The 109,506-nt window shown below is 62.8% G+C and carries 126 protein-coding genes and 1 pseudogene (1 of these 127 only partly in view); 57 read left to right on the forward strand and 70 right to left on the reverse strand.

Annotated features, from left to right (window positions below; translation table 11 throughout):
- A pseudogene (locus OQZ28_RS10690) lies at nt 1-295 on the forward strand (hypothetical protein); the annotation flags it as partial.
- 45 nt (nt 296-340) lie between these two features.
- Here the strand turns inward: OQZ28_RS10690 and OQZ28_RS10695 are convergent.
- The 3 genes from OQZ28_RS10695 to OQZ28_RS10705 form a co-directional block, all read right to left on the reverse strand.
- Nucleotides 341-928, reverse strand: coding sequence for a TetR/AcrR family transcriptional regulator (locus OQZ28_RS10695; RefSeq protein ID WP_458136083.1), 588 nt, complete (start codon nt 926-928; stop codon nt 341-343).
- A gap of 323 nt (nt 929-1,251) precedes the next feature.
- The gene (locus OQZ28_RS10700) at nt 1,252-2,196 is read right to left on the reverse strand and encodes a PDR/VanB family oxidoreductase (RefSeq protein ID WP_458136084.1); all 945 of its coding nucleotides are present in this window, start codon (nt 2,194-2,196) and stop codon (nt 1,252-1,254) included.
- A 4-nt stretch (nt 2,197-2,200) separates the two neighbouring features.
- Nucleotides 2,201-3,241, reverse strand: a complete 1,041-nt coding sequence (locus OQZ28_RS10705) for an aromatic ring-hydroxylating dioxygenase subunit alpha (RefSeq protein WP_458136085.1) — start codon at nt 3,239-3,241, stop codon at nt 2,201-2,203.
- 121 nt (nt 3,242-3,362) lie between these two features.
- On the opposite strand from OQZ28_RS10705, the gene OQZ28_RS10710 reads away from it, so the two are divergent.
- Entirely contained in the window at nt 3,363-4,292 is a 930-nt protein-coding gene (locus OQZ28_RS10710) for a LysR family transcriptional regulator (protein WP_458136086.1), read from the forward strand.
- 64 nt (nt 4,293-4,356) lie between these two features.
- On the opposite strand, the gene OQZ28_RS10715 is transcribed toward OQZ28_RS10710, so the two are convergent.
- Nucleotides 4,357-5,226: a sulfurtransferase gene (locus tag OQZ28_RS10715; protein ID WP_458136087.1), complete on the reverse strand. Its 870-nt coding sequence runs from the start codon at nt 5,224-5,226 to the stop codon at nt 4,357-4,359.
- A 128-nt stretch (nt 5,227-5,354) separates the two neighbouring features.
- On the reverse strand, nt 5,355-6,143 hold the full coding sequence (locus OQZ28_RS10720; protein WP_458136088.1) for an SDR family NAD(P)-dependent oxidoreductase: 789 nt from the start codon (nt 6,141-6,143) through the stop codon (nt 5,355-5,357).
- Between the two features lie 383 nt (nt 6,144-6,526).
- Between OQZ28_RS10720 and OQZ28_RS10725 the strand changes: the two genes are divergently transcribed.
- Nucleotides 6,527-6,688 (forward strand): hypothetical protein, encoded by a 162-nt coding sequence (locus OQZ28_RS10725; protein WP_165399182.1) that lies wholly within the window; start codon nt 6,527-6,529, stop codon nt 6,686-6,688.
- A gap of 139 nt (nt 6,689-6,827) precedes the next feature.
- Here OQZ28_RS10725 and OQZ28_RS10730 read toward each other — a convergent pair whose 3' ends face one another.
- Nucleotides 6,828-7,103, reverse strand: coding sequence for a hypothetical protein (locus OQZ28_RS10730; protein ID WP_458136089.1), 276 nt, complete (start codon nt 7,101-7,103; stop codon nt 6,828-6,830).
- A 128-nt stretch (nt 7,104-7,231) separates the two neighbouring features.
- Entirely contained in the window at nt 7,232-7,639 is a 408-nt protein-coding gene (locus OQZ28_RS10735; RefSeq protein WP_242621872.1) for a hypothetical protein, read from the reverse strand.
- Nucleotides 7,640-7,840: 201 nt separating this feature from the next.
- On the opposite strand from OQZ28_RS10735, the gene OQZ28_RS10740 reads away from it, so the two are divergent.
- Both OQZ28_RS10740 and OQZ28_RS10745 read left to right on the forward strand, forming a co-directional pair.
- Nucleotides 7,841-9,028 carry an MFS transporter gene (locus OQZ28_RS10740; RefSeq protein WP_458136090.1) on the forward strand — a complete coding sequence of 396 codons (1,188 nt, stop codon included), beginning with the start codon at nt 7,841-7,843 and terminating at the stop codon, nt 9,026-9,028.
- Nucleotides 9,028-9,372: a DUF952 domain-containing protein gene (locus OQZ28_RS10745; protein ID WP_458136091.1), complete on the forward strand. Its 345-nt coding sequence runs from the start codon at nt 9,028-9,030 to the stop codon at nt 9,370-9,372. The genes OQZ28_RS10740 and OQZ28_RS10745 overlap by 1 nt, the downstream gene beginning before the upstream one ends.
- Nucleotides 9,373-9,390: 18 nt before the next feature.
- Here OQZ28_RS10745 and OQZ28_RS10750 read toward each other — a convergent pair whose 3' ends face one another.
- A complete protein-coding gene (locus OQZ28_RS10750; protein WP_458136213.1) occupies nt 9,391-10,173 on the reverse strand; it encodes an MgtC/SapB family protein in 783 nt (260 codons plus the stop codon).
- A gap of 172 nt (nt 10,174-10,345) precedes the next feature.
- Here OQZ28_RS10750 and OQZ28_RS10755 point away from each other — a divergent pair, with 172 nt between their 5' ends.
- Nucleotides 10,346-11,227 carry a DMT family transporter gene (locus OQZ28_RS10755; protein WP_458136092.1) on the forward strand — a complete coding sequence of 294 codons (882 nt, stop codon included), beginning with the start codon at nt 10,346-10,348 and terminating at the stop codon, nt 11,225-11,227.
- Here OQZ28_RS10755 and OQZ28_RS10760 read toward each other — a convergent pair whose 3' ends face one another.
- The 32 genes from OQZ28_RS10760 to OQZ28_RS10915 all read right to left on the reverse strand — a co-directional run bounded on the left by OQZ28_RS10760 (nt 11,228) and on the right by OQZ28_RS10915 (nt 35,662).
- Nucleotides 11,228-11,476: a hypothetical protein gene (locus tag OQZ28_RS10760; RefSeq protein WP_458136093.1), complete on the reverse strand. Its 249-nt coding sequence runs from the start codon at nt 11,474-11,476 to the stop codon at nt 11,228-11,230. It lies immediately after the preceding gene.
- Complete coding sequence (locus OQZ28_RS10765; RefSeq protein WP_458136094.1) at nt 11,473-12,054, reverse strand: hypothetical protein; 582 nt, start codon at nt 12,052-12,054, stop codon at nt 11,473-11,475. The genes OQZ28_RS10760 and OQZ28_RS10765 overlap by 4 nt, the downstream gene beginning before the upstream one ends.
- A gap of 111 nt (nt 12,055-12,165) precedes the next feature.
- Entirely contained in the window at nt 12,166-12,528 is a 363-nt protein-coding gene (locus OQZ28_RS10770; RefSeq protein WP_458136095.1) for a hypothetical protein, read from the reverse strand.
- A gap of 1 nt (nt 12,529) precedes the next feature.
- A complete protein-coding gene (locus OQZ28_RS10775; RefSeq protein WP_458136214.1) occupies nt 12,530-13,027 on the reverse strand; it encodes a hypothetical protein in 498 nt (165 codons plus the stop codon).
- On the reverse strand, nt 13,027-13,455 hold the full coding sequence (locus tag OQZ28_RS10780) for a hypothetical protein (protein WP_458136096.1): 429 nt from the start codon (nt 13,453-13,455) through the stop codon (nt 13,027-13,029). The genes OQZ28_RS10775 and OQZ28_RS10780 overlap by 1 nt, the downstream gene beginning before the upstream one ends.
- Before the next feature lie 63 nt (nt 13,456-13,518).
- Complete coding sequence (locus OQZ28_RS10785) at nt 13,519-13,662, reverse strand: hypothetical protein (RefSeq protein WP_458136097.1); 144 nt, start codon at nt 13,660-13,662, stop codon at nt 13,519-13,521.
- A complete protein-coding gene (locus tag OQZ28_RS10790; protein ID WP_458136098.1) occupies nt 13,655-13,945 on the reverse strand; it encodes a hypothetical protein in 291 nt (96 codons plus the stop codon). Before OQZ28_RS10790 ends, OQZ28_RS10785 begins: the two co-directional genes overlap by 8 nt.
- Complete coding sequence (locus OQZ28_RS10795; RefSeq protein WP_458136099.1) at nt 13,942-15,339, reverse strand: glycine-rich domain-containing protein; 1,398 nt, start codon at nt 15,337-15,339, stop codon at nt 13,942-13,944. The genes OQZ28_RS10790 and OQZ28_RS10795 overlap by 4 nt, the downstream gene beginning before the upstream one ends.
- Nucleotides 15,339-15,956, reverse strand: coding sequence for a hypothetical protein (locus OQZ28_RS10800; RefSeq protein WP_458136215.1), 618 nt, complete (start codon nt 15,954-15,956; stop codon nt 15,339-15,341). Before OQZ28_RS10800 ends, OQZ28_RS10795 begins: the two co-directional genes overlap by 1 nt.
- 1 nt (nt 15,957) lies before the next feature.
- Complete coding sequence (locus OQZ28_RS10805) at nt 15,958-17,082, reverse strand: baseplate J/gp47 family protein (protein WP_458136100.1); 1,125 nt, start codon at nt 17,080-17,082, stop codon at nt 15,958-15,960.
- Between the two features lie 40 nt (nt 17,083-17,122).
- The gene (locus tag OQZ28_RS10810) at nt 17,123-17,485 is read right to left on the reverse strand and encodes a phage tail protein (RefSeq protein WP_458136101.1); all 363 of its coding nucleotides are present in this window, start codon (nt 17,483-17,485) and stop codon (nt 17,123-17,125) included.
- Complete coding sequence (locus tag OQZ28_RS10815; protein ID WP_458136102.1) at nt 17,482-18,162, reverse strand: phage baseplate assembly protein V; 681 nt, start codon at nt 18,160-18,162, stop codon at nt 17,482-17,484. The genes OQZ28_RS10810 and OQZ28_RS10815 overlap by 4 nt, the downstream gene beginning before the upstream one ends.
- On the reverse strand, nt 18,155-19,312 hold the full coding sequence (locus tag OQZ28_RS10820) for a hypothetical protein (RefSeq protein ID WP_458136103.1): 1,158 nt from the start codon (nt 19,310-19,312) through the stop codon (nt 18,155-18,157). The genes OQZ28_RS10815 and OQZ28_RS10820 overlap by 8 nt, the downstream gene beginning before the upstream one ends.
- Nucleotides 19,309-19,518: a hypothetical protein gene (locus OQZ28_RS10825; protein WP_458136104.1), complete on the reverse strand. Its 210-nt coding sequence runs from the start codon at nt 19,516-19,518 to the stop codon at nt 19,309-19,311. Before OQZ28_RS10825 ends, OQZ28_RS10820 begins: the two co-directional genes overlap by 4 nt.
- An 18-nt stretch (nt 19,519-19,536) precedes the next feature.
- Entirely contained in the window at nt 19,537-20,454 is a 918-nt protein-coding gene (locus OQZ28_RS10830; RefSeq protein ID WP_458136105.1) for a hypothetical protein, read from the reverse strand.
- Nucleotides 20,455-20,525: 71 nt separating this feature from the next.
- Entirely contained in the window at nt 20,526-20,702 is a 177-nt protein-coding gene (locus OQZ28_RS10835; RefSeq protein WP_458136106.1) for a hypothetical protein, read from the reverse strand.
- 677 nt (nt 20,703-21,379) lie between these two features.
- Nucleotides 21,380-21,550, reverse strand: coding sequence for a hypothetical protein (locus tag OQZ28_RS10840; protein ID WP_458136107.1), 171 nt, complete (start codon nt 21,548-21,550; stop codon nt 21,380-21,382).
- Nucleotides 21,543-21,704: a hypothetical protein gene (locus OQZ28_RS10845; RefSeq protein ID WP_165399179.1), complete on the reverse strand. Its 162-nt coding sequence runs from the start codon at nt 21,702-21,704 to the stop codon at nt 21,543-21,545. The genes OQZ28_RS10840 and OQZ28_RS10845 overlap by 8 nt, the downstream gene beginning before the upstream one ends.
- Before the next feature lie 11 nt (nt 21,705-21,715).
- Nucleotides 21,716-22,027 (reverse strand): hypothetical protein, encoded by a 312-nt coding sequence (locus OQZ28_RS10850; RefSeq protein ID WP_458136108.1) that lies wholly within the window; start codon nt 22,025-22,027, stop codon nt 21,716-21,718.
- A 22-nt stretch (nt 22,028-22,049) separates the two neighbouring features.
- Complete coding sequence (locus tag OQZ28_RS10855; RefSeq protein WP_130731976.1) at nt 22,050-22,481, reverse strand: hypothetical protein; 432 nt, start codon at nt 22,479-22,481, stop codon at nt 22,050-22,052.
- Nucleotides 22,482-22,572: 91 nt separating this feature from the next.
- Complete coding sequence (locus OQZ28_RS10860) at nt 22,573-24,060, reverse strand: phage tail protein (RefSeq protein ID WP_458136109.1); 1,488 nt, start codon at nt 24,058-24,060, stop codon at nt 22,573-22,575.
- 99 nt (nt 24,061-24,159) lie between these two features.
- Nucleotides 24,160-25,032: a hypothetical protein gene (locus OQZ28_RS10865; RefSeq protein ID WP_458136110.1), complete on the reverse strand. Its 873-nt coding sequence runs from the start codon at nt 25,030-25,032 to the stop codon at nt 24,160-24,162.
- A 38-nt stretch (nt 25,033-25,070) separates the two neighbouring features.
- Nucleotides 25,071-25,721 carry a hypothetical protein gene (locus OQZ28_RS10870; protein ID WP_458136111.1) on the reverse strand — a complete coding sequence of 217 codons (651 nt, stop codon included), beginning with the start codon at nt 25,719-25,721 and terminating at the stop codon, nt 25,071-25,073.
- Nucleotides 25,721-26,260: a hypothetical protein gene (locus tag OQZ28_RS10875; protein WP_458136112.1), complete on the reverse strand. Its 540-nt coding sequence runs from the start codon at nt 26,258-26,260 to the stop codon at nt 25,721-25,723. The genes OQZ28_RS10870 and OQZ28_RS10875 overlap by 1 nt, the downstream gene beginning before the upstream one ends.
- 88 nt (nt 26,261-26,348) lie before the next feature.
- Nucleotides 26,349-27,701 carry a DUF4043 domain-containing protein gene (locus OQZ28_RS10880; protein WP_130731966.1) on the reverse strand — a complete coding sequence of 451 codons (1,353 nt, stop codon included), beginning with the start codon at nt 27,699-27,701 and terminating at the stop codon, nt 26,349-26,351.
- Nucleotides 27,702-28,057: 356 nt separating this feature from the next.
- Nucleotides 28,058-28,753 (reverse strand): cupin domain-containing protein, encoded by a 696-nt coding sequence (locus OQZ28_RS10885; protein ID WP_458136113.1) that lies wholly within the window; start codon nt 28,751-28,753, stop codon nt 28,058-28,060.
- Nucleotides 28,754-29,214: 461 nt separating this feature from the next.
- On the reverse strand, nt 29,215-29,718 hold the full coding sequence (locus tag OQZ28_RS10890; RefSeq protein ID WP_458136114.1) for a phage scaffolding protein: 504 nt from the start codon (nt 29,716-29,718) through the stop codon (nt 29,215-29,217).
- A 190-nt stretch (nt 29,719-29,908) separates the two neighbouring features.
- Nucleotides 29,909-31,153 (reverse strand): portal protein, encoded by a 1,245-nt coding sequence (locus OQZ28_RS10895; protein WP_458136115.1) that lies wholly within the window; start codon nt 31,151-31,153, stop codon nt 29,909-29,911.
- A 145-nt stretch (nt 31,154-31,298) separates the two neighbouring features.
- On the reverse strand, nt 31,299-32,615 hold the full coding sequence (locus tag OQZ28_RS10900; protein WP_458136116.1) for a phage terminase large subunit: 1,317 nt from the start codon (nt 32,613-32,615) through the stop codon (nt 31,299-31,301).
- Nucleotides 32,599-32,994 (reverse strand): terminase small subunit-like protein, encoded by a 396-nt coding sequence (locus OQZ28_RS10905; RefSeq protein WP_458136117.1) that lies wholly within the window; start codon nt 32,992-32,994, stop codon nt 32,599-32,601. The genes OQZ28_RS10900 and OQZ28_RS10905 overlap by 17 nt, the downstream gene beginning before the upstream one ends.
- A gap of 390 nt (nt 32,995-33,384) precedes the next feature.
- Nucleotides 33,385-34,476 (reverse strand): hypothetical protein, encoded by a 1,092-nt coding sequence (locus tag OQZ28_RS10910; RefSeq protein ID WP_458136118.1) that lies wholly within the window; start codon nt 34,474-34,476, stop codon nt 33,385-33,387.
- 106 nt (nt 34,477-34,582) lie between these two features.
- Nucleotides 34,583-35,662: an EamA family transporter gene (locus tag OQZ28_RS10915; RefSeq protein ID WP_458136119.1), complete on the reverse strand. Its 1,080-nt coding sequence runs from the start codon at nt 35,660-35,662 to the stop codon at nt 34,583-34,585.
- A gap of 260 nt (nt 35,663-35,922) precedes the next feature.
- Here OQZ28_RS10915 and OQZ28_RS10920 point away from each other — a divergent pair, with 260 nt between their 5' ends.
- Entirely contained in the window at nt 35,923-36,492 is a 570-nt protein-coding gene (locus tag OQZ28_RS10920; protein ID WP_458136120.1) for a suppressor of fused domain protein, read from the forward strand.
- Nucleotides 36,493-36,550: 58 nt separating this feature from the next.
- On the opposite strand, the gene OQZ28_RS10925 is transcribed toward OQZ28_RS10920, so the two are convergent.
- Together OQZ28_RS10925 and OQZ28_RS10930 are read right to left on the reverse strand one after the other, a co-directional pair.
- Complete coding sequence (locus OQZ28_RS10925) at nt 36,551-37,105, reverse strand: hypothetical protein (RefSeq protein WP_458136121.1); 555 nt, start codon at nt 37,103-37,105, stop codon at nt 36,551-36,553.
- 106 nt (nt 37,106-37,211) lie between these two features.
- On the reverse strand, nt 37,212-37,577 hold the full coding sequence (locus OQZ28_RS10930) for a hypothetical protein (RefSeq protein ID WP_458136122.1): 366 nt from the start codon (nt 37,575-37,577) through the stop codon (nt 37,212-37,214).
- A 273-nt stretch (nt 37,578-37,850) separates the two neighbouring features.
- Between OQZ28_RS10930 and OQZ28_RS10935 the strand changes: the two genes are divergently transcribed.
- From OQZ28_RS10935 to OQZ28_RS10965, 7 genes are all read left to right on the forward strand, one after another.
- The gene (locus OQZ28_RS10935) at nt 37,851-38,822 is read left to right on the forward strand and encodes a helix-turn-helix domain-containing protein (RefSeq protein ID WP_130731946.1); all 972 of its coding nucleotides are present in this window, start codon (nt 37,851-37,853) and stop codon (nt 38,820-38,822) included.
- A 155-nt stretch (nt 38,823-38,977) separates the two neighbouring features.
- Nucleotides 38,978-39,586, forward strand: a complete 609-nt coding sequence (locus OQZ28_RS10940) for a YceI family protein (RefSeq protein WP_458136123.1) — start codon at nt 38,978-38,980, stop codon at nt 39,584-39,586.
- Between the two features lie 26 nt (nt 39,587-39,612).
- Complete coding sequence (locus tag OQZ28_RS10945; protein ID WP_458136124.1) at nt 39,613-40,041, forward strand: DOPA 4,5-dioxygenase family protein; 429 nt, start codon at nt 39,613-39,615, stop codon at nt 40,039-40,041.
- 39 nt (nt 40,042-40,080) lie between these two features.
- Nucleotides 40,081-40,278, forward strand: coding sequence for a hypothetical protein (locus tag OQZ28_RS10950; RefSeq protein WP_458136125.1), 198 nt, complete (start codon nt 40,081-40,083; stop codon nt 40,276-40,278).
- A gap of 66 nt (nt 40,279-40,344) precedes the next feature.
- Nucleotides 40,345-40,716, forward strand: a complete 372-nt coding sequence (locus OQZ28_RS10955) for a sulfotransferase family 2 domain-containing protein (protein WP_458136126.1) — start codon at nt 40,345-40,347, stop codon at nt 40,714-40,716.
- A gap of 75 nt (nt 40,717-40,791) precedes the next feature.
- Nucleotides 40,792-41,622 carry an IS5-like element IS1032 family transposase gene (locus OQZ28_RS10960; protein WP_035366909.1) on the forward strand — a complete coding sequence of 277 codons (831 nt, stop codon included), beginning with the start codon at nt 40,792-40,794 and terminating at the stop codon, nt 41,620-41,622.
- 13 nt (nt 41,623-41,635) lie between these two features.
- Complete coding sequence (locus OQZ28_RS10965) at nt 41,636-41,959, forward strand: hypothetical protein (protein ID WP_458136127.1); 324 nt, start codon at nt 41,636-41,638, stop codon at nt 41,957-41,959.
- Between the two features lie 91 nt (nt 41,960-42,050).
- Here the strand turns inward: OQZ28_RS10965 and OQZ28_RS10970 are convergent, their stop codons facing one another.
- The 6 genes from OQZ28_RS10970 to OQZ28_RS10995 all read right to left on the reverse strand — a co-directional run bounded on the left by OQZ28_RS10970 (nt 42,051) and on the right by OQZ28_RS10995 (nt 48,958).
- Complete coding sequence (locus OQZ28_RS10970) at nt 42,051-43,115, reverse strand: alkene reductase (protein WP_458136128.1); 1,065 nt, start codon at nt 43,113-43,115, stop codon at nt 42,051-42,053.
- Between the two features lie 228 nt (nt 43,116-43,343).
- Nucleotides 43,344-43,724 (reverse strand): hypothetical protein, encoded by a 381-nt coding sequence (locus OQZ28_RS10975; protein WP_130731938.1) that lies wholly within the window; start codon nt 43,722-43,724, stop codon nt 43,344-43,346.
- 291 nt (nt 43,725-44,015) lie between these two features.
- Nucleotides 44,016-44,996: an Lnb N-terminal periplasmic domain-containing protein gene (locus tag OQZ28_RS10980; protein ID WP_458136216.1), complete on the reverse strand. Its 981-nt coding sequence runs from the start codon at nt 44,994-44,996 to the stop codon at nt 44,016-44,018.
- Nucleotides 44,997-45,022: 26 nt separating this feature from the next.
- On the reverse strand, nt 45,023-47,077 hold the full coding sequence (locus OQZ28_RS10985) for an esterase/lipase family protein (protein ID WP_458136129.1): 2,055 nt from the start codon (nt 47,075-47,077) through the stop codon (nt 45,023-45,025).
- Nucleotides 47,078-47,257: 180 nt separating this feature from the next.
- Nucleotides 47,258-47,635, reverse strand: coding sequence for a hypothetical protein (locus OQZ28_RS10990; protein WP_458136130.1), 378 nt, complete (start codon nt 47,633-47,635; stop codon nt 47,258-47,260).
- Nucleotides 47,636-47,671: 36 nt separating this feature from the next.
- Complete coding sequence (locus tag OQZ28_RS10995; protein ID WP_458136131.1) at nt 47,672-48,958, reverse strand: Hsp70 family protein; 1,287 nt, start codon at nt 48,956-48,958, stop codon at nt 47,672-47,674.
- 82 nt (nt 48,959-49,040) lie between these two features.
- Between OQZ28_RS10995 and OQZ28_RS11000 the strand changes: the two genes are divergently transcribed.
- The 6 genes from OQZ28_RS11000 (at nt 49,041) to OQZ28_RS11025 (ending at nt 51,239) form a co-directional block, all read left to right on the forward strand.
- Complete coding sequence (locus tag OQZ28_RS11000) at nt 49,041-49,373, forward strand: hypothetical protein (protein ID WP_458136132.1); 333 nt, start codon at nt 49,041-49,043, stop codon at nt 49,371-49,373.
- Between the two features lie 84 nt (nt 49,374-49,457).
- Nucleotides 49,458-49,739 carry a putative hemolysin gene (locus tag OQZ28_RS11005; protein WP_242621864.1) on the forward strand — a complete coding sequence of 94 codons (282 nt, stop codon included), beginning with the start codon at nt 49,458-49,460 and terminating at the stop codon, nt 49,737-49,739.
- Nucleotides 49,736-49,960, forward strand: coding sequence for a hypothetical protein (locus OQZ28_RS11010; protein WP_458136133.1), 225 nt, complete (start codon nt 49,736-49,738; stop codon nt 49,958-49,960). Before OQZ28_RS11005 ends, OQZ28_RS11010 begins: the two co-directional genes overlap by 4 nt.
- Before the next feature lie 171 nt (nt 49,961-50,131).
- Nucleotides 50,132-50,431: a hypothetical protein gene (locus tag OQZ28_RS11015; protein ID WP_458136134.1), complete on the forward strand. Its 300-nt coding sequence runs from the start codon at nt 50,132-50,134 to the stop codon at nt 50,429-50,431.
- Nucleotides 50,432-50,558: 127 nt separating this feature from the next.
- A complete protein-coding gene (locus tag OQZ28_RS11020; RefSeq protein ID WP_242621863.1) occupies nt 50,559-50,792 on the forward strand; it encodes a hypothetical protein in 234 nt (77 codons plus the stop codon).
- 72 nt (nt 50,793-50,864) lie between these two features.
- A complete protein-coding gene (locus tag OQZ28_RS11025; protein ID WP_458136135.1) occupies nt 50,865-51,239 on the forward strand; it encodes a hypothetical protein in 375 nt (124 codons plus the stop codon).
- A gap of 196 nt (nt 51,240-51,435) precedes the next feature.
- Here the strand turns inward: OQZ28_RS11025 and OQZ28_RS11030 are convergent, their stop codons facing one another.
- Entirely contained in the window at nt 51,436-52,863 is a 1,428-nt protein-coding gene (locus tag OQZ28_RS11030) for a sugar porter family MFS transporter (RefSeq protein ID WP_458136136.1), read from the reverse strand.
- A gap of 471 nt (nt 52,864-53,334) precedes the next feature.
- On the opposite strand from OQZ28_RS11030, the gene OQZ28_RS11035 reads away from it, so the two are divergent.
- A complete protein-coding gene (locus tag OQZ28_RS11035) occupies nt 53,335-54,441 on the forward strand; it encodes a glycosyltransferase (RefSeq protein WP_458136137.1) in 1,107 nt (368 codons plus the stop codon).
- A 43-nt stretch (nt 54,442-54,484) separates the two neighbouring features.
- Here OQZ28_RS11035 and OQZ28_RS11040 read toward each other — a convergent pair whose 3' ends face one another.
- The 5 genes from OQZ28_RS11040 to OQZ28_RS11060 form a co-directional block, all read right to left on the reverse strand.
- A complete protein-coding gene (locus OQZ28_RS11040; protein ID WP_458136138.1) occupies nt 54,485-55,087 on the reverse strand; it encodes a class I SAM-dependent DNA methyltransferase in 603 nt (200 codons plus the stop codon).
- The gene (locus tag OQZ28_RS11045; protein WP_458136139.1) at nt 55,084-55,812 is read right to left on the reverse strand and encodes a PIG-L deacetylase family protein; all 729 of its coding nucleotides are present in this window, start codon (nt 55,810-55,812) and stop codon (nt 55,084-55,086) included. Before OQZ28_RS11045 ends, OQZ28_RS11040 begins: the two co-directional genes overlap by 4 nt.
- Nucleotides 55,809-56,921 (reverse strand): acyl-CoA dehydrogenase, encoded by a 1,113-nt coding sequence (locus OQZ28_RS11050; RefSeq protein WP_458136140.1) that lies wholly within the window; start codon nt 56,919-56,921, stop codon nt 55,809-55,811. Before OQZ28_RS11050 ends, OQZ28_RS11045 begins: the two co-directional genes overlap by 4 nt.
- A 144-nt stretch (nt 56,922-57,065) precedes the next feature.
- A complete protein-coding gene (gene dgt / locus OQZ28_RS11055) occupies nt 57,066-58,439 on the reverse strand; it encodes a dGTP triphosphohydrolase (protein WP_458136141.1) in 1,374 nt (457 codons plus the stop codon).
- A 79-nt stretch (nt 58,440-58,518) separates the two neighbouring features.
- The gene (locus OQZ28_RS11060; protein ID WP_165399178.1) at nt 58,519-58,656 is read right to left on the reverse strand and encodes a hypothetical protein; all 138 of its coding nucleotides are present in this window, start codon (nt 58,654-58,656) and stop codon (nt 58,519-58,521) included.
- Between the two features lie 542 nt (nt 58,657-59,198).
- Here OQZ28_RS11060 and OQZ28_RS11065 point away from each other — a divergent pair.
- From OQZ28_RS11065 to tmpT, 4 genes are all read left to right on the forward strand, one after another.
- Entirely contained in the window at nt 59,199-59,684 is a 486-nt protein-coding gene (locus OQZ28_RS11065) for a DUF523 domain-containing protein (RefSeq protein ID WP_458136142.1), read from the forward strand.
- Between the two features lie 166 nt (nt 59,685-59,850).
- Nucleotides 59,851-60,177, forward strand: a complete 327-nt coding sequence (locus OQZ28_RS11070; protein ID WP_458136143.1) for a hypothetical protein — start codon at nt 59,851-59,853, stop codon at nt 60,175-60,177.
- 126 nt (nt 60,178-60,303) lie between these two features.
- The gene (locus OQZ28_RS11075) at nt 60,304-60,621 is read left to right on the forward strand and encodes a hypothetical protein (protein WP_130731910.1); all 318 of its coding nucleotides are present in this window, start codon (nt 60,304-60,306) and stop codon (nt 60,619-60,621) included.
- A 90-nt stretch (nt 60,622-60,711) separates the two neighbouring features.
- Nucleotides 60,712-61,365 carry a thiopurine S-methyltransferase gene (gene tmpT, locus OQZ28_RS11080; RefSeq protein WP_458136144.1) on the forward strand — a complete coding sequence of 218 codons (654 nt, stop codon included), beginning with the start codon at nt 60,712-60,714 and terminating at the stop codon, nt 61,363-61,365.
- A gap of 15 nt (nt 61,366-61,380) precedes the next feature.
- On the opposite strand, the gene OQZ28_RS11085 is transcribed toward tmpT, so the two are convergent.
- Nucleotides 61,381-61,617 carry a hypothetical protein gene (locus OQZ28_RS11085; protein ID WP_130731908.1) on the reverse strand — a complete coding sequence of 79 codons (237 nt, stop codon included), beginning with the start codon at nt 61,615-61,617 and terminating at the stop codon, nt 61,381-61,383.
- Nucleotides 61,618-61,836: 219 nt separating this feature from the next.
- Between OQZ28_RS11085 and OQZ28_RS11090 the strand changes: the two genes are divergently transcribed.
- Both OQZ28_RS11090 and wrbA read left to right on the forward strand, forming a co-directional pair.
- Nucleotides 61,837-62,799 carry a sensor histidine kinase gene (locus tag OQZ28_RS11090; protein WP_458136145.1) on the forward strand — a complete coding sequence of 321 codons (963 nt, stop codon included), beginning with the start codon at nt 61,837-61,839 and terminating at the stop codon, nt 62,797-62,799.
- A gap of 183 nt (nt 62,800-62,982) precedes the next feature.
- Nucleotides 62,983-63,582, forward strand: a complete 600-nt coding sequence (wrbA, locus tag OQZ28_RS11095; protein ID WP_458136217.1) for an NAD(P)H:quinone oxidoreductase — start codon at nt 62,983-62,985, stop codon at nt 63,580-63,582.
- A gap of 42 nt (nt 63,583-63,624) precedes the next feature.
- On the opposite strand, the gene OQZ28_RS11100 is transcribed toward wrbA, so the two are convergent.
- Nucleotides 63,625-64,551, reverse strand: a complete 927-nt coding sequence (locus tag OQZ28_RS11100) for a LysR family transcriptional regulator (RefSeq protein ID WP_130731598.1) — start codon at nt 64,549-64,551, stop codon at nt 63,625-63,627.
- A 180-nt stretch (nt 64,552-64,731) separates the two neighbouring features.
- On the opposite strand from OQZ28_RS11100, the gene OQZ28_RS11105 reads away from it, so the two are divergent.
- From OQZ28_RS11105 to OQZ28_RS11140, 8 genes are all read left to right on the forward strand, one after another.
- Nucleotides 64,732-65,433, forward strand: coding sequence for a pirin family protein (locus OQZ28_RS11105; protein WP_458136146.1), 702 nt, complete (start codon nt 64,732-64,734; stop codon nt 65,431-65,433).
- Nucleotides 65,434-65,516: 83 nt separating this feature from the next.
- Entirely contained in the window at nt 65,517-66,203 is a 687-nt protein-coding gene (locus tag OQZ28_RS11110; RefSeq protein WP_458136147.1) for a phosphoribosyltransferase, read from the forward strand.
- A 78-nt stretch (nt 66,204-66,281) separates the two neighbouring features.
- Nucleotides 66,282-67,304 (forward strand): MYG1 family protein, encoded by a 1,023-nt coding sequence (locus tag OQZ28_RS11115; protein WP_458136148.1) that lies wholly within the window; start codon nt 66,282-66,284, stop codon nt 67,302-67,304.
- A 411-nt stretch (nt 67,305-67,715) separates the two neighbouring features.
- The gene (locus tag OQZ28_RS11120) at nt 67,716-67,850 is read left to right on the forward strand and encodes a hypothetical protein (RefSeq protein ID WP_458136149.1); all 135 of its coding nucleotides are present in this window, start codon (nt 67,716-67,718) and stop codon (nt 67,848-67,850) included.
- Between the two features lie 165 nt (nt 67,851-68,015).
- Nucleotides 68,016-68,186 (forward strand): hypothetical protein, encoded by a 171-nt coding sequence (locus OQZ28_RS11125; RefSeq protein WP_165399159.1) that lies wholly within the window; start codon nt 68,016-68,018, stop codon nt 68,184-68,186.
- A 167-nt stretch (nt 68,187-68,353) separates the two neighbouring features.
- Nucleotides 68,354-69,157, forward strand: a complete 804-nt coding sequence (locus tag OQZ28_RS11130) for an SDR family oxidoreductase (RefSeq protein ID WP_458136218.1) — start codon at nt 68,354-68,356, stop codon at nt 69,155-69,157.
- Entirely contained in the window at nt 69,150-70,418 is a 1,269-nt protein-coding gene (locus tag OQZ28_RS11135) for a D-mannose isomerase (protein WP_458136150.1), read from the forward strand. The genes OQZ28_RS11130 and OQZ28_RS11135 overlap by 8 nt, the downstream gene beginning before the upstream one ends.
- Nucleotides 70,419-70,498: 80 nt before the next feature.
- Entirely contained in the window at nt 70,499-70,849 is a 351-nt protein-coding gene (locus OQZ28_RS11140; RefSeq protein ID WP_458136151.1) for an Imm30 family immunity protein, read from the forward strand.
- On the opposite strand, the gene OQZ28_RS11145 is transcribed toward OQZ28_RS11140, so the two are convergent.
- Both OQZ28_RS11145 and OQZ28_RS11150 read right to left on the reverse strand, forming a co-directional pair.
- Nucleotides 70,834-71,664 carry an IS5 family transposase gene (locus OQZ28_RS11145; protein ID WP_034927665.1) on the reverse strand — a complete coding sequence of 277 codons (831 nt, stop codon included), beginning with the start codon at nt 71,662-71,664 and terminating at the stop codon, nt 70,834-70,836. The genes OQZ28_RS11140 and OQZ28_RS11145 overlap by 16 nt on opposite strands.
- A 228-nt stretch (nt 71,665-71,892) precedes the next feature.
- Complete coding sequence (locus OQZ28_RS11150) at nt 71,893-72,078, reverse strand: CPCC family cysteine-rich protein (protein WP_458136152.1); 186 nt, start codon at nt 72,076-72,078, stop codon at nt 71,893-71,895.
- On the opposite strand from OQZ28_RS11150, the gene OQZ28_RS11155 reads away from it, so the two are divergent.
- The 5 genes from OQZ28_RS11155 to OQZ28_RS11175 all read left to right on the forward strand — a co-directional run bounded on the left by OQZ28_RS11155 (nt 72,077) and on the right by OQZ28_RS11175 (nt 76,649).
- Nucleotides 72,077-72,520, forward strand: coding sequence for a hypothetical protein (locus OQZ28_RS11155; RefSeq protein WP_458136153.1), 444 nt, complete (start codon nt 72,077-72,079; stop codon nt 72,518-72,520). The two genes, OQZ28_RS11150 and OQZ28_RS11155, sit on opposite strands and share 2 nt — an antisense overlap.
- 179 nt (nt 72,521-72,699) lie before the next feature.
- Nucleotides 72,700-73,695, forward strand: a complete 996-nt coding sequence (locus OQZ28_RS11160) for an ABC transporter permease (RefSeq protein WP_458136154.1) — start codon at nt 72,700-72,702, stop codon at nt 73,693-73,695.
- Nucleotides 73,692-74,666 carry an ABC transporter permease gene (locus tag OQZ28_RS11165; protein WP_458136155.1) on the forward strand — a complete coding sequence of 325 codons (975 nt, stop codon included), beginning with the start codon at nt 73,692-73,694 and terminating at the stop codon, nt 74,664-74,666. The genes OQZ28_RS11160 and OQZ28_RS11165 overlap by 4 nt, the downstream gene beginning before the upstream one ends.
- Nucleotides 74,656-75,681 carry an ABC transporter ATP-binding protein gene (locus OQZ28_RS11170; protein WP_458136156.1) on the forward strand — a complete coding sequence of 342 codons (1,026 nt, stop codon included), beginning with the start codon at nt 74,656-74,658 and terminating at the stop codon, nt 75,679-75,681. Before OQZ28_RS11165 ends, OQZ28_RS11170 begins: the two co-directional genes overlap by 11 nt.
- Nucleotides 75,678-76,649, forward strand: a complete 972-nt coding sequence (locus OQZ28_RS11175; RefSeq protein ID WP_458136157.1) for an ABC transporter ATP-binding protein — start codon at nt 75,678-75,680, stop codon at nt 76,647-76,649. Before OQZ28_RS11170 ends, OQZ28_RS11175 begins: the two co-directional genes overlap by 4 nt.
- A 100-nt stretch (nt 76,650-76,749) precedes the next feature.
- Here the strand turns inward: OQZ28_RS11175 and OQZ28_RS11180 are convergent, their stop codons facing one another.
- Together OQZ28_RS11180 and OQZ28_RS11185 are read right to left on the reverse strand one after the other, a co-directional pair.
- The gene (locus tag OQZ28_RS11180; protein ID WP_458136158.1) at nt 76,750-77,331 is read right to left on the reverse strand and encodes a peroxidase-related enzyme; all 582 of its coding nucleotides are present in this window, start codon (nt 77,329-77,331) and stop codon (nt 76,750-76,752) included.
- Nucleotides 77,328-77,825: a hypothetical protein gene (locus tag OQZ28_RS11185; RefSeq protein WP_130731611.1), complete on the reverse strand. Its 498-nt coding sequence runs from the start codon at nt 77,823-77,825 to the stop codon at nt 77,328-77,330. The genes OQZ28_RS11180 and OQZ28_RS11185 overlap by 4 nt, the downstream gene beginning before the upstream one ends.
- Before the next feature lie 328 nt (nt 77,826-78,153).
- Here OQZ28_RS11185 and OQZ28_RS11190 point away from each other — a divergent pair, with 328 nt between their 5' ends.
- From OQZ28_RS11190 to OQZ28_RS11200, 3 genes are all read left to right on the forward strand, one after another.
- Nucleotides 78,154-78,915 (forward strand): 2-keto-4-pentenoate hydratase, encoded by a 762-nt coding sequence (locus OQZ28_RS11190; RefSeq protein WP_458136159.1) that lies wholly within the window; start codon nt 78,154-78,156, stop codon nt 78,913-78,915.
- Between the two features lie 19 nt (nt 78,916-78,934).
- Nucleotides 78,935-79,864, forward strand: a complete 930-nt coding sequence (locus tag OQZ28_RS11195; protein ID WP_130731613.1) for a 2-hydroxyacid dehydrogenase — start codon at nt 78,935-78,937, stop codon at nt 79,862-79,864.
- 125 nt (nt 79,865-79,989) lie between these two features.
- On the forward strand, nt 79,990-80,178 hold the full coding sequence (locus tag OQZ28_RS11200) for a hypothetical protein (RefSeq protein WP_130731614.1): 189 nt from the start codon (nt 79,990-79,992) through the stop codon (nt 80,176-80,178).
- A gap of 66 nt (nt 80,179-80,244) precedes the next feature.
- On the opposite strand, the gene panS is transcribed toward OQZ28_RS11200, so the two are convergent.
- On the reverse strand, nt 80,245-81,165 hold the full coding sequence (gene panS / locus OQZ28_RS11205) for a ketopantoate/pantoate/pantothenate transporter PanS (RefSeq protein ID WP_458136160.1): 921 nt from the start codon (nt 81,163-81,165) through the stop codon (nt 80,245-80,247).
- Nucleotides 81,166-81,459: 294 nt separating this feature from the next.
- On the opposite strand from panS, the gene OQZ28_RS11210 reads away from it, so the two are divergent.
- The 4 genes from OQZ28_RS11210 (at nt 81,460) to OQZ28_RS11225 (ending at nt 86,097) form a co-directional block, all read left to right on the forward strand.
- A complete protein-coding gene (locus OQZ28_RS11210) occupies nt 81,460-83,394 on the forward strand; it encodes an N-acyl-D-amino-acid deacylase family protein (protein WP_458136161.1) in 1,935 nt (644 codons plus the stop codon).
- A gap of 156 nt (nt 83,395-83,550) precedes the next feature.
- On the forward strand, nt 83,551-84,720 hold the full coding sequence (locus OQZ28_RS11215) for an OprO/OprP family phosphate-selective porin (RefSeq protein ID WP_458136219.1): 1,170 nt from the start codon (nt 83,551-83,553) through the stop codon (nt 84,718-84,720).
- Nucleotides 84,721-84,857: 137 nt separating this feature from the next.
- Nucleotides 84,858-85,115 (forward strand): hypothetical protein, encoded by a 258-nt coding sequence (locus tag OQZ28_RS11220; protein ID WP_458136162.1) that lies wholly within the window; start codon nt 84,858-84,860, stop codon nt 85,113-85,115.
- Between the two features lie 175 nt (nt 85,116-85,290).
- Nucleotides 85,291-86,097, forward strand: coding sequence for a DODA-type extradiol aromatic ring-opening family dioxygenase (locus tag OQZ28_RS11225; RefSeq protein ID WP_458136163.1), 807 nt, complete (start codon nt 85,291-85,293; stop codon nt 86,095-86,097).
- A 61-nt stretch (nt 86,098-86,158) separates the two neighbouring features.
- Here OQZ28_RS11225 and OQZ28_RS11230 read toward each other — a convergent pair whose 3' ends face one another.
- Nucleotides 86,159-86,812, reverse strand: a complete 654-nt coding sequence (locus OQZ28_RS11230; protein WP_130731618.1) for a TetR/AcrR family transcriptional regulator — start codon at nt 86,810-86,812, stop codon at nt 86,159-86,161.
- Nucleotides 86,813-86,929: 117 nt separating this feature from the next.
- Here OQZ28_RS11230 and OQZ28_RS11235 point away from each other — a divergent pair, with 117 nt between their 5' ends.
- From OQZ28_RS11235 to OQZ28_RS11250, 4 genes are all read left to right on the forward strand, one after another.
- Nucleotides 86,930-88,060, forward strand: coding sequence for an HlyD family secretion protein (locus OQZ28_RS11235; RefSeq protein WP_458136164.1), 1,131 nt, complete (start codon nt 86,930-86,932; stop codon nt 88,058-88,060).
- On the forward strand, nt 88,057-89,583 hold the full coding sequence (locus OQZ28_RS11240) for a DHA2 family efflux MFS transporter permease subunit (RefSeq protein WP_458136165.1): 1,527 nt from the start codon (nt 88,057-88,059) through the stop codon (nt 89,581-89,583). The genes OQZ28_RS11235 and OQZ28_RS11240 overlap by 4 nt, the downstream gene beginning before the upstream one ends.
- Nucleotides 89,584-89,588: 5 nt before the next feature.
- Entirely contained in the window at nt 89,589-91,127 is a 1,539-nt protein-coding gene (locus OQZ28_RS11245) for an efflux transporter outer membrane subunit (protein ID WP_458136166.1), read from the forward strand.
- A gap of 201 nt (nt 91,128-91,328) precedes the next feature.
- Complete coding sequence (locus OQZ28_RS11250) at nt 91,329-92,810, forward strand: glucoamylase family protein (protein ID WP_458136220.1); 1,482 nt, start codon at nt 91,329-91,331, stop codon at nt 92,808-92,810.
- Between the two features lie 29 nt (nt 92,811-92,839).
- Here the strand turns inward: OQZ28_RS11250 and OQZ28_RS11255 are convergent, their stop codons facing one another.
- From OQZ28_RS11255 to ahpC, 3 genes are all read right to left on the reverse strand, one after another.
- Nucleotides 92,840-94,231, reverse strand: coding sequence for an NAD-dependent succinate-semialdehyde dehydrogenase (locus tag OQZ28_RS11255; RefSeq protein WP_130731622.1), 1,392 nt, complete (start codon nt 94,229-94,231; stop codon nt 92,840-92,842).
- 236 nt (nt 94,232-94,467) lie between these two features.
- Entirely contained in the window at nt 94,468-96,051 is a 1,584-nt protein-coding gene (gene ahpF, locus OQZ28_RS11260) for an alkyl hydroperoxide reductase subunit F (RefSeq protein WP_458136167.1), read from the reverse strand.
- An 84-nt stretch (nt 96,052-96,135) separates the two neighbouring features.
- A complete protein-coding gene (gene ahpC, locus OQZ28_RS11265; RefSeq protein ID WP_130731624.1) occupies nt 96,136-96,699 on the reverse strand; it encodes an alkyl hydroperoxide reductase subunit C in 564 nt (187 codons plus the stop codon).
- 142 nt (nt 96,700-96,841) lie between these two features.
- Here ahpC and OQZ28_RS11270 point away from each other — a divergent pair, with 142 nt between their 5' ends.
- Both OQZ28_RS11270 and OQZ28_RS11275 read left to right on the forward strand, forming a co-directional pair.
- Nucleotides 96,842-97,819, forward strand: a complete 978-nt coding sequence (locus OQZ28_RS11270) for a hydrogen peroxide-inducible genes activator (RefSeq protein WP_458136168.1) — start codon at nt 96,842-96,844, stop codon at nt 97,817-97,819.
- Nucleotides 97,820-98,008: 189 nt separating this feature from the next.
- Nucleotides 98,009-98,506, forward strand: a complete 498-nt coding sequence (locus OQZ28_RS11275) for a hypothetical protein (protein ID WP_458136169.1) — start codon at nt 98,009-98,011, stop codon at nt 98,504-98,506.
- A gap of 52 nt (nt 98,507-98,558) precedes the next feature.
- Here OQZ28_RS11275 and OQZ28_RS11280 read toward each other — a convergent pair whose 3' ends face one another.
- The gene (locus OQZ28_RS11280; protein WP_458136170.1) at nt 98,559-99,893 is read right to left on the reverse strand and encodes a hemolysin family protein; all 1,335 of its coding nucleotides are present in this window, start codon (nt 99,891-99,893) and stop codon (nt 98,559-98,561) included.
- 460 nt (nt 99,894-100,353) lie between these two features.
- On the opposite strand from OQZ28_RS11280, the gene OQZ28_RS11285 reads away from it, so the two are divergent.
- From OQZ28_RS11285 to OQZ28_RS11300, 4 genes are all read left to right on the forward strand, one after another.
- Nucleotides 100,354-101,508: an acyl-CoA dehydrogenase family protein gene (locus tag OQZ28_RS11285; RefSeq protein WP_458136171.1), complete on the forward strand. Its 1,155-nt coding sequence runs from the start codon at nt 100,354-100,356 to the stop codon at nt 101,506-101,508.
- A gap of 423 nt (nt 101,509-101,931) precedes the next feature.
- Nucleotides 101,932-102,426, forward strand: a complete 495-nt coding sequence (locus OQZ28_RS11290) for an RcnB family protein (protein WP_458136172.1) — start codon at nt 101,932-101,934, stop codon at nt 102,424-102,426.
- Between the two features lie 812 nt (nt 102,427-103,238).
- Nucleotides 103,239-104,606, forward strand: coding sequence for an Nramp family divalent metal transporter (locus tag OQZ28_RS11295; protein WP_458136173.1), 1,368 nt, complete (start codon nt 103,239-103,241; stop codon nt 104,604-104,606).
- 142 nt (nt 104,607-104,748) lie between these two features.
- The gene (locus OQZ28_RS11300) at nt 104,749-105,054 is read left to right on the forward strand and encodes a hypothetical protein (RefSeq protein WP_130731630.1); all 306 of its coding nucleotides are present in this window, start codon (nt 104,749-104,751) and stop codon (nt 105,052-105,054) included.
- A gap of 53 nt (nt 105,055-105,107) precedes the next feature.
- Here OQZ28_RS11300 and OQZ28_RS11305 read toward each other — a convergent pair whose 3' ends face one another.
- The 4 genes from OQZ28_RS11305 to OQZ28_RS11320 form a co-directional block, all read right to left on the reverse strand.
- Nucleotides 105,108-107,585, reverse strand: a complete 2,478-nt coding sequence (locus OQZ28_RS11305) for a mechanosensitive ion channel family protein (protein WP_458136174.1) — start codon at nt 107,583-107,585, stop codon at nt 105,108-105,110.
- 299 nt (nt 107,586-107,884) lie between these two features.
- On the reverse strand, nt 107,885-108,343 hold the full coding sequence (locus OQZ28_RS11310; RefSeq protein ID WP_130731631.1) for a hypothetical protein: 459 nt from the start codon (nt 108,341-108,343) through the stop codon (nt 107,885-107,887).
- A gap of 93 nt (nt 108,344-108,436) precedes the next feature.
- Nucleotides 108,437-108,742 carry a hypothetical protein gene (locus OQZ28_RS11315; protein ID WP_458136175.1) on the reverse strand — a complete coding sequence of 102 codons (306 nt, stop codon included), beginning with the start codon at nt 108,740-108,742 and terminating at the stop codon, nt 108,437-108,439.
- A gap of 125 nt (nt 108,743-108,867) precedes the next feature.
- Nucleotides 108,868-109,506: the 3' portion of a glycosyltransferase gene (locus OQZ28_RS11320; RefSeq protein WP_458136221.1), read on the reverse strand. The gene runs 153 nt beyond the window's last position; the window shows 639 of its 792 coding nt (coding positions 154-792); its start codon lies off the right edge, out of view; its stop codon occupies nt 108,868-108,870.

Below are 109,506 nucleotides of genomic sequence, written 5' to 3' on the forward strand. Positions count from 1 at the left end.
TTCCGTGCTGCTTGCCGTTGTTCAACAAAGAAACAGCGGCTTGCCCTCAGGCAAGATCACGCTACCCAGACGTTCTTCTACTGTTCATGCTAAACGTTGTTTAGCGTACTTTCCACACGATGGCCTCAACCTGTTCGTCATAAAAGCGCCCAACGGACCTCTTTTTGATGGTGATAACCCGCGTGAAAGCATGGCCGCTTTTCTCGGTGATATTCTTGATGCCTTCATCAGAGGCGATCTGGCCCGCGCGCTTGATGCCGAACCGGGCGAAGAAGAAAGTAGCCGGAAGGACTGATCAGCGCCCTGCCCCGATGAACTGCGGACTGGAGCGGAGTGGGAATCAGGGCTGGGAAGGCGGTTCTGAAGGGGTCATGGCACGAGTTTCACGCAGAATCACTTCTATGGCCCAGCTTATGGCGGCGCCTGCCTCGCTGCCGTTCATATCGAACTCCTCGCGGAGCGTCAGCCACGACAGGACATTGTCCAGGCAGGCAATTACGGCTTCTGCCCGGCGTCGATCGGCGGCGGGCACGTCTGGCGTATCGCGCCATAGCGTTCTGCGCCGACGGACGAGAAGTTCATTGCGAAACTTGATCCGCATTGAACGCCCGACCCGTGTCAGGGCAAGAATGCGGGAAAGATTCGGGTGCTCGTCAAACCGCGCCGCCGCGATGCGGAAGCCCTGTACCAGATCATCCGCGTCCGTGCCCAACGCAAAGCCGAATACCTGCGTATTCAGCCATTCACCCGTCGCCCGCAACAGGGCATCACGGCAGGAAAAATACTTATAGATAGTCCTTACGGAAAGGTTGGCGCGTTCTGCAATATGGGCCGTGGGGACCGTGACATCATCGCGCTCTTCAATAAGGGCGACAAAGCTTTCAATAATGCGTTGCCGTGTCTGTGCGGCAGCTTTATCGCTCGGCATACGTCATTCCCCTGACTTTAATAACACGGCTTTGTCATGAGAGCATGTATGATGTCAATGTTGTTGATGTAATGCCCCTCACAGCCCATGTTGTCAGTAATTACAAAATTCTCAAATTCAGGCCAGCCTTTCTGATTTTCCTATGAGCCGTTTGTTTCCTGTCCCCTTACGTGGGGTCTGGATGACATTTTGTGTTTCTTGTCCTGAATCACATCAGGACCCTTGAGAAAATTCAATTCTCAACAGATTCTGAAAAATATTTACCAGAAAATTATTTATCATTCATATCATTAAACAAATCACGCGCACCGGAAGTATGACTGTTACAGGTCCAGAGTGATGGAGGGCGTGCGGGCGCGTGAGCAGCACAGGGCAATGCTGCAGGCCTGTTCCTCCTCGCTCAGCACCATGTCACGGTGCGCGCCTTCCCCGGCCAGCAGCGGCACGACACAGGCCCCGCACATGCCCTGTTCACACGAGAGGCTGACCGCGATGCCTGCCGCCATCAGGGCACCGGCAATACTCTGGCCAGGTGGCACGGTTATGCTGCGCCCGGAGCGGGCCAGCACGACCTTGAATGCCTGCTCATCATCGTCAGTTACCATTTCCGTAGGGCGGAAATATTCCGTATGGACCTGCGCAGGCTTCCAGCCTGCGGCAATGGCATGGGAGGAGACCGCCTGCATGAAGCCATCCGGCCCACACAGCATGATGGCCGTATCGGTGTCAGGGCGGGACAGTGCTGCGGGATAGCCCTGCTTGAGGCTTCTGGCCATGTGCACGCGGCCCATATAGGGAGCGGCAAGCAACCGGTCCCTGAATGGCGCCTGATCGGGCGTGCGTGTGTAATAGTGCAAGGTCCAGTCCGCACCCTGACGCTGCAGCCGCGCCATCATGGACAGCAGTGGCGTAATCCCGATCCCGCCTGCAATCAGCACATAATGTTGCGCAGCCGGGAGCGTGAAGGCGTTGCGGGGTGGCGAGATGTGCAGTTCCATCCCCTTCTCCACGGTGCTGCACAGGGACTCCGATCCCCCGCGTGAGGCTGCTTCACGCTTGATGCACAGTTCATAAAAACCGGGATCATCCGCATCGCCACACAGCGAATACTGGCGCACCAGCCCCACAGGGGTCAGGACATCCACATGCGCGCCGGGGGCGAAGCGGGGCAGCGCCCCCTGCCCCGGCGCGGCTGCCAGCCGCAGGCGGACACAGTCCGCGCCCTCGGGCATGACGTCATGCACGATAACAGGAAAAAGTGCTGACATGACGCTATGCCGTGAAAAACTGGCTCAGCCCCATCGTGCGTAGGGCACGACGATAGGCAATGGAACTGCGATCGGCCATGACATGGGCCTCAAGCGTGGGGTCGAGCGGCAGGTTCTCGGGCTTCTGGGCCTCGACAAGCGCACGGTCTTCCTCGAAGACGCGCAGGTTGAAGTCATAGACATCCTGCAGCGGCAGTTCCTTGTCGAAGTTGCGGCACATCGGCGCGAACATGCGTGTCTGCCGCGCTGATACGGGTGAGGCCGCATTCATGATGACCAGCCGCCCGTTATCGGGGAAGTGGATTTCCAGCGTGGCGGTAAAGGGCACATGCACCCGGAAGTGGCGCAGCCATTCAAAGCCGGGGCGCCCCCGATCAGTCTTGCCAATGGGGTAGTTGCCCACGCTGCTGCGGTATTCCGCCTCGAACCCATCGGGCGTGAGGTGCGTCTTGTAAGGCGGCACCACGGGGTTTTCGGGGTCGGCAAAGGTGTCGGTATGCACGAAGGCGAAGTGGGCCACATCAATGAAGCCTTCCACCTGCCGCCCGGCAAAACCGGCAATGTCGATAAAGGGGCAATTGATCTGCTGATAGGCCGGGTCATCCCAGTGTGGCATGGGCGGAATGACCGGCAGCCCCTCATCAGGGCGCAGGCAGGTCCAGATCAGGCCGTACCGCTCCACGGCGGGGTAGGTGCGCAGGTTCAGCTTGCCGGGAATGGCGTTGTCCGGGTGGGCAGGCACCTTGACGCACCGCCCCTGCTGGCCAAAGCGGAAGCCGTGATAGGCGCAGGCTACGCTTTGCCCGTCGCCCTTGCCCATGCTTAACGGCACGCCGCGATGCGGGCACAGGTCATCAGCCACCACAATGGCATCGCCCGTGCGGTAGAGCACCAGCGGGGCATCAAGCAGGGTCACGCCCATCGGTTGCGTGCCCAGGTCACGCACCAGGGCGACCGGGTGCCAGCAACGGGCCAGGATCAGCCAGTCATCGGCATCAAATGTCATGTTGCGGGGCAAGGAGGGGGTGGCAGCGGCGAGGGTCATGGTGGGGGGTCTCCTGAACGGGCCGGAAAGGCTCTGGCGGCTTTCAGAAAGATCATTTCACATGCAGCATGCTCTCAGATATATCATAATTGAGCCTTTCCCATTCTCAAAATGAGAACGCATGCACCCCTTTTCGCGCTTTCTGGTCTATTTCCTGGCGGTTGCGCGCCATAAGTCCATCCGTCGCGCGGCAGAGGAACTGCACATCGCGGGTTCAGCCATCAACCGGCACATCCTGCTGGGCGAAAAGGAATTGCAGACCCCCCTGTTCGAGCGCCTGCCCACCGGCATGCGGCTGACAGCGGCAGGCGAGCTGCTTTACGCCTGCGCCCGCCGCTGGGTGAAGGATCTGGATGACCTGACCCGCCAGATCGATGACCTGAAGGGCATCCGGCGCGGGCAGGTTGACCTGCTGGCGCCTGAGGCCCTGTCACGCGCTTTCATGCCGCAACTTGTAGCAGGCATGAAGGCCAGCCATCCCGGCGTGGTGCTGAATGTGAACATCCGTGACAATAAATGGATCTGCCAGGCCCTCCTGTCTGGTGAAGGAGACCTGGCCCTTGTGCTGGACCCCGATGACATGCGCGACATCGTGGTCTTGCACCGCATGACTTTCCCGCTCGGCTTCGTGTGCCCGCCCACGCACCCGCTGGCACGGGAAAGTTCGGTCAGGCTGGCGCAGTGCATGGACTATCCTGTCATCATGCCTGAACAACCGCTTGCCATTGCCGCCGTGTTTGACAGGCTGCAGCAAAGCGGGCGCATCAGCCCGCCTGTGGCGGCACGGGCGAACAATGTGCAGATGATGCTTTCTCTGGTGGCGGCGGGGATCGGGATCTGTTTTCTCAGTTCGCTCGATGTCATGGCCGAGGTCCTGCGCGGGGAGCTCGCTTTCGTGCCGCTTGCGGGCGGGCAGGTGCCCCATCTCACGCTTGCCCTGGTGCATGACCGTACCCGGCAGCTTTCCCGCCTGACGCGGCAGGTCGAGGCCATGACCAGGGACATCATGGCCAGTCATGCCCGGCAGGGAGAAGCGGCAAAAGGATCGTAAGGCCGCTCCGCGCGCAGAGGACTTTCACGCCACGACAGGCGCAAAAGTCCGCTTATTTCTTCCCTCAGGCGCCGTTATAGGGTGCGGCGGCTTTTGGCAGCCCGCCTTCAATCGGCAGCGCCGGGTTGCGTGACCACTCGTTCCACGACCCCATGTAGATGCGCAGCCTGCTGAACCCGGCCGAAGCCAGCGCCACATAGGTATTGGCGGCACGTGCACCCTTGAAGCAGTAGATAATGATGTCATCATCAGGATGCAGGTTGCGCGTGGCGGCGAGTGCGCGGATTTCATCAGGCGTGCGGAAGGCCGCGTGGTTGTCGGTCACCTTCATGAAGTCATACCATTCGATCCACACGGCACCGGGAATACGGCCCTTGCGCGGCGCGAAATCAACCCCGTAGGGCGATGAACTTTCAGCCAGCCACTCCACCCGGTCGCGGTTATCAAGCAGCTTGATGGTGGCAGAACCCAGCGCCGCCCGCACGTCGGCCTGCGTTGCCATGAGGCTGGCATCGGGCCGCAGGGGGAAGTCGGTGCGTGCGGGGCGGGTGACATCGGTTGTCAGCGTGCCCCCTTCCCTGCGCCACGCGCTCAGCCCACCGTCAAGAATGCCCACTTTCGGGTAACCCAGATAACGCAGGATCCAGTAGCCCCGGCAGGACGCGCCGTAGCGGGTGTGCAGGGCATCTTCATAAACGATGGCGGTTCTGGTGCCATCCAGCCCGTAATCGGCAAAAAGGGTGGCAAAGGTCTGCTGCAGCTTGTGCAGCCCTTCATGCGAGGTTTCGGCCAGATAGGTAAAAATGTCCGGCATGTTGACGGCACCGGGAATGTGGCCTGCCGCGAAATCCTTGGGGTCGCGCACGTCAATCAGGAGCACGTTGCTCCCTGCGGCACGCACGTCGTCTGGTGAGTAAAGAACGGTGGTGGACATGAAAAATCCCTGCGGCATGGAAATGGACAGACCCCTTTCTCCTACCAGCAATCCGCATGGTCATGGAGGGGCCGCGGCACGCCCCGGCCATGACCGGCACGGGACGCACGCGCACAGGGCTGGCGAGTTCAGATCGTGCTCAGCACGCCGCCATCAACGCGCACGGCCGCCCCCGTCGTGGCCGATGCCTGCGGCGAGGACAGGTAAACCACCATGTTCGCCACCTCATCCACGCCTGCTGCGCGGCGGATGATGGAGGACGGACGATGCTGCATCACGAATTCTGCCGCCACTTCCTCCATCGTCCTGCCGGTTTTTTCCTGCTCGGGCCTGAGCATTTCCGCCAGCCCTTCCGACAGGGTCGGCCCAGGCAGCACGGAATTCACGGTTACATTGGTGCCCGCCATCCGCTCCGCCAGGCCGCGCGCGATGCTGACCTGCGCGGTCTTGCTGAAGCCGTAATGGATCATCTCGACCGGAATGTTGAACGCCGATTCCGATGAAATGAATACCACACGCCCCCAGTCACGCGCCTGCATGCCCGGCAGATAGGCCCGTGAAAGCCGCACGCCAGACATGACATTGACCTCGAAAAAACGGGTCCAGTCGGCATCCGGGGTTTCAAAAAAATCTTTCGGCTCAAAAATGCCCAGATTGTTGATCAGGATATCACATTGCGGGTGGGCCGCCATCAGCGCGGCACAGCCTTCCGCCGTGCCCAGATCGCCTGTAAAGCCCGCTACGCTGCCCTTGCCCAGTGCGGAAAGGGCCTTGATCGCCTCCGCTACCGCTGCCGGGCGGCGCCCGTTGACGATGACATGCGCACCGCTCGCAGCCAGCCCCCTGGCAATGGCCAGGCCGATCCCGCCGGTTGAGCCTGTTACAATGGCCGTCCGGCCTGTCAGATCAATCTGCATGGTTGGTTTTCCTTTATCATGCGGGCGGGCACGCTCATGCCCCCTGGCGTTTTGTGAATCTTACAAGACCATGGATGCTCCGGCAGGGCCAGAAGGATGCGCGCCGCTCAGGCCATATGGCGGCATGACCCTCGTGATTCGACCGGTCCTGGCAGTTTTCCGGCATTACATGATTATTGCCACGTAGCAGACCTGATCCCTGGTGCGCAAAAGAATAGATTCCTAATAATACCATCAGCAGACTGATCTGAACCACGTGCATGAGGAAAAAAAGCCGCAGCCTTGCAAAACAGGATTCATACAATCGTCACACTTATGATGTTCCATATTTGTTAAGCATCCCTGCCTGCGCTTTGGCGGGCTTTTTCAGAGGTTTCCGGATCATGAACATACAGTCCGATTCCACCCCCAAACCCCGTAAAGAGCCGCATGAAGAATGGCGTGAAGCCCTGCTGCGCGCTTGGCGAAGCAGGCGCGGCTATGCCCGCCCGCACGATGGTGTGCAGACGGTATCCGATGAAGGCTTCCTGTATGATGATGCCTGAAATGCATGGCAGCCTCACGCAAAATTCAGGTATTGACCTTCAGCGATATAAGTGATGCATTCGGTTACAAATGAAATAGCGCTATGCCCTTTATATCATCGGGCCGTTATTTTATAAGGCAATATCTGATTTGCAAAAATCAGTTCGTTAGGAAGGAATAAATTACATGAAAAAAGCACTGCTTTTTGCTGCGGCCCTCGGCCTGGCCCTGCCCGTCGCTGCTCATGCGGATGACAACAACGAGCAGCACCATGGCGAGCACCGTGGCCATCGCGGCGGTCATGACCAGAACGGCCAGGGTGGCGAGCATGGCGACCGTGGCCATCGCGGCGGTCATGACCAGAACGGCCAGGGTGGCGAGCATGGCGACCGTGACCACGGTGGTGAGCATGGCGACCATGAGCACGGCGATCACGGCCAGCAGTAATCTGCGCGCCTGACACCATGTGTCAAAAAAGGGGGTTCCGGATGGAGCCCCCTTTTTTTATTCCCGATATGCTGGCTCCGTACGCGCGGGCATCTGCTGCTGGCGCTCCGGTCTGTTCAGAATAGGATCAGATCAATGCCGATGCCCATCGCCATCATGCTCCACAGGCCCACCAGCGTGGCCTTGCGGCGGATGATATGTCGCGACAGGAGCACGATCAGCGGATCGCCCTCAGTTGCGGTGGTCCGTTCACCTGGCTTGAGTTCGCGGTATAGCCCGCCGTTTTCTGTAACGCCCACCATATTGAGCAATCCCTGGCGAAAGTTGCGCAGGTCTTCTTCGGTATAGAGCGTCTCGCGGTTGATGGTGATGGTTTTTGGCCCGCAGCGCAGCAGGCGCATGGCGCGCAGGTGGCGGGGGCGGATACCCAGGTAATCCGATGCTTCCCCTGCCGGCAGAATGGCCCGGCGCGGAAAATGCAGTACGGCGGGCCCCGTGTCATTACCAGGGAGCGGCGTCATCATGCGAACCTTTCCATACTATTCATACGCACTGGTGGTTGATTGATCCCACGGTGCTCCCTTGGCACCGCGATGACCAGACCGATTTTGCATTCTGCCCGTAATTATGCGCATTCTCCCCTTTTCGTCCTGCGGATATGGCATTAAAGCGGCCCGGTTCCGCTGTGCCTGCGCGCAGGCGGCGTGCCGGGGGTAAATGCGTTTATGATGCGTATCATCATGCTCTCGATGGGGGCGTTTGTCTGGCTGGTGACCGAGGTGCTGCCAATAGGGCTGCTGACGGACATGGCGGCCGGCCTGCATGTCTCGCCCGGTCGCATCGGGCTGCTGGTCACGGGCTATGCCTGGCTGGTGGCGCTGACGGCCATCCCGCTCACGTTGCTGACCTCGGGGCTGGACCGGCGCATGCTCATGGCGGCACTGCTGGGGCTGGCGGGGGTGATGGATATCGCCTGCGCCTTTGTCACGAATTACGCGCTCATGGCGGCGATGCGGGTTGCACTGGCACTCGGTCATGGCATTTTCTGGTCGACCATAGCGGGCGTTGCCGTCCGCCTCGCGCCGCATATGCCGGTGGCGCGTGCCACGGCATGGGCCTTTACAGGGGTTGCGGTGGGGTTTGCGGGCGGCATTCCCATGGCTGCGGCCATCGGGCAGTGGCTGGGCTGGCGGGCGGCATTCATGGCGTGCGGCATTGCGGCGCTGGCCGTCATGGGGGGTGTTCTGGCATTGCTGCCGCCCCTGCCCTCGCAGCGCAGGCATCTTGATCTTCCAGCCCTGCTGCGCCAGCCGGTGCTGCGTTACATCGCCGTGCTGACCATGCTTGTGGTCAGTGCCCATTTCACGGCCTATACCTATATCATTCCGCTTCTGTCAGCCATACCACATGCGCCAGAGCGGCTTATACCACTATTGCTGCTGATCTATGGCGTGGTGGGGATCGGGGGCAACTGGCTGGGCGGCCACCTGCCCTGGTCGGCGGGGCGCACGATTGGCATGGCCATGGTCGCCCTGATGTCAAGCCATGTGCTGCTGGTCGCCTCAGGCTGGGCATCATGGCTGGCATGGGTGGACATGGCGGCATGGGGCATCATTGCCGCCCTGATCAATCTTGGCCCGCAAAGCTATGCCATTGAACTGGCGCCCCATCAGCGCGAGGCCGCCTGTTCGTTCTGTGTCACGGGCTTTAATAGCGGCATCGGCGCGGGCGCGCTGTGTGGCGGGGTGGTTCTGTCCGGTGCGGGCCCCTACGCGGTTCTGGCGTGGAGCGCGGGGCTGGCCGGGGTGGCCCTGCTCGCGTTGCGTGCGGGCAGGTATTATGGCGGCCAGCATGTTTCCACTGGCGGCGCGCTGCCCTATGCTTCGCTCTCCCCTGACCGGACCAGAATGTGATGACAGAGCATATCGTCTATAAAATCCTGACCGCCCCCGAGCATGAAGCATTCGCCCGCGCGGGCCTGTTCAAAGGCTCGCCTGCTGATGTGGCTGATGGTTTCATCCATTTCTCCACAGGGCCGCAGGTGCATGGCACGCTTGAAAAGCATTTTGCAGGCCAGAGCGGCCTTGTGCTGCTTGCGGTCGATCTGGGCCTGCTCGACCCGGCGGCAGTGCGCTGGGAGCCATCACGCGGGGGGCAGCTTTTTCCGCATCTCTATGCCGCCCTGCCTGTTGGCGCTGTTGTAGCCACGACCGCCGTAACCCGTGATGCACAGGGGCGCGTGCAACTGCCGGTCTGAGCGGCCTGGTCAGGCTGCCTATTCAGGATCATGATCGCCTTCATCGGTTTCCACGCTGATAATGCCGTCAATGTCCGATAATGCAGCAACAAGGTGCGAGACGGGCCGCCTGCCGCGCACCTTGATGAACAGCGTGACCGTGCCATGGCCCGGCCTTTCATCGGGCATCGGCATTTCCGCATCGTGCTGCCGGTCACGCAGGTCCTGCAGGGCATCGGGGTCCTGCAGGGATCTGTCCGGCTGTTCCAGCTTTACGCGGGTAATGGTGAAACGCAGCCTGGTGCAGCGGATCAGGATCACGCGCAGCAGTCCCCGCCCATCGGGGTAGGACACGAACAGCCCCACCGAACGGGCGGCATGATCGCGTGGAATAAAATGGCTGATGCGCGGAAAGCCGAGCATGATGATGAAATGACCGATGGTTGTCGCCACCGCCAGCGTAATCAGCCCCGCCCCGCAGGCCATGCCCAGTGCCGCAGTCAGCCAGACTGACGCCGCCGTGGTCAACCCCCGCACGATATCACGCCGCATGAAGATGACGCCGCCGCCAATGAACCCGATGCCCGATACCACCTGTGCCGCGATGCGTGAGGGGTCCAGCACGACACGCCCCGCATCAAGAATGTTGTTGAACCCGTATTTTGACACCAGCATGAACAGCGCGGATGCCACCCCGACCAGCGTGTAAGTGCGCAGGCCAGCACTTTTCTGCCTGAACTCCCGCTCCATCCCCACCAGCGCCGACAGGACGAAAGCAAGCACGAGTTCACCAAGCTGGAGCCAGCCTTCCCCCGATGACATATTGGCAAAAAGTGACAAGACCGTCCTCCCCTGCTTCAAACCATGCGCATGGATGTTAAACAGCACGGAAGAAGGACGGGTTGCGTGCCTTCGCGCAGGGTAAGCTCCGCTTTATTTCTGGTTATCTGGAGGAAGAAGTGCGGATCAGAATGAAACAATGGCAGGCGTGTGCATGACGATCTTGAACCTTCCCTCACGGCAGGAACTGGCCCTGATGGCCGTAACACTGTTCTGGGGTGGCACGTTCCTGATCGTGCATGTCACGCTACGACATTGCGGCCCCCTGTTCTTCGTTGGGCTGCGCTTCATGACAGCAGGGCTGATCGGCTGCGCAGTTTTCCACCGCGCCCTGCGGCGGATCACCCTGGCCGAGATGGGCGCGGGCATGGCGATTGGTGTTGCAATATGGGGCTGTTACACCCTGCAGACCTATGGGCTGCAAACCATCAGCAGCAGCCGTTCCGCTTTTCTGACCGCGCTTTACGTGCCGATCGTGCCTCTTCTGCAATGGATCGTGCTGCGCAGGCCGCCACGCATCATGAACTGGGTAGGCATCGGGATGGCTTTTGGTGGCCTGGTACTGCTGGCAGGTACGGGTGCCACGCAGGGTGGGTTTGGCCGGGGTGAATGCGCCACCGTGCTGTGTGCCGTATCGGCGGCAGCCGAGATCATGCTGATCAGTCGTTGTGCACTGTTGGGAGACAGCAGGCGCATCACCGTGGTGCAGTTGCTGGTGGCCGGACTCCTTGCCCTGCTGGCCATGCCGGTCACGGGCGAGCGCCTGCCCGCATTTTCATGGATATGGGTTGCCGGAGGCGTGGGCCTTGGCGCAGGCAGCATGCTTGTGCAACTGGCCATGAACTGGGCGCAGAAAGCCGTCTCGCCCACACGGGCCACCATCATCTACGCGGGTGAGCCCGTATGGGGCGGGATTGTCGGGCGCATGGCTGGTGACCCGCTGCCAGCCACATCGGTGCTGGGCGCCTGCTGTATTGTCGCGGGCGTGCTGGCAAGTGAAATCAGGTTGCCTGCACGCTCGTCATCCAAAAAGTGATCAAGAACAAAAGTTGGCGGATGTCGTCTTTTTCAAATAAAGCGACATTTCTTGAAGTATCCGACCGACTTTCATCAGGCCACCGGCGGCCCAAGGCGTTCGCGCATTATCCGCTGCCGCCGCCAGTGACGTTGCATAAAAATTCCCCCAGCCAGCAGGCTGACGGCATTGCCCACCACAATGCCACAAAGGAAAGGAAAGATTGTTGCGGCATTTTCCATATTGCTTCACCTGCTCATGACCATTCATGCACCATGCGTTGCCACGAAAACCGTAATCCGCCCGATTGCTGCCTGTGCAGACAGGGTCGTGCCGACCGGCAGGCGCCGTGTCGTCATGTCCACCATGGCCTTGAGCAGCGAGATGAGCGTTGACGCGGCATTCGCTGCCGTTTTCGCCTCCGAGACCACAGTGCTCGACAGGTCGGATACCATGCCGGTAATGACTGCGATAACCAGCGTATTGATCTGCTCGATATCGGCTACAATACTGTCAAACGCCGTGCGGACGCTGGTATTGTCATAACTGACCGACGTACTCGACCCGGCGGCCGTCCTGAACGCATCGAGCGCTTCCTTGAGTGCTGCAATAACCGTATTGGCCAGCGTCACGTTTGCAGGGCCCATGGCTGCCGCGACACATGAAAGACTGATGGCGGTATTGGCGAAGGACACGAGGGCATTGCCGTAATCCGTTACTTCAGCCACGTTCAGGGTAATGGTGGTGACCTTGCCCGCGCGGGTGAGTGTGCAACCGGGGAGCATGCCGCCCATTAGCGTTGCGACCCCCATGCGCAGCACGCACCGGCGGGAGAGCATAAGATTCATGCGCCTGTTCCTGTAAAAAAACCGCCCTGGCGGCGGGACATATGTGACTTATTTTTGCCGCAATGAAGGGCAGAATAGGGATGGCAGCTTCGGCTCACATCGGCCATCCACCTAGCGCCGGAGCTGCACCCCCTGTTTTTTCAGTGTTTCGGGCTGGCCTTTCCTGTTCAGGACCGGAATACCAGCAGCCGTCACGGCCTGCTTCGCAGCAGGCTTGTCAGCCAGCGGCACCCGCACGCCCGACTGCCCCGGCTTGAAGTGGTTTTCCGCCCAGCCAATGTTCAGCCCGATGGTGGTCATGAGCTGGTAGGCCACGGCCCACCGGCTGCCCGCATGCGGCGGCGGGATGATGGCGGTGGCGGCGCTGCATGCGAACACGAAGATCGCGGCATACAGCGCGTATTGCTCCGGCACCTCGGTCAGCAGGAGTGCGATGACGGCCCCGAGGCCGCTGAGTTTTGCGGTGGTGTTCATGTCATGCCTCGATGGCTTGCGCGAACAGGGCGACGTGTTGCGGGTCCACGTCCCCCGCCCCCAGCGCGGTGTTGTAATTGGTTTTCCAGAACCGGCATTGCCCCGCCGCGTCATCGGCGCCGGGCAGCGGATCGGGTGCGCGGTAGCATTTCAGCCGGGCCATGGCGCAGGCATAGGGCAGGTTGCCCACCAGTTGCGTGGCGCGGTCCGACCCCACGGGCCACCCGGCCTGCAGGGCGAGCAGCCGGGCGCGGATGGATGACAGGCGTGGTGCTGGCAGGAAAGTGGCCCAGATGTCGTCATGCGTGAACGGCTCCATCTGCCACAGCCCCAGCGCCGGGCCGCCGCCTTCCTGCACCAGCACGCGGCAACCCGTTTCAGCCAGGGCGATGCCCGCCAGCAGGTTGATCGCCGCCGGGCCACCGAGGCCGATGAAGGCGAGCGTGGGCGCAATGACACGGGCCTTGAGGTCGGCCAGCAGGCCGGGCGGTGCGGTTATCACGACCCATACCCGAACGCGCGCTTGCAGAACGACCATGCGGCATCGCCAATCTGCCCCCAGCCCAGCAGGCCGGTGGCCAGCACGATGAAGGTCATGGTCACCCACGAGGTCAGTTTCAGGCCGCCTTCGATGCGGGCCAGCCTGCCCGATATCTCGTTATTGCGCTCGGTGGCCGTGTCGGTCATGTCGTCCACGCGCTCCATGATCTCGCGCCGGGTCTGGGCGCCGGTATCGGCCATTGATTTTGTCAGGTCGCGCCGCAGGTCAGAGAACTGGACAGACAGGGTATTCAGCCCGTCGCGCAGGTTGTCGTGGCCGCCCTCGACCTTGGCCAGCCGCTCACGCACGCGGGCCAGATCCTCCACCGTGGCGCAGCGCATCAGCGCCACCGGGCCGCCTTGCGTCAGGGATGCTGTTTCACTCATTCATTTTCTCATAAAAAAACCGCCCGGATGGGCGGCATGGCAGGCGCGGGTTGTGCGGCCGGGTCAGATCGTGGTGGTGGCCGTGCTGGCCGTCATCACATCCGTCGGCTGGGCGGGCAGCGTGGTGCTGGTGGTGTCAATGCCGTTGGCTATGGCAGCGATGGCCAGCACGTAGGCCTTCATGTCAGCCGTGAAGGTTTCACCCATTGCGGCGGCGAGATTGGCCTGCTGGCTGATCCACGATTGCGCCGCTGTCGCCTGCTGGGCAAGGGCAAACCGTTGCCGCAACCTGGGCTGCAAACGACCACACTCCCGCCGATGATTTCGTGGCGGTCCAGTGATCGGCAGGCTGCGGGGTGACTGCCGTAACATCCACGCAGGCCGCGACAAAATCAGGCGCGTAGAGGGCAGCCAGATCGGCATCGGTCGTGATGACCTGGCCCACGGTCCCGCTGGCGTTGATCCATGCGTAGGTTTTCTGCGCCATCATGCATATTCCCTGATTATGACAATACCATCCACGCCCAGACCGCCCGGACCGCCCGTTGCGCTAACCCCTGCGGGCAATCCGGAGCCGCCCGCGCCGGGGCCATTGCCATTTTGGGCTATGACATTGGCTACGCCGTAGGCGCCCCCAGCCGAAATGGGACCGCCGCCCGTTCCGAACAGGCTGCTGCCGCCCTGTCCGCTCATGATGCCGCCGCCCAGATCGAACTGCATGTCCGCAGGGCCGCCACGCACGGAAAATATAATTCCCGTCCCGGTCGGCGCATCGCCGGGCGTGCCCAGCGCAAACTGGAAATAGGCATTCTCATTCGCCGCAACGCCGTATTTCCCACCGTATCCGCCCGGAGCCGTTGCCAGGCTACCGAATGAGGATGCTCCCCCATTACCGCCCGACTCATTCAGGGGCGAGACGGCGCCCGCTGCGCCAACAGTAATGTTGATGCCTGCCGCGATAGCGTCCTGTATGTCGTTCAGGGCATATGCTGCGCGGCAGAAGCTCCCCGCCCCCCCAGCGGTTGAGCATGAAACGTATGCGGAGCCGGTGCCGTATGTGTAGCCCCCGGATCCACCGCCACCCTGAATATCAACCTCGATACGGGTCGTGCCGGGCGTGGGCGTGTAGGGGTACGTGCCCGCAGTGTCGAACACCTGCGTGTTCAGCAGCCGCCCCGGTGTCAGCCCGGCAAGCTGGCCCAGGGCGACCGGGTTCTGCGCCGCCGCAGCATTGAGCACGGTCAGTGGGCCGGTCATGCCGTCGCCTGCCTTCGATATCTTCGAGGCCTGGAGTTCGGGAATGGTCTGGTAAAACGGCGCGCCCTCGGCTTGTGCAATCATGTCCGCCGTCATGGCCGTGGCTGCGGCTGGCACCGTAATGGTCCAGAGCGGACAGGCCCCATCCGGCACGGTGGCCGCGATGCCAAGCTGCGCCACGTCCTGCCGCACGGTGGGTGCTGCCTTGCCGCTGTTATCAGCCCCGGCATAGGTCACGGACGGGTCGGCAGCGTTGTAGAAGGGTAGCACGGTGGCATCGGCATCGACCGTGGCGGGTGTGACATAGACCGTGTATGTGGCCCCTGCTCCCGGCACGGCAAGCGTGACCGGATCACGGCTGATATACTGGCGCACCAGTACGCTCCCATTGGCGGCCAGCGTGCCATAGGCTGTGCCGTCCACAACGCCTGCAGCCAGCAGCGAGCCGGGCGCAATGGTCACGGCAAGCCCGGTACCCGGCGTGCAGACAAAGCCGCCAGCGGCCACGGTATTGTCGCCATAAGCCATGCCCGCAAGGTGGCCGAGGCTCACGAAGGCATTGCGCTGGGCGTTGAGCAGGTCGCTATCAAGCGGGATCTGCGCGGGGTAGACGATCTGTCTGTCCATCAGTCAAGGGTCTCCACGTCCTGCACCCATGCAATCGTGCCTGCGGGCATGACATTGGCGATGCGGGTCAGGGTCTGGGTTGCGGGCGGGTTGGTGTCGCCGGTCGGCAACTGGGCAAAAAGCTGGAACGGCACGCCGCGCGAGCCATAGCGCAGGGCGGCCACGCCATAGCCGTAGCCACCGCCGGTGGCCGGGCTGGAAAGCGTGCCCAGCCCCTTGCAGTCGGTCGCATTGCGCGGCTCGATCACGCGGCCTGCGGTGCCGACTTCATCGGCAATCACGTTCACCACGTCAGGCCGGGCGCCGAGCGAAGGGAACAGGGCCTCCTCGATACGGGCGCGGTAGGCGTCGTCGCTCTCGCCCGTGGCGCGGGTCAGCGTCGTGCCGAAGAAGTCGGCGGCGAACATGTCGAGGAGCGCGCCGGTCATGGTGGCCAGACGGGTCTGGTCATTGGTGCTGTCCAGCAGGCCCCATATCCATGCAAACACGCTGCCAAAGCCCTGCAGCAGGGCGTTGAGCACCGGGGCCTGCTCTGTCTCGCCCGTGCCGGGTGCGGCCGGGAACCAGCCGGTCGGCAGCAGCGCGCGCACGCGCAGCGCGAAGCCGTTCTGTGTCACATCAGCCAAAGCTCACCGTCCCTGCCCGATAGGCTGTGCCGGTGGTTGCGGGCAGGTCCACCGTGCTGCCTGCCAGCGTCACGTCCGTCACGTTGGTGACCGATGTGCTGGCGGCATAGGCGATCTGGATCAGGCGCGAGTAGCTGGCCGAGGCCCCGATGGCGAGGCTGTTGAGATAGGTTGCGATATTGGTGCTGATGGTGGCCTGCACGGTGGTGAGGTCGCCGGTATTGCTAACGGCTACTGTCATGGTCACGGGTGGCCTGACCACGTTGGGCCGCACGACCTGAATGGATACGGCGGCAGGCCGCACGTCATCCACGGCCGCATAGACCGCATCGATCACGCTGTCAGCCACATCGCCAGAGCCGTCATCAACAAACACCACCACGTTGCCGGGCAGCACCGCGCCGGACGTGTCCACGTTCTCGAGCACCTGGTAGATCAGGTCGGCGGACACATCGGTCACCGCGTTCTCAATGGCCGAGACCGTCGCCTTGGAGCGGCTGTTGATGTAGGATACGAACCGCGTGCGGAGCGCCGCATCCGTCTCGCCATCGCTGCCATTGGTCAGGGCTGCGGTGTTGGTGACCGTATCAATGCCCGATATGGCCGTGCCCAGCAGGCAGATGGCCCCCGCCGCGACATTGCCGGTGGCACCCGTCGAGGCGCACTGCACCGGCACCGTGATTGACGCCGTGCCCGCGGGGCGGACGTAGGCCCCGGCGCTGGTGGACCATGCCGGGTTTGTTTCGTCCTGCACCACCGTGAACACGAGGCTGGACGCCGTGCGCACCGTGACCCCCACCGCCACCGTGGCCGACTGGCTGGCAGGCGAGAATGAGGTCAGGGTGACCGTGCCAGTCGCCGCCGTGCCCGGCAGGCGGGTGAGGCCAAAATCCTGCACGAAGCTGTCTGCATCGGTGCCGATGGACGTGGCCAGCCGCGTGCGTGAGAGGATCTGGAGTGCAATGAACTGGAACCACAGCCCCAGCCCCGCCACGGCCTCGAGCATGGCGCGACCGGGAGAGCCGACATTGAGGTCAAGCAGCGACGGGCATGCGCCCTGTGCGGCTGCCACCATGTTGCCCAGCGTGGTCCTGAAAGACTGGAAGGTTAGGGCCAAGACGGACCTCCAATAAAAAAGGCGCCCCGCGGAGCGCCCGTCATGTGCTCAGTGTCAGTTCCTGCACCGTGCCGGTATCGGCGTCGGTGTAGGCAATGGCCAGCAGGTAGGCCCCTACCCTCGGGTTGCTGATCGTGACCGTGATCGGCTGGGTCTGGTCCACACCGCCTTCCGCCTGCATCTGCTCGAGCACCAGGGCGCGCACGCCCGCCTCATCCATCACGCTACCCACGCGCGCAGGCAGGCCAGCCCCGTAATCGGGTTGCCAGATATAGGCGCCTGCATTGGTGCATAGCCTGCGCAGGAGCGCCTGCCTTGTCTGGTCGGCACTGGTCACGACGGCCACGCTGCCGGTGCCCGACAGGTCGAGGTCGCCGCCCATGGTGTGGGAAAGCGCGCTCATTGTGGTGCCCCCGTTGACCCGCTGCCGGGCTGCACGCCGCCATGGGTATGGCTCTTGCCCGAGATGCCCGCCGCGAGCACGTCCGTCTTGCCGGTGACGGTGCCCTGCGCGGTCATGTCCTTGTCTGTGGTGATCGGGCCGCCGGTAACGGCAAGGCCGTTGGCGTCGAGCGTCATGCCTACGCTGCCCACCTTCCACGCCTTGCCGGTTGCGGTCAGTGTCTCGGTGGCCTGCCCTGCCCCGCTGTAGATCGTGTCCTTGGTAATGTGCCACCACGGCGCGTTCTGCGTGGCGTCGCCCTGCGCCGTCGCGCCATTGACGGGCGGTGTCGGGCAGCCTGCCACGATCAGCATCTCGCCGGGCTGGGCCGGTTTGCCCGTGGCGGGCGATGCGGGCGGCATGAGCACGGCGTCAAACACCGGGCAGGCCATGACCATGTGTTCGGCATCGCCCTCGACCGGCAGGGTCACGACATGCGTACCAATATCGGGTAGGCAGGCAATACGCAGGCTGCCTGCCTGTAGCGCGCCACAGGGCACCCAGCCACTCTCCACCCCGGCGGGCTGGAGCATGACCTTTACGGCGTGATTGACCGGGTCCACCGCGCTGACCAGCCCGAAGCCGGGCTGGGCCTGCGCGTGCGCCAGGCCTGCGGCGACCATGCGGGTATCAGTCATCGGTTTCATCTCCTGTCATGCTGCGGCTACGCAGCGTGACCTGCTGCGAAAAGCCGCCATTCCATGAAAAACGGCTGATCACGGCATCCACGTCCAGCGTACCGTCCCATGTCGTGCCGGTATCGCTCAGCTGCATGAAGTCACGCGGCTGGAGCGTGATACGCCCCGGCAGGGTGCCGGTAATGGTGCGGGCATGGGCCATGATCTGCCCATATTTGCATTGTGCCATCTGCCTGGCCGTATCCAGCCGCGCGCCTGGCAGGCTGAAGCTGTGCAACGTGCCAGCCTGTGCAGGTGGTGTGGTGGAGCCGCCAGCCGCTGACCAGTAGTAATCCACCTTTGTGCGCTGTCGGCTGTCCCATGCCATGACATGCACGATGATGCCCCGGCCGATCTGGTAATCGCGGCTGAAATTCAGGCCGTAAGCCCCCGCCATAATGGGTTGCTCCGGCCCGTTATCGGCATAATCGAGCTTATGGGTATTGGTCTGCGTGGGTGTTGGATAGGGCGCGCAGACAAGCGTGGTGCCCTGCGTGTACAGGTCACAGCCAGCCCCGGTGGCCAGCGTACTGGCCAGGTCAAATGCCGTCTGGAACCGGCTGTGGCTGGCAGCGCTGCCCCGTTTGTGCTCCACCTGCCAGAACTGGCCCGTCATGGCCTGTGGCATGCTGACCTGTGGCGTAAGCCCTGCTGCCCTGGCCATGGCCGCGACTACTTCCGCCCCGGTCATGTTCATCCAGCTGGCGCAGATGCGCATGTCCAGAAGCCTGGCCAGATAGTCGCGGCAGGCGATTGTAACCGCTGTCTGCGCCGGGCTGAGCGCAACATGATCAATGATACCTGTAAATACGGTCGTCCATTGCGCACCCTCATTGCCCGCGTCACGCATCTGCAGCGTTATGCCCAGTTCGCTCATGGCGCTGCCATCGGAAGGCGCTGGGAGGTCAAACCACAACCCGGTGCCGGGCATGGCGGCGCGGTCCAGCGCCAGTGTCATTTCAAGCGTGTCGGCCCGGCTGTAGCGGGTGCGGGTCAGGGTGAACTGTTCGATCCCGGTTTCCGCCCGTTCGGTGCCGTTGACCAGCAGCCGCGCGCGCGGCGCGCGCCAGGTGGCCTGCCCGGCAGTGGTGAGCGAAAGACTGCCGCTCATGCCGCAACCCCCGGCACGCCACTATTGAGCGCGGTATCAATGGCAGGCAGCACAAGTGTGACGGGCGTGGTGAAAGTAGACAGGTCGGGGTCGGTCATGCCGTTGAGCTGCGCGATCCGCCACCACGCGGTGGCATCATTCAGCCGCCGGGCCGCAACATGGTACAGCGTGCCATCCGCCGCCGTAACTTTTATGGTGAGCGCCATGGGTCTGTTACCTCCTGCTCAGTTATTGGCAATCGGGCCATCCTGCACGCCGCCTGTGGCCAGCAGCGTGTTGGCATAGGCGCGGTTGACCAGACCCGCGCTGTTGACGGTGGCGCTGTGCAACTGTGCGTTCTGGGTCAGGGTCGAGAGGCTGACGGCATTATCGGGCGCAATCCCTTCCATATTGGCCCCGGTCTGGCCAATGGCACCGGTCAGCCCCGTGCCGGATGCAGCAAGCCCGGACACCACGCTGGCAGCGCTATCGGGTACCGAGGCCAGGTTGACCCCTGCGCCAGACAGGCCGCCCACCATGCCCAGATTGTCCTCCACCCCGGACAGGACGCCACCGGCCCCCGCCATGTCGGCAATGGGTGTAACCTGCCCGATGATGGTGCCAAGCTGGCCGGTCACGTTACCAGCAATGGTCGAGACCTCTGCCAGCGCATCCGTAAGGCCGGACAGGGCGGAACCCGTATCAGCCCCCACCAGAGCCGAAAGGCCGGACACCACATTCGTGGAAGCCGCAAGCTGGGGCGGCTGTTCAAGCACCAGCCGATAGGGAATGACCACGCCTTTCTGCGCGTAATCATAGGAATATTGTACGATGCGGACCATAAGCGACAGCCCTGCCCCGCTGAACGGCACCGGCACGCCCGCAATCCGCATCTGCTTAAGCACGCGCGCGCGTTCAATGGCGGTGGGGCCGACAAACGTGCCGGTCAATTCCAGGCGGTCGGGGTCGTTGCCTACGGCATCGATCACCCTGCCACCACCGGGCAGGCGGTGCACGGCCACCTGCTGGGTGCCCCCATCACGGATGAGCCGGGGCACCTCCATGCCCGTCAGGGTCAGGCTGCCGATCGTGACAGGGGCCGAAGCCCATAGCCGCCCGATCGCACCAATGGCGGTCTCGGTGTTCATAAGGGTCAGGGTCATGTCTTTTTCCACTCAGGACGGACACCGGGCGCACGGAAAGGCATGCGGCGCGGAGCGTTTGCGTTCCGTGTTCAGATACCCACGGAGCGACCGGGTAGCTGCACATGCTGCATGCCATCGGGCGCGGTGCCAGTGGCGCGATGTTCAAGAAGGGCGCGGCCGGTTTCCATGCGGGCGACAGCCTGCCCCACATTATGCTGGTCCAGTGTCACGGGAATGGTGACCTGTATGATGGGCGCGGCAGACATGGCCTGATCCGTCCTGCCGGACGTGGGGGAACGGAGCATGGGCGCAGGACTGATGAAAGGCGGCCGCGCCTGCCTGCGGGGTTGCGCAGGTGGCGGGAGGACATTCCTCGGGCCAGGCATGCTGGCAGGCAGGACCCCGCGCCGCGCCCCATGACTGTTGTTTGGCCTGTCGTTCAACAAGCGCGGCCTGTGTGGTGTGGCCTGCCAGCCCGCCATGGGAGGGATGGACACGATGTGGCCCCGCCCCGCAACAGCCATGGGGGCAGGCCCGGGCCGGGACGGTGCAGGCACAGGCATGGCGCGGCTTATGGGGCTGCCCCGCTGCGTAGCCCCGGTGGGGGCAGCAGCCGGTATCCGGCGGGCGTTGGATGCCAAGGGCATTGGCAGGTGCGCCAGGGGTGCAATCATGCGTGCGCCATAGGGCATGGGCGCAAGCCCTTTTCCATCCCGCCCGTTCCTGTCCGGGGTGGGCGCAGGGTTGTTCACGGCTGCTGGCCCTGCCCCGCGCCGGTATTCGTCACCATTGCCGGGCCAGCCCCTGGCACGGCGGCTGGCGGGTTGATGTGACGGTATTGCCTGTGCGTCACGCGCCCTGCCCGGCTCGGTTGGCAAATGCTGGGCGATGGTCTTATGGCTGCGTTCAGGCAGGCGAAAGCGGGCAGCCATGACAGGCCCTGTCATGGCCTGCCCCATGCGCCCCATCGCCGCAGCCAGCTTTGCGATGGCACCTGCCAAGTGCCCGCCCCGCCCCGCCCCGGCAGGCGTGCCACCGCAGCAGACAGGCCACCGGGCCGCGCGGCCTGAAGCCGCATGACCAGGCGTGTCGTGGCCTGACAGGATTCAGCCATCAGGATACTCCCATTGTTGCGTGCCCCAGTCATAGCGACCACCGGCAAGCTCCCCGAAGGCGACAAGAAAAGCCATGCGCCGCACGCGCGGCATGGACATGGCCACATCCCACGGCACCCCGTGCCCGACCAGCGCCGCCACTTCGATCAGCACGGGGTGCCGGCTCAGTTTTTTGCGGCTTGTGCCTCTGCATCAGGCGTGGCCTGCGCATCGGGGCCAAACAGGGCCATGCTGAGCGCCTCGATGCCGTCATTGCCGATCTGGTTGGCAAGCTGTTCAAGCTGCACGCGCGTTTGCGGGCGGATGACGGGCACGCCGTCGATCGCCTCGACCGAACTGACCATGAGCGCGTATTCCAGCCACGCGGTCGAGGGCGCATCCGGCCCGAACTCAAGCAGGGCGAGCACATCGCCCGGCCCGCGCTCGCGGTAGCTCAGGGCGCGGCCATCAGGGGTCTTTACGGTTTTTTCCGTCATGTCGGCGTTTTCCGGCTGGGGGTCAGGAAATGCGGTTACGGGCGCGGGCCGTAAACGTGATGGTCTGCGTGACCAGCGTTTCGGACTGGTAGCGCCCCGCATCCGACAGCTTGAGGGACGCGCCGATGAACTCGTATGTGCTTAGCGAACCGTCGCATTCGGTCACATACTGGTAGATGCTGCCCAGAATGACCGTGCCGGCCGACCAGAACCCGCTCTCGATCGCGGCAAACAGGTCATCGGCCCCCGAACTGTCGCGCTGGAAGGAAAACTGGCCGCCCCAGCCACCTGGCACGTCATAGAACAGGGGCATGTCGTTCAGCGGGTTTGATTCCAGCTGATGGGTGCGCTGGGCCGCATTGAAGCCGGTGACCGTGGGCAGGTCGATGCGGCTGCCATTATAGACCAGCACCACGCGGCAGTCGCGGCCGATATTGAAAGGTTTGAGAGACATTCATGGCTCCATGAAAAAAGCCACCCGAAAGGTGGCTCGTGAAGTATTGCGCAGCGATGATGGCGGTTTCGAAAAAATAACAGTTTCCGGGTCAGACGGCCGCAGTCGCGGTGCTGACCGTAACACTTGCCCCACCCTGCAGGTTGACCACGAAAAAGCGGTTGATCCTCTGATAGCGCACCTGCACGTCAGCGCGCACATAACCCAGCGCCGTGCGCGACTGGGGGTTATTGCTCGTATCGCACAGCACGGCGTAATCCGTGCTTGCGCCCAGTATGCCGCTGCCCACCATGTTCGACAGCGTGCCCAGCAGCACGGCACGGATGTCGCCATACAGCGTGGCGCAGATGACAGCCCCCACGAATGCGCCCATGCCCGTGTTGAGCGTTTCGGCAATGTAGTTGGTCAGGCGCGTATAGGTGTCATCATCCGTCACGTCATCGGACGCGGTATTGATGCCGCCGCGCACCGCCCAGTAGCTGTCGCCGGGCGCAGGGTTGCAGATCACGTCGATGCCCGCGGCAAACAGGGCCGACAGTTCGGCGCCGGAATAGGTCGCGGCCTGCCCGCTGCTGGCCAGCCCTGCTTTCTGGCTGCCGATCACGCCATACAGTTCCTTGTTCAGGCTCGACTGCTCGGGCGAGAGGCCGCCAAGGATGCCCGCGGCAAAGGCCTGCGGGGGCACCAGCATGTCGCCATTGGTGTCATCATCCCACCACAGCCAGTCACCAAACATCAGCTTGACGGCGTAGCTGTCCAGCCCTGCGGCGTTTTTCATGGCCACCGCATTGGCAATCGTGTCGCCTGCCGGGCCGCAGGCAATCATGTACATCCCTTCCCCCAGGCCAAAAGCGGCCTGCGTGGTCCATGACGTATTATCCACCACGCCATGCAGCAGCCCGACCGCACAGCCCTGCCCGCGCAGGGCATACATGCCGGTGCGGCTCGTGCCATCCGTGCCCAGGAACTGCGCAGTGGTGGGCATGCCACCATCGCTGCCACCCGCAAGCGTTGCCGAACCGGCTTCGGGCGCGGGCGCCGTCGTCGGCACGGTTACGCGCACAAGTGCCGCGCCATCGGCTGCGACGGCGGCGGCAAGGACCGGCCATGTCGCGCCGCGATAGGTGCGGCTGCCCAGCACTGCATGACTGACCGTAAGCGCGTAATTCGTGGTAATGATGGGATCCTGCGCCAGTGTCGCCACAAGGGCGTTGCCCGCGCTGCCCGTATGGATGGCACTCAGGCTTACCCCCGCTAGCGTGCCCGTGGCCGCGACATCGGTGCCATCGCTCACCCGCACGCAGCGGAAATCGGATGCACCCTGCATGATGGCGATGTTCACCGCCGTGCCGATATCGTTTGCCTGCGCCTGCTTGGGGCCAAATGCGCCCAGGCAGTTCCCCATGCTGCCGATGATGACTGGTGCCCCCACCGGCCCCCACGCCGCCGTGCCCACCAGGCCGATCCGCCCGGTTGCCACGCCGTTGAGTGCCAGGGTCTGCGGTTTGAGGATCTGCACATACAGATCCGGCACGTTCAGGCTGTTGGTGTTGAGCTGCCCGGACTGATAGAGGGTCATTTTATGCGTCTTCCCTGTTGCGCGGCATGCCGCGTGAAGAAACGGTTCAAGAATGGGGCGGGGTTATCGGGCCGTGCGCTATGCGCCCACGCGGGCGGTTCAGGAAACCGCCGGTGCGCCCAGCAGCACATCGCCTGCAATCAGGCCACTTTCTGCCCCGATGCCACCGGCCAGCATGAGCGGCACTGAGCGGGTCAGGTCGGTATCGAATGTCACGAGATACCGGGCGGGGCGGGCAAAGATGCCCCGGTTCATGGCGGTATCATCATTGCTGGCCACCCGTGCCTCGATGCGGAAGGTGGAGCCATCCGCATCTACCAGCCAGTCGGTCAGGGCCAGCGCATCGGCCATGGCCTGCCCCAGCGCATCCCGCGCGGCCGGACTGGCCGACCATACCGTGAGCACGAACATCTGCTGCTGCCTGCGCGCCACGCATCGCGCGGTGGCCGTGCCCGCATTGATGGCCTGTGCCGTGACACTGGCGGGCAGCGTGATTGCCCCCTCCTGCGCCATGGCGCCCGGCACCATTGCGGCAAGGCTCGCCGCGATACTGGCCGCCGTGTCATCCGGTTGCGCGCTGTACAGGCAACACGCGCCGCCTGTAATGCCCGCAAGCCCCTGTAGCCGTAGCCCGACAACGCCACCGGGCACCGTGCCGGGCACAAGGCTGAGTGTGACCGTGCCATTTGCAATGCCTATGCTGACGGTGGCGGCCTGCGTGCCATCCATCCGCCAGGGGCGGCCGAGCGGTTCATCAAGGCGGGTCCAGCTTTCTGGCGTGTCGGCAATGCTGATGAAGTCGCAGCCTGCCTGCAAGGTATGCAGGGCATTGCCCAGATCCGCCTGTGTCAGGCCACCGCGGCGGATGATGACAGGGCGGCCCGTGCAACTGCTGGCGCTGCTCCCGTCAGGGCAGAGCGCAACAGCAAGGGCCTCCGCAATGGCGGTGGAAATGGTGGCGATATCGGCCATGTCATGGCGCTTCCTGTTATGGCTTGTAAAAAGGAACCTCAGACCTGCTGCTGGGCCATCTGGCAGCGCACGCCCCACGGGCTGCTGCGCGCGGCCCCGATGGTGTAGCGCGGGCCATTCCTGTCCTGGGCCCACATGGCTGGTTGAAGGCTCACGCCCGCAATAACGGGCAGGAACATCTCGAACCCGCCCGCGCGGATGGCACCGGGCTGGGCAGCTCCCGGCACGCCTGCCCCGCTGCCCGGCCGGATCATGGCAGGCCAGCCGGTGGCAAGCGTGACCTGTGTGGCTGCATCGCCCGATGTGGCATAGCCGCCCGGATCAGCCGCATCCGTTTGCACGGCCAGGGTGGCGGTCAGCGTGACCACCGCATTGCACAGCACGCATAAAGGCGGCCGGAAAGGTTCAACGCGGGCGATGAAGTAGGTCTCAGCCCCGCAGGCCAGGATATCACCCGCCCGCAGGTCGGGCATGTCCGTCAGGGCATAGACAAAAGGCACATCCCACAAGGCGGGCCCGGCAAAGCCGAAGGCCCGGTCATTGCTGAAAGCAGCGCGGCCCTGGCCATAAGGGCTGGCACAGGGCGCAAGCGCGCTGGCGGGCCGATACTGCACGGTTGCAGCACCTATACGGGCCGCCGCGCGCGCGAAGCCGCGCGCGGTCAGGCGGCACAGGGCGTTGAGGTCCATCAGATGATGATCTCCCCCACGGCGCGCAGTCCCGGCCCCGGCGGCACGCCCATGAAGTTGCACAGCTGCACGCGCCAGCGCGTGTACAGCGTAAAGCGGTCGGTCACTTCCGTGCGGTTGCGTGTCCAGACCGCCGCGCGGTCTGTATCAAGGTTGCCGGCCGCCGCCATCACCGCGCTTTCCAGCATCTGGCACTGCACCACAAAGGCGCGGGCCTGGGCGCATTCGGCGGGAGAGAGATGACCCAGCCGCCATTCATTGAAGCCATAAACCCGAAAGAACCGCCACGACTGCATGCCGCTATCGGCACTGCCCATGGCGGGATAGCCCATGTAGCGCCGCGCCTGTGCCAGTTCGGTGTCGGTCAGGGGGGTATCGGGCATGGTGGCTGCGGTGATGATGGCGGCTGCCGGAGGCTGTTCCGCGCAGGCAACGGCATTCTGGCTGCTGGTGGCGGTACCAGCCGCCGCCGTATCTGCCCCGGTTGCGTCTGTATCGGGCGTTGTCGTGGTATCCGTGGTACTAACTGTTCCCGTCATGTCTGTCATGCCTGCCTTTCGTGCATGGTGTGGCTGGCGGTTATGGCCCGCGCGGCTGCACGTATATTGCGCCGCGCGGGCCAAAGGGTCAGGCGCCCGCGCCGAGGCTCTCGATCACCACGCCGCGCTTGAGGTAGCTATTGGTGGCGGTGGGAATGACCGAGGTATCGGCGGTTAGGTCGGTGGGCAGCGCGAAACCGCCAATCCACGACCACGACTGCGCGATGATCTGCGCCAGGCGGTCGAGTGCGGGGCGGGTGATCATGCACACGCCCTCCACATCCGTCAGTTCCCCGCCATCGAGCAGCGGCGCGTAATGGGTGCCGATATTGGCGTAATCCCCCTCGATCAGCGCGCCCTGCCCGCAGATGATGGCGCGATGGATGGCGCCCGCGCCCAGCGATGCCTGCTGCGGGGCCTCGGTGGTGGGGATGAAGCGCACGCCGAGCAGATCAAAGATCTGGCCGCTCTGGTAGGTGTCGGAGCCATACTGCCCGCGATAGAGCAGCTTGAAGTCCTCATCGCGGAACAGGCCCAGAAGCTGCGCATTGTCCAGATAGCAGTGATACACCCCGCCATCAGGCGTGGGCACGTTGTTGTCGCGCAGGGTGGCAAGTGCGCCCAGAATGGACTGGACCGTCAGCAGGTCACCTGCCGCAAGGGCCGCCGTGGTGGCCCGCGCATTGGGGCGCAGCACCAGCGGCGCGGTTGCCGCCATGACCGGATTGCCCGCCGTGCCATCGGCCACCTTGACCGGTGCCGAGAGCGTCAGCGTGCCCGAGACGCCATCCGGCGCGGTGGAGGTATTGGCGGCATCCGCGGTCGTCCCCACCAGCGTGTAGGACCCCGCCCCGATGGTGACAGTCATGCCGGCGGATGCCCCCACCGAAACCACCTGTCCTTCATCCGAGAGGATATTCTGGAACCCGCGGATGTCATCCACCGCAACCGTGCTGCCAGCAGCCCCCAGCGTTACGCTCACGCGCGTATTGCCGCCAAGGTAGCCGCCAACGCCGTTCTGCGCCCCGCCAAAGAGCGTGTTGCGCGCCAGGCGGTCAAGCGTCTGGCGGGCGTTGATGCCAAGGCGCGAGGCATTGGCGAGGAACTGGTTGGCAATGCCCACGCCTTCGGTCACCTGGTTGAGGTCCATGGTGTTGCCATACTGGTTGATGGTGAGCGTGTACTGCTCGACCGACCATTCGGCGGGCGTCATGCCATTGTCAAAGCTGGTATTGGCGGCAGGGTTGAGCGGCGTGGTGGCGGGTGGCAACAGGCCCGCGCGGGTATCGGTAATGGTCTGGCCGATGCGGGCGGGAAACTCCATCTGGTCGGCAATGGAACGGAAACCCAGGCGCGACTGCAGCGCATCCTGGAATGCACGCGACAGGAACCCCTGCTGGATGACGGGCTGGAGGGCAGCGGGGAAATTGGCGATGGCCATGAATTTCATTTCCTTGAAAAAACGAAAAAAGCCGCCATGCGCAATGCAGTGGCGGCGGGTAACGGGCTATGGCAGCGAGGTGCCATCTATGGCAGGGGTGGGTGGTCAAGGGGGCGCGGCGCATGGCGCGCCATCATGATGCGTGAGCGATCATGCGCCCCTTGCCTGTTCCGCAGGCGGCCTTGACCGTGGGCGGAACAGGTAACGGGCGGGTATAATCATTGATTATTTAAAGAATTTTTGGTGAATATTTTAAAGTGAATTAAAAAAGCCGCCTTTTGAAAAAAGGCGGCAACCAAAAAACTTTTATTATTTTATATGAATAATTCTATGGCAGGCGATAAATGCCCCGCACTTCAGGCCGGGCGGAAAATGGCATAGACTTTCTTGACATATTCCCGGCTATCCCATGCACAGTCAGCCCCCTGCTCGACAAAGAAGATATCACCTTTAACGAACGTCTTTTCCCGGCCTGCGCCATCCACGAACGTCACGCTGCCTTCAATCAGGTACATCAGCTCGGCATGGCCATAATGCATGGCACGGCGGGCATAAGGCGTGGAGTCCCATGTGCCGCACAGCAGCTCGCCATTGGCGGATTTATAGTCATTGAAGCTATGGCATGTCGGTGCGGGACCAAGCAGCAGATCGGCCGAAGGCGACTTGGAAGGCGTAAGCGCAGGCGCGGGATTGATCGCCACCGGCGTCTGTGCGCCCGGCGTGTTGGTTTTGCTGCCCATGATGATGGCGCGCGTGCCCGGTGCCGCAGCCCAGCTGAAACTGCTCCCCCTGGGCAGCACGATACTGGCATCGGGACCAAGCACATTCGCGCCGATGTTGAGTTCGCCCGCCAGCACGATCACGAATTCATCTTCCGCCATGGCGGTGATGATGCCCGCGCCTTCAGGTGCACAGGCGGCAATGGAAAGACCGCCTTCCTGCCCGGCAAGCAGCGTGCGGGCGTGCAGGAAGTCACCGGGCTGGGGTGCCGATGCGGCGGCAAAGGCGCGCAGGTCGATAAAGCTGCGTGTGGTGACGTTGGTCTGGCTCATGAACAGGTCCTTGCGGCAGGCGGGGCCGGTACGTGTGCTGGGGTTGCGCGCGACCGGTATCCACCCTGCTCCAGATAGTGGATGATCGCCTATTTTAACCGCAATGGGTGGGCAGGGTGTACGTTTTGCCTCCCTGCTACGGAACATCCCTGCAAGCTGGGTGCGGCTATTGGCATATTATGCCATCTTCCTTGTCATGTCCCTGACAGACAGGCGTATTTTCTACCTGAACGCTATTTGAAAAATCTATCCAGGCCATATCCTGTCATCATGAAAATGACATTGCGAATACGGTGCATTTTTCATTTAAGATGATTTCCCTGGCGAGATCCCGAATCTGTTCCAAACCCTCTTCTCCCGTCAGCCTCAGGCAGGGCGTTTTATCAGGGAATGATTTTCAGACAGTCTTCTGGTCGTCACGTTCAGGCAATGAACCGCCCTGCGGTCTGTCGGCTCACGTCCTAATTCGCCACCGGCCAGCGCAGCCCTGCCGCCATGGCTGCGGCTTTTACATCGCGCGTTCCCGCCGTGCGGGCGTCGAACGGGGCCGGATCGCCCGCGCGGGGTGCAGGGCCTGCGGCAGTGGTGCCACACGTAGCGCCAGATGCCCCCTGCGGCGCCCCGAACAGATAGGCCCGGCTTTCACGCGCGGTGCCCATTATCGCCTCAAGCCCCTGGGGGGTGCCGTCCTCGCCCAGTGTTACAGCACTCAGGTCAACAAGGTGGACAACATCGGCGGGCTCCACGGCCCCCATGCGCGCGGCAAGGGCACGGGCCTCGGCGCGTATGATGGCCCGGTCCGCGCGGGTGCGGGCCGTGCTGACCTGCTCGGCGGCACGGGCAAGGTCGCCCTCCAGCGTCGTGCGGGCATTGACTGCCGCGTCACGCTCGGCGCGCAGGGTTTCCATCTCGCGGTGCAGGGTTTCGAGGTCGGGGGTCTGGGGCACGCTGGCACGGGTCATCATATCTCTCCATCAACGAAAAAAATCAGGTCGGGTCGGCTGCATTCAGCCGCGCCCACTCGGCATGCGGGGCCGGTCCACCCGCGCGGGTGGCAAATATGGCGCAGGCAGTCTGCCGCGACAGGAAGCCCCCCTGCACGGCAAGCCCCAGCCCCTGGGCCAGTTGCGCCAGTTCGGCTTCCGTATCGGCAAACTAGGGCGGCCATTGCAGCGCAAGCCCGGTTGCATCCAGCCTGGCGTAATCCTGCCCGCCAATATGCACGCCGCCTTCAAGCACATGCGAAAACGCGCACACCATGCGGTACAGCGCCAGCAGCCCATATTCGCCGTAAGAAAGACGCATGCGGTCCACAAGCCACAAAAGCGGCTGATAGAGCATTTCCATTGCCCGGCCCGATGTCAGGGCCGCAAGGCGATCGGCCTGCGCGCGGTTGCCATGGATCTGCTCCATCACGCTGGCGCGGAGTTCACGGTAATGGTCGCGCATGGCGCCTGCGGCATCACCGTTGATTTCGAGCAGCTTGGCATCGCCATCAAGCGGCAGGGTCAGGGCGGCTGATGCGCCCCCGGTACTGGTGGGCGTGCCATCGGCATAGGGGTCCGGCCCCGCGCGGATGACAAGCCTGGGGTCTGCACTGTATTTGAGCCCCCGCCCGGATTGCGAGAGCAGGTAATCGCATTCGATGACCGTATCGATGGCCGGGGCAAAGGTGCATGGGCCATCCACCGTGCCCGGTGCCGCCAGATTGGCCATCCAGACCCACGGCACGAAGCCAAGGCCATGATGGGTGCTGCGCGTTGCATCAAGGCGGGTGGGCAGGCCTGCATCGACACGCTGGGGCACGTAAACGTGGCAGTCCGCCCGGTCCCACACGCGCAGCCACCAGAAGGTGGTGGTGGCGTCGTCTGCGGCGATGGGCCAGCCCTGGGCTGCCAGCGTGGCGCCCGTCACCTTGAAGCATTCGGTTACCGCGGCAAGCAGGCCTGCGCCATCCCATTGCGGGGTGAGGTAACGGGTATCATGCACCTGCACGCGCAGGCGGCGGGCCACGGCCTCGACCAGCACCGCAACCGATCCGGTCGCCCCGCGCGTGGCGGCATCGAGCATGAGTGCTGGCAGGGCGGTCTCCGCCCCGAACTGCGCCACAATACCGGGCAGCGCAGGATCGGTGGCAACCGTGGCGGGCCAGTGGCTGGCGCCAAACAGGAGGGATACCGCATCATCCACCACCGCGCGGCACATATTGGTGCGTACCGACGGGCGGCGCTGGCTTAGCGGTATGTATTCCCCTGCCCCGTTATATTCTGTGCCAAAGGGGTTGGGTATGGCATCATATTGCGTGCCCTCGAGCACGCGCGCGAGTGCTGCAAGCACGTGGGCGCGCCCGGGCAGGTCCGGGTCACGGGGATATGTTCGCTTGAGTTCCTGCCAGTCCATGATCTGGTTCTCTCCGGCATGGGGTGAAGCTGCGCTGTCATGCCTGCCCATGAATGGAGCAGAAACATCATTCAGGCAGTAAAGAGAAATATATCAGGATGCATAAAGGCCATTCCTGAGAGTATTAAGGGACACGCGCCTGCTTTTACCGCCCGAGGTTGAAACGCGTGGGAGCCCAGCGCGCGGGGGCCGCAGGCGGCGCGCACAGCATGAGGTCGGTCAGCGCCCAGACCAGCGCATCCGCCCGGTCGGGGGAATGCGGGCCGTGATAGCCACTGGCTGAAAACTGACAGAGTTGTTCCTCCAGTTCGGGGTAAGTGCCATGGTGGGTTACGCGACCCTGCTCGTACAACGCCGCCACCGGCTCGGCCCGTGCAGCCTTCCCCCTGCTGGCGGTGACCATGCGCAGGGCTGCGTTCGGGTTCAGCCCACGCAGGGTGGCCTCGACCAGTGCGCCGCCAAAATTATGTTCGGCCACGATGCGCTCGGCGGCCCAGTCCACCTGGGCCTGCAGGGCGGCCCGCGCCCAGCCTGCCGGCGTATCGCGGCGCGACAGGTCGGCCAGCACGTGGCCATGCCCTGCACCATCGACGCCACACACGATGATGCCGATTTCATCAGAGCGGCTGTCTTCCGGCCCGGCGCAACCAGAAGGGTCAACCGCCACCACGATGCGCCGCATCCGCGCGCCCACGTGGCGGCGGGTTGCAGGTGTTATTGCGGCGTCACGACGAAAGTCCTCCAGGCGCCATAGGGCACCGTCGACAGCCTGCTGGTATTCCCCCTGCACGAAGCGCCTGCGTTCGCGCTCCGGCAGGGCGGCAAGTTGCGCCAGATACTCCGCCGAGAGATTGGCCCGGTTGCCCTCGGGGTTGAGCTGCATGGTGGCGTAGCACGCAGGGTCTGGCAGGGGCTGCCCCGATGAAGGCTCGATACCGGATTCAAACACGCGGTAAAGCCAGTGCGCGGTGGTGGGGGGATTGGCATCGATATATTCCTTCAGCGCCAGCGGCGATTTCTGCGCCAGCCTTGTCAGCAGTATGTTGCGCGCGCCATAAGCAACCTGACTGGCTTCGTTAAGGTAGACGGTGGCAAATTCCAGCCCAAGTATCTTTTCAGTCCGTTCCTCGTCATCCAGCCCGCCAAACATGATGAGCGAGCCATTGGGCAGCGTTACGCTCCAGTCGGTGCGCGAGAGCTGCCACGGCACGGCGGGAAAGCACCGGCGCATGACAGTGGGAAACGTGTCGACCACGATGGTGGCCCGCAAAGCATTGAACCTGTGACGGAATATGCCATGCCGCGTACCCGCCGCCCGGAGTGCCCGAATGACCAGCGCGCGCACCAGCACGAATGTCTTGCCCGAACGCGCCCCGCCCCGCAGCAGGATATGGGTGGCCCCGCCGCCGAGCAGCCGGTTGGCGGCACGCTGGTCGGGCGTGAGGCTAAAGGGCTGCATCATCAGTGGTGATGGTAATGGCAATGCCGCCTGCCCCCTCTCCCCGCGTGGCGGAGGCAGGGCGCAGGCGCGTTGCAACCCACATGCGCGCCTCCATGCGCAGTTTTATGGCTGGTACATCCTCACGGCCCGTGGCGCAGTCGGCAATGGCTATGATTTCTTCGGCCAGCGTGTCGGCCGCGGCCTCCCGCGCGGTATCATAGAGCGCACGAAAGGCCGGGTTGTCGCGCAGCCAGCGCAAGATGGTGGCGCGGTGCGGCAGGGCCGGATCAGCACAGATGGCGCGCAGGCTCTGCCCATCAGCCAGGCGCAGGCAGATTTCATCGGCCAGCCTGCGGCTATAGGTGCTGCGCCGCGTGCCCATGGCGGCCTGTTCGGGCATGCTGTTTCTCCATAAAATGCATGACGCCCGGAAACCGCTGGAGCGGCACCGGGCGTGGGTCGGTCATGATAGGATCTTTATGCTGAAAAACCGCGCAGGCAGCAAATACAGTTTTATACAATCCCTGCCAGAACAGGTGGCATGTATTATACTACGCTGGATGGTTTCCGCTAATGTATTTCTACCATGTCCGGACTGATGTCGTGCAAGCGGGGTGGATACAGAACTATCAGGATATGTTTCTTGTATCCAAAAACCGTGCAGGCAACAATTTTCCTGTGCGGTTCAAACCGACATAAGGTGACGTAAAGCGGGCAGGCTCGCACCTGAACAATGTAACCACTGCCTACAAGCATAGATTCTATCACACATCGTAAACAGATGCAGGGGTCAACCTTCCAGTATAGTCGGAAGGAGGGTGTTAAAAATCACATGCCCACCATCATACTCCCGCTGGCAGTACCGAAACCCGGCAAGCGCATAAATGAGTTCCACCGGTATATCGAAGTAGAAATCGATCATATCCGGCAGGTAGCCGCTATCCGCCTCTTCCTTCTGCATGGTCGTGACAATGTCGGCCAGTTGCGCAGGCGGCGTGCCGGTTACGTGCAGGTCATGCGGGCCGCCTGGCAGGGCGCGGGCGCGCGATGTACCAACATGGCGCACAGCCCATTGCTGTGATCCGTTGGCATAGCCGGTGGCTTCCGTTGCGTAGTCCGGTTCATCGACGGATAGGGAAAGCACTGTGCACCCCGCCGCATAGGTCTGTATATGCGTGGCATGATGAAGTAAGGCGGCAAAATCATTGAACCATACAACCGTCCATCCATCAGGCAGGCTGGCAATGGCGGCTGGTGCCGGGCGGTCTGCCTCCGGCCTGCCGGTATCGGCAAGGTGCATGCGGTGCAGCACGGCCTCCCGGTCAATGCCGTGGAACAGGAACAGGCCCACCTTGTAGCCAACTGGGCGTGGCGGGCAGCTTTCGCGTATCCACGGGCGCAGGCGAATGGGCGGGAAGATGTCCTGCATGCCTTCCGCCATTTCAAGCGGCGCGAATGTGACCCGGCCGTTGGCTATGGTGTAGGGATAGACGAAATTCGCCGCCGTGCCATCGCGATGCGTGCACATGAGCACGGCAGCCTCGGCCTGCTTGCCGCTACCGGGCAGCAGCACGGTGCAGTTGGCCGCCACGACCGCCGCGCGCGGGTGGGTGCTGGCAACCCTGTCGCGCAAAACCTGCTTGAGATGCTCCAGCTGGGCGTTGCCATCCTTCTTGTCCGGCATGGATTCATCATGCAACTCCATGGTGCCGCAATAAGGTTCGCGCGCCATCAACGCGCCCAGCGGGGCGAAAACACCATCCCGCTCCAGCCTGAATTTTACTTCCGGCATGATGAAATCGACAAGCGCCGTAAAGTCCTGCGGGGGCGTGCTGAGCCAGTAGGGCTGATCCGCATCCTCCCGGCCTTCGTGCTGATTCATGGCGCCGTCCTTGCTGGCTGTGGCGGCGTTCAGGTTACGTTCAGCATGCAAAACCTGTCAATCCGGCCCCATGCATGGGCAGGGCACAGGCGGAGCATCCCGGTGTTCAGGCGGCGTGGCTGTGCCCGTCCTCATGGTCATGATCGTGGCGGTGATGCAGGTCGGGATAATGGGGATGGCTGTGCTCAAGCCGCGTGTGCACATGGAAATGGGTATGCGGCTCCCCCGGTGGGTCATCGGGGCCATGGTCGTGCTGGTGGTGCTCGTCATGCACATGGCGATGGGTATGGGCCATTTCCTCATGCACATGCGGGTGGTCGTGGCGTTCGGTCAGGTGCAGCCATAGCCCGATACCCATGAGCACCGCCGCCACAAGCAGCCGCGCCACGCCCTGCGCCGGGAACAGGGCCAGCGACATCACCGCGCCCACGAAAGGGGCCAGCGCGAAATACGCCCCCGTACGCGCCGCCCCCAGATGGCGCAGCCCCAGCATAAAGGCGACAAGGCTGAGCCCGTAACCCATAAACCCCACGGCCGCCGCCCCTGCCACCAGCGCCGGACCCGGCAGGTGCGCGTGTTGCAGCCCAAGGGCTGCGAGCAGGTTGACGCTGCCCGCCACAATACCCTTGAGCATGGCGATCCGCACCGGGTCCACGGCCGAGAGACGATTGCTGAGGTTGTTATCGATGCCCCAGCACACGCAGGCGGCAATGATGTAAACCGCGCCCGGCGCCAGCACCGCATGGCCCTGCCATGAAAGCACGCCCGCCCCCAGCACGATGCACGCAGCACCGAACAGCAGCCTGCGATCAACGTTTTCACGAAACACCACCCATGCAATCAGTAGCGTTGCAATGCTCTCGACATTGAGCAGCAGCGAGGCACTTGCCGCATCCGTGCGCGCGAGGCCAAGCATGAGCAGCAGCGGGCCAGCCACGCCGCCGGTGGCGATCACGCCGAGCAGCCATGGCAGGTCGCGGCGCGCAAGGGGAGCTTCATCATGCGTGGGCAGCTGCAGGGCCGCACGCATGCCCAGCACCAGTGCCAGCCCCAGGCCGGAGCCCAGATAAAGCAGCCCCGCCGCCATCTGGGCCGACATATCGCCAAGCAGCAGCTTGGCAAATGGCGTGCTCGCGCCAAACAGCACGGCAGAAAGCAGGGCAAGGCAGAGGCCGGTGGTCTTCATGTTCTTGTCATATCATGTCATGCTCGCGCCTGCCATGCAGGGGAAAGGCAACGGATGCCCGAAAATACCGGGAGCGCTTTGTAGTGAGAGTGATGCAAGCCCCCAGGCGCATGCCGGCCGCCCGTACCATCATGGCCCGGCCTTTCAGGGGCAATGACGGCGCGACACTGGGGCTGGGCAGCCATGCCGCAGCATGGTCGCGTTTACGTTCATGCCTGCCGCCAGCGCCCTGCCCGCACCAAGAATGATCCGTGGTTCCCATGCCGTTTGAAGAGCGCCTGCTGGCGCATTATACCCGCTATCTTGGCCCGGTGGCGCAGGACTGGCGTGACCGCACGCCCGGATGGCCCATGCGGCTTGTCGCGTTTGACGGAACGCCCGCGCACAACGAGCGCTTTTTTGCCACCTGCGGGCTGGGGCAACACAGCGCCCGGGCGCCTGATAGCTGCACGCTGCACTGCGAACTCGTCTTTGCTGCCCATCAGGATGGCCCGATGGATGATATCGTGCGGATGATGCTGGGCGTGTCCGAGCTTGTCGGCCGATCAAAGGATGCCCTGTTGCGGGGCGACATGATCAGGTTCACGGCCCCTATCCTGCCCGGCACGCGGTTGACCCGGCTGTATTGCACGATGTCTGTTTTCTGCCTGTCTGGCTTTGCCCGCCTTGAACCATCCGCTGGCGGTGCGCCGATTGCCGTGATCTGGCTGATCCCGGTTTATGAATGCGAGAAAACCTATATCGAGACCCATGGCTGGCGCCAGTTCGAGGAGGAACTTGATCGCCTTGACCCTGACCTGCCTGACCTGCACCGGCCGACGATCCGGTAAGGCCGCCGCCTTTTTACAAAAAGGCGGCACCCAAAAAATTTTAATGCCTGTCAATACTTTACCGCCACTGTTCATGCAGCATGTCCAGCGCCCTGTGCAGGGTGCGGATGCGGGTGCCGGGATGTTCATCCAGGCCACATACGGCACACACCACGCGCGCCCGTGCCGGTGTAAGCACGGCCAGCGCGCGGTCAATGGCATGCCGGGCGTTTACGCTGGCTTCGGTTTCCTCCAGCGTGCCCGTGCCCTGGCCAACCTGCGGGCTGTAACGCTGCACCAGCCGCCCTGTGCGCGTGCAGCGCCGCCAGCAGGCCTTGAAGCGTAGCCCGACGGCATGCTGCTTGGCGCTCAGGGCGGCATTGGCGCGATAGAACAGCCGGTCGAGCTCGCATGTATCTGTCAGGCGCCGCACGGTGTGTGGGCGCGGGCTGGGCGCGAGTTGCACACGGGCCTGTTCCACCGGGCGCATGCGGGCTGCGGGGCCATCGGCGCCCATGTCCGGTTTCAGCCCTGCTGCAATGTCACGCGCGCGCAACCGGGCACGGCGTTCGGCCCGGAGCACGGCGGCAGCATGAACAGGCGTGGGTGAAAAGGGGGCGCGCGGAGCGGGCATGGCAATTCCTGTACGACTTTGCGCAACAAAGCCATATTATCGCCATAATGTGCAGGCAGGCAGGTTCGCCTGCCTGTCAGGTCGTCCAGGCCGCCTTACCCCTGCCTCAATACGTGGCGCGGGCACTCATGACATCAAACGAGCACGAAGCCCCATGATAGGCCATGCAGCCCGGTCCTTCGTTACTGGCGCTGATGTTGCCATGCCCATCAAGCGTAATGTCGAGCCTGCAGTCCGTATTCCCGTCATATGCTACAATGGCGAAGCCCGTGACCGTAGGCACCGCCTTGCCCTCAAGGCTTGCGACACACATCTGCCCCATGGCCTGTACCGTTGCGGTGCCTGCGATCGTGTCATACTTGATTGTAGCAGAAGTCGTGCCCTCGGTCGTGCCCTGGCATGCCCGCTGCGCGGCGTGCGCCGAAAAGGGGCGGGCCAGTAGCAGCGTACCTATGAACAAGGCTTTACGCATGAGGGTATACTTTGTAAAGTAGATTAAAAATAAGTAATTATAATTTCATTTGTAGTGAATATTTTTCTGAAAGGCCGAATTTCAAAATATATTTTTATCAGTAAATTAATAGAGTATCATATGTGGAATTTCCTTTCCTGCATGAAAGCGCCCCCTCCCTTTCGTCCGCTCCTGCCTAGAAGAAAGTTTTTATGGGACAAGTCCCATGAAATTGATGATAATGGGATATATCCCCTCTACCCCTTGTGCCAATGATGTGGGATATTTCCCATTATGGATGAGACACGCTCCCCCGCCGCCGCTGAGATTGAACGCCGCATGGAGCGGCTGAACCTCAACAAAAAACGTCTGGCCGATCTGGCCGGGCTGAACGAGACCTACGTGCATGATATCCTGCGCGGCAAATCCCGCAATCCGGGTGGCGACCGGCTCGAAAAAGTAGCCGCCGTACTGGGCTGCACCGCAAGCGACCTGCTGCGCGGCGGCAGTGGTGGCGGGGCAAGTGTTGCGGCCTCGCGGCTCAAGGCCCTGCGGGAGCGGGCGGGTTACACCGTGCGGGCGCTGGCGCGCGACGTGGGCATGGGGGAAAAGTTTTCCAGCTACGCCTTTTATGAAAACAAGCTGAAAAAAGACTTCATTCCCGTTGAACTGGTGCGTAAACTGGTGCCGCTCCTGACCGATCGGGGTGACCCACCCATTGCCGCATCCGAAGTCTGGGCCCTGTGTGGCATCGTGCCCGGTGCCACGGACCTCAACGAGAGCATAAGCCGTGCCGAACGCGCGAGCATGCCCGTGCATAACGAGGATGGCGCGGTGACCGTGCATGAATACGACATTTCGCCCCAGGCCGGTGCCGGTGCGATCGTGGACCACACGGCCGCAGGCGATGGTGAAGGCCATCCAACGCTGGATTCATGGCGCATCCCGCGTGATTTCATCCGCAATTACCTGCCCGATACCGGGGGGCTTGCCATCATCCGTGTCGCGGGCAATTCCATGGAGCCGGAATTCGTGGCGGGTGATCGCGTACTGGTCGATACGGGCCACCGCATCCCCTCGCCCGATGGCGTGTATGTGCTGTGGAACGGCATGGGCGTGGTCATCAAGCAGTTGATGCTGGTGCCCAATTCCCGCCCGCCGCGCATCCGCATCATCAGCGTCAACCCGACCTATCCGGTTGATGAGGTCGATGCCTCCGACCTCGTGATCAATGGGCGCGTAGTGGGCAAGTGGGTATGGAAGTAATGGCGTGGCCACCCGCCTGCCCTACTGGTGCCGCATTCGGGGGGCACTGAAGGGGCATTCCATACCTGCCATGCCCGTTGCCGGGGTGGCGGCCCATCCGAACCCGGACACCCGATGCCTGCACAACCCCGCGCTGTCCTGCGCGTTACCATGCCATGACACGATACGGAAAACCCTGCCCGCCTTCCCTGTGCCGCCAGACCGCGTCCCTCGTGATGATGGGAGCGCTCTCGCTGGGCGTAACGACCACTGCCGCCCATGCCGAAATCCAGCACCTGGCCCTCACCCCGGCCAATACGACCGTATTGCTGCATGCCACAAGCGTGATAGGCGCGATGGACGGGCAGTTCGGCAAGGTTTCCGGCACGCTGGATTATGACCTGTCGCGCCAGACCTGCCATGTAGAGCTGAACATGGACGCCACCACCGTGCACATGGACACCATACTGGAGCGCAAGGCCGCAAAATCAGGCGGCATGCTGGGCACGGATCGCTGGTCCACCGCGCGCTACGTGGGCGATTGCCGGCCGCATATCGTCAATGGGGGCGTGGCCTCGCGCATGGTGGGGCAGTTGACCCTGCGCGGCCAGACCCACCCCATGACCTTCGATACCCGGATGGACTTTACCGGCAACACGCTCAGCGTGCTTGACAGCACCGCCACGTTTGATGGCCGCAAATGGGGCATGTCCACCATGCTTCACACCGTAAGGCAGCCCATGCGCACCGAAACGCGCATTACCCTGCCTGCTCCACGCAATTAACCCGCCGCGCAGGAAGTGCACGACACATGAACGATGAGACGACCGCCCCCCGCACCCTGGCCGAGATTGCAAGCTATCATGTGCATGTCTATTTTGATGACGCCACGACACGGCAGGCCGCAGGCCAACTGCGAGACCGCATTGCCGAGCGCTTTGCCGTAAGGCTGGGGCGCTGGCATGACGTGGCGGTCGGCCCCCATGTGGCCCCCATGTACCAGATTGCGTTCGAGACAGGATTATTCGCAACCTTCGTACCCTGGCTCATGCTCAACCATGGTGGGCTGAGCCTTCTCGTGCATCCGAACACGAGCAACCCGCGCCGCGACCATCTGCGCGACGGCATGTGGATCGGCCGCCCCCGCGCCCTCCTTGCCGATCGCCTGCCCGAACTGATCGATGCCCCCGATCGCGCGGGCGAGGTCAACACACGGCCTGATGGCAGCGTGACGATCTGAAAACGGATTTCAAGACGATCCATTGATCCAGGTTTCCCAATGCCGCCTTCTGCAAAAGGGCGGCATTTCTTCACGCTTTTTTTAAGAAGCAGCACCGAACTGTCATTATGGGCGCAGGGTCCGCGCGCCTGTCTGCATCGGCTTCCGGCAGCGGCAGCCTTGGGCGTTGTTTTACAAAATCGTGCAGCCGTGGCGCAGGAATTGTTGCAATCGGTTTACCTTGGTAATGCACCGTAACATTACCCTGCAGGATAATGAATGCATCCTTACCTTGAGCCTCGGGCCTGATCGGACCAGTTTCATATGCAAACGCTGTTGCAGCCCGTGCTTCGTGTCAAAATGTCCAGCGATGTGCATGAGCGGCTGAGTGAACTCCATGTTCCCTACCCCCCAGGCCCCAAGCGGCAACGGCGCGCGGCGATGGTGCGCGAACGCGGCCTCCTGTTCATCCATGTGCCCAAAAATGCCGGAACATCCGTAACCCGTGCCCTGTACGGCATGGATGTAGGGCATGAAACCATACGGTATTTCCAGCGCCGCCTGCCCGATCTGGTGCGCTTTCCGTCATTCGCCATCCTGCGCGATCCGGTCCAGCGCTTCCTGTCGGCTTATCGCTATGCCCGCGCGGGCGGTAGCGGGGCGCGGCAGGTGGCGCAGGGGTTCCGCGCATCTTAGTGTCTGACCGAAAATGAGTTGAGTGATTTCAGTGGATTATGATTCATGGGTTTGCGATAACCTGATGAGATCAAGATGGCCTGGACTGAAATCACCCGCGCGCAGTATCGCCGGGACGACCTGGAGTATGCAAGCGACCTTCGCGATGCGGAGTGGGCGCTGATTGCGCCTTTGATGCCCGAGAAGAAACGACTGGGGAGACCACGACGTACGGATTTGCGCCGGGTCATGGAGGCGATCCTCTATATCGTCACTACGGGTTGCCAGTGGCGACAATTGCCTCGTCATTTTCCCGCCTTCACGACCGTGCAGGGCTATTTCTACCGTTGGATCCGCGAGGGACGATGGGAAGCGATAAACCATATTCTCGTGATCCTGTCGCGTGAGCAGGACGGGCGAGACGCCACGCCTTCGGTAGGCATTATTGACAGCCAGTCGGTTAAAACTGCTGAAAACGGCGGTCCACGCGGTTATGACGCGGGCAAGAAGATCAGGGGCCGCAAGCGGCATATCACGACCGATACGCTGGGTCATGTCGTGGCAGCCGTCGTGCATCCCGCCGACATTCAGGATCGTGATGGCGCGCCGCTGGTAGCGACCAGAATACGCTCATTGTTTCCCTGGCTTCGCCATCTGATCGGTGACGGCGGGTATGCCGGCGAGAAGTTGCGTGGTGCGCTGGCTGAACTCGGCCGATGGACGATCGAGATCGTCAAGCGTAGCGATCGGGCCGAAGGCTTCGTCGTCCTGCCCAAACGCTGGATCGTGGAGCGCAGCTTTGCATGGCTCGGACGCTGCCGTCGCCTCACGAAGGATGTCGAGGCAACAATCTCGTCATCCCACGCGTGGTTGATGATTGCCCATATCCGCAGAGTTCTGCGAAAAATCAATCAAACCGCTTTCTGATTCAGGCTCTTACATGGCGCTGCGTGATCTTGATGATGCGCTCGATCTGGTGGCGCAGGCACGCAGTCCCTACCATGTCGACCATATTTTCCGGCCACAGACATGGTACCTGACCGGGCGCGATGGCGCCATTGCAGTCAACCGGCTGTTCATGCTTGATGAAATGGCCCGCATCGAGCGCTTTATCGCACCATTTGGCAGTGGGCCGATTGCGCATGTCAATGCCACGGCAGCCGGTGAAAAAGGCGAATTGCCAAGCCCCGCGCAGGTTGAGCGGATCAGGCAGATCTACCGCGCCGATTATGACCTGATCGCCCGGACCCGGCAGGGCCAGTAAGGCCGGTTTCAGCCTCCCCCACAATCAGGCAGGCCAACCTACGCCCCCTCTCCCCCCCCCGCATTGACGGGAGGAGCCGGCCAGATCGGGTTCAGTCGCCCGCCGCGCCAAGCGTGGGGTAATCGATATAGCCTTCCGGCCCATGGGTATAGAAAGTGGATGGATCAGGTGGCGTCAGTTCCGCTCCCGTGCGCAGGCGTTCAGGCAGGTCAGGGTTGGCAATAAAGGCCTGGCCAAAGGCAATGGCATCGGCCCGGCCTGCCTCAACGGCTTTTTCCGCGCTGGCGGGCGTGAATTTTTCGTTGGCAATATAAACACCACCGAACTGTTTCCTGAGTTGGGGGCCAAGGCTGTCCGGTCCTTCCGCCTCACGCGCGCAGATGAACGCAATGCCACGTCGGCCAAGTTCACGCGCGACATAACCAAAGGTGGCGGCGGGGTCGGAATCCCCCATGTCGTGCAGGTCGCAGCGCGGCGAGAGATGCATGCCCACCCGGTCTGCCCCCCAGACCTCGATCGCCGCATCGGTCACTTCAAGCATGAGCCGCGCGCGGTTTTCGATCGGGCCGCCATACCGGTCGGTACGGTGATTGGTCGAATCCTGCAGGAACTGGTCGAGCAGGTAGCCATTGGCGCCATGGATTTCCACGCCATCAAATCCTGCGCCCCTGGCCAGTTCCGCCCCACGGCGGAAGGCTGCGACAATGCCCGGTATTTCATCTGTGCGTAGCGCGCGGGGCGTTACATAATCACGCTTTGGGCGCAGCAGGCTGACATGGCCCTTTGCCGCAATGGCGCTCGGCGCAACCGGGGCCTCGCCATTGAGAAAATACGGGTCTGAAATGCGGCCCACATGCCATAGCTGCATGAAGATGCGCCCACCCACCGCATGCACGGCGGCGGTCACCTTTTTCCATCCTTCCGCCTGTTCTTCCGACCAGATGCCCGGCACATCCTCATAGCCGATACCCTGCGGCGTGACAGGCGTGGCCTCCGACAGGATCAGCCCCGCGAGCGCGCGCTGGGCATAATAATCAGCCATCAGATCGTTGGGGATATGGTCAGGCCCAGCGCGCAGGCGCGTCAGCGGCGCCATGATAATGCGATTGGGCAGCGTAAGGGCACCGACCTCAAGCGGGGTGAACAGGGTTGGCATATCACGTCTCCACGGTTCAGTGGGCGCGATAATGAGCGCATCATCAGCCTGCGGCAAGAGCACGCGCCCGCATGCGGTAGGGCATGCAGCTTCAGCTCTGCTGGCCAGATCCTGCCAGCTACCACATCAATGCCTGTGGCACGGCCCTCCGAAGAAAGCCGTGCCATCAGTCAGGTTGTCATATTTTATGTGTAAGGAAGTCGTAATCTCACTTCCATTACAGATATTTTATATGCCCGAATGTGCCTTGATGTTGGAAGACGACATGGTGTGATGCCAGACGACATTCCCGTTGAAGATGATGGTCAGGCTTTTTTCCTGGCCGTGCGACCCGTTGGAGAATGCGCCGTAATAGGGAATGAAATTCGTGCCGTTTGCCTTGCTGGTGACGAAAGAGTACTTCCACTCTTCATGCCCGCTATCCGTAAAGTGGGTGTCCATCGGGTCACCAAACATGTCCCGCACCTGCTGCTTGGTGGTCACGTTATCATGAATCTTCTGGTCGATGGTGGCGCCCGTCTCGTTCTTGATGGAAGTATTACCGGCGGAAGCGCAGCCGGAAACGAGAAGAACAGCGGTAAGGCAGCCCGCAATAGCAGATTTTTTCATTAATAGTTTTCCATTAACTTAACAAAAAATATTATATCTTTTGAATTGCATCGATATTTTCTATTTTTTGAAATAAAGGCCCCACTGGTAAAAATCCAGACCCAAAAGACATGCTGCTGTGGAATTTTCAGGAAAAATGGCAGGGCAGACGTTAAAAACGGTATATATTTTACATTTTATGGAGAAACATTTAGTAATAATAAAAAAGATTTCAAATCATTGTGAAATGTTGCAATCAGCTGTGCCACATTTTTGCCACAGTCGAGACAATTGTATCGAGGCTGATATGATCTAGGGCCCCTCGGGCGGCGGCAGCATGGCACGGATGGCGGTGGAATAATCCGGCCCGATAACGGCACCAGCCGGGCGTTGTATGCGGCTTGCTCCGTGCAGGGCGGCAAAATCGGGGTAGCGCTTCGGGTCATAGGGGCCAAGCAGGTTCATGTCATAGGCCATGCTGGCGGTGTGGCCGCTCAGTATGATGCGCCAGTCAAAACGGTAGCGCAGTTGGGCGCCCGCGCGGGCCAGGATGCCGGTGGTGCAGTTGTCACCCAGCGTATTGTACCATAGCGGGTGGCGAATGATGTCATGGATCGCATGCACATAGCTCAGGAACAGCCGTTCGCGCACGGCGGGCGAGAGATCAAGCCGGTACAGATAGACCCGCTCCCGGCGCACATCCGTGCGCACGCCAATCAGGTCGCGCTCATCGGCCGTGACATAGAACAGTTCATAATGATGGAAAAAACCCGCAATGGTGGAATAGGGAAAACGCGCCTGCCTACGGGTTTCGATGGACATGGCAAGATGCTGCCCGTCGCTAAAGCCAAAGCTCAGGAAGACATGGGCAATGTTTTCACCCGCCCAATAGGATGTAACCAGGTCGACCCGATCGAGTTTGCCCAGGTCATATGTCGCGTCATACCATGCAGGCAGGTAATCGGTGACCGAACGGTAGCGGAAATTGCGCACGTTACGCACATGCACCATATTGCCCTCACGCCATGCATCGGCCGGTATGGCGTATTCCTCCGCCCAGACCCGGTCATTGCGCGGCGGGTCGGTCACGTACCAGCCCGTGAGTGCCACGACCGCAACGCCCCGCGCCGCATGCCCGAGCCGGGCCGGGCGCAGCCACCCTGCCCCCACCATCACGGCGGCGAATGCCGCGCTCAGGCCCAGCCGCAACGCATCGGGCATGAGGGTGGAATAATACAGCGCCCCCGTGCCCATCACTGTCACCACGCCCAGAACGGATCGCAGGCCGATCATGTGCCATCGGTGCAGCACGGGCCTGCTCATGGCCGCGTGGCAGTGTGCGTGGCCTGCGCCTGCGGGCCGGATGAATACTGGGCAAGCTGTTCAAGCAGGATGCGCTGCACTTCGGCTATGGTGAAGGGGTTGGACTGGGTGGAATGCTCCGAATGGCGCACGACCAGTTCTGATTCCACATCAGGGATATGCGCGCTGGCATAGGAGACCACGCCATCATCGGCATGGGCCAGGTCCCGCCCTGCCCCGCATACGGGAATGATGGAGTGTACATGCACATCGGGCATGATGGGAATGGTGGGTAGCGTGCGCATGAACGCGCTGTGCGGCGACATGGCATAGACGCTGCCAAGGCGGGGAATGCGGTTGTCGACATGCGTGCTGTCACCTGCTCCGGTCACGATCTCACGCGCGGTTTCGGTCACCCGCAGCGGCAGGCTGGCCATGCCGCCCACGAACTGGGCGATCGACTTGCCCGCAAGGTAGCTGCCATGCTGCGGAGTGGAGATGAACACCACCCGGTCGATCTCGGGCATGGGGGTGGGAAACATGGTCTGCCTGATCAGCGCCATGGTGTCGGCATTGAGGTGAAAGCTGGAAAGAGGCCGGCCCGCCGTGCCATCCCACAGCCTGTCACCGGGGTTGATGACCAGCATGCGCGCCAGAAGCCCGCCCTGGCTGTGGCCAATCAGCGTGATGTGCCCCAGCGCGGGGTCGGCCTGCACGCCGCCTAGGCTGGCCACGGCCTCGGTAATGGCATGGCGCAGCTGCCACGCCGAATAGGGGATGGGATTGGCCGTGGCATAGGAGAAGAACCAGAAATCGAAATGATCGCGGATGCGCCTGTCTTCCAGCAGGTCATTGACCATGCTGGCCCAGCGGTAAGGGCTGGAGGCGGTGCCATGTATGAACACCACGGGCATGCTGCCATGGTGGTGCGGGTTCATGGCGATCAGGCGCGGGCGGGTGCCGTCATAGGTCGTGCCATCAAAGAACCCCCGGTATTCCTTGGTGCCCAGCGCGGTATCCACCAGGCTCAGGGCGCGCGCGGTGGTCTGGTCATAGGCGGCGGGCACGCGGGCATGGGCAATGGGGGTGTCGGGGCTTTCATCCATTATGCGCAGCACCAGCCGCCCGCTGGGGTGCTCGCCCAGCACCTGCGTGCGCGGGTTATCCATTTCCAGCACCAGGCTTGCGGGCAGGCGCAGCTTTTCCGCTATGACGAAGCTGCCATCGGGCGTACCTTCAGGGGGCGCCTGATCTTGTGGCGTGGCGCGGTTGCGCGTCGCGTCATCCTGCGCCGGTGCCGCAATGTCAGCCACGGCGGATGGCGCATGATCGCCTGCGTGCTGCAGCGTCTGGCCGCTGCTGGCCGGGCGGGCGGGCGCTGCCGGCGTGGCGCGGGCCAGCACGGTCAGGGCCTCGCCAAGGCCGGGAGTGTGATAGACGTTATTGATGCCGCCCACCCCAAGGGTCGCGGTAGGGCGGATATTGTCCAGCACGCGCCCATGCCAGCGCAACTGGGCGGGATCAGCGCTCAGCTCCAGCGTGCCAAACGGCAGGGCGCGGCTCTGGCTGGCAATATTGACCGGGGCCGGAAAGGCTGCCGCGAGGCCAAGATTGTACAGGTCACAGGCCTGCCGGAAACGTAAGTCATACGGGCTGGGACCATCCGCCTGCCCCGGCTGCAGATAGGCATAGGCATAGAGGCTGGCTGCCAGAAAATCCTGTGCACGGTGGTGGCGCAGGCCCTGCCTGTAACTCAGCTCGGCCAGCGCAAACAGCACATCGGCTTCATCATCGCGCCCCGCCGCCTGGGTGCGCAGGGTGGCAATGGCGCTGTCAGGCCTGCTGCGCCACAGCGGCAGCAGCCCGTGGCGGCGCAGCACGATCAGCGTGCTATCACTGGCCTCGCGCCCCGCCAGCGTCGTGCGCGTGGCGGTACGGTAGCTGTGCACCAGCGAGACCTGCCGCACGCTTACCGGCCCGGCACACCCTGCAAGCAGGGCCGCGGCCAGCATGCTGGCGCAACGCAGGCGGCGGTTGATACGGGTGGGGGCAGCAGGCAGCGTACCGGGCATGATCGATTTCATGCCCGCAGATTAAGCACCCCTTCGGCCTGCAGGGAACAGGCAATCGGCACGCATGGCCTTCGAGCCGCCTCTTTCGGCCCGGCATACGCGACAGGATCAATCCTGTAGGAGAATACAGTCGGCCTGCGCGTAAAATCGGGGCAGGATCCGCCTTTTGCCATCCGGTCATCAGGAATTGGTGGAATCAAGGGAATGCCAGGGCCCACGACCCGAACCCCTTGAAGGGGTCCTGACATAACCCGCCCCGCAGGCCTCTATGCTCACCTGATATTGCGTGCCCAGTTCGCGTTGCAGCCGCGCGGCCAGTTCAATCCCCTGCTGGTCAAAGGCATCACGGGCGTCTGGCGTTTCGAACCCGGTATCGGGGCCACCGGGGTCGTCCCAGTCCAGGATGGCATCAAATGCACGCTGCCATGCATCGAGAGCCTTCTTCAGGTCATCGGAAATCGGCAGGGTAGCGGGATCAAAATCGCCGTCCCCCGCGCGGGGGCCAGCATGCCATAGCGGGTAGCATGCATAATCCGCCATGACCTTGATGTGCTTCACGCTGCCCCCTGCGATGTCACTGGTATCAGGGTGTCATCACCCGTTCATCAGCGCCAGCCCTTCCGCCACGGATACGAACTCACCGCCCATGTCTACCCTGTCTGCGCCAAAGCGGCGGGTGAACAGCGTGCGCACGGCGGGCACGAAGGACGTGCCGCCGGTCAGGAACACGCGGTCAATGGCGCTTGCGGGCAGGCTGGCGCGTTCCAGTGCTGCTTGCACCGCCTCATCAAACCGCGCGAGGTCAGGCGCGATCCAGCCCTCGAATTCCGCACGGGTTATGGTGCGGTGAATGCGCACGTCGCCATATTCGTAATCCAGCGTGGCGCTCTGCGCGCTGGACAGGTCCCGCTTGACCTGGCCTACCGCGCGATACAGCGCCTGGCCCTGCTGGGCTTCGATGATGTCGATCAGCGCCCGTATCTTTTCCGGCTCGGCGGCCGTTCGGGCCACATCGGCCATGTCGCGCAGTGTCTGGGGCGTGCGCATCAGGGCCAGACGGTGCCACCGGCCAAGGGCCGCATACCATTCGGCGGGCACCGGCAGCGGCTGGCCGCCCATTACGCGGTAGGTTGTGTTGCGGCCCAGTTCGGGCGCGATCACGTTATCTATGATGCGGTAGTCAAGCTGGTCGCCTGCAATGCCAACACCCGCATAGCCCAGCGGGGTTGCGCCCTGCCCGCTGGCAGGGTCAAACCGCAGGATGGAAAAATCGCTCGTGCCGCCGCCAAAATCGCCGACCAGAACGGTGGCGGGCCCTGTCAGGCGCTGGGCAAAATGCCAGCCAGCAGCCTCAGGCTCAAGCGCCACGTCAACATGATGGAAGCCCGCCTGCGCAAAGCCTGCCCGCAGGCGGTCCTCGCCAAAGGCGTCATCGGCGCGGACACCTGCAAAATGCACCGGCCGCCCCACGGTGGCGCTGACCCGGGCGGGGTCGATATCGAGCGTGCGCATCAGGCATGACAGGAAACGCGCAACCAGTGATTCCAGCGTCATGACCTGGCCCAGAAGCCGTGTCTGGCGAAAGGATGACTGCGCCAGATACGACTTCATGGACATGATGAGGCGGCTTTCCGCCGGGTCTTCAAGGTAGGCATCCACCGCGGCAGCGCCTATGGCTTCTTGCAATGCCCGGCCACGGGGCTGCATCTCGTCATGCCACAGGCATAGCAGCGTGCGGCATGTCTCGGTGGGCGGGTGATGGGGAAAATGGAAGCGCGCGGGCTGCGGCTGGCCCTTGGCGTCCAGCACCACCACAACGGTATTGGTCGTGCCGAAATCTATGCCAAGCCGCACGCCATGGGGGGGCTTTATGGAAGACATGCGGCCTCCCATACGCGCCGATGCGGGCCGTGTCCATCGGGGTCATTCACATTTTGCGTGGGGTGGCGTAGGGGTTGGTATCATGACCGAGCCCTTTACCTGCGCCAATGCCCGCTATCGTACCGATACCCGCCACGGCCACCCGCACGGCAGGGGGCAGGCGCGCGGCAGCGTGCTGCCCACGCCCCTGGCAACACACGCCGACACGGGCGATACGCTGTGGCTGGAATATGTGCGCGCGCCGGAAGGGGAGCGGTTCTGGCTCATGTGGTATGATGCCCATGGCCTGCCGCGCCTGACCAACAGCGCGGTCATGGACCATGCCAACCTGGCCATCATGCTGCGCGCGCTCGGCCATGGCGCGGCACTTGGCGCGGTGCAGGCCTCCCTGCCGCCCACCCGTCACGCGCCCTGATCCGCCTGCCCGGTCTTGCCGATGGCCGCCAGCCTGTTATCAAGCCCCCCACACCCTTTTGCTGCCTGTGGCACGAGAAATGACATGATGAACCCATTCCCCATCCCCGGCCGCAATATCCTGACACGGCTTGCAGCCCTTGGCGCAATCGTTGCGCTGGGTGCCTGTACTGGCCACCATGGCCCGGCGCAGGCCGCGCGGATCGGCATGCCCAACCCGGCTTCCGCCTACTGCCTGCATCTGGGCGGCAGGCTTGAAGCACGCACGTCCCCGCAGGGCACAACAGGCTGGTGCCACCTGCCTGATGGCACCGTGATGGAGGAATGGGCGCTGTTCCGCAGCCATCATTCCGCCCGGCCGCAGTGAAATCACGCTGTCCTGCCCGGCTCGCCCTGCTGGGCCTGCTCGGGCTTGCGGGCTGTGGCGATGCGCTGATGGCGCGCAACCTGCCCCCGGCCCAGGACTGCAAACAGCGCGGCGGAACATGGCGCGTAACACCTGATGGCCGCACCGGGCTGTGCACCCTGCCGCCGGGCGCAAGCGTGGCAGGCGCGCGCATCGTGCCACGCCATCGCGGCACTCCTTAGCCGCTGCTGGCACGGCGCATGCAACTGTGGCGCAGGTTACCCGTTGTGAACGAGGCAGGCTGTTTCACAAGGTCCCCTGCCGGTCGACCATGGCCTGTGGCAGGCCTGGCCCGTCCTTTACCCGGCATGGTGTTTTCTGAAACAGCCTCCTGAAGCAACAAGGAGGATTCCGTGCCCGTAGCCGCGACCACCACACCATCCCGCTTCATGCCCCTGAAGGTCATCGCCCGGTCATGCGCCCTTGCGGTGGGCATGGGGCTTGTCCTGCCCCTCATGGCCTGTAGCGGCCGGATCGGGGAGGACGCGTGCATTTCCTGCTCGGCGGAAAAAAAAGCGGACGCGCCTCCCCCGCACGATCCCGCAGCCCCCTCAGGCAATGCCGTGGGCGAAGGCGCGGGCGGCCCCACCGGCTCGCCCCAGCAGGCGGCACAGGACCAGAGCCCGGGTGCCGCCAGCGCACCGGGCATGTAAAGCCGTGGCAGGGGCCGCGCAATTGTCACGGCAACGTGTTTCTTACGCCTTCCAGGCGGGCTGAACCCCGTGGAGCCAGGCGCGTTTTCCCCTTGCCACCCTATTGAAAAAACAAGGAGGATACAGGATGCGGTTCACCGTTCTCCCCGCCCTCCCCATCGCATTAGGGTTGGGGATCGGGGCAGCAGCAGATGCATATGCCGATGACCCGGCAACACCGCAGCAGGTCGCGGCCTGCAAGGCCGATGCCCTGCGGCTGTGCCCGCTGGACATACCGGATACAAGACAGGTTGAAGCCTGCATGCACCGCAAGGTCACCCGTCTGTCGCCTGCATGCCGGGACACCGTGCAGGGCAAATAATACCGTCCCGTGACCGGGGTGCGCCATGGCTTGGCCAGTCAGTGCCCCGCTACCGTTTTTTCGGAGGTTCACATGACGATTTCGCGTAACGTAACCGACATGACCACCCGCATCGGTGATTTCCTGACAGGCGCGCAAGGTGACCGTTCCGGCGCGCTGTCGGTTCTCAACGACATTCTTGGCCCCCTGCCCGCGCCAGACGAACCCAGCATGCTCGAACACCGCGCGGAGGAAGCAGGCATGCTGCCGCTGATCCGTACATGGCAGGAGCACGACAAGGCCCCGCATGCCGATGAAAGCACGATCCGCGCCCTGTTCCGCCCGACGGAACTCGAGCGTTTCTCCACCCAGACAGGACTTTCCCCACAGGCCGCGATGAACATCCTGCGCGAGATGCTGCCCTCGGCCATCCGTCATCGGGCGCTGAACGCGCGTGCGGGCTGGTAGCCTGCACACACGGCTGACCCCGACCTGCACTGACACGCAACAATCAGGCCCCTCCTTTTGCCAGCCACACCGGAACGCTTTCCCGGTGTGGCTGGCTTTTTTGGGACTGGAACTGGAAAGACAGAAGTTTTTGGGGAAGCTTTTTTCAAAAAGCTTCAAAAGACAGCGCCCAAAAACTTTTATCGGTTTTAATAGTTTACCTGCGTCCCGGCTGCCCGATTTCACGCAAGGGGTAGCCTGCCTTGACCCGCTGCTCGATATCTTCAAGCGAGCAGCCCCGCGTTTCAGGCACAAGAAAGTACCCGATCAGGAAGAAAACCGCATTGAAGGCGGCCAGAAGCCAGAAGATGCCGTAATCTCCAATAAGGCTCATGACGGACAGGAACACATTGCTGATCAGCCAGTTGGTCATCCAGTTGGCGAAGGTGGAGCACGCTATGGCCAGCCCGCGCCCCTGCAGGGGCTGGATCTCGGTGCACATGGTCCACGGGACCGGTCCTTCACCCAGGGCATAGCCCAGCGTGAACAGAACCAGCAGCCCGATGATGGCAATGCTGCCCAGGGTGCCCCCCACATGCGCAAACAGCACAAACCCGAACGCGCACAGGCTCAAGGAGGCCATGAGCGTGCTGACCAGCAGCAGCGGCCTGCGCCCCCATCGGTCGATCAGCACAATGGCCACGCCGGTCGCCACCATGTTGGCCAGGCCAAGCAATGTTGTGCACCACACTGCCGCCTGGGCCGAAAAACCAAGATGTTCAAGCAGGTGCGGGGCGTAATACAGCAGGATATTGATGCCTGCGAGCTGCTGGAACATCTGAAGCGCCATACCCAGGGCCAGTGTCTTGCGAAAACCGACGGAGGTTTTGAGGAGTTCGAAGCCGTTGCCCTCGGTTTTGCGAAGGTTCTGCTCGATCCGGTCGAGTTCGTTATTGGCGCGTTCGCGGGATCCGCGCACTTTTTGCAATACGCCCCGGGCTTCACGCCTGCGTCCATGCATGGCCAGCCAGCGTGGGGAATACGGCACCCGCATCGTGGCCAGGATGAAGAACACCGTTGGCACCGCAAGAATACCCAGCATCCACCGCCAGTGCCCGCCATAGGAAAGCAGGCTGTCTGACAGGAGAGCCAGCAGCATGCCTGCGGTAATGACAAGCTGGTAGAGCGAAATCATCGTGCCGCGCTGGCTCTTTTCGGTAATTTCGGCAATGTAGAGCGGTGCTGAAAAAGACGCGAAACCAACCCCGATGCCAAGACAGACACGGCCTGCAATCATGACGGGGATGGACGGGGCAAGCGAACACAGGGCGGTGCCAAGCAGGAACAGCAGCCCCGCATAGAACATCGCCCCCCGCCGCCCCCGGTAATGCGAAACCGGGATGGCCAGAAGCGAGCCGCCTGCCGCACCCAGCATGAGCGAGGAGACAATCCATTCCTGCGCGCGCTCATTGGCGCCGAGGTCAACGCCCATGAACTTGAGCGCACCGGCAATGACACCAGTATCGAGGCCAAACATAAGCCCGGCAAGCCCGGCGGCCCCGGCGAAAAGAAAGGCGTTCCGGCGTCCTTGTTGCACGCTGTCGCGATAGGACAAATCATCATGCTTTAAAGTATCGCCATTCACGATGAAAAAACCTTTTTGTTGTTATGGTTTCAATGTAAAACGCGCCTTTTTAAAAATAGTTCTATGCAACGTGGTCACGCCTGTCTGATCGGCAGGCCAACGGGTGGCCTATAGCCTTATCAACAAGCCCTTCAATAATGGTTCTTGCCGGTATTTATGCATGATCGTTTTTTGTAGATCGATACAGGGCTGTCACGATACCAGTCCTGGGCAGGCATGTTGCCTGAACGGCAAATGAAGCATGTGCTCGCCCGCGTTTGGGCCTGACAGCCTGCGCCCGTTGTTCTGTGCCCCTGAGCTGCCCGGACCACAGCCAGCCACGCAGGGCGGATTTTGCCATCGTGCGCCACGATGCGACGGTTTTAAGGCCTGCGCTCTCGGCGGCCTCCATCTGGCAGCGGCATGAGCCGCGCTGATGGAACCGGGGCGGCGCGTCGGGCGTTTAATATTCTCCCGGCCCACAGGTGACCCATGCAGCCCGATCACCCCCTTGTCGCGGCCATTCCCGTGCGGAACGAGGCCGAGCGCATTGGCCCCTGCCTGCTCGCCCTCGCCCGCCAGCACGCCGCCCGCCTGAGCCATGTGGTACTGCTGCTCAACAACTGCACCGATGCGACATTTGCCAACGTAACGGCGCTGGGCAGCAGGCTGCCTTTTGCCCTTCATGTGGTTGAGCGCACCTATCCACCCGCAACGGCCCATGCCGGCACTGCACGCCGCGCCGCCATGACCCACGCGGCTGAACGCGCCGGGCCGGAAGGCATCGTGTTCACGACCGACGCCGATGCCGTGGTGGCGCCGGACTGGCTTGCCCGGACCCTCGCCGCTTTTGCCAGAGGGGCCGATGCCGTGTGTGGCCGCGCGTTAATCGACCCGGTGGAGGCCGCGCGCCTGCCCGCCTGCCTGCATGATGATGACAGGGCGGAAACCGCCTATGCCACCATGCTCGACCGCATCCATGACCTTGCTGACCCTGATCCGCATGACCCATGGCCACGGCATGTCGAGCATTCGGGAGCCAGCATTGCGGTGCGGGTGGGCCTGTACCACAGGGCTGGCGGCATTCCTGCCGTGCCACTGGGCGAGGACCGCGGATTTCTGGCCGCCCTGCGCCGCGTGGATGCCGCCATCCGCCACGCGCCCGATGTGTGGGTGAGCGTATCAGGCCGGATTGCAGGGCGCGCGCGCGGCGGCATGGCCGATACCATGGCCCGCCGCCTGATCCGGCAGGATGAAATGCTGGATGCAAGCCTGGAGCCCGCCATGACCTGCCTGCACCGTGCCCAGGCCCGCGCGGCCCTGCGCCAGTTATGGGGCCAGCCCGTGCGGCATGGCCCCTGGCGGGCACGGGCCGAAAAACTGGCGCGTCAATTGATGGTGCCCTCCGCCACCCTGATCGAGACCTGCGCGGAACCATTTTTTGGCCTGGCGTGGGACAGGCTTGAGGCCGCAAGCCCCCTTCTGCGCCGCCGCCCTGTCAGGCGCGCGGGCCTTGTGGCCGAACACAGGCAGGCAGCCCGGATCGTGCTGCGCCTGTTGCATGCGCAGGACCCGGTCCTACCAGTGCTTGATGGATGATGCAGGCAGAGAAGGCAGCATGCCTTGAAGCTGCTTTTACGGCTTATCCTGTCTTGCAACATGCCCCCAGCATGTCCAGCCGGTAATGTGCATGATGTTGGGCCTGTGTCACCTTCAGCCCGGCGGCAAGGCACGCAGCCACGAAATGACGGGCGGCCTCGTTGCCATTGCAGGGCGTATCGGTAGGCCCGGTCCAGTTGACCAGCACGATCGGGGCTTCTGCCTGTCGCACGCGCAGGCAATGGGTGGCGAGCCGCGCAATATCGGCGCGTGAGAGAAAATACAGCAGTTCGGAAATAATGATCAGGTCACACGATGCTGCTGGCAGATCAGGAAAGCCATCAGGTAACTGCCCACGATAAAACGTCACCCCCTCCAGTCCTGCGCAGCGGCGGCGTGCCTGCACAAGGGCGGCTTCAGCTACATCCACGGCCAGCAGGTGGTCGCATTGCCGCGCCAGACGGACGGTCATAACACCGATGGAACACCCGAGTTCCAGCGCATGATGAAACCGCTGGCCTGCCAGCAGCGCAAGGGTGTGGCGGTATTTATTGCGCTCATAGGGGCGGCTTCCCACCCCCCATGGGTCGGAACTGGTTGCATGAATGCGCTCGAACACGGCGCGCGGCCAGCTTGCCCCGCTCATGGCGTGAGAAAAACCTCAAAATCCGTTATCAGCGCCGCCAGCAGGCTGGCAGGCAGGCTGAAACCGGTAGGGTCATCGGTAATCAGGTCGCCATACTGGCTTTCATGCGCGCTGACGGCACGGGCCTTGAGCGCGCGGTAGGGTGTAATGTCCAGCCGCAGCCCTACGGGTGGGCCAAGGCCAAGCTCGGTTTCCGCCGCCACAAGCCACCCCCAGACCGGATAGGCCAGCAGCATCAGGGCATGACGGTGGCGCAGGGCAAGGCCCATTTTCCATACGGCTTCATGGTCGCAATGCGGATCAAGCCGCGACGGCGCGAAAACCGTGGTGCAACCATGCCGTGCAGCCAGACGGGCCAGATCGTGCACGAGGCGGTCAAACACCGGCCCCTCATGCGCGGTGGCCGCATCCGGCTGGTTGAGGAACACCACGCGCTCCGCCCCCAGCCCCAGGCAGGCCAGCGCGCGCAGGGCCTCGCGCCGCCGCTGTTGCCGCAGCCGTGCTGCCGGCCACTGGCGCGAATGGGGGTGCGAGGCCGCACCATCGGTCACGATAACGACAATAGGCGGCTGCCCGGCCTGACAACACGCGGCAATCAGGCCACCACAGCCCAGGCTTTCATCATCAGCATGCGGGGCCAGGATCAGCGCCGCGCCGGGTGTGATGGCGGCCAGCGGGGCCAGCGGCAGGTTGCGCCACGCCGCATGCATGCTGGCGGCTTTCATGGAAAGGCCTCCTCCGTGCATAGCATGTCGCGCTGCGTGAACCATGCAGCCGCCTCGCATAATGTTTCATCCGGGGCAGGCTGGCGCAGATAGGTGGCCAGATCGCGGGTCAGCCGTTCCGCCACGTTTGTGTTGATGAAGGCCGAAAGCCCCAGCCCGCGCTGGACCAGTTCGATCACCTCCAGCCCCGCCCGCTCCACCGCAATGCGCGCCAGATTGACGGTGGCGGTGATGTCACCCGCCGCGTAGCGGTCCTGCATGGTGGCGACCAGCGCGGCCCTGCGTGTCCAGTCCATTGCGGTCTGGGTGGCAATCAGCGCCTGGCCAATGCGTGCGAGCTGGGCCGGGGCCTGTGCCCGCCCGCGCGCGGCAAGCTGCGCGCGCAGCACGGTGGCGAGCCGTTCGATCCCGCCAAGGGTCACGGCCATTGCCCGCCATGCCCCGGCGGAAAATTCCGGCTGGCGCACATAGTCACCCGCCTGCCCGATCAGGTTCTCCGCGGTCACGTTAAGGCCGTCGAAATCGCACTGCCCCGTGCCAGCTCCCCGCATGCCGCTCAACCCACCGATGGAAGGATGGACGGCGCAGCCCTGCCCTATGGCCACGCGCAGCATGACTGTCGTATCCGCCTGCGTGCGGGCCGTAACCAGTGCCTGTGCCACATGGCCCGCGCCTGAGGCAAAGGCCTTCTGCCCATGCAGGGCCAAGCCCTGCGCGGTCTGTTCCAGATGCAGGGGATGCACGCCATCGGTCACCCACACGCCAAGCAGCGCGCCTGCGTGCACATCGGCTGCAACAGCGGCGCCCTGGGCGGGGGAGCCGTAACGGCTGACAAGGCGCAGGGCATTGACATGCCCCTCCACCACACGGCCAAGCGCCAGGCTGCCCTGCCCCACCAGGCGCAACAGGTGGAGCAGGCCGACAGCCGCCTCGGATGTTGCATCAGGCCAGCAACCGCCCGATGCCAGTGGCAATGCAGCCGAAAGGACACCAAGCGCCCGCAGGCGCGCCAGACCATGCGTGGGGAAAACCGCCTGCGCGTCATTCGCGCTGGCTTCCGCCTCGAGTTCGGCGCGGCAGGCGGCAAGGGCCTCAAAGGGAAAACTCATGCGGGCACGCTCCGTATTCCCGAAAAGAACGGGAAAACGCAGCAACCGGATCAACCCGTCAGCCCCTCTTCCCTGCCCGTACAAACAGCACCGGAGCGCAATTGGTTCCCCTCAGGTCACGCGCCCCACGTGGAAACCCGCGTGCTAGCGCCGCCCGATCATGTCCGCCACTTTCACGGCATAGCGATCCGTCATGCCCGATACGAAATCGGTCAGCGCATGCAGCGCGTCATAGGCGTTGGTGACATGGGCGACCGGCAACCGCAGGGCGCGCACCAGTTGCGCATGATAGGCGCTCAGCCGGGTGCAATCCCATTCCACGGCCCGCAGTTCATTGAAGAGTGGCAGCAGGCCATCAAGAATGCGATAGACGACATTACGCCCGTAAACCTCGAGTTCCGTCTTGCGCGCCGCGTTGAATATCTCGGTCCGCGACACCTGCCTTATGTCCTGGAATTCCACCCCGAGCCGCGAGGCCTCGACCAGTGAGCGCGGGAACGTGCCATCCATGATGGCCGCGTAATTCTCGCGAAAGGCGTCCACGCAGGCGGCAATCGCGCCGCTAATGGCCTTGGCGCGATAGATGGACACGATATCGGCACGGCTGCGTTCAGGGTATTCCTTGCCCGAGCGGGTGGTGAGCGCACCAAGCAGGCCGGTTGCCACCTCGAAGCTGATATCTTCCGAGAGAAAGGCATCCTCAAGGTCCATGATATTGTAGCAGATATCGTCCGCCGCCTCCATCAGGAAGGCCAGCGGGTGTCGCCGCCACCATGAGCCGATGACCTGCCCGCTGCCGTCATGCACATCCGTGCGCCGCAGGCCCAACTCGGCTGCGACATGCGCGAAGGTGGGCACGTCATTCTCGAAAAAACCGTATTTCTTGAGGCCGATATAGGGCGTGCCATCCATTACGCCCTCGGCCCCCGCCTCCAGCCGGACAGGCGCTGAAACCGGATATTTGGTAAACGCCCCAAGCGAGCCGAGGGCAAGCCGCATGCCACCCCTGTTCCTGTACATCTCGGTGCGGGTGAGGATGCGAAAACCCTGTGCATTGCCCTCAAAGGCATTGAATTCGACACGCTGCGCGAGCGGGATCTCGCTCATGATATCGCGGTCTGCCGCGAATTTTTCCTTGAACCATGAGCCGATGGCCTCTTCACCGGAATGGCCAAAAGGCGGGTTGCCGATATCATGCGCCATGCACGCCGTCTGCACGAGGCCCGCCACGACCTTGACCTGATCGGCCGTCAGTTCCTTGAGGTCATCGGCCAGCCATGACCCCACTTCGGTGCCCAGCGAGTGCCCCACGGTTGCGGCCTCAAGGCTGTGAATCAGGCGATGATGCACATGGTCATTATCATAAAGCGGGTGAACCTGGGTCTTGTTCGCCAACCTGCGGAAGGGCGGCGAGAACAGGATCCGGTCCATATCCTGCATATAGGCGGGGCGGTGCTTTTCCTGCGTATAGTCGGGGTCGTTGAGGCGTTCGGTCCTGAGAAGCGTGTTCCACTGCATGCCCGGTCAATCCCTGCTGGCAATATGTGCGCCATCATCCGGGTTGCCCCTGCCCCGGTCAAGCCGCGGGCGCACGCCCTTACTCCTCGCCGCCCGAGCCGAACAGGAATTCGATCGCCCACATGGCCAGCCGCATCACCGCCCATGTCAGAAAACACAGCAGGATGCCGTTACGGAGTACTATGGAAATCTGATAAATCACATTCCATTGGGTCACGCGTCATTGTTCCTTCCAGCCAGGAATTCCTGCTCCGTGATATGCGTGTGCACTCTCGCGCCTTGATTTACCAGCATTTCCTACCTGATATTCCCTTGAGCCGCGTGGTCATGGGCAGGCCAGTGCCACAGATCGTGTTGCCATCCATCCTATGATGTCCCTGCCTTTGACTTCGCCACCCGCACTTATGGCCACATGCAGGCAAGGCGCCTTGCATGGCGGCCCTGCCCTGAGGGCTTCCCTTCATCTTACAGGCTGCAATGGCAAAAGTATATGTTTCGTTATCGAAACGCATAAGTTTGCAGGAAGAGGATGCGCTTTTCCAACAATGCTCTAGCAGATGGTAGGGCTGCATTTTTTTCATGCGACATTGTGTTATGACAACACTAGACTTGCCCACATGTGCTGGTCGACACATCCGTGATGAAGAAAGACCGTGCGGCGGGGGCCCTGGCTCCTGCCGTTCCTGTTTTTGCGCCCCTCCTTGCCTGCGTGCCTTCTGGCGGTTTTGCCTCCCAGCCATTTGTGGCAGGCTGCGGGCCATGAAACCAAACCTGCTGATCAGTGGCTGCCTGGCGGGCCTGCCCGTGCGGTATGATGGCTCGGGCCGCCCCCTTATGGATCACCGCCTGGCGCGATGGCAGGCGGAAGGACGTGTGACGGTCTGCTGCCCCGAAACGCAGGCTGGCCTCATGACGCCCCGCCCCCCGGCTGAAATTGCGCACGGGCGCGATGGCATGGCCGTGCTGGACGGGCAGGCCCATGTTCAGGAATCAACCGGGCAGGATGTATCGGCCGCGTTCGTGGCGGGCGCCCATCTCGCGCTGGCCATGGCCCGCAAGCATCACTGCGCCCTGGCACTGCTTATGGATGGCAGCCCTTCATGTGGCAGCAGCTTTATTTATGATGGCAGCTTTACCGGCACGCGCCATGCCGGGATGGGAGTCACCGCAGCGCTCCTGCGCCGCCACGGGGTAACCGTGTATGCGCCCGCACAATTTGCGCTTGTTGCCGCCAGAATGGATTGAGCCTTGCAACGCTTTGGCAGGATCGTTTTCATGATGACAGGATGTGCCCCGATTGGCTTCTGAAACCCGGCATGGATGTAAAGGGCCAGCCTTGTGTTACGTTCGGTCAGGTTTCTTTACACAATACTGCACGGGCGCGACGTATCATGGTGCTCGCGGCCCCGGCTTGCCCGGCCATCCACCTGGGTCGGGGTCGCACCCCCCGGCTGCATCTGGCGGGCGTGGCACATCGCTTTCGCAGCCGGTTGCCAGTATCGGGCAATTGCGCCCGCCCGGCCCCCTGCAGCCTGATAAGTCGCACGCCGCCACGCGTCTGGCCGCGCGCTTTTTGCTGCTCCTTGCCTGTTTTGCCTCGCTGGCCGCCTGCGCCGACCCCAATCCACGCCTGGATGACAATGCGCGCGCGGCAGCGGATTATGGCAATGGCGGCCCGCAGGGCGAATGGGGCAGCCTGGGCGGGGGCTGGAGCGGGCCGGGTAATATGGGCTGGTAGGAACAGCTTTTATTACTGCTGGATGAATAATATATAATCCATTTGAAACAAAAAAGCGATATTCGCACATAATGCCGTGACATTGACCCCTTACAAGCACTGCAAAACCACTCGAGGTATTGCCCCATGCTCAAAAGGATCACCATCGTGGCCCTGTCCGTCACGATGATCACGGCCCTGCCCCGGCCCGCGTCCAGCCACAGCTATCATATTGGCCTGCCCGCGCGGCTGCGCGCCCATAACCATGTCAATTCGGTCTATGGCAACACGGCGGGACATAAGGCTGCCATCCCCACGGATAGCAGCCGTTACCGCAACATCGAGGCCAGATGCGAAGGCCGCTCGCTCGGCAGTGACTATACGGCCACGACCATCGGGATCAGCCAGGCCTCGCATCGCAGCTTTTTTGCGGAATGCATGACACAGGCTGGCGCATGGCAATAAAGGGCATGGCCGGGGCGCAACCTGCCTGTTCACGCCAGGCGTAACACGCTACCACGCACGGCATTGTTGCAGGCATTAAAGGCAGACACGATGGATGAAGCTTTCTGGCAGGCGAAGTGGGAACGCGGCGAGACCGGCTTTCATGAACCCTGCCCCAATGCCCTGCTGACCCGCTACCTGTCCACCCTGCACCTGCCTGCCGGGGCGCGGGTTTTCGTGCCCCTGTGCGGCATGAGCCTCGATATTCACTGGCTTCTGGCCCAGGGCTACGCGGTGGTGGGCTGCGAACTCAGCCGCATTGCCGTCACACGCCTTTTTGCGGCACTCGGCCTCGAGCCGCATGTCACGCCCCTTGGCGCACTTGATCGCTTCGAGGCGGGCAAACTCTGCGTTTTTGCTGGCAACATCCTTGCCCTCACCCCGGCACGGCTGGGGGCGGTGGATGCCGTCTATGATCGTGCGGCGCTGATTGCCCTGCCCGCCCCCATGCGGGTGGCCTATGCCAGCCACCTCATTGCGCTGACCCATGCCGCGCCGCAATTGCTCATCTGCCTGGAATATGACCCGTCATGCCGGGCGGGCCCACCCTTCGCGGTGGATGAAACGATGGTACGCCAGTATTACGCCGCGACATTCCTGCCAACGCGCATTGCACGGCACGCCGTGCCCGGCGGCCTGAAAGGCGCCTGCCCGGCGTGGGAAAGCGTATGGACCCTCACGCCCCGCCCTGAGCCTGCACCGTAGCGCCGCCATCCATCTTTACTTGCCCGAGGGGCTGCCCGTTGCAATCCACAGCACCAGCGCGGGAATGAAGAAATACAGCGCCGTGGCCGCCAGCATCCAGGGCATGAGAAAAGACATGTCGGTATGCAGCACGTAGTGGCAGACCAGGTTGGCAAGCCCCAGCATGACCACAACGCACAGGCAGGCGCACAGATTCATCACCAATGTGCGTTCCGCATTGATCTGCCGGATGTGTTCTATAATCGATTGCATGGTTCCGCCTGTATCCATATGGGTGCCGGGGCCGCATCCGGCCGGGCCGGATGGAGGCCCGAAGCCCTGATGGTGCGTACACCCACGCCCGGCCCCCGTGTTGCCCCTTCTATAAAGCCCGCGGGGCAGGAAGTCACTTCCACGAACAGGCCCATGACAGAAGTCGTTTCCCGGCCTGCGCACCTTCCGCCGCCGTTTTTTTTGCTGTAGCGTGCGGAAATGTTAACACGCGCTTCGCTTACGGCCACGGATCTTGCTCGCGTTCTTGAGCAGAGCACGGATTGCGTCAAACTGCTTGACTGCAATGGCAACCTGATCTGGATGAACGCAAACGGCCTGTGCGCCATGGAGCTTGACTCCTTTACGCAGGTTGCGGGCGCGCGCTGGGCCGGGCTATGGCCCGATGAACTCCAGGCCGAGATAGAAAGCGCCTTCATATCCGCCCGCGCGGGCGAGACCGCCCGTTTTCGCGGGGCCTGCCCCACGGCCAAGAACGACCCGCGCTGGTGGGAGGTCAGCATAACGCAGGTATGCGATGATGGCGGCAGGCCCATCGGTTTTCTGAGCATATCACGCGATGTGACCCAGGCCGAGAACGACCGCGAGGCCCTGCGGGTCATGATCGGGGAGATGCGCCACCGCCTGCGCAACAGCTACACCATCGTATGCAGCCTGCTGCGCCGCTTTGCCGGCAATGACCCCCGGCTTGGTGAATTCGTGGCGGATATGGAGCAGCGCATCATGGCGCTGGCCCGCGCGCAGTCCTTGTTTGATGATGATACGACGGCAGCCGACCTGCGGGAACTGATCGAGGTGCTGGTCAATCCCTTCTGCGGCGCGGCGGAGGACTGTTTTACGCTTGATATTCCCCCTGGCCTCACCCTTGACCGGCGCACGGCCGATGCCGTGGCGCTGGTGATCGGGGAATTATGCGTCAATTCAGCCAAATACGGCGCGGTCAGCACAAGCGGGCGCATCGGCCTGCACTGGCGGGGCAAGCCGGGCGAGATGCGGCTGGAATGGGTAGAACATGCCCCCCCGCCCGCCCTGCCAGCACCCGCCGCGCGTGGGCAGGGGCTGCGCCTGATCAGCCGCATCGTCAAGGCCTGCGCGGGCACGTTCGACATGCAATGGCGCGCCGACGGGGTCACTGCCACCATGTTCGTGCCCCTGCCCGCATGAAATTACGCTCATTTTATCAACGCATTGCGTGAAACCACGTTTCTGCCCGCAGGCAGCCTTCAAGCCCCGGAAACGAAGCGTTTCCAATTTTGGCGTATCGCCCGGCACAGGGGGCCGTATTGTCAAGGCGCCTGCCGGGCTGGCCCGGTGGCGCAGCGTGCAACATAGCGGAAGGTCATGACTATGCCCAAGGTTCTCGTACTGTATTACTCATCCTACGGCCATGTGGAAACGATGGCCCACGCCGTGGCCGAAGGCGTGCGCGAGGCCGGGCTGGAGGCCGTGGTCAAGCGCGTGCCGGAACTCGTGCCCGAGGACGTCGCCAAAAACCATCATTTCAAAACCGAGCAGAGTGCCCCCCTCGCCACCACGGCGGAACTGCCGGAATATGATGCCATCATCGTCGGCGCGCCCACCCGCTTTGGCCGCCTGCCTTCACAGATGGCCAATTTCTGGGACCAGACCGGCGGGCTGTGGCTCAAGGGCGCACTGGTTGGCAAGGTGGGCGCGGTGTTCACCTCCACCGCAACACAGCATGGCGGGCAGGAAACCACGCTGTTCTCGCTGATAACGAACCTTTTGCATCATGGCATGGTCATCACCGGCCTGCCCTACAGCTTTCAGGGCCAGATGCGGCTCGATGAAGTGACTGGCGGCGCGCCTTATGGTGCCACCACCATCGCGGCAGGCGACGGTTCGCGCCAGCCCAGCCCCACCGAGCTTGATGGTGCGCATTATCTTGGCCAGCACGTGGCAGGGCTTGCGCGCAGGCTCACCGCCTGAGCGCCTGCCCCCGGCCCGTTGCGCCGGGGGCGACCGCGCCGCCTACGGGCAGCCCCCTTCCCGCGCCCAGGGCGGGTGGTCAAAGGCACCCACCAGATAATCAATGAACGCATTGACCCGGATGGGGCGCAGCCCGCTTGCGGGCGTGATGAGGTACAGCCCCACCGGCGGGACATCCCATCCGGGCAGCATGCGCACGAAGCGGCCCGCCTTCAGCCCCTCCCACACCATGAATTCGGGGAACAGGCCAAACCCCAGCCCCGCCTCGAGCGCAGGCAGGAAGCCCGCCGCGTTATCAGCCCGCAGCCGCGCTGTCTGCGAAAGCACGAATTCCCGGCCATCGCTTTCATGGTGCAGGCGGATCATGCCGGGGGCTGCGGTATTGGTATAGACAAAGCTCCTGTGCCCTGCCAGCGCGCGCGGATGCTCCGGCGCGCCAATCTGCGCCAGGTAGCCGGGCGTGCACACCAACGCCAGCCGCACGCTGCACAGCCGCCGGGCACGCAGCGATGAATCGGCCAGCGCCGCGATCCGTAGCGCCAGGTCGTAGCCGCCTGCCACCAGATCAACCAGCGCATCGCTGTAATCGATGGTGAGGTCGATTTCGGGGTAGCGCCGCAGGAATTCGGGCAGAACGGGAGCCAGGTGCTGTATGCCAAAGGTCATGGGGGCGGCCATGCGGATCAGCCCCGAAGGCGCGCGCGTGCCGCCGCGGGCCTGTGTCTCGGCGGCCTCGGCTTCGGCCACGATGGTGTTGGCATGGCCCAGCAGCATGCGCCCGGTCTCGGTCAGCGACATCTGGCGCGAATTGCGGTTGAACAGGGCCACGCCAAGTGACTGTTCAAGCCGGCTGATGGCCTTTGATACGGTGGGCTTGGAGAGCTGTATGTCCTCCGCCGCGCGGGCAAACGAGCCGCGCTCCGCCACTTTTGCAAAAATGGCCCAGGCTTCGAAATCCGGCAGTCTCATCGGTAAACTCGGGAAAGGGTGCGCGCCATATGTTTCCCTAACTTATCTGCGGACCGCTGTCTCTACCCCGGCCTGTGATGCACAGACGATGTAAAAACGGGAAATGAAAGGTTTCATTCATTTCTATATCAACACCAGACCCGGGCCGATACCATGAGGGCAACAGAAAGGAAAAAACCGATGATCGAAGTCCGACCCTTTGGCCAGCTGGGCCACGCCAACCATGGCTGGCTTGATGCAAGGCATCATTTCTCGTTTGCGGGGTATCATGATCCCGCCCGCATGCACTGGGGCGCGCTGCGGGTATGGAATGACGACATGATCGCACCCGGCACCGGCTTTGGCACCCATCCGCACCGGGATATGGAAATCATCACCTTCGTGCGCGAAGGCGCCATCACCCATACCGACAGCCTGGGCAATACCGGGCGCACCGAGGCAGGCGACGTGCAGGTAATGTCGGCTGGCACCGGCATCCGCCACAGCGAATACAACCGCGACACTGTCGCCACGCGCCTGTTCCAGATCTGGATCATGCCCGACCGCGCGGGCCATGCGCCCTCATGGGGCACGCGCACCTTCCCGCGCAATGAGCGTGCCGGGCAGTTCGTGGTGCTGGCCTCGGGGCGGCCGGGTGATGACGACGCCCTGCCCATCAATGCCGATGCCCGCGTGCTCGGCGCCACCCTGGCCAAGGGGCAGACAGCCACCTACAGGCTGGGGGCGCAGCGCCTGGGCTACCTGGTGCCCGCGCGCGGCGCGGTGGAAATAGACGGCGTGCGGGTTGGCGAGCGTGATGGGGCGGCGCTGTCCGATATCGAGACCGTGCACGTGCGCGCGCTCGAGGATGCCGAGATCATTCTGGTCGATACCATCGCCTGAACCGTGGGTAGTGTGTATCATGCAGTCCGGGGCGCAATACCGCGCCCCGGACTGACCACGCCATAACCTGGACCCATTGATCCGTGACCCTTCCCGCCTACCACGCCACATGGTCGCCTGAGGGCGCACCCGTTGCTCCTGCGCCCTATGGTGAATCCTATCCGGTGCGACTGCCTGATGGCTCCACCCTGACCCTGCCGCTGCGCGCCCTGCCCGGCGGCGAGCGGGCCATCGCCCTGCTCATGGCCAACCAGACCGGCTTTGCCGTGGAGCACGCCCTCATCCGCCAGCTGGCCGGAATGGTCGGTCCGCTTGCGCCCCAGGCGATCGTGGGCGTGCCCACCATGGGGCTGGCCTATGCCCGGCCCGTGGCGGAAAAGCTTGGCATGGGTGACTACGTGGCGCTGGGGCATTCACGCAAATTCTGGTACGATGACAGCCTTGCCATCCCGCTGACATCCTCGACCAGCCCCGACCAGACAAAGCACCTGTACCTTGACCCCGCGCTGGTGGAACGCGTGCGGGGCAGGCGCGTGGTGGTGATTGATGATGTGCTCAACACCGGGCGCACGGCTGCGGCTGCGGTGCGCCTGCTCGAGCACGCAGGGGCATGCGTGGTGGCCATTGCAGCCGTGCTGACCGAAGGCTGGGCCTGGCGCACGGCGCTGGAGGCGGCCTGCCCCGGCACCGTGCCACCGGTGCATGCGCTGGGCCATATTCCGCTCTTTGGCAGGCAGGCCGATGGCTGGCACCCCCTGCCCGGCACCTGAAACTGCCCATTGTCTTGCCGGGGGCTTTGCGGCATGACGGCACTATCACGTTCACTTTTGCCCGCAGCAGGTCGCCTTATGTCAGAACACACGCCCATCGGTCTTGAAAACCCCACCGCTCCCGTCAGCGCGGTGACACATTCAGGTAACTTTCACCTTGATGAGACGCTGGGCTATGTGATCCTGCATTACGCGCTGGCACCCGATGGCGACCTGCGCGGGCGCGTGATGGGCACCGGCCCTGACGGGCGGCTGGCGTTTGCACGCACCCGCTCGCCCGAGCGCATTGCCGCAGCCGACATCGTCTTTGACGTGGGCGGCAGATACGACCCCGCCACGGGCCGCTATGACCACCACATGAAGGAAAAGCCCCTGCGCGAGGATGGCACGCCCTATAGCGCGGCCGGGCTGTTGTGGAAGGATTACGGCATGGCCGCGATCCGCAGCATCCTGAAAAACCCGGCGCCGGAACCCGAGGTCGCCGCCATATGGCAGAGCCTTGACCGCTCGCTCGTGCTGCCCATCGACCTTGATGATAATGGCGTGACCAAGATGGGCAAGCTCTCGCTGGCCGATATCGTCTCCGCCTGCCGCCCCACATGGGACACGGTTGAGCTGTACGGCCCCGATGCCGCCAAAACCCGCGAGACCGAAGGCTTCGCCAACGCGGCGGTAGCGGTGGCGGGGCATCTCGTCAACATGATCGACCGCGTGCGCGCCAGCCTCAAGGCGGAAAGCCGCGTGCTTGCCGCCTATGCCCAGGCGGAAGACAAGCGCATCCTGCTCATGGAAACCGGCATGCCGACGGAGAAGGTCATTTTCGACCACGACCTGCCGGTGGTCTATGTCGTCTCCCCCGCAGCGCCCGACCGGTGGAACGTCAAGGCCATTCCGCCCGTGCGCGGTGACTTTGGCCAGCGTGTCTCCCTGCCCGAGGCCTGGCGTGGCCTTGATGGCGCGACACTGGCCAGCGTATCCGGCGTTGCCGATGCGGTCTTCGCCCATCCTGCCCGCTTCATCTGCGGGGCAGCCAGCCGCGCGGGCGCGCTGAAAATGGCGCAGCTCGCCCTCGAGATCGATGCAGCCCAGGCAAAGGGCTGAACCTGCATGCGCCCCTGACCATACAGGGGCGCGGCCTTTATCGAGCCACCCGCCACCCTGTTGAAAAAAGCGGCGGCTGAAGCAGGCTTGCCTGCCCTTGCGGGGACATGCGCCTGTCGATGCCATAAACGTGATGGGACGGGTCATTCATCCGGCCCATGCGCCTCTTTGCGGCAGCCACAGTGCATCCCACGTCATCTCCATCGGGCGGGACATGTCCCCCCGCAAGGGAGGTTGCCATGAATATGGGAACACGGTACCGCACAAACCCCGGCGTCATGGATCTGGTTGGCCTTGGCATGGTCCTGCTGACGCTGGCGCTATGGTTATCCTTTATCTTCATATGAATATGAACATGCGGCCCGACAGGCACGCCTGATCGGCCGCAGGCTCCGGATACAGGAGGCATCAATGAAGCTTTACCTACGCCGTGCCTTTCAAACCGGCACGGACAATCTCGGCTATGCCAGCCGGTGGGACATCATGGGCCCGGCCCTGCTGGCCATCGCCTTCGCACTTTCAACGGCGATGATCTTCCTTCTTTAGGCAGAGGGCCTTTGCACCGGGCCTGCCCGGCCAGGAAAAGCCGGGCAGGCCCGCCTCATGTGCCCTGAAGACAAGGCAGCGGGGTGTGAGCAGATATTCCCCTTGCACCCGCCCAAACCTTTCGCCTCCTGCCACGTTGCCTGTCGGCAGTTACAGGAGATCCCCATGAGCCGGACCCTACAGATCCTCGCGATCCTTTCGCTTACCCTGTCCATGACCAGTTGCGCCGATGGCCGACACCACCGCCACCATCGGGAGTGGCAAGACGGCCATTACGATGATGGCTACGGCCCCCATGGCGCGCGCATGCGCGGCGGCCCCGGCGGGCGCTGGTAACACCAGCCCGGCGCAGGCAAATGCGCAGGCAACATCCCGCGCAGTGCGCGCGTTAGGTGCAGGCGGGGCATGACCCTGCCCTTCCTCCACCACAACGGAGCGCCTGCATGGCCAACCCCACCATCCCCCCCCAGAGCCAGCCCCACCAGCCCGGCGTCGAGCGGTTGATGAACCCGCAGGCCGAGCATATCCGCGAGAGCTATCGCGGCAGCGGCAAGCTGAAGGGGCGCCGGGCCCTGGTCAGCGGTGGCGACAGTGGCATCGGCCGGGCCGCCGTGCTGCATTTTGCCCGCGAGGGCGCCGATGTCGCCATTCTTTATCTTGAAGAAGACGAAGACGCGCACGAAACGGTACGCCTGGCCAAAGCCGAGGGCGTGCAGGCGCTCGCCATACGCGGCAACGTGGCCAACAGCGCCGTATGCGATGATGCGGTCAGACAGACCGTCGATACGCTGGGCGGCCTCGACATTGTGGTGAACAATGCAGGCGTGCAGTACGTGAGCGAGGACCTGACCGATATTACCGATGACATGTGGCAGCACCACATGGATGTGAACATCAACGGTTATTTCTACCTCACCCGCGCCGCCCTGCCGCATCTGGGGCGTGACAGCGCCATCATCAATACATCCTCGGTCAATGCATTCGCGGGCAATGCCTCGCTCGTGGCCTATACCACCACCAAGGCTGCCGAGATGGGCTTTACCCGCGCGCTGGCGCTACAGCTTGCGCCAAAGGGCATCAGGGTGAATGCGGTGGCCCCCGGCCCGGTCTGGACCCCGCTGCAACCCGCAAGCTGGGGGCCGGTCGACCCGGACTCGGTTGCCCATCTGGGTGACAAGACCGCCCTTGGCCGCGTGGGCCAGCCCAGCGAGCTGGGTCCGGCCTACGTGTATCTGGCCGCGCAGGATTCATCGTTCGTGACCGGGCAGACCCTGCATGTCAATGGCGGCATGATCGTCAATGGCTGAGCCGTTGCCCGCCCTGATGCTGCCCGCCGCATCATGGCTGCGCCTCTCGCCCCATCGCCGCTGGCTCGACATGCAGGGCCAGCGCCTGCTTGATTTCTCCAAGCCATCACGCGTGGCGCAGGGGTTTGCCGCCCTTGATGACGACGGCAACCTGCCGCCCCCCGCCACGGCGGATGGCACGCTCAGTGCACGCATGACCCATGTCTATGCCGTGGCGTCAGGGCGCGGCCTGCCGGGCTGTGGTCCGCTTGCCGCCCATGGCGTGGCGAGCCTGCTCGGCCCCCTGCGCGACCGCGTGCATGATGGCTGGTTCCTCACGCCCCCGACCGATGGCGCACAGCCAGAAGATGCCCGCAAGCAGGCCTACCTGCACGCCTTCGTGGCCCTTGCCGCCTCATCCGCAACAGTTGCGGGCGTGCCGGAGGGGCGCACGCTGCTCGATGCAGCGCTAAAGGTATGGGAAGAGCGTTTCTGGAGCGAGGCGGAAGGCGTCTTTCGCGAAAGCTTTGCCGCTGACTGGTCGGATGAGGAAAACTATCGCGGCGCCAACGCCAACATGCATTCGGTCGAGGCCTGCATGGCGGTGGCGGACGTAACGGGCAACCCCGTGTGGCGACAGCGCGCGCTGCGCGTGGTGGAGCGCTTCATCCACACGCTGGCCCGCGAGGCCGACTATTGCCTGCCCGAGCATTACGACCGGAACTGGACACGCCTGCCCGACTACCACCGCGACACCCCTACCGACGCCCTGCGCCCGTATGGCATGACACCGGGGCATTTTGTGGAGTGGTCACACCTTTTGCTCAAGCTGGAAGCCGCCCTGCTGCGCACGCAGGGCAACGCGCCATCGTGGCTGCTGGAGGATGCGATTGCCCTGTTCCACCGTGGCATGGAAACCGGCTGGGCGCGCGATGGTGCGCCGGGGCTGGTCTATACCATTGACTGGAACCGCCAGCCCGTGGTGCATAACCGCCCCCACTGGTGCCAGGCCGAGGCCATGACCGCCGCCGCCGCCCTGCTCAAGCGCACGGGGCACGCGCAGTATGAACAGTGGTACCGCACGATATGGGATTATATCGACCTTTACATGATTGACCGCAAACGGGGCGGCTGGATACAGGAGCTTGACCGCAACAACCGGCCATCCGCCGTGGTCTATGCAGGCAAGGCCGATCTGTACCACGCCTGGCAGGCCACCCTCACGCCGCTGCTGCCACTTGCGCCAAGCTTTGCGACTGCCATATCATTACTGGAAAATTAGGGCCTGTATGGCAAAAGGCCGCCTGATGGGAATGGCAGCCCACAAAGTCTTTTGCCAGCAATTTTCACAGAAATGATGATATGGACGAAACTTACAGATCAGTTCTCGGTGCGTTAAAAAAGCAGCTTGAAGTGAATCATCCGGATACATTGGCCGTAGATCAACTGGTTACGCAACTTCATAAGAATTTTGCCGCTGTTCCTGATTTCATTCCCGATATGTTGGGGCTACTTTCAGATAAAGACGAAAGAGATGAAGCCAGCTTTCTGATCCTCAAGGCCGCGGAAGATCAGGATAATCATGTTTACATAAATAAACTTCTGGAATTCTTTCCTGAATTAATAAAAATTTCTCCTGAATGGTCTGTCTTGCTGTTGATAAGATTGATAAATAACCAGAAGTGTAAGAGCCTGAATCAGAAAGCGGTTTGATTGATTTTTCGCAGAACTCTGCGGATATGGGCAATCATCAACCACGCGTGGGATGACGAGATTGTTGCCTCGACATCCTTCGTGAGGCGACGGCAACGTCCGAGCCATGCAAAGCTACGCTCCACGATCCAGCGTTTGGGCAGGACGACGAAGCCTTCGGCCCGATCGCTACGTTTGACGATCTCGATCGTCCATCGGCCGAGTTCAGCCAGCGCACCACGCAACTTCTCGCCAGCATATCCCCCGTCACCGATCAGATGGCGAAGCCAGGGAAACAATGAGCGTATCCTGACCGCTACCAGCGGCGCACCATCACGATCCTGAATGTCGGCGGGATGTACAACAGCCGCCACGACATGACCCAGCGTGTCGGTCGCGATATGTCGCTTGCGTCCCTTGATCTTCTTGCCCGCGTCATAACCGCGTGGGCCGCCATTTTCAGCGGTTTTAACCGACTGGCTGTCGATAATGCCCACTGAAGGCGTGGCGTCTCGCCCGTCCTGCTCACGCGACAGGATCACGAGAATATGGTTCATGGCTTCCCATCGTCCCTCGCGGATCCAACGGTAGAAATAGCCCTGCACGGTCGTGAAAGCGGGAAAGTTACGAGGCAATTGTCGCCACTGGCAACCCGTAGTGACGATATAGAGGATCGCCTCCATGACCCGGCGCAAATCCGTACGTCGTGGTCTCCCCAGTCGTTTCCTCTCGGGCATCAAAGGCGCAATCAGCGCCCACTCCGCATCGCGAAGGTCGCTTGCATACTCCAGGTCGTCCCTTTGATACTGCGCTCGGGTGATTTCAGTCCAGGCCATCTTGATCTCATCAGGTTATCGCAAACCCATGAATCATAACCCGCTGAAATCACTCAACTCATTTTCGGTCAGACACTAAGAAAATACTCCTGTCGCAGCTCAGTCTGTCCTCCAAAAACATCAAGGAATCAGTATTTGTCACATGCAGGCGGATAAATGATGAATCGCCTGATTTTGTGGAAAAAACCCGCGCTGTCATCGCCTGTTGCGAAGTCTGAAAAGTTAAATCTATGATTCAGCCCGATGACAGGTCCTTGCCTGGTTCAGGCTGAGTTTATTGGCCCCGCCTGAATAGTCCGGGTCTGCTGACTGCACGGGATCATCTTCCCAATGACAGACGGGACAGATTTCGTATCCTTCATATGCTGAAATTTCCAGTGATTTACAGCACGGGCATGGTAGCAGTTCCGTCATGGCCTGTTCCTATCAATCAAGCAGAAACCGTTTTGTTATCAGGGTCGGTTTCACGATAACAGGATATGATGGCACCATAAAAATTGGGAATTTCTTCTCCAACAATACGTTTTTCAATGCACGCCAGTATCAGGAACAATGGCTTGCGGCAGCGCAAAGAGTGCTGGCAAACGGGAAATCGCATTTTCTGGTGAATGTTCATGACCCCGACAGGGCCAATTTCTGTATGTCCTGGCCCTGCTCCACAATTGATGGGACAGTTTATATTAAAAATAAAATCATTTTTCCCGATCAGTATTTCCTGAATGACATTCTCTATTTCCACATTGATCTGAAAGATATGGAATTTGCGGATGAATACGGACAAAAGGTTTCTATCTGGCAGACAGACCTGCACGCCATGCAGCAATTCAGCACGGAAATGCGCCGTCGCCTCGCCTGAACATCCCGTTCATGCCGCGTGATGCAGACCGCCCCGCTGCAAGGCCATTGCGTGATCGTGACATAAAATGGCCGCAGGCACTCCCGCATGGAGGGCAAGCCGGGTTATGGTAGCCATCTGTTCAGGTCCGTTGCCTGCCCAAACCCAGTCCTGCAAGCCATCGGGGTGCGCCACCAACCATGCCTTCGCCTTCCCCCTCCCTTCCATCCGGCCCGTGGCGGCAGGCCGTGCGCGCGTTCGGGCGCAACAGGTCGGCCATGGGCGCGCTGGGCGCGCTGGCGTTCATTACCTGCGCCTGCCTGCTGGCACCCTTCTATGCCCATGACGTGGCCCATAGCGATCCGTTCGCCTCAAATGTAGCGGGCAGCATCGTGCTGGGTGGCCACGAGGTGGACATCATGCAGCCCAATGACAACCCGCTGCATCTCGGCCTCAGCCCCATAGGCCCCACGGGGCACGCCGCCTACCTGCTGGGTGCTGACAGCCAGGGCCGCGACCTTGCCGCCCGCCTGCTCTATGGCGGGCGCAACTCCCTGCTCATTTCGGCCTGTGCCGCCGTGCTGTGCCTTGTGGCGGCAACACTTGCGGGCATCGTGGCCGGTTTTTGCGGCGGGGTGGTCGATGCGGTCCTGTCGCGCATCATGGACATCATGTGGGCGGTGCCGGTCTATCTGTTTGCCATTTCACTCTCCATTGTCATGGTCAGCCAGAAAATCCATCTCGGTCCGTTCGTGCTGGGGGCGGACAGCCTGCTCATTCCCATCTTCATCATAGCGCTGGTCTACGTGCCCTATGCCGCCCGGCCCATACGCGGGCGGGTGCTGGCGCTGCGGCAGGCGGAATTCGTCACCGCCGCGCGCAGCCTTGGCGTGCCGGGGTGGCGCATCATGGTGCTTGATATCATGCCCAACATCAGCACCACGCTGGTAACGCTCGGCCCGCTGCTCATGGCGCTGGCCCTGCTGGCGGAGAGCGCGCTGTCCTTCCTCTCGCTGGGCGTGCAGGCACCACAGGCCTCATGGGGCACCATCATTCAGGATGGCGAGGGCCTGATCTATACCCGCCCGCTTGTGGCAGTCGTGCCGGGGCTGGCCATCGTGGCGGTGGTGCTGGCGCTCAATATCGTGGCCGATGGCCTGCGCGATGCGCTTGACGGGCGCGAGGGCGCACGATGATCCCTGCCCTGCTGCGCCGCCTGGGCCAGACGCTGCTCGTGCTGTTTGGCGTGTCGGTGCTGGTATTCGCGGTGTTTTTCGCAACGCCGGGCGCAGACCCGACCGCACGCATTGCAGGCCGCAATGCCTCGCCACAGATCATGGAAAAAGTGCGCCGTGAATACGGCTTCGACCGCGCCCTGCCGGTGCAGTACATGACCATGATGAAAAAGCTGTTCATTACCCGCGATCTCGCCTCCTACGCCGACCGGGGCGAACTGGTGGTGCCCCAGATCCTGCAGGCCGCCCCGGTCACGGCCTGCCTTGTGTGCGGGGCAGCGTTCATCTGGGTCAGTGTGTCCATCATCATGGGCACGCTGGCCGCGGCCTTCAGGGATACGTGGGTGGACCGCACGCTCATGCTGGCGGGGCTGGTAGGCATTTCCATACCCGTGTTCTGGCTGGGGCAGGTCACCAACCTGATCACGCAGAGCCGCTATCACGACACATGGCTGTTCTCATGGGTGCCGGGGCTGGGCTACGTGCCGTTCAGCGAAGACCCCGGCGGGTGGTTCCGCGCGCTGGTCATTCCGTGGGTCGTGCTGGCGGTGATGTTCATCGGCATTTACAGCCGGGTGCTGCGGGCCGATCTCGTAGCCCTTGCGGGCGAGGACTTCATGCGCACCGCCCGCGCCAAGGGGCTTTCGCCCATGCGGGTCATGCTGCGCCACGGGCTGCGTACGGCGCTGGTCACGTTCGTCTCGCTGTTCGGGCTGGATTTCGCGCAGCTTGTGGGCGGTGGCGCGCTGCTGACCGAAGTGGTGTTCGGCCTGCCCGGCGTGGGGCGGCTGACCTATCGGGCGCTCACCAATCTCGACCTGCCGGTCATCATGGCCACGGTCATGTATTCCGCCATTTTCGTGGTGGTGACCAATGCGGTGGTGGACATGGTGTATTTACTCCTTGACCCGAGGGTGCGTGATGCCCGCTGATCGCATGCCCCTGCTCGATGTGCGCAACCTGTGCGTGAGCGTGCCCGCCAATGGCGGCATGCTCCCGCTGGTCGAGAACGTGTCCTTTTGCGTGGATGAATCCGAAATCGTGGGGCTGGTGGGTGAATCGGGCTCGGGCAAGTCGGTCACGGCCATGGCGCTGATGGGGCTGATCGACAGCCCCGGGGTGCAGGTCCGTGGCTCGGCGCGCTTTCGCGGGCAGGAACTGGTGGGCATGGCCCCGCGCGCCCTGCGGGCCTTGCGCGGGCGTGACATCGCCATGATCTTCCAGGACCCCATGACGGCGTTCACCCCGGTCTATACCATTGGCTGGCAGATTGATGAGCAGATCCGCGCGCATGAGCGCCTCTCGCGCCGGGCCGCGCGGGCACGCACGGTGCAACTGCTGGCCGAGATGGGCGTGCCTGACCCCGCCCGCACGGCGCAGCGCTACCCGCACCAGCTCTCGGGCGGGTTGCGCCAGCGCGCCATGATCGCCATGGCGCTTTCATGCAACCCCACATTGCTCATTGCCGATGAGCCGACCACCGCCCTTGATGTCACCGTGCAGGCCCAGATCCTTGACCTGCTGCGCGGCCTGCGCCACAGCCATGGCTCCTCCGTGCTGCTCATCACGCATGACATGGGCGTGGTGGCCCAGACCTGTTCGCGCACGCTCGTGCTCTATTCCGGCCGCATGGCGGAAAGCGGGCCGACCGCCACCCTGTTCGCCCGGCCTGCGCACCCTTATACCGCAGCATTACTGGACTCCATCCCCCCGCTTTACGGCCCGCGCCCGCACCGCCTGCCCGCCATTGCGGGCGTGCCCCCCACGCCACAGGAGCGGCCCGCGGGCTGCGCCTTTGGCCCACGCTGCGCACATGTGCATGCCACCTGCCTACAGGCACCCCCAGCGCTGGCCCGCATCGGGGCGGAACAGGTTGCGGCCTGCGTGCTGCCCGCCGAGGGCACGCCCCTGCCGCCCCGCGCCACCGCACAGGCCGTACAGCCATGAGCCACCCTGCCCCCGTTCTGGAACTGCGCGACGTGCGCAGGACGTACCGCCTGCCCCGTGGGCAAAGCCTCAGGGCGGTTGATGGCATATCGCTGCGCGTCATGCCCGGCGAAATACTGGGGCTGGTGGGCGAGTCAGGCTGCGGCAAGTCCACGCTCGGGCGGTGCATGCTGCGGCTTGATGATGTCTCGTCAGGGCAGGTACTGTTTGAAGGGCGAGACATCACCACCCTGAGCGAACGAAAGCTGCGCCCGCTGCGGCCGCATATGCAGATGGTGTTCCAGAACTCCACCGCCGCCCTCAACCCGCGCCGCCGCATTGGCGACCTGCTGGCCGAGCCGCTGCGCGTGCACCCTGCGCCTGACGGGCGCAAACGCACGGTGGCAACGATCACCGCGCGGCTGCACGAACTCATGGCGCTCGTTGGCCTGCCTGCCGCAGCGCTTGCGCGGTATCCGCATGCTTTCTCGGGCGGGCAGCGCCAGCGCATCAACATCGCCCGCGCGCTTGCGCTCTCGCCCCGGCTGGTGGTGGCGGATGAGCCGGTCTCGGCGCTTGATGTGTCGGTCCAGGCCCAGATCGTCAACCTGTTTGCCGACCTGCGCGAGCAGCTGGGGCTGACCTATGTGTTCGTGGCGCATGACCTGGCGGTGGTGCGGCAGATCGCCACCCGCGTCGCGGTCATGTATCTTGGCGCGATTGTTGAATGTGGCGAGACGGATGACGTGCTGCATGCGCCCGCCCACCCCTACACCGCCGCCCTGACCGCCGCCGTGCCGCGCCCCGTGGTGGGCGCACCGCCACCCATGCTGCTGCGTGGCGATGTGCCCAGCCCGGTCAACCGGCCTGCGGGCTGCCGGTTTCACACACGCTGCCCGCACGCGCAGGCGCGGTGTGGCGTGGAGGAACCCGCCCTGCGCGCCCTGCGCCCCGGCCATGAAGTCGCCTGCCATTATCCGCTCCCGTAGGGTCGGACATATGATAATGTTTTTGGGGAAGTTTTTTAAAGCTTCAGGGAACGCCGCCTTTTTGCAAAAAGGCGGCGCCCAAAAACTTTCATCCGCTTTTTCAGTCTTTTGCGGGTTCTACCGCCTGCCCCAGCGTGTGCATCAGCCGGTTGGCCCAGCCAAAAATGGCACTGGCCAGCACAAGGTCGAGCGCCTGAAGCGCGTTGAAGCCCAGATCGCGCACATGGTTCATATCAGCCTGTGTCGCGGCAATGGGCGTTTTGGAAAGGGCGACCGCAAAGTCGAACAGGCCCTGCGAATATTCATCCATTTCGGCTGCCACGCCATCGGTAAAGATCGCGTCCATCACCTCGGGCCTTTTTGTCAGCTCGATATAACGCGCGGCATGGACCGAGCCGCAGTAAATGCAGTGGTTCACCACCGATGTCGCCACCGCCGCGAGTTCACGCTCCGCGCGTGGCAGGCCATCCTTGCCGTACATGATCTGGTTGAACAGCGGCGAGCGGTATTTCAGGCTCTCGGGGTCATGCGCCAGCGTGAGCGTGTATTTCGAGATCTTGCGGTGCGATGGGGTCTCCTGCAGGGCCTCGCGCTGGGCGGGGGTGGCCGTGTCATAATCCACCGGGGTGATGTAGGGCTCCCAGTCAAGCGTGTCGGTGGTAAAACGGGTGACGGGCTTCATGCGAATGTCTCCTCGACCAGACGGACGCCGGCCAGCACGCGGGCCTGGAAATTGATGCACGCCACCAGTTCGGCCAGGCTGACCACATCACTGTCGGTCAGGCCCGCGCCCAGCAGGGCATCAACATGCGCGCGGCTGGCCTTTGCAGGCGTGAGCGTTACCGTATCGACATAGGACAGGATCGCCGCTCCGCGCGCATCCGCAGCCTCCGCGCCATCCGCAATGGCCGCGACCTGCGGGGGGGCCTGCATGGTGGCGAGCAGGGTGGTGTAGATCGTGGCCAGTTCTTCACTGCCATTGGCCCGCGCAATGCGGATGGCGATGGCGCAGCGCTGGGCATGGGGCAGGTTGCCGCACGCGGCAGGGGTAACGACAGCCTGCCCGCTGGCATCGCATAGCTGCATGATCCTGGCACGCTCCGCCAGGGCGGCCTTTACCTCGGCTGAACGGGATTGCGCCGACAGGGAACTGAATGTCGAGAACGGGTTGGGCATTGCGTTCCACTTCCTGATGCGCCGGTTCCACAAAAACCGGCAGTGGGGTGTGGGCCGGAGGCTACCATGCACTTCCTGCATCGCAATACACCAAATGCCCGCATGCCGCATTTTATTATTATTGCCCATAACGCTGATTTTACGGTGCAAATATGAATATTGCGGCGCGCACCCGTGGCCTGATTTCATCCCTCCCTGCCCGTTTTGCCCCCGCAAACCGGGCCACAGCCCGCGCCTGCGGCATGGCGGGGGCATGTATGGCCTTGCCCGGGGCGATATGCCACCATGCGGGTTACAATCATGAATGGCGACCCGGAAAAGAGACCCCATGCCCACTTCTGCCCCGACCAGTCTGGCCGAGCTGTTCCTTGCGGTAAGGCAGCACAAAACCGATCCACTTGCCAGCGTGCACGAAGCGCTGGCCCCGCGCACCCTGGCCGATGCCTATGCGGTGCAGGATGCGGTGGGGCTGCATCTCGGGCCGGTACGGGGGTGGAAGGTCGGCGCGGAAACCCCGCATTCCGAGCCGTTTGCCGCGCCCATCCATGCCGCCACGATCTTTGAGGATGGCGATACCGTGCCTGCCCATGTCTGCCGCCACCTGGGCGTGGAAGCCGAAATCGGCTACCGCTTTGCCAAGCCCCTCCCGGCACGGAAGGCGGAATGGACGGCTGATGAAGTGATGGCGGCCATCGGCACGATCCACCCCATGATCGAGATTGTGGATACGCGGTTTGAAAAACCCGGCTCGCAGCACAAGCTGCTCCACACCGCCGACCACCAGAGCCACGGCGCGCTGATCGTGGGCCCCGGCCTTGCGGGCTGGCGCGGCGTCAACCCCACTGGCGAGCCGGTCAGCCTGACCATAAACGGGCGCACGGTGGTCGAGCATGTGGGCGGCAACAGCGCGGGCGACCCGCTGCGCCTGCTGGTGTGGCTGGCCAACCATGCCGCGCGCCGCGGGCTGGGCATCGAGGCGGGGTGCCTGGTTACGACCGGCTCGACAACCGGCACGATGTTCGTGGTGCATGACACTGATGTGCGCGCAAGCTTTCCCTCCATCGGCACGGTGCGTGCCCACCTGGCCTGACCCTGCGGGAGACATGACCATGAAACCCGAAATCCTGCTGCTTGAACCCATGATGCCCCCCATCGAGAAACAGCTCGAGGCGGCCTATGTCGTGCACAGGCCGGGGCCTGCCGGGGTGCCCGCGGATGTTGCGGGGCGCATACGCGGCATTGCCACCGGCGGCGGCACGGGCGTGCCCCGCGCGTTGATGGACAGCCTGCCTGCGCTGGAAATCATCGCCATCAACGGCATCGGCACCGATGCGGTCGACCTGGAGGAAGCCCGCAGGCGGGGCATCCGGGTCACCACCACGCCGGGCGTGCTGACCGATGACGTGGCCGACATGGCCATGGGGCTGCTGCTGTCGCTGCTGCGCGGCCTGCCTGACTCTGATCGCTACGTGCGCGCGGGCGCATGGGGCCATGATCCGGCTCCGCCGCTGGGCCACAGGGTATCGGGCCGCCGCATGGGCATTTTTGGCATGGGGCATGTGGGCCAGGCCATTGCCGCACGGGCACGGGCCTTTGGCATGGCCATTGCCTATACCGACCGCCGCGACAAGAACCTGCCGGGCTGCGCGTTCGTGCCGGACCTGCTCACGCTTGCACGGGGGGTGGATACGCTGGTTGTCGCGGCATCAGGGGGCGCGGGGTCGCGCAATCTGGTCAATGCGGCCGTGCTCGCGGCCCTTGGGCCAGAGGGCGTGCTGATCAACATTGCGCGGGGGTCGATCGTGGATGAAGCAGCACTGGTGGCCGCGCTGACAGCGGGCACGCTGGGCGGCGCGGGGCTGGATGTGTTTGCGCATGAACCCGACGTGCCCGCGGCCCTGCGCACATCGCCGCGCACCGTGCTGCAACCCCACCGCGCCAGCGCCACGGTCGAAACCCGGCTGGCCATGGGCCAACTGGTGGTGGCCAACCTAGCCGCCCACTTTGCCCGCACGCCCCTGCCCACCCCTGTCGTGTGAGCTTCTGCCGCAACAGCCATAAAGCACGAAAAAAACGGAAAAACGCTCCAGCGCGCCCAGCGGCGGGGCGGAACCATCCATAAGGGGCCACGTTGGGTCAGCAGGCATTTTGCGGAGTATATCCCATGCTGACTCTTCTCATCATCGCACTCATCATCTTCGCCATTGGCGGGGGTGGGTATGGCTATCGCTCCGGCTGGTACGGCGGCCCCCGAAGTACGGGGTTCAACGGGCTGGGGCTTTTGCCTGTCATCCTCCTCATCATCGCGCTGTTCCTGCTGTTTCACACGCCAAACACGACGCCCATGCCCTGACCACCCGGCACGGACGGGGCATGCGTTGCGGCATGCCTCGCCCTGTCGCGGCCAGAATGAAAAGCGTTATTCTGGCGGGTTTTCATGCCGGGGCGGCCGACCGGCCCACAGGGCCGCCAGCGCCGAGCCCGATATGTTGTGCCACACCGAAAAGACCGCGCCAGGCAATGCCGCCAGCGGCGAGAAATAGACCCGCCCCAGTGTGGCGGCCAGGCCCGAATTCTGCATGCCGACCTCCAGCGCCAGCGTGCGGCATACGGATTCATCAAACCCCAGCAGCCTGCCCCCCCAGTAACCGCCCGCAAGCCCGATGGCGTTATGCATGATCACGCCCACCAGCACGATGGGGCCGATACTGGCCAGAGCGGGCCGCACGCCAGCCACGATGCTGCCAATAATGATCATGATCGACACCATGGCCACCAGCGGCAATACTGGCGAGATGCGGCGGATGAGGCGCGGGCACAGCGTATTGACCGCAACACCGCCGCATACCGGCAGGGCCACCATCTCCATGATGCTGCGAAACAGGCCCCAGCTATCCACACTCACGCCCGCCGAGACATAAAGCCGGGTCAGCAGCGGGGTGGCGATGATGCCCACCAGCGTGGACAGCGTGCTGATACTGACCGAAAGCGCCACGTCACCGCGCGAAAGGTAGATCATGACATTCGACGCCGTGCCACTCGAGACACAGCCCACCAGCACCATGCCCGTGGCAATCATGGGCGGCATGCGCAGCATGTGCGCAATACCCCATGCCGCGAGTGGCATGACGAGGTAATGCAGCCCCACCCCCGCCAACACCGGCGCGGGCCTGCGCGCGATGCGGCCGAAATCGGCAGGCGTGAGGGTGACCCCCATGGTGAACATAATGAAGGCCAGCAGCGGGGTAATGGCAGGCGTCACGCGCAGGAAGGGACCGGGCACCAGCACGGCTGCAAGTGAAACCAGCACCGCCCATACGGGAAAAAGCCGTGTCAGCATGCGCCTGCCCCATCCATCTGCCCTGTCCTGACATCCATCGCCATCATTTTCCTGCCCCATACCCATCGGCCAAGGGCGTGTGCATAGCGGGCCGCCCTGCGCGTGAACAGCCTGTATTGCGCCTGCCCTGACAGCCCGGCGCAGCACCGGGCGATGTTTTACACGGGCAATGCCGCATGCAACCCTGCGGCCTGCAGGCGGTTGGAACAGGGGCATGGGCCGGGGCAATGCCATCAATACGCCGCAATACTGTCCCGTCATGCTGTCTGCCCACTATCCCCCCTGGAGACCTGCGTGCCTGACACCATCTACCGCAATGCGCTGTTTTTCGATGGCACGGGCGCAAGCCCCACCCGAACCGATATCGCCGTATCAGCGGGCAGGATCTCCGCCATAGGCCATATGCTCGTGGCCGACAGCCACACGACCGAGATCGACTGTAATGGCATGTGGCTCATGCCGGGGCTGCTTGACATTCACACCCATCTCGACCTCGAGCTTGAACTCGACCCCGCCCTGCCCGAGGTCGTGCGCCACGGCACCACTACGGTGGTCATTGGCAACTGCTCCATTGGCGTGACCTATGGCAACCAGCGCCGCGAGGGCGAGGACCCGATCGTGGACTGCTTCGCCCGCGTGGAGAACATGCCCAAGACCGTGCTGGCCAAAGTGGCCGATGCGTGTGACTGGACGGATTCACAAAGCTATCTCGACCACCTTTCCGGCCTGAAGCTTGGCCCCAACGTGGTGCCGCTCATTCCGCATTCCATGTTGCGCATCGAGGTGATGGGCCTGCGTGATTCCATCTCGCGCCGCCCGACAAGGCGTGAGCGCGCGCGCATGGAGCGCCTGGTCGATGCGGGCATGGCGCAGGGTTATGCCGGTTTTTCAACCGATGCCCTGCCCTTTCATTTCCTGGCAAACGACCCGCACAAAAAGCGCAAGATCCCCACGCAATATGCCAGCTTTCGCGAACTCAGGCAGCTGACCGGGGTCGTGCGCCGCTACGGGCGCGTGTGGCAGGCGACACCGCCCAAGGATGACATCATCGATGCCGTGCGCAGCTTCCTGCTCACCAGCGGACGGCTGTTTGGCCGCCCGCTCAGGACCACGGTACTGGCCGCGATTGATTTGCAGACCAACCGCGCCGCGGTCTCGATGTGCCTCATGCTCTCGGCCATGCTCAATTCCCGCCTGCTGGGTGGCATGTTCCGCTTTCAGGTGCTGGCCGCCTCGTTCCGGATCTGGAGCGATGGGGCAATCAACCCCATTGCCGATGAAATACCGCAACTGCGCGCCCTGAACGAACTCGAGCTTGATGACCGCGCGGGGCGGGCGCGCATTCTCAACCACCCGGAATGGATCGCGGGCTTTCGCGAGATGTGGCTCAGGGGCAAATCGGGCTGGACATTCGACCGCCTGCGCCGCCTGATGCGACAGGAAGAAACCGTGCTGACCCGCAGCCTGGCCGACATGAAAGTGGCCGAATGCCCGCTGCCCAACTGGCAGGGCGAGACCCTGCTCGCCCCCTATGAGCGCCTTGTGCGCTGGCAGCACACCAAGGGCCGCCAGGGCGCTGCCAATACGGCGGAGGCCGCGTTCTTCGCCACCTTCCCCGACCCCGTGCGCGATGACGCCACCTTCCTCCTGCACCTGCTGCGGCAGTGGGATACGGACCTGCGGTGGGAGACAACCTTCGCCAATCGCGACCCCGCGCGGCTGAAAAAGCTGCTGTTCAACCAGCAGACCCTGCCCGGATTCAACGATAGCGGGGCGCATCTGGCCAATATCGCCTTTTATGATGGCAATTTGCGCTTCCTCAAGATCGCCCAGCCCGACGGGCCGGAAAAGGTGGCGCTCGCCATCCACCGCCTGACCGGGCTGCCGGCTGATTTCTTCAACCTCAACGCAGGCAGGCTGCGGGTGGGCGCGCAGGCTGACCTGTGCGTGATCGACCCCGAGGCCCTGCGGCGGTGGAACCCGGAAGACACCTATGAATTCGTGCACCGCTCCGAATTTGGCTGCCGCCAGGTCATCAACCGCCCCACCGGCGTGGTGCGCCATGTCATGATCGCGGGCCAGCCTGTGTGGACCGATGGCCGCTATGTGCCGGGTTTTGGCACGACACGCCATGGCAGGGTACTGCGCGCCAGTGACCACCCGCTCGAGCACCAGCAGGCCAGCACCATGGATGAGCGCGTGGTCAATGACAGGGCCGCCATCACGTAATCTTCACCCGCTCCCGGCCGGTTTGCGCAACTTTTTGATAGATACCCTGCCCTGCCCGCCATACTATCCCGCCACATCGATTATGGCTGGAGAAAGCGCGTACCCTTGGCATGTTGGCTGCACACCGGATGCCTGGCATCCCTCTCGGTAGCAATCGTGGCGGTCGCTGCGCCGGTAGCAAGCCTGCATGCCCAGAGCGTGCCCGTGGTCAGGCTGCATGGCGTTACCATCCGGCCCTACGCGACCGACCAGCTTGATACGGGGGGCTTTGTCTCGGCTGGCCCCGCCCATCCCGGCACGGGCGCGCGCGGGGCGCGGCTGCGCAACGGTGTGCGCGTCAATATCCATGACCAGGTGGAAATTGGCGCGATATGGGATTTCGGGCCTGCCCCCAATGGCCCCATGCGGCTGTTCGAGGGGCAGGTCTCCTATACGGGGCTGAAGCATTTCGTGTTTACCGCCGGTATCTTCAAACCCAGCTTCGGCCTTGAATCCATGCAGGCGCAGGGCGATACGGTTTTTGTCGAGCGCTCCAGCATTTCCACCATTACCCGCAACCTCGCCACGGGCATCGAACGGCAGGCCGTGCAGGCGGAGGCCTATGGCAGGCGCTACCATTTCGCCCTTTCCGCCACTGCTGGCACCGCAGGCCCCGGCGAGGATGGCAACCAGCGCGCCATGGCCTTCCGCCTGGTGGGGCTGCCGGTGCGCAGCCATGACATGGTGGTGCATGCCGGCATTTCGGGGGAATGGGTGTTCCGCCCGGCTTCCATGACACACAGCCCCCCGGCCATTGCGCTGTCCGACAACCCTGAACTCAACACCGGCACGGTCTCGAAATACCTCAATACCGGCCGCCTTGCCGCGACATCCGCCGGAGCCTTTGGCGCGGAGGCCGCCATAGCGTGGAAAAGGCTGCTGTTTCAGGGCGAGGGTTATGACATCATGCTCGACACCAGCCCTACCGCTGGCAGCCAGAACCTGAACTTTCATGGCTGGTATGGCATGTTGGCCTATACGATCAATGGCACGCCGCGCCAGTGGAAAGGGCGCACGGCCGCCTTTTCTTCCCCCACATGCGCGCGGGGGCAGGATGTATTGTGCAACGGCTATGGCGTGCTGGAAGTCGCGGCCCGCTATTCCGAGGTCAATCTGGATTCCGCCACCGTGCACGGCGGCAGCCAGCAGACAGGCTCGCTGGGCCTGAACTGGTGGCCCACCGCCATCATCCGCACCACCGTGCAGTATGAATACGGGCAGGAGAGCGGCGGCAGGGTGCCTGAGCATTTTCATGCCGTCATGTCGCTTTTCCAGATCAAATTCTGAGCGGTAGCGGTACTGCCCTATTCCTGAATATGCGGTTTTGTAACTTTTTGTTGCCAAATGCTCGCCACATTTACCCGCGCACACTCATCAGGTCGATGAATCGACAATAACCAGCACATAAATGAGGAATACAGACCATGATGATCCGCTCTGCTTCCATTCTCGCAACCGTAACAGCCATCGCGCTGGCCACCCCGGCCTTCGCACAGGGCCACCCCGATTACTGCAAGTCCGTGTCCAAGGAGCCTTCGGGCGAGTGGAAAATCAATTCCGATACCACCGTCACGGTTGGCGGCGCGCGCGTGGACCTCAAGCCCCAGTCGGTCTATCGCGGGGAAATCAAGATCAACGAGCAGGACGTGCACAACGAGTTTGAAAAAAGCTGCGGGAAGTAAAACCCCGTGACAGGGCCGGCATTGCCTGCCCGGCCCTGTCTACCATGAGGCGCGCCCTGGGCAGCCTGCCGTCGAGAGAACCTGCATACCGCAGGGACGTTTACCCGATCTCTGCATGAACAGGTTATTTTCAGGCAGCATCCTGTCAGGATCCGACCACCGGGAGAACGCCCTCATGGAACCATCCCCACCCCGCCAGCCGGTGCTGTTCATGCCGCATGGCGGCGGCCCGTGCTTTTTCATGGACTGGCCCGATACGTGGGACCACATGGCCGCCTATCTGCGCACGCTCGCTGCCACCCTGCCTGCCCGGCCCGATGGCATCGTGGTCATGTCCGGCCACTGGCAGACAGGCATGCCAACGGTGACAGCCGCCGCGCACCCGCCGCTGATCTATGATTACGAGGGCTTTCCGCCCCATACCTATCACCTGCAATACCCTGCCCCCGGCGCGCCCGCGCTGGCACAAAAGGTGCTCGACCTGCTGGCCCATGCGGGCATGCCCGGCGAAGCCGATCCCGGGCGCGGGTTTGACCATGGGGTGTTCATTCCCTTCATGCTGGCCCTCCCGCAGGCGGATATTCCCATAGTGGAACTCTCGCTGCCGCGTGAATGCAACGCGGCGCATACCCTGCACATGGGGGCGGCCCTGCAGCCGTTGCGGGCATGCAATATCCTGATCGTGGGCACCGGCATGACCTATCACAACGTGCGCCACCTGATGGGGCGCGACCCGCAATCCGATGCCCCGTCGCGCGCGTTCGATACATGGCTGGCGCGGGCGGTGGAATCCCCGCCCCCCACCCGCGCCGAGGCCCTGACCCACTGGGCGCAGGCACCCGGCGCGCGGACCTGCCACCCCACGCCCGAGCACCTGCTGCCACTGGTTTTTGCCGCAGGGGCCGCGGGAAATGACCCTGGCAGGCGGGATTACAGTGATACGGTCATGGGCAAGGCCCTGTCCGGCTTCCGCTTTGGCTAGGGCGCGCTACCCCATCGCCAGCAAGGACAGGACACATACACTGAAGTGCCCCTGCGCCTGCTCACGGTGCTGTCCGCACGCCCAGCCCATGCAGGAAGAACCGCCACGTATCATCAACATAAGCCGCGCGCATGGCCGTATCGGGCAGCGGGTTACGCCCGAGCAGGCGCTGCTGTATGGCCCAGCCGGTCATGAGGCCGGTGAGCAGGCGGGCGGTGTGTTCGGTGTCATGGCCGGGCGGGATCTGTCCCGCCTCCCCCGCCGCGCGCAGCAGGTTGATGATGCGGCGGTGAAAGGGGGCGACGATTTCATCCATCGCATGGTCGATCAGGGCGGGGTAGCGGTAGCCATCGGCAATCATCATGCGGTATGTCGCGATCACATCCTCCTGCATGATGAAGTCGAGCAGCATCCGGCAGACCGCATGCAGGGCCTGGAGCGGGTCACGCAGCGAAACCTGCGTATCGTGTTCCAGAAGCTGCGCGCATAAATGGGTAATGACCGCCTTGAACAGCGCCTCCTTCGAGGCATAGCGATGATACAGCGTCTGTTTGCTCGCCCCTGCCGCGCGCGCGATCTGCCCCATCGAGGTACCCGCATAGCCATGGGCAATGAACAGGCTGCCCGCCACTTCAAGCAGGTAACGGTCAAGCTGGGCTGAATCTGCGGGCGTGGGGCGGCCTGAGCGGCGCGGTCGGGTCATGGCGTTCGACATCGTGAAACTTCCGGTCTGCGGCGGTCAGGGCACAGGCCCCGCGCTTTATGTGGCTTGACCGGAGCGTATTGTCCATCCTAACAAAACCGTACCGACCCGTTCCATAAATGGTGGCGCATGCCTGACACCCCCCCGACCGACCCTTCCTCCGCAGGCCAGCCTGCCACGCCCCAAAAACCGGCAGACCCGCACAAGGCCACCATCCGCAAGATGGTGCTCGCCGGTATTGGCGGCGTGGCACTCATCGCCTTTGCCGTATGGCTGGTGCATTGGTGGACGCATGGGCGCTTCATCCAGTCCACCAATGATGCCTACCTGCAGGCCGATCAGGTCACGGTGTCCACCCGTGTGGCGGGATTCGTGAATGAAGTGCTGGTGGCCGAGAACCAGACGGTGAGCAAGGGCCAGGTCCTGCTGCGCCTTGATGAGCGCGACCCGCGCGCGCGTTTCGAGCAGGCCCGCGCGCTGGCCGATCAGGGACAGGCCGCGATTACCCAGACCAAGGCCCAGATCGACGCGCAGGATGCCCAGATCGCGCAGGCGCAGGCCCGCGTGCAGGCAGCGCAGGCACAGGCCGATTTTGCTGACCGCGAGGTGGCCCGCTATCGTGCCCTTGCCGCCACCGGCGCCGAAACCAGCGAGCATTACGACCAGCTGCGCAACAGCAGCGCACAGGCCCATGCCCAGCTTGCGCAGACGACGGCTGGCCTGCAGTCGGCCCAGCGCCAGCTTGCCACCTACAGCGCCGAGATCCTTCAGGCGCAGGCCCGTATCGAGCAGGCCATTGCCCAGCAGCGCACCGCCCAGGTCGATCTTGACGCCACCACCATCCGCGCCGCCATTGATGGCCGCGTGGGCGACAAGACCGCCCGCGTGGGGCAGTACGCCACCGTGGGCACGCGCATGATGACCATCGTGCCGGTGCAGGACCTCTACCTCGTGGCCAACTTCAAGGAAACGCAGATCCGCCGCATGCGCCCCGGCCAGCCAGTTGAAGTCTCGGTCGATGCGCTGGGCGGCGCGAAAATAAAGGGCACGGTCGAGAGCTTTGCCCCCGGCACCGGCGCGCAGTTCGCGCTGCTGCCGCCCGATAATGCCACCGGCAACTTCACCAAGGTGGTGCAGCGCGTGCCGGTGCGCATCCGCATCCAGCCCGAAGGCAGCGAACGCGCGGTGCTGGTGCCCGGCCTGTCGGTTACCGCTGCGGTCGACACGCTGGTCGAGCCTGCGGCGGATGGCAGGCCATGACCACCGCCCCGGCTGAAGAACAGGCCCCGCCCGAAAAGGCGGATGCCGCCGCGTGGCTGGCGGTTGCGGCGGGCACCATCGGCGCGCTCATGGCAACGCTTGACACCTCCATCGTCAACTCGGCATTGCCCACCATCCAGGGCGAGATCGGGGCCAGCAGCAGCGAGGGCACATGGGTCACCACCGCCTATCTGGTGGCCGAGATTGTCATGATCCCGCTGGCGGGCTGGTTCGAGCGCATTTTCAAGCTGCGCAACTTCCTGCTCATCGCCGCCGTGCTGTTCACCATCTTTTCCATGTGGTGCGGGCTGTCGCCCAACCTTCTGCACATGATCATCGGCCGCGTGGGCCAGGGCTTTACGGGTGGGGCCATGATCCCCACCGCCATGACCATCGTGGCGACCCGCCTGCCGCCCGCCCAGCGGCCTGTGGGCATTGCGCTGTTTGGCATGACCGCCGTGCTTGGCCCCGTGATCGGGCCGGTAATCGGCGGCTGGCTGACCGAGAACCTGAGCTGGCATTACGCCTTCTTCCTCAACCTGCCCATCAGCATCGGGCTTTGCGTGCTGCTGTTCGTGGGGCTGCCCGCGGGCAAGATCGACTGGGGCGCCTTCCGCGAGACGGATTATTACGGGCTGGCCGGCCTGATCATGGGCCTCGGCGGCCTGACGGTGGTGCTGGAGGAAGGGCAGCGCGAACGCTGGTTTGAATCCGACATGATCCGTGAACTCAGCGTCATGTGCGCGATTGGCATGGCGCTGCTGGTCATTGGCCAGTTCCGCTCGCCCCGGCCGGTCATTCACCTTAAAATACTGCTGCAAAAGAGCTTTTTTGGCGTTTTCATCCTCAGCCTGGGTGTGGGGGGCGCGCTTTACGGCATCCTGTACCTCATACCGCAGTTCCTTGCCGCCGTGCCGGACTACAATTCCGAGCAGTCGGGCATGGTCGCGGCCATCAGTGGCGTGCCCACGCTGCTCATGCTGGCGGTGTTCCCCATTCTGGTGCGCAAGCTCGACATCCGCTTCGCCATCGGCTTTGGCATGTTCCTGTATGTAGTGAGCTGTTTCATGAATGCCCATCTCTCGCCCGACAGCGCAGGCGAGCACTTCTTCTGGTCACAGATCGTGCGCGGGTTTGCGCAGTTCTTCTCGCTACTGTTCCTCAACCAGGCCGCGACCAGCGCCGTGCCCATACAGTATGCCGAGGATGCATCGGGCCTGTTCAACGCCGCGCGCAACCTTGGCGGCTCGTTCGGACTGGCGGCGGTCGCCACCCTGCATGACCGCAGGCTGGACCTGCACACCGCCCGCCTGGAGGAAACGGTCACCGCCAACTCCCTGGCCGGGCAGGACTTCGTGCAGCATTTTGGCCTCGCCCGCCTCAGCGCGCTCATTACCCGGCAGGCCACGGTCATGACCTATAGCGACCTGTTCTGGATATTTGGCATCGCATTGCTGGCCATGCTGCCACTGGTCATGCTGATCAAGCCCCTCCCCAAAGACGCCGGCATGACGGTGGGATGATAGATATGAAGCGCCTTTTCCCCTCCCTGTGCCGCACGCCACGCCACCTCGTGCTGGGCATGGCGGCCAGCCTCCCCCTTGCCGCCTGCTCGGTCGGGCCGGACTACAAGGGCCCGCCCCATGTGGCCCCCAAAGCCGAGCATGCGCAGGCCTTCAACCGCGCTGATCCCGCGCGCACCCCGGCGCAGGAACCCCTGGCGCAGTGGTGGACCGGACTCAATGACCCGATCCTGAACACGCTCATCACCACCGCGCTGCAAAACAGCCCTGACGTGAAACAGGCCGCAGCCCGCCTGCACACCGCGCGCGCCACCCAGCGCGAGCGTTTTGCGGGCTTCTTCCCCGGTGGCGGGGCTGCCGCCTTCTGGGACCGCACGCGCATCCCCACGGGTGATATTACGTCCGTGCTTGGCGGCAGCGGGGCCGAGCAGGGCCTGACGTTGCCGCCAGCCATCAAGTCCGATTCCTATGGCGCGGGTTTTGACGCAAGCTGGGAAATCGACCCCTTTGGCGGCAACCGGCGCGGCTATGAAGGCGCGCGCGCCCAAAGCGAGGCGCAACTGGCCCAGATGGCCGATACAAGGCTTAGGCTCGTGGCCGATGTGGCACGCAACTATGTCAGCCTGCGCGATGTGCAGAACCGCCTGGCGCTGATGGAGCGCACGATCACGATCGAGCGCCAGATGCTTGACCTGACCCGCCAGCGCCGCGCCCAGGGCACCGTATCGCAGGAGGACGTGGCCCGCTTTGCAGGCCAGCTTGCGCAGGTCGAAGGCGCCATTGCCCCGATGAAGGCCCAGCAGGCCAGCTATATGGATGCACTCGCCACCCTTGTGGGCCGCGAACCCGGCCAGCTTGACGCCATGCTGGCAAGCCCCGCCCCCGTGCCCGTGCCGCCTGCGGTCGTGCCCGTGGGCAACCCTGCCGACATGATCCGCAGGCGGCCCGACATTCGCGTGGCCGAGCGTGATATTGCCGCCAATAATGCCCAGATCGGTCAGGCCATTGGCCAGTATTTCCCCAAGATCAGCCTGTTTGGCACGGTGGGCTTTACCGGCGCCAACGGGCAGCGCTTTTTTTCGGGTGACAGTTTTTCCTACATGGGTGGCCCGACGCTGGAATGGAGCATCCTGAACTTTGCCCGCACCAACTCGCGCGTGGGGCAGGCCAAAGGCGGGCGTGATGCGGCGCTTGCGCATTACCAGAGCGTCGTGCTCGCGGCCCTGCAGGATGCTGAAGGCAGCCTGTCGCGCTTTGGCCACCAGCGCGAATACGTGCTCAAGCTCGATGAGGCCCGCACCGCCTCCGACCAATCATGGACACTGGCCCAGCAGCGCCAGCGCGCGGGCACGCTCTCGGTCATCGACGCGCTGGATGTCGAACGCCAGCGCATCCAGATCGAGCAGCAGCAGGCGCAGGCGCGCGCAAGCATGACCACGGATTACATCGCGCTGCAAAAAGCCCTTGGCCTGGGCTGGCAGGCCCCACCCGATGCCCAGGCCACGGCTCGGCAGGCAACGCCCCCGCAGGCTGCGGCGCGTTAACCCCGCCTCCTGTAGGGATAGACGTGCGGCGCATGGCACAGACGTTACAATTTGCAATGCAACTCACGTGCCCAAAGCGAGGCCCGGACCTTGCCAGCATGCCTGATCTGAATTCATAACGGCATGCAATAGCACCAGGCAGGAGACCGGGCTTTGCGATTTACCCACATGCGGGGCTATGCAGCCGTAGCCCTCTCGGCAATGCTGTGCTGCGCGTCCGCTCCTCCCCTCTGGGCCACGACGCCTGCAGCCCCTGCACAGACCGCCGCCGCCACGACCGGTACTGCCGACACCATCATGGTCAATGACCTTGAACGGCGCACCTTCCAGTGGTTCTGGGATGCGGGCGACCCGCGCACCGGCCTCATACCCGACCGCTACCCCTCGCCCCAGACCCTGAGCAGCGTGGCGTCCGTGGGTTTTGGGCTCACCGCCTATGGCATCGGGGCCGAGCGTGGCTATATCACGCGCGCGCAGGCGGTGCAGCGCACGCTCGCCACCCTGCGCTACCTGATGCAGAGCCCGCAGAATGACAGCCCGGACAAGGCCGCCGGTTATCATGGCTTTTACTACCACTTCCTCGACCGCACGACCGGGCTGCGCTTCAACCGCGATATCGAACTCTCCAGCATCGACACATCACTGCTCATGCAGGGCGTGCTGTTCGCGCAGGCCTATTACACCCGCGACACGGCCCCCGAGCATGAAATCCGCACCCTGGCGGACAGGTTGTACACGCGCGTGGACTGGCAGTGGATGCGCAGGCCCGATAACCGCCTGAGCATGGGCTGGAGCCCCGAGCACCAGTTCATCCCCAATTACTGGGAAGGCTACAGCGAGGGGATGATGGCCTATATCCTTGCCCTCGGCGCGCCGACGCACGGGCTGGAGCCCGCCTCGTGGCAGGCCTGGCTTGCCACCAACAACCAGCGCTGGGGCGATTATTACGGCCAGACCTTTCTCAACTTCGCCCCGCTCTTTGGCCACCAGTACACCCATGCGTGGATCGATTTTCGCGGGTTGCATGATGCGTGGGCGCGTGAAAAGCAGATCGACTATTTCGAGAACAGCCGCCGCGCGGTCTATGCCCAGCAGGCCTATGCCATTGCCAATCCCGGCAAGTGGCAGGGCTACAGCGCCACGATGTGGGGCCTGACGGCGTGTGACGGCCCAGGTGACGCCACACAGCAGATCGACGGGCAGCCACGGCATTTCCTGGCCTATTCCGCCCGGGGCGCGGGGCGTGACTACACGCTTGATGACGGCACCATCGCGCCGACCGCCGCTGCCGGTTCCATCGCGTTTGCGCCCGAGATCGTGCTGCCCACCCTGCACGACATGAAAACGCGCTATGGCCAGCAGATTTACGGCCGGTATGGCTTTGTTGATGCCTTCAACCCCAGCTTTCACGATGGAAAGACATTCTGGACCGACCATGAATATCTTGGCATCGACCAGGGGCCGATCCTGCTCATGATTGAAAACTGGCGCAGCGGGCTGGTATGGAACGTGATGAAGCGCAGCCCCTATATCCGCACCGGGCTTGAACGCGCAGGCTTTGAAGGCGGCTGGCTGCCTGCGGCCCCCGTTACCGCCACCGCCCCGCAGCCCACGGCACGGCCCGCAGCAATGGATGGCGCGCATGCCAGTGCTGCGCTGCCTGCTGCCCCTCATCCGTCGTAAAGGCAGCATCCGCAGTTTTTGTCAAAAGATCACGGGGCCGCGTCGATCGGCACCACGTCAATCAGCTTCTTGTTGACGAATTCCTGAATGCCGAGCGAGGACAGCTCCCGCCCGAACCCCGAGCGCTTGACCCCGCCAAAGGGCAGGTCGCATGTGGTCCATGTGGGGTGATTGATATAGACCATGCCGGTCTCGATCTGCTCGGCCACCCGCACGCCGCGCGCGGTATCGCTGGTAAAGACGGAGCCGCCCAGCCCGTATGGGTTGTCATTGGCGAGCTGTATGGCTTCCTCATCATCGCGCACGCGAAAGAACATGGCCACGGGGCCGAACAGTTCCTGATGGAAGATCGGGTTCTCCGGCGTGACGCCGGTCAGGATGGTTGTCTGCACGAAAGCCCCGGTCTCGGGCGGGGCCTCGCCCACGCGGATGGCGATGGCGCCATGCTTGACCGCAAGGGCAACCTGGTCGTTCAGCTGGTCCGCCGCACCCTGGGATGAAAGGGGTGGCACGCCGCTTTTCTCATCCATCGGGTCGCCGGGCACGAGCCTGGCCAGAGCGGTCTGGAAGCGGTCGAGGAATTCATCGGCAATCGCATCCGCCACGATAATGCGCTTTGAGGCAACACAACACTGCCCGCCATTGTTCATCCGCCCCCATACCGCCCATTTGACGGCTTTTTCCATATCGGCATCATCCAGCACGATAAAGGCATCGCTGCCGCCGAGTTCCATGGTGGTTTTCTTGAGCGCCTTGCCCGCCTGCGCCGCCACGATGGCTCCTGCCCCCTCGCTGCCGGTCAGCGCCACGCCAATCACGCGGTCATCGGCAATGATCTCGCCCAACTGGTCACGCGTGGCGTAAAGGTTGGTGTACAGCCCTTCCGGCGCGCCAGCATCGCGGAAAAGCTGCTCGAAGGCGGCAGCCGATTGCGGCACGTTGGAGGCATGCTTGACCACCACCACGTTACCCGCCATGAACTGCGGCCCGACCACACGGGCAAGCTGGTAATAGGGGAAGTTCCACGGCTCGATGGCGAACACGATGCCCAGCGGCTGGCTGATCAGCATGGCATTGTCGCCCCGGCCGCTCTTTTCGGTCAGTTTCTGGGGGGCGAGGAATTCCTCGGCATGATCAGCGTAATATTGCAAGATGTCGGCCGAGAGTTCGACTTCCGCCAGGCTTTCACGGTAGAGTTTGCCCATCTCGAGTGTGAGCAGGCGGGCGTAATGCTCGTTGTTCTGGCGCAGCAGCTGGGCCGCGCGCCCCACAATGGCCGCTCGGGCGCTGAAGGGCTGTTTCGACCACTGTTTATAGGTTGCCTGGGCGCAATCGAGCTTCTGCGCCAGTTCAGCATCTGTCAGATCAGGGAATGTCGCGAGGGTCTCGTTGGTAAACGGATTGACGGTCCTGTAGGCCATTGCTCTGCCTCCGTACGAAGTGATGCAGGCTCTTTCGTGCAGTGGCGACCCGATTGACCGCTCATGAGGCATGGGCTGACCCCTGCATGCTGCCTGTTCTGGCCCAACGGCAGGCACCCGCGCGGGTTGCCTGCCATATGGCAGTCAGCAGGCAATAAAGGGTTCCGGGTGCCGCCTTTTTTCAATAAGGCGGCGTTATCCGAAGCTTTTTGAAAAAAGCTTCACCAGAACCTTCTTCAGGCAGGCACCTTCTTTTCAACCGGCGCGGGCACGCGGATGAGATAGTCAAACGCTGATAGCGCCGCCTTGGCACCATCGCCTATGGCAATGACGATCTGCTTGTAGGGCGTGGTGGTGGCATCGCCTGCGGCAAACACGCCGGGCACCGAGGTCGCGCCATGGTCATTGACCACGATCTCGCCAAACGCATTGCGCTCCACCGTGTCCTTCAGCCAGTCCGTATTGGGCAGCAGGCCAATCTGCACGAACACGCCTTCAAGATCGACATGATGGTCCGCCCCGTCGCCACCGCGATAGGTCAGGCCGGTCACGTTACGGCCATTGCCCTCGATGCGGGTGGTCAGCGCCTCGGTCAGCACGGTCACGTTGGGCAGGGTGGCGAGCTTGTCACACAGCACCTTATCGGCCTTGAGGTGGGAGCCGCGCTGGAGCAGGGTGACATGGGCCACGATACCGGCAAGGTCGATGGCCGCCTCCACCCCGCTATTGCCGCCGCCCGCCACCGCCACGCGCTTGCCCTTGTAGAACGGGCCATCGCAATGCGGGCAGTAGGCAACACCCTTGTTGCGGTATTCCTCCTCGCCCGGCACGCCGAGGTGGCGCCAGTGCGCGCCAGTGGCCACGATAATGGTGCGGGCGTGCAGGATCGCGCCACTTTCCAGCGCCACGCCATGCAGCCCGCCGGGATGGACGGCAGGGAAGAGTTCTGTCGCCACCTCGCCCGGTATCACATCGACATCATAGGCGCGCACATGGGCTTCAAGTGCTGCCGAGAGCCTGGGGCCGGTGGTCTCGGGCACGGAGATGAAGTTCTCGATGCCTTCGGTATCCATCATCTGGCCGCCAAAACGCTCGGCCACCAGCCCGGTGCGCACGCCCTTGCGCGCCGCATAGATTGCAGCCGAGGCCCCTGCCGGGCCACTGCCGATGATCAGCACGTCAAAGGGCGCGATGTCCTTCAGCTTGGCCGCGGCACGCTTTGGCGCCTCCGCATCGAGCTTCGCCAGGATCTGCCCTGCATCGGCGCGTCCGGTCTCGAACAGCTTGCCATTGAGGTAGACCTGCGGCACCGACATGATGTTGCGCGCCGTCACTTCATCGGGAAACAGCGCGCCGTCTATCGTCACGTTGCGGATATTGGGGTTGATGACGCTCATGGCGTTGAGCGCCTGCACCACGTCGGGGCAGTTCTGGCATGAAAGCGCCACATAGGTCTCGAAATCGTAATGCCCCGGCAGGGCGCGGATCTGGGCCACCATGTCATCGGAGAATTTGGGCGCATGCCCGCCCACCTGCAGCATGGCAAGCACGAAGGACGTGAATTCATGACCCATGGGGATGGCGGCAAAGCTCACGCCCGCCCCCTTCGCCCCGACCTGTTTGATGACAAAGGAGGGCCTGCGCGTGGCCTCGCCCTGCTCCCTCACCTGCACCCTGTCGGAAAGGGCGGCGACCTCGTGCAGCAGCTCATGCATCTCACGCGAGGGCGGGGTGTCATCCAGCGAGGCTTCGAGCACGATGGGGTGCACGAGGCTGGCGAGGTAACCCTTGAGCTGCGTCTTGATGGCATCTTGCAACATGGCACGTCTCTCCACTTTTTCAGGCAGGGTGTGCGGGGTTCCGGCCCGGCCCCTGCGTGGTGCGGGGCCGGGCCGGAGGCAGGATCAGATCTTGCCCACGAGGTCGAGCGAGGGGGTCAGCGTGGCGCTGCCTTCCTTCCACTTCGCGGGGCAGACTTCACCGGGGTGGGAGGCGACATACTGCGCCGCCTCGATCTTGGCGAGCAGTTCGGCTGCACTGCGGCCAACGCTGCCTGCCGTGATCTCGATGTACTGGATCTTGCCCTCGGGATCGAGCAAGAACGCACCGCGGTCGGCCACGCCCGCTTCCTCGATATACACATCAAAATTACGTGCGATATGGCCCGTCGGGTCGCCGAGCATGACATACTTGATCTTGCTGATGGCGGGCGACGTGTCATGCCACGCCTTGTGGGTGAAATGCTTGTCGGTCGAGACCGAATAGATTTCCACGCCCAGCTTCTGGAAGGCTGCGTAATTATCCGCGAGGTCTTCGAGTTCCGTCGGGCAGACAAAGGTGAAATCTGCAGGATAGAAGAAAAAGACGGACCATTTGCCCTTCACGTCAGCATCGGTCACCTTGATGAACTGGCCGTTATGGAAGGCGTCGGTCGCGAACGGTTTCAGCGAGTCATTGATGCGTGCCATTGGAATGCTCCTTGGTTTCGCGTGTCAGTTATCGACGGGTTCTTATCCCACGCCCACGAAATGCGCAGAAACAGTTTCTGTCAATGTCTGTGATAGGAGAAACCTTTTTACAAATGAGTCAAAATAGGTTCTATCTATACGCATGACCTACATTCCTCTCTCCGGCCTCTCCCTGCGTGATATCGAATATGTTGTGGCGGTCGATGACCTGCGCAACTTTTCACGCGCTGCCGAGCGGTGCGGCGTGAGCCAGGGCGGCCTGTCGGAGCAGGTGCGCAAGCTTGAGGCCCTGCTGGGCGTGGTCCTGTTCGAGCGCTCGCGCCGCCATGTCGCCCCCACGCCTGATGGTGCACGGCTGATCGGCATGGGGCGCGAGGTGCTGGCTGCCGCCCGCGCGATGATTGAGGCCGCGCGCGTGCGCACCGGCTCGCTTGAAGGGTTGCTGCGCATTGGCGTGATTGCAACGCTCGGCCCCTATTACGTGCCCAACCTGCTGCCACTGCTGCGACACAACTACCCGCAACTGCAACTGCGCCTGACCGACAGCCTGACCGACATCATGCTGCGCATGCTGCGCCATGATGAACTCGATATCGTGCTCGCGGCCCTGCCGGTCAGTGGCGAGGGCTTTCATAGCGTGCCGCTGTTCAGCGAGCCGTTCCTGGCCGCCTTCCCCGCCGAGCATGCGCTGGCCGAGCGCAAGAACCTGACCATGCTCGACCTGAAGGGCCCGGACCTGCTTTTGCTTGAAGACGGGCACTGCCTGCGCGACCAGGCGCTGGCCCTGTGCGGCATGACATCAAACCACGAGCCAGAACGCCTCGCCGCAAGCCTCGAGATGCTGTGGCACATGATTGGAGCGGGCGAAGGCTATTCGCTCATTCCCCGCCTCGCCCTGCGCAACCGTGGCGAATGGGATGGGCTGATCACGGTCCAGCCCATTCCCGCCGCAAGCCGCACGATCGGGCTGGTCTGGCGCGCATCTGACCCACGCGGGGCCGCCTTTGCCGACTTCGCCACATGCCTGCGCAACAACACGCCCGAAGGCTGCACCCCGCTGCCGCACTTCCCCGCGAAAAACTGCCTGGCCCCTGAGCCGGACATGCCGCAGAAAGACTGATGCTCCCGGCTGACCATAAACCTGGCATGAAATCCCGGCCGCCTACGGCGGTGGCGGCCGGGCGGGCCTGCCCCCAGCGCGTTGGACAATCAGGGAATTCGGTCTAGGGTAGGTTTTGTCGCGTGAATGGACGCTGCCTGCTGGCGTTCAGTTCTTCCCCTTTCTTTCAGCACAAGTACGGAACCTAATATGCGCCGCACTGTTGTCTCATGGGGCAAGATCTCTGCTTCCTCATTAGTCATTTCTGTTTTCGCTCTCTGCGGTTTTTCAGGTCCGATCCATGCCAGCGGTGATCATGACACCACTCTGGTTATTAAATATTCCGCACCCAACTACACGACTACCGTAGATGATGGGTCAGATATTACAATCAAAGGCACAATAGAGTTTATTGAAACACGGGACAGGAATTCGGGTGATTATTATAAATACGCCGTATTGAAAACAGATACACCTTACCGGCTCAAGGAAGTTGAAAATACGGGAGAAGGTGACTACATCGAGGACAGCAACGTAACGCCCACGACGTTCCTCCCGATCACGGAACATGACCCGAAGAACTCAATCAGCGAGTTCACGTCTTACCTGGGGCAGTACGTCACGCTGACGGGCAAGATAAAATCAACCAGTCACAACGGCCCGGTGTTGGAATATCAATCCATCACCGTACCTCAAAAAGAGAACTGACGCCTGACGCGGGCATATTGCGGCATCCGCTATCCGTTCAGTTCAGTTCAGTTCAGTTCAGGCGGGTCACAAGAAGCTGGTTGATGCGAAAGCCTTCCACGTCAACCACCTCAAAGCGGAAGCCCATCGTATCCACCCGGTCCGCCTTGCGCGCCATGCGGCGCAGGCGGTGCATGATGAAGCCGCCGATCGTATCGAACGGCCCGGCTTCATCCAGATCGGTGGCGTCAAGTTCACGTCGCACATCCCCGATCGAGGCCGCGCCATCAATCAGCCACGAATTGGCATCGCGCCGCACGATCAGCTGCTCCTCGAACGGGTTGGCCACGCCCCCCATCAGCGCCCCCATGATGTCCTTGAAGGTAATCAGCCCCACGACCAGCCCGTATTCATTGACCACCAGCGCAAAACCCACGCCATGGATGTCGAACTGGGCCAGCGTATCCCACAAATTGATGGTTTCGGGCACCGAGAGCACGTCGCGGCGCACCTGAAAGATCGGGCTTTCAGCCGAAGGACCACCCTTGCGCACGGGCGGCTCAGGGCTGGCGGGGTCGCGGTCCACCACGGCGGCCAGCACGTCTTCCGCCCGGATGGAGCCCACCACATTGTCCAGCCCGCCATTGCATAAAGGATAGCGGGAATACGGCTTGGCGCGCACCTTGGTCTTCTGCATCTCGGTGGTTTCCTGCAGGTCAAGGAACACGATCTCGTCACGCGGGGTCATGGCGGAGGTGATGGAACGGTCCTGCAACCCCAGCACGTTCTGGATCATCTGGTGTTCCTGCTCGAGCAGCACGCCCGAGGCGGTACCGGCGGCAAGAATGGCCCGCAGGTCCTCGGGCGTTACAGGTTCCACCGCCGAGGCCGCCGGAATGCGCAGCGCGCGCAGGATCGCATCCGACACCTTGGAAAACACCCACACGATGGGAAAGAGCAGCCGCAGCGCTAGGGCCGGAAACCACCCCACGGCCAGCGCGATCTTGTCGGGCGCGTTCATGGCGATGCGCTTGGGCAGCAGGTCGGCAAACAGCACGAACAGGCCGGTAACCAGCATGAACCCCAGCACGGAGGCCAGCGTCCCGGCCGTGGCCTCGCTCAGGCCCCACTGCGTAAAGCCATGCGTGAGCGAGGGCGAGAGCATCTGCGAACTGATCATGCCGCCAAGCACGCCCACGCCGTTGAGGCAGATCTGCAACACGGTCATGACCTGGCCGCTGTTGCGCCGCAATTTCAGGAAGGCGATGGCCCGTTCATCGCCCGCCTCGGCGCGGGAGCGCAGGCGGGCATCACGGGCGGCGGCAAATGATATTTCCGACAGCGAAATAAATATATTGAGCGCGACCAGAAGCACAAGCGCAATCAGGCCGGAAAAAAACAGGACCACCGGAACACCCACAAAATAAAAGCTGCATTGTATAGCACGCGCCCTGCCCTTATCGGCAGGACCATATGCACGCAACGGATATTTTTTTACTTGCCCCATCATATCAAAAAAACAACAGGCCGCCCTTTCGGCCCCAATGCGCCGGCAGGCGAAAAGGCGACCGGAACATAAGCGTTTTCGGGCTATTATCGTTCTGGGCGTAAACTGTTTTTTTCCTCCTTGCGGGCATCGGCTCCACCGGGCAGGGACGGAATCATGCATGAAACCATTAATCATGGTGAAACCATAAAATCACTATTGATAGTGTTATAATTATGCCGTATCTGTCAGACAGGATACATGTCGTGCGTTATGCAGCGCTTCTTTTTCCCCGCCATGGGGCATTTTGATGGTACCGTCCGCGTGCTTTCACCCACACGCGGGCAGGCATGAACAGCCGTAGCAAGGAAACAGGTGATCCATGAACGCAGCGCCCTCCCCCGCCCCGACCAAAGCCACCCTGACGGACATGGCAGCCCGTTTTGCGCAGCGCGCGGCGGCGTATGATCGCTCGGGGGAGATTGCAACCGATAACCTTGATGACGTGCGCGCGGCTGGCCTGCTGGGCCTGACCATAGCCCGCGCGGATGGCGGCCAGGGGGGTGGCCTGCGGCAGATTGTCGAGGTGATCGGCACGCTGGCCAAAGGCGACCCCACCACGGCGCTGATTGTTGGCATGCACTACCTGCAGCACGCCATCATTGCCACGGCCACGAACTGGCCGCAGGCCGCGCGCAGGCAGGTGATCGAGACCGCCCTGCGCGAGGGCGCGCTGATCAACGCGCTGCGGGTCGAACCTGAACTGGGCACGCCCTCACGCGGTGGGCTGCCGGGCACGCGCATCACATGGGTGGATGGCCGGCCGCGGCTGAACGGACGCAAGATCTATTCCACCGGCTCCACGGCCCTGCGCTGGGGCACGGTCTGGGCCGCGACCGATGAGCCGGAGCCACGCGTGGGGCAGGTGCTCGTGGACCTGACCCTGCCCGGCGTGAGCATAGAGCGCAGCTGGAACCAGATGGGCATGCGCGCCACGGGCAGCCATACGGTCGTGTTCGATAACGTGGAACTGCCCGACACGGCGCTGGTGGACCTGCGCGCGCCCGAAGAATGGCACAACCGCGACGGCTCGCTGGTGCTGGGGCATGTACTGGCCATTGCCTGCCTGTATGATGGCGTGGCCCGCGCGGCACGGGACTGGCTGATTACCTTCCTGCATGAGCGCGTACCGACCGCGCTGGGCAAGCCGCTGGCCACGCTGCCGCGTTTCCAGACCCTGCTGGGCGAGATCGATGCCCTGCTGATGGTCAATGAAAGCCTGATTGAAACCGCGCTGACCAGGGCCGAAAGCGGCAACTACCCCGCGCATGAGGCCAATCTGGCCAAGTATATGGTCACGGAAAACGCCATAAAGTCTGTTGAGCTCGGCCTTGCCGCCATTGGCAACCCGGGGCTGAGCCAGGACAACCCGCTTGAACGGCATTACCGCAACGTGCTCTGCGCGCGCATTCATACGCCCCAGGCCGATGTGGCGCTGGCCACCGCAGGGCGGGTCGCACTCGAAACGGGGCGATAAGGAGGTTTTGCACGGGTTCCATTTCAGTCGCGTATGATAACAGCAGGCATATCTTATTACGAAAACTATTGAAATTGCCATATTCCGGATATGAATATGCTTGTATATATACTGGACCAACGGCAACGGGCTTGGTGAATGCTGATATTCCGGTTCCCCGCGCTTGCCGTGATGGCTGCATGGGGCTGCACAAAGCAGCAGATGGCACCATATGACCGGATGTTCACGCTTATAGGAATATGCAGTCTGACAGTCGACCTTACTGGTTCCATGACCACAATGGCCCGGACAGAGCCCGGGGCTTTCTGATCTCCGCATACGGCATGGCGTCGTACCGTGCGGGAATACTAATCATTTTTAACCCTTCCTGCATTTTTTAGGATCAGGGTTAACCCAACACTCAGGATCAGGCCTGTAAACATAATGAAAAAACACTCTTTTCTGGCACTTGGCGCAGCATGTCTTCTGGGCTTTGCCACATCGGCCCAGGCCCAGCCCTTTGGGGGGCCGCAGGCATCCGGTCCGGGCGGCATGGGTGGCCCCGCTGGCCATGAAGGCCCCCATGCAGAGCCCCACGCCGGCGCCGATCATCGTGGTGGCCCGGCACCCGGCCCTGCGCACCGCCCTGCCCCGCATGGTGGCTCCGACCGCCGCATGGCAGGCCCAGGCGGCAACCGTGATGGCGGCTGGCATGACAATAACCCGGACATGAACCGGGTATGGCATCAGGGCGAGCGTTATGATGGCCCGCGCAACAGCCGCTGGATTGTCAATGACTGGCAGAGCCATCGCGGCCTTTCCGCCCCGCCATCAGGCTACCAGTGGATGCGCTATGGCAACCAGTACCTGCTGACGGCCGTCACCACCGGCGTGATCGCAGGCGTGGTCAGCGCCACGCTGGGCGGCGGCATGCGCTGACGGCAATGGAATGCGCATATGGCCACAGGGCAGAATCACGCCCCGTGGCCATATGGGTTCCCTGCCCTGTTGACTGACCGTTCCCTGAACGCGGTTTCAGATTGCGGCGTAACCGCAAACAGCGCTGCCTTTTGAAATATACCTTCATCGCGTCCGACGCGTCACAACCGGGTCATTCATCGCCACGGCCTGTGTTCGCCAGCGCCGCCTCCGCGCGTTTCCCCTTATCTTCCAGCCGTCGTAAAGTATGTGAATAATCTACGTCTGATTTCCAAAAAAAAGATTTTACTGCATCGCTACGCTAGGTATTCTCTTTATAAATATTGACTTCATTCGGATATTTAAATTATATTTTCTACTGTCACTTTCTATTTTATAGAACATGATTCTCTACACATCATGCGCATCGTTGTTTTTGCATTCGTGCCAGAAGTCAAACAGCAGATCCCCTAACGCCACCGAACACATCCTGTATTCGATCGTGCCATGATCATTCAGAAAAAAAATGGCATCAGAAATATATCCTTCATCATATTCTACATATAAAAGTATTTTTTTGGATGCTCCCTCGGTCTACTCGACTAGATCACGTCCTATTTAATTATTCATTTCTTATTCCATCATAAAATTAATTTACAATATTTTATAAATCATAATAATTATATTATTATCACACCATTCAAAGGAGAAAATATCCATTTTGCAATGCCTCTCCCCGCATCATCCAGATCATACCATAAGCTGATGATATTTTCTTATGCTATCTAATATAGCGTATTGCATATTTCAGGCCGATACGATTAAGTCACAGCATGATGCCAGACCGCCCAACCCCGACCCGCTCCACCCGGAACACTGCCTGGCGGTTTGAAAAAACATCCGGACCCGACCAGAACAGCCTGCCGGAAGCGTTTGCCTCCGTGCGGGTGCCGCAGGCCGGGGCCTCATGGCTGCGGCGGCTGCTGGCCTTCATGGGGCCAGGCTTTATGGTGTCGGTCGGCTACATGGACCCCGGCAACTGGGCCACCGACCTGCAGGGCGGCGCGCAGTTTGGCTATACGCTGCTGGCGGTTATCGGGCTGTCAAACTTCATGGCCGTGCTTTTGCAATCGCTCTCGGCCCGGCTGGGCATCGCCACCGGGCGTGACCTTGCGCAGGCCTGCCGCGACCACTTCCCCCCTGCCGTGAACATCATGCTGTGGCTGGCCTGTGAACTGGCCATCACGGCGTGCGACTTGGCGGAAGTGATTGGCACGGCGGTGGCGCTGCAACTGCTGTTTGGCATTTCCCTGCTCATGGGAGCGGTCATATCGGTGCTCGATGTCTTTATCGTGCTCTTTCTCATGAACCGGGGCTTCCGTTACCTCGAGGCCTTCGTGATCGGGCTGCTCAGCATCATCGCCCTGTGCTTTGCCGTGCAGGTTGTCGCGGCCCAGCCGGCCATTGCCGCCGTGCTGGCAGGGTTCATCCCCCACGCTGCAATCGTGACCAACAGCCAGATGCTCTATATCGCCATCGGCATCATCGGGGCCACGGTCATGCCGCATAACCTCTACCTGCATTCCTCCATCGTGCAGACCCGCGCCTTTCCCCGCACAGAGGCAGGGCGGCGGGATGCGATCCGCTGGGCCACATGGGACAGCACGATTGCGCTCATGCTGGCGCTGTTCATCAATGCCGCCATCCTGATCGTGGCGGCAGCGGCCTTTCACACCAGCGGCCATCAGGACGTGGCCGAAATCGAGGATGCCTACCGCCTGCTTTCCCCCATTCTGGGGCTGGGCATCGCGTCCACGCTGTTTGCGGTGGCCCTGCTGGCGGCGGGTACCAACTCCACCATTACCGGCACGCTGGCAGGCCAGATCATCATGGAAGGCTTTCTGCGGCTGCACATGCCCCCCTGGGCGCGGCGGCTGCTCACGCGCGGGCTGGCCATCGCCCCGGTGGTGGTTGTGACCGCGCTGTATGGCGACCAGGGCGTGGGGCGGCTGCTCATGCTCAGCCAGGTCATCCTGTCCATGCAACTGCCCTTTGCAGTCATACCGCTGGTCATGTTTGTGTCTGACCGGCGCAAGATGGGGCCTTTTGCCATATCGCGGCCCGTGGCCCTCCTGTCATGGGTCGTGGCGGCGGTCATTCTCGTGCTCAATTTCAAGCTGCTGTTCGATACGGTTTCCTGACGGCCACGCCGGGCCGTGCAGGGCTGTGTTGCAACAATGGACCATTCCCGCCCCTTCTGCGCCCGGCCAGACAGGCTATAACGCTCACAGCCCGTTATAACATGCGGGAGCGTGTCAATATCTACCTGAATGGAAAACAGCCATGTCCGTTGAAAACATGCTTCGTGACGCCATCAGCAAGAAAACTGCTGTCGGTTTTACTTTCGATGCCAAGAACTACATCGGCTCCCCCCACGCACTGGGCGAGCGTGACGGCAAGCCGCAGGTGCTGATCTATCGTGGTGAGGATGCCCACGAAAAGCGCGTGCCGCCCATGGGGGAATGGAGCGTCCTGCCGCTCGACACCATCACTGACCTCAAGCTGCTGCCCGGTGAGGAATTCCATGCCGGCCACCCCGATGCGAAGGTGGAAAAGGAACTGCACAAGGTAACGCTGCGCGTCGCGTAATACCGCGCGTAACCTGCAAGGCCCCTGCCCGGTTCATGGCAGGGGCTTTTTTGTCAGGCCTGTTCCTGCGGCGGCGGCGTCTTGGCCGCGGCATCGATCCTGAGTTCGTTACCCGCCCAGTTATCGACAAAGTTGAGATAGCTTGGCACGGGGAACTTGATGCCCTCGGCATTCATGCGCACGGCAACACGGCTGTAATACTGCCGGTACACGGTCCATTTCGACCCCGGCGCCGTGCGGATGGACCCAAGGAAGCGCGCGCCGTTGCCATCAGCCTGTTCAATGCCCAGAAACGTGAAGTCCGACAGGATCAGATGCGTAAAACGCGGGATCTTGCGCAGGGCGGCAAGCTCTTCTTGCAGTATTCTGGTCAGTTGCTGCGTGTCCTGGCTGAGGTCGATCATGACATCGACCACGACAAGGTTGTAATCACGCGAGGTATTGGCAATCGACGACACCCCGGAGAACGGGATGATATGCAGGTCACCATTAACCGAACGCAGCCGCAGGGTGCGGATGGACAGATGCTCCACCGTGCCCGACACGCCGCCCGCCGTGACCCAGTCACCTACCTGTATGGCGTTTTCCACCAGCATGAAGAAGCCGGTGATGAAATCCTTGACCAGGCTCTGCGCGCCAAAGGCGATGGCCGCACCCATGATGCCCGCGCCCGTGAGCAGGGGGGCCACGTTGATGCCGATCTGTGAAAGCGTAGTCACCGCGACGATGATGATGATCAGCGCCAGCAGCACGGTCTTGATGATGGGCAGCACGGTACGCAGGCGGCTTGCGCGCCCTTCCTGCGATGAATTCTCGAACCGCGCGATCTGGCTCTGCAGCACCGCATTCGCGGCCTCCCATATGAACACCGCTACCGTATAGGCAATGATGACCGAACTGATCGTGCCCATCACCTTCTGCCCCAGCTTGCCGTGGAACAGGAAATGAATGGCGGGCAGCCCCAGCGCCTGCAGGAACACGATGGCGGTGGCGAATGACAGCAGGAATGACAGGATCTTGCGCGCGGCGGGGTAATAATAATTCACCCGCGCCTGCAGGCCGGGATAACGCGCCTCCATGGCGGGCGAGATCTGGAACAGCCGGTTCTGTACATTATAGGCCAGCACGGAGAACAGGCGCGACAGGATCACGACCGCCGTGGTCAGGATGACCGTGCGGATGATCCATGCATAACCGCCCTGGATATGGGTGGCCCAGATCAGCCACAGCGCGAAGTTGAAGAACATGGCTGGCACCCACCACAGGTACACAAGCCGGCCCACGAACGCCCAGAACGGCTGCTGGCGCAGCCGTGCCGAGGGTTGCAGCGCCGAGGCGACATGCCTGCGCACCCGCCATGTAAAGATGGCCACCAGCACATGTTCGATCAGCACGACCGAGCGGATGATGGCCTCCGTGCCACGGGCTGGCATGTCGAACACACCGCCAAGCGTGGAAAGGCACACCACAACCGACGGGGCAGCCACCAGAAAGTTGAGCCAGCGCGTGACCATGAAGGCCGTCTGGTCGCTGGCACTGCACAGCCGGATGGCGGGCGAATGCGGCACGAACAACGTTTCCATGAGCAGGTAGACCACCCGCGCCACCACATAGGCGTTGGTCAGCGTCAGGGTCACCAGCATGGCCTGGTGCGTGGTGGTGAGCGCATAGGCGAAACCGGTGCCCAGGCCAAAGAACAGCCCCACCGGCACCAGCTTGATGAGTAGGTGCATGAGCGAATAGGGCACGCGCGCCAAAAGGCGCAGGGTGGCGTGCTGGGCCTGCATGTCCTGCTCGGTGGCGGCCTGCTGGCCAGCGGCCTCCACCCCGGGTGCTGCCGTTGCGGCAGGGTCTGGCGCGGCTGTCGCGGCATCTGGCAGGTTGAGGCGTTTTTCAGTCGCCAGCGCGCGTGCCGTCACCCCGCGCAGGGGCTTGCGCATCAGCAGCGAGACACCATGCTCGGCCGCCAGCGCCACAAGCAGGATCAACGTCGCCCTGCCTACAGCATCAAGCAGGATGCCGCGTGATTGCGGATCGGCGAAGATGGTGTGGGTCCAGTGAACAACGAACGCCAGATCGCCGAACAGGGCGACAAAATGCTGCGCCTGCACGATCAGGCTGGCCCGCAGGGCTTCCGTGTCCTGCACCAGGTCGCTGCCAAGGCTGTCAGGCTGCACGGTCAGTTCCTGCGCGGGCGCTGCCGCATGCGCTGGCGCGGCAGGGGCCGGAGCAGGCGCTGCAGGAAGCTGGGCGGCAATGGCCGCAAGGGTATTCTGAAACTCGGCGCGGCGGGCGGGGTCATTGATTACCGCCAGCACCTGCCGCGCCTGATCGGGGGTCATGCCGTGCGCGGGCGCAGGGGCCGCGGCTTCATCCGCCGCATGGGCCACGTGCGGCCCGTAAGCCGCAAGCACGACCACAAGCCCCAGAACAGCCGTGCGCAACAGGGCCACAAGGGTCTCGCGCCAACGGCCCCCTGTACAAGAATGCCCCGCCCCGCCCTGCTGGCCGGTCTGTGTTGAATGGCGCATTTTCAAATTCCGTCCCGCCTGCTCGATCCTGCCGATCTGCCGGGCAGACATGGCGAGGAAAGCGCCGTTACCCGGACAGATGGCGCGATTTATCGCAGAGATGGATATAAAAGCGCAGGCACGGGGAAGCCGGGCAGATATGCAATAAATTGCCCTACCCTTTTGTCCTATACTTTGTTTCAGTAAAAATTACTTGCCATGCTTAATTTTTATTTACATAATACATATATGCTAATTTTATATCGATTTATCTTATATCCATAAAATAAATTAATCCGCCCTGCCTGCCCTGCGCCCGTTTACGGCTTGCCCACATGCTTGCGGATAAGCGGTATGGCGTCAGGGTCATGCTGCAAGGCCCGCGCCAGCAGGTCCTGCCCCAGCGCCTTGAGCGCAAGCGGGTGCATGGTTTCGACCGCGCGGTCGAGACTGTGGCGCTCGGTATCAGACAGGTCGGGATCATCAACAATACGCTGGCGCAGCGCTTTTATCGTTGCAGGGCCGGACAGGGTGACATGCATGTCATCGGGCCGGTCGAGGTAAGCGCGACCGGCTGGCGTCAGGCTGGTCTCGCCCGTAATGCCAAGGCCCGTGGGCCGTATGCCCACCCCGCCCCTGCACAGGCCCTGCAATTCAAGGTCCATCAGGTTACGGGCGTATTTTTCCTCATCAGCCGCCTGCACGGGCCGCAGGGTGGTCGTGCCGCCCTGATCGGCCATGTGGCGTAGCAACTGCCCCTGCAACTCACGGTCAATCACGTCCTGCCTCCATTCATCATGCCTACAGGCCGCATGATGGTCCGGCAGGCTCGGGCAGACAACAGCCGTGTGAATACATACGGTTATGCACCATCAGTCACAATCGGGCGCATCAAGGCACCACTGCGGCACATGCGCGCGGGGCACGTGCTCGCGTGCGGCCTGCGTCACTTCGGCCAGCACGCCAAGCGCATGGTCGCGCACGGCGCGGGTGTTGACACGGCTGGCCCCCTCGCGGCCCTGCGTCATGGCCTGCCCGAACTGCCCGAGCCGCCGCAGCAGCGTCGCCCGCCCGGCTTCATCAAGATCAAGCACCGCCGCGCGAAAGGCGTTCTGCCAGATCTGCACGGCCAGGCGCTCCTGTTCAAGCACGGGCAGCGGGTCGTGGCCCTGGGTCATGTCGGTTTCATATCCTGATCCGTAAAGCTTTTTTCAAAAATGCAACGACGTCCAAAGCTTCTTGAAAAAAGCTTCACCAGAAACCTTTACAATTTCAGGGTATTATTGAAAAGGTCCGCACAGCTTCAGGGCTGGGCCACAGGCCATGTGGCGGGCAGGCCCGTCTGGCAGGGTACATCATAGGTCAGGTGGTCGGGCTGGATGTCGCGCAGGATTTCCATGTTGCGAAACAGCTCGCGCCGGTCGGGCCGCAGCGCCTGGCGCGAGAGGAACGCCCGCGCCTCGGCCTTTGCCGCCTGCATGGGGTAGTCCTGCCCCGCAGGCTTGAGATGTTCTATGGCCGTATAATCCACAATGCCGACATTATGGTGGTTGCGATGGGCCGCGTTGCAGAACGCGATATCCGTCGCCCATGCCCAGCGCAGTTCGGGGAAGGGATAGACATAGGCCATGGCATCACGATGGAAAGCTGTGACCGGCCCATCTTCAACATAGCGGGTAATGCGCCCGAGGCTGTTCCATTTGCGATAATTGAACGTAAAGGATGTATAGGAATGGTAACGATGGGCGGGCTGGGATATTTTCAGCCCCATGACTTCGCACAGCGATATGAACCCATCGAGGAAGCGCGGCGGCAGGGCGACGTCATCATCGGTAATGACCACCCAGTCATAATCCTGCAGTTTTACTGTTGAAAGCGCAGTATTGATATTGCCAAACTTGCCCCTGTCGCGCATCTGGGCGGTTACGAAATCCACCTTGTG

The organism is Komagataeibacter sp. NFXK3 (assembly GCF_054182245.1).

Bases quoted from the DNA above. Each gene is read 5' to 3' on its own strand.
- OQZ28_RS10890 (WP_458136114.1), bottom strand. From the start codon at position 29,718: ATGATGACCCGTGCCAGCGTGCCCCAGACCCCCGACCTCGAAACCCTG.
- OQZ28_RS11245 (WP_458136166.1), top strand. From the start codon at position 89,589: ATGAAGCGCCTTTTCCCCTCCCTGTGCCGCACGCCACGCCACCTCGTG.
- OQZ28_RS11050 (WP_458136140.1), bottom strand. From the start codon at position 56,921: ATGAGTTTTCCCTTTGAGGCCCTTGCCGCCTGCCGCGCCGAACTCGAG.
- OQZ28_RS10985 (WP_458136129.1), bottom strand. From the start codon at position 47,077: ATGCCCGGTACGCTGCCTGCTGCCCCCACCCGTATCAACCGCCGCCTG.
- OQZ28_RS10875 (WP_458136112.1), bottom strand. From the start codon at position 26,260: ATGACGGGAACAGTTAGTACCACGGATACCACGACAACGCCCGATACA.
- OQZ28_RS11230 (WP_130731618.1), bottom strand. From the start codon at position 86,812: ATGTCGAACGCCATGACCCGACCGCGCCGCTCAGGCCGCCCCACGCCC.
- OQZ28_RS10780 (WP_458136096.1), bottom strand. From the start codon at position 13,455: ATGAGTGAAACAGCATCCCTGACGCAAGGCGGCCCGGTGGCGCTGATG.
- OQZ28_RS11100 (WP_130731598.1), bottom strand. From the start codon at position 64,551: ATGAGACTGCCGGATTTCGAAGCCTGGGCCATTTTTGCAAAAGTGGCG.
- OQZ28_RS10860 (WP_458136109.1), bottom strand. From the start codon at position 24,060: ATGACCCTCTATCAGTCCGGGCAGCTCAACACCAACAGCCTGAACGTG.
- OQZ28_RS11200 (WP_130731614.1), top strand. From the start codon at position 79,990: ATGCTGACTCTTCTCATCATCGCACTCATCATCTTCGCCATTGGCGGG.
- OQZ28_RS11180 (WP_458136158.1), bottom strand. From the start codon at position 77,331: ATGAAGCCCGTCACCCGTTTTACCACCGACACGCTTGACTGGGAGCCC.
- OQZ28_RS10980 (WP_458136216.1), bottom strand. From the start codon at position 44,996: ATGATCGGCCTGCGATCCGTTCTGGGCGTGGTGACAGTGATGGGCACG.
- OQZ28_RS10755 (WP_458136092.1), top strand. From the start codon at position 10,346: ATGACGATCTTGAACCTTCCCTCACGGCAGGAACTGGCCCTGATGGCC.
- ahpC (WP_130731624.1), bottom strand. From the start codon at position 96,699: ATGGCACGCATCAATGACTCGCTGAAACCGTTCGCGACCGACGCCTTC.
- OQZ28_RS10750 (WP_458136213.1), bottom strand. From the start codon at position 10,173: ATGTCATCGGGGGAAGGCTGGCTCCAGCTTGGTGAACTCGTGCTTGCT.
- OQZ28_RS11235 (WP_458136164.1), top strand. From the start codon at position 86,930: ATGCCTGACACCCCCCCGACCGACCCTTCCTCCGCAGGCCAGCCTGCC.
- OQZ28_RS11130 (WP_458136218.1), top strand. From the start codon at position 68,354: ATGAACCCGCAGGCCGAGCATATCCGCGAGAGCTATCGCGGCAGCGGC.
- OQZ28_RS10740 (WP_458136090.1), top strand. From the start codon at position 7,841: ATGATGCGTATCATCATGCTCTCGATGGGGGCGTTTGTCTGGCTGGTG.
- OQZ28_RS10960 (WP_035366909.1), top strand. From the start codon at position 40,792: ATGGCCTGGACTGAAATCACCCGCGCGCAGTATCGCCGGGACGACCTG.
- OQZ28_RS10885 (WP_458136113.1), bottom strand. From the start codon at position 28,753: ATGAGCCAGACCAACGTCACCACACGCAGCTTTATCGACCTGCGCGCC.
- ahpF (WP_458136167.1), bottom strand. From the start codon at position 96,051: ATGTTGCAAGATGCCATCAAGACGCAGCTCAAGGGTTACCTCGCCAGC.
- OQZ28_RS10820 (WP_458136103.1), bottom strand. From the start codon at position 19,312: ATGAGCGGCAGTCTTTCGCTCACCACTGCCGGGCAGGCCACCTGGCGC.
- OQZ28_RS11155 (WP_458136153.1), top strand. From the start codon at position 72,077: ATGGCCTGTTCCTATCAATCAAGCAGAAACCGTTTTGTTATCAGGGTC.
- OQZ28_RS10725 (WP_165399182.1), top strand. From the start codon at position 6,527: ATGAACATACAGTCCGATTCCACCCCCAAACCCCGTAAAGAGCCGCAT.
- OQZ28_RS10760 (WP_458136093.1), bottom strand. From the start codon at position 11,476: ATGAATGGTCATGAGCAGGTGAAGCAATATGGAAAATGCCGCAACAAT.
- OQZ28_RS10930 (WP_458136122.1), bottom strand. From the start codon at position 37,577: ATGCGTAAAGCCTTGTTCATAGGTACGCTGCTACTGGCCCGCCCCTTT.
- OQZ28_RS10720 (WP_458136088.1), bottom strand. From the start codon at position 6,143: ATGCAGATTGATCTGACAGGCCGGACGGCCATTGTAACAGGCTCAACC.
- OQZ28_RS10770 (WP_458136095.1), bottom strand. From the start codon at position 12,528: ATGAACACCACCGCAAAACTCAGCGGCCTCGGGGCCGTCATCGCACTC.
- OQZ28_RS10810 (WP_458136101.1), bottom strand. From the start codon at position 17,485: ATGAGCGCGCTTTCCCACACCATGGGCGGCGACCTCGACCTGTCGGGC.
- OQZ28_RS11255 (WP_130731622.1), bottom strand. From the start codon at position 94,231: ATGGCCTACAGGACCGTCAATCCGTTTACCAACGAGACCCTCGCGACA.
- OQZ28_RS11020 (WP_242621863.1), top strand. From the start codon at position 50,559: ATGCGGTTCACCGTTCTCCCCGCCCTCCCCATCGCATTAGGGTTGGGG.
- OQZ28_RS10880 (WP_130731966.1), bottom strand. From the start codon at position 27,701: ATGGCCATCGCCAATTTCCCCGCTGCCCTCCAGCCCGTCATCCAGCAG.
- OQZ28_RS10895 (WP_458136115.1), bottom strand. From the start codon at position 31,153: ATGGACTGGCAGGAACTCAAGCGAACATATCCCCGTGACCCGGACCTG.
- OQZ28_RS10900 (WP_458136116.1), bottom strand. From the start codon at position 32,615: ATGATGCAGCCCTTTAGCCTCACGCCCGACCAGCGTGCCGCCAACCGG.
- OQZ28_RS11175 (WP_458136157.1), top strand. From the start codon at position 75,678: ATGAGCCACCCTGCCCCCGTTCTGGAACTGCGCGACGTGCGCAGGACG.
- OQZ28_RS11165 (WP_458136155.1), top strand. From the start codon at position 73,692: ATGATCCCTGCCCTGCTGCGCCGCCTGGGCCAGACGCTGCTCGTGCTG.
- OQZ28_RS11135 (WP_458136150.1), top strand. From the start codon at position 69,150: ATGGCTGAGCCGTTGCCCGCCCTGATGCTGCCCGCCGCATCATGGCTG.
- OQZ28_RS10785 (WP_458136097.1), bottom strand. From the start codon at position 13,662: ATGGGTGAAACCTTCACGGCTGACATGAAGGCCTACGTGCTGGCCATC.
- OQZ28_RS11150 (WP_458136152.1), bottom strand. From the start codon at position 72,078: ATGACGGAACTGCTACCATGCCCGTGCTGTAAATCACTGGAAATTTCA.
- OQZ28_RS10840 (WP_458136107.1), bottom strand. From the start codon at position 21,550: ATGGCTGAATCCTGTCAGGCCACGACACGCCTGGTCATGCGGCTTCAG.
- OQZ28_RS10915 (WP_458136119.1), bottom strand. From the start codon at position 35,662: ATGAAGACCACCGGCCTCTGCCTTGCCCTGCTTTCTGCCGTGCTGTTT.
- OQZ28_RS10695 (WP_458136083.1), bottom strand. From the start codon at position 928: ATGCCGAGCGATAAAGCTGCCGCACAGACACGGCAACGCATTATTGAA.
- OQZ28_RS11315 (WP_458136175.1), bottom strand. From the start codon at position 108,742: ATGACCCAGGGCCACGACCCGCTGCCCGTGCTTGAACAGGAGCGCCTG.
- OQZ28_RS11220 (WP_458136162.1), top strand. From the start codon at position 84,858: ATGATGATCCGCTCTGCTTCCATTCTCGCAACCGTAACAGCCATCGCG.
- OQZ28_RS10790 (WP_458136098.1), bottom strand. From the start codon at position 13,945: ATGATGGCGCAGAAAACCTACGCATGGATCAACGCCAGCGGGACCGTG.
- OQZ28_RS11005 (WP_242621864.1), top strand. From the start codon at position 49,458: ATGATGAACCCATTCCCCATCCCCGGCCGCAATATCCTGACACGGCTT.
- OQZ28_RS11035 (WP_458136137.1), top strand. From the start codon at position 53,335: ATGCAGCCCGATCACCCCCTTGTCGCGGCCATTCCCGTGCGGAACGAG.
- OQZ28_RS10710 (WP_458136086.1), top strand. From the start codon at position 3,363: ATGCACCCCTTTTCGCGCTTTCTGGTCTATTTCCTGGCGGTTGCGCGC.
- OQZ28_RS10965 (WP_458136127.1), top strand. From the start codon at position 41,636: ATGGCGCTGCGTGATCTTGATGATGCGCTCGATCTGGTGGCGCAGGCA.
- OQZ28_RS11195 (WP_130731613.1), top strand. From the start codon at position 78,935: ATGAAACCCGAAATCCTGCTGCTTGAACCCATGATGCCCCCCATCGAG.
- OQZ28_RS11085 (WP_130731908.1), bottom strand. From the start codon at position 61,617: ATGCAATCGATTATAGAACACATCCGGCAGATCAATGCGGAACGCACA.
- OQZ28_RS10905 (WP_458136117.1), bottom strand. From the start codon at position 32,994: ATGCCCGAACAGGCCGCCATGGGCACGCGGCGCAGCACCTATAGCCGC.
- OQZ28_RS10975 (WP_130731938.1), bottom strand. From the start codon at position 43,724: ATGAAAAAATCTGCTATTGCGGGCTGCCTTACCGCTGTTCTTCTCGTT.
- OQZ28_RS11225 (WP_458136163.1), top strand. From the start codon at position 85,291: ATGGAACCATCCCCACCCCGCCAGCCGGTGCTGTTCATGCCGCATGGC.
- OQZ28_RS11285 (WP_458136171.1), top strand. From the start codon at position 100,354: ATGAACGCAGCGCCCTCCCCCGCCCCGACCAAAGCCACCCTGACGGAC.
- OQZ28_RS10925 (WP_458136121.1), bottom strand. From the start codon at position 37,105: ATGCCCGCTCCGCGCGCCCCCTTTTCACCCACGCCTGTTCATGCTGCC.
- OQZ28_RS10715 (WP_458136087.1), bottom strand. From the start codon at position 5,226: ATGTCCACCACCGTTCTTTACTCACCAGACGACGTGCGTGCCGCAGGG.
- OQZ28_RS11090 (WP_458136145.1), top strand. From the start codon at position 61,837: ATGTTAACACGCGCTTCGCTTACGGCCACGGATCTTGCTCGCGTTCTT.
- OQZ28_RS11025 (WP_458136135.1), top strand. From the start codon at position 50,865: ATGACGATTTCGCGTAACGTAACCGACATGACCACCCGCATCGGTGAT.
- OQZ28_RS10735 (WP_242621872.1), bottom strand. From the start codon at position 7,639: ATGATGACGCCGCTCCCTGGTAATGACACGGGGCCCGCCGTACTGCAT.
- OQZ28_RS10830 (WP_458136105.1), bottom strand. From the start codon at position 20,454: ATGACCCTGACCCTTATGAACACCGAGACCGCCATTGGTGCGATCGGG.
- OQZ28_RS10855 (WP_130731976.1), bottom strand. From the start codon at position 22,481: ATGTCTCTCAAACCTTTCAATATCGGCCGCGACTGCCGCGTGGTGCTG.
- OQZ28_RS11190 (WP_458136159.1), top strand. From the start codon at position 78,154: ATGCCCACTTCTGCCCCGACCAGTCTGGCCGAGCTGTTCCTTGCGGTA.
- OQZ28_RS10700 (WP_458136084.1), bottom strand. From the start codon at position 2,196: ATGTCAGCACTTTTTCCTGTTATCGTGCATGACGTCATGCCCGAGGGC.
- OQZ28_RS11270 (WP_458136168.1), top strand. From the start codon at position 96,842: ATGACCTACATTCCTCTCTCCGGCCTCTCCCTGCGTGATATCGAATAT.
- OQZ28_RS10920 (WP_458136120.1), top strand. From the start codon at position 35,923: ATGCCGTTTGAAGAGCGCCTGCTGGCGCATTATACCCGCTATCTTGGC.
- OQZ28_RS11240 (WP_458136165.1), top strand. From the start codon at position 88,057: ATGACCACCGCCCCGGCTGAAGAACAGGCCCCGCCCGAAAAGGCGGAT.
- OQZ28_RS11065 (WP_458136142.1), top strand. From the start codon at position 59,199: ATGAAACCAAACCTGCTGATCAGTGGCTGCCTGGCGGGCCTGCCCGTG.
- OQZ28_RS11000 (WP_458136132.1), top strand. From the start codon at position 49,041: ATGACCGAGCCCTTTACCTGCGCCAATGCCCGCTATCGTACCGATACC.
- tmpT (WP_458136144.1), top strand. From the start codon at position 60,712: ATGGATGAAGCTTTCTGGCAGGCGAAGTGGGAACGCGGCGAGACCGGC.
- OQZ28_RS10835 (WP_458136106.1), bottom strand. From the start codon at position 20,702: ATGTCTGCCGCGCCCATCATACAGGTCACCATTCCCGTGACACTGGAC.
- OQZ28_RS11300 (WP_130731630.1), top strand. From the start codon at position 104,749: ATGTCCGTTGAAAACATGCTTCGTGACGCCATCAGCAAGAAAACTGCT.
- OQZ28_RS11125 (WP_165399159.1), top strand. From the start codon at position 68,016: ATGAGCCGGACCCTACAGATCCTCGCGATCCTTTCGCTTACCCTGTCC.
- OQZ28_RS11075 (WP_130731910.1), top strand. From the start codon at position 60,304: ATGCTCAAAAGGATCACCATCGTGGCCCTGTCCGTCACGATGATCACG.
- OQZ28_RS11305 (WP_458136174.1), bottom strand. From the start codon at position 107,585: ATGCGCCATTCAACACAGACCGGCCAGCAGGGCGGGGCGGGGCATTCT.
- OQZ28_RS10865 (WP_458136110.1), bottom strand. From the start codon at position 25,032: ATGGCCGATATCGCCACCATTTCCACCGCCATTGCGGAGGCCCTTGCT.
- OQZ28_RS10815 (WP_458136102.1), bottom strand. From the start codon at position 18,162: ATGACTGATACCCGCATGGTCGCCGCAGGCCTGGCGCACGCGCAGGCC.
- OQZ28_RS11290 (WP_458136172.1), top strand. From the start codon at position 101,932: ATGAAAAAACACTCTTTTCTGGCACTTGGCGCAGCATGTCTTCTGGGC.
- OQZ28_RS11160 (WP_458136154.1), top strand. From the start codon at position 72,700: ATGCCTTCGCCTTCCCCCTCCCTTCCATCCGGCCCGTGGCGGCAGGCC.
- OQZ28_RS11170 (WP_458136156.1), top strand. From the start codon at position 74,656: ATGCCCGCTGATCGCATGCCCCTGCTCGATGTGCGCAACCTGTGCGTG.
- OQZ28_RS10795 (WP_458136099.1), bottom strand. From the start codon at position 15,339: ATGGACAGACAGATCGTCTACCCCGCGCAGATCCCGCTTGATAGCGAC.
- OQZ28_RS11295 (WP_458136173.1), top strand. From the start codon at position 103,239: ATGATGCCAGACCGCCCAACCCCGACCCGCTCCACCCGGAACACTGCC.
- OQZ28_RS10940 (WP_458136123.1), top strand. From the start codon at position 38,978: ATGACACGATACGGAAAACCCTGCCCGCCTTCCCTGTGCCGCCAGACC.
- OQZ28_RS10945 (WP_458136124.1), top strand. From the start codon at position 39,613: ATGAACGATGAGACGACCGCCCCCCGCACCCTGGCCGAGATTGCAAGC.
- OQZ28_RS10870 (WP_458136111.1), bottom strand. From the start codon at position 25,721: ATGGACCTCAACGCCCTGTGCCGCCTGACCGCGCGCGGCTTCGCGCGC.
- OQZ28_RS10935 (WP_130731946.1), top strand. From the start codon at position 37,851: ATGGATGAGACACGCTCCCCCGCCGCCGCTGAGATTGAACGCCGCATG.
- OQZ28_RS11045 (WP_458136139.1), bottom strand. From the start codon at position 55,812: ATGAAAGCCGCCAGCATGCATGCGGCGTGGCGCAACCTGCCGCTGGCC.
- OQZ28_RS11250 (WP_458136220.1), top strand. From the start codon at position 91,329: ATGCTGTGCTGCGCGTCCGCTCCTCCCCTCTGGGCCACGACGCCTGCA.
- OQZ28_RS11115 (WP_458136148.1), top strand. From the start codon at position 66,282: ATGTCAGAACACACGCCCATCGGTCTTGAAAACCCCACCGCTCCCGTC.
- OQZ28_RS11275 (WP_458136169.1), top strand. From the start codon at position 98,009: ATGCGCCGCACTGTTGTCTCATGGGGCAAGATCTCTGCTTCCTCATTA.
- OQZ28_RS10995 (WP_458136131.1), bottom strand. From the start codon at position 48,958: ATGTCTTCCATAAAGCCCCCCCATGGCGTGCGGCTTGGCATAGATTTC.
- OQZ28_RS10850 (WP_458136108.1), bottom strand. From the start codon at position 22,027: ATGACGGAAAAAACCGTAAAGACCCCTGATGGCCGCGCCCTGAGCTAC.
- OQZ28_RS10705 (WP_458136085.1), bottom strand. From the start codon at position 3,241: ATGACCCTCGCCGCTGCCACCCCCTCCTTGCCCCGCAACATGACATTT.
- OQZ28_RS10910 (WP_458136118.1), bottom strand. From the start codon at position 34,476: ATGAATCAGCACGAAGGCCGGGAGGATGCGGATCAGCCCTACTGGCTC.
- OQZ28_RS10970 (WP_458136128.1), bottom strand. From the start codon at position 43,115: ATGCCAACCCTGTTCACCCCGCTTGAGGTCGGTGCCCTTACGCTGCCC.
- OQZ28_RS11140 (WP_458136151.1), top strand. From the start codon at position 70,499: ATGGACGAAACTTACAGATCAGTTCTCGGTGCGTTAAAAAAGCAGCTT.
- OQZ28_RS11185 (WP_130731611.1), bottom strand. From the start codon at position 77,825: ATGCCCAACCCGTTCTCGACATTCAGTTCCCTGTCGGCGCAATCCCGT.
- OQZ28_RS11040 (WP_458136138.1), bottom strand. From the start codon at position 55,087: ATGAGCGGGGCAAGCTGGCCGCGCGCCGTGTTCGAGCGCATTCATGCA.
- panS (WP_458136160.1), bottom strand. From the start codon at position 81,165: ATGCTGACACGGCTTTTTCCCGTATGGGCGGTGCTGGTTTCACTTGCA.
- OQZ28_RS11120 (WP_458136149.1), top strand. From the start codon at position 67,716: ATGAAGCTTTACCTACGCCGTGCCTTTCAAACCGGCACGGACAATCTC.
- OQZ28_RS10745 (WP_458136091.1), top strand. From the start codon at position 9,028: ATGACAGAGCATATCGTCTATAAAATCCTGACCGCCCCCGAGCATGAA.
- OQZ28_RS10825 (WP_458136104.1), bottom strand. From the start codon at position 19,518: ATGGCGCTCACCATAAAAGTTACGGCGGCGGATGGCACGCTGTACCAT.
- wrbA (WP_458136217.1), top strand. From the start codon at position 62,983: ATGCCCAAGGTTCTCGTACTGTATTACTCATCCTACGGCCATGTGGAA.
- dgt (WP_458136141.1), bottom strand. From the start codon at position 58,439: ATGCAGTGGAACACGCTTCTCAGGACCGAACGCCTCAACGACCCCGAC.
- OQZ28_RS10955 (WP_458136126.1), top strand. From the start codon at position 40,345: ATGCAAACGCTGTTGCAGCCCGTGCTTCGTGTCAAAATGTCCAGCGAT.
- OQZ28_RS11145 (WP_034927665.1), bottom strand. From the start codon at position 71,664: ATGGCCTGGACTGAAATCACCCGAGCGCAGTATCAAAGGGACGACCTG.
- OQZ28_RS11105 (WP_458136146.1), top strand. From the start codon at position 64,732: ATGATCGAAGTCCGACCCTTTGGCCAGCTGGGCCACGCCAACCATGGC.
- OQZ28_RS10765 (WP_458136094.1), bottom strand. From the start codon at position 12,054: ATGAATCTTATGCTCTCCCGCCGGTGCGTGCTGCGCATGGGGGTCGCA.
- OQZ28_RS10950 (WP_458136125.1), top strand. From the start codon at position 40,081: ATGCCGCCTTCTGCAAAAGGGCGGCATTTCTTCACGCTTTTTTTAAGA.